We start from the raw sequence: 98,045 nt of genomic DNA, 5'->3' as shown, positions 1-98,045 counted from the left end.
GACCCGTCGATCACGCTGACCCCGTCGATGGCCGACGAACTCGGCGGCGGCACGCACCTGGTCGGGTTGTTGCCGCCCGTCCCGCCCGGCCGGCGATCTGATGAAACTCGCGCGCATTGAGCAGCCGGGTGCGTGTGCCGTCGTACTTCGACAATGCGGAGAAGACCACAGTTCTGATCGGCACGTTGATGCCGACGCCGAGAGTGTCGGTGCCGCAGATGATTTTGAGTAGACCCGCCTGGGCGAGCTGTTCCACCAGGCGCCGGTACTTCGGCAGCATCCCGGCGTGGTGGACCCCTATCCCATGCCGGACCAATCGCGACAGCGTCGTCCCGAACGCCGACGAGAACCGGAACCCGCCGATCAGTTCGGCGATTGCCTTCTTCTCGTCCTTGGTGCACACGTTGACACTCATCAGCGCCTGCGCGCGCTCCAGCGCCGAGGCCTGGGTGAAGTGGACGACGTAGATCGGGGCCTGCTTGGTCTCCAGCAGGTCGGCGATCGTCTCGTGCATCGGTGTGGTCGCGTAGTAGTGGTGCAGTGGCACCGGGCGTACCGCGTTGGCGATCAGTGCCGTCGGCCTGCCGGTGCGGCGCGTCAGATCCTCGCGCAGGAACGTGACATCGCCGAGTGTGGCTGACATCAGCAGGAATTGGGCCCTCGGCAACTCCAGCAGTGGAACCTGCCAGGCCCAGCCACGGTCGGGATCTCCGTAGAAGTGGAACTCGTCCATCACCACCAGGCCAATGTCGGCAGAAGCACCTTCTCGCAACGAGATGTTGGCCAGCACTTCCGCGGTGCAGGTGATGATCGGTGCACCGGCGTTGACCGCGGCATCGCCGGTGAGCATGCCGACATTGGCCGGGCCGAACACCTCGCACAGCGCGAAGAACTTCTCGCTCACCAACGCCTTGATCGGGGCGGTGTAATAGCTGCGCTGTTCTGCGGCCAGCGCCGCATACAGCGCCCCGGTGGCGACCAGCGACTTGCCCGAACCGGTCGGCGTCGCCAGCACCACGTTCGCACCGCTGACCAACTCGATCAGCGCTTCCTCCTGCGCCGGGTAGAGCACCGTGCCCTGCGCCTCGGCCCACTCCGCGAACGAAGCGAACAGTGCGTCGGGGTCGGTGCCTCTTGCGCGCAGCGCGGAAAGATCGCTGGGATCGTCAAGCAGGGCGGTGGCCATCTCGGGGACCAGCCTGCCTTACCGCGTCAGCCGAACTCCAGCAGCGTGTAGGCGCCGCGGATCTGTCTGGTCAGCCGCCACTGCCAAAAGGCCGGAAACAATGTCTTGAACACAAAGCCTCTGCCCTCGGGCATGGGCAGATCGTGGACGGCCTGGATACCGGGCACGGTATTGGCCAGGTCGGCCAGTTGATTGGCGGACAGACTGAACGGCATCGGTGGAACGCGGTACTGCCTTGAGGCCCGCATGCCCTTCGGCGCGAGCTTTTTCACCAGCACCGGCGGCAGGTCGAAGATCATCTGACCACCCGGAAAGCGCCTGACGCACTCGGTGATCAGGCCCATCGCCTCGTCGGGCTGCAGATACATGAGTAGCCCTTCCGCGGTGATGAAGACACCATTGCTCGAGTCCACGGCGTCCATCCAGGAGTAGTCCAGTGCCGACTGCGCGAGGTTGGTGACTCGCTCAGATGGGGGCAGCAGCTGGTGGCGAAGGTCGATGATCGGTGGGAAATCGACAGTGACCCAGCGGAATTCGTAGTCCGGCAGTGCACTACTGAGGCGCCAGAAGCTCGTTTGCAGGCCTTCGGCGAGCGCGACGACGGTTGCCGCGGGATGCAGGGTCAGGTATTGGATCGCGGCCCGGTCGAAGGCGAGTGACCGCAGGGCCATCTCCTGGCCCTTGCGTCGGCCGAACTTGTCGAAGTCGAAGTCGATCGCATCGACGATCCGAATGGCCATCGGGTCATCGATGATGGCGTCCGGATGCCGGGCTTGGTGCGCCCTCCCGTTGAGCGTCAGCAGCGCCGTCTCCGAGACTCCGGTCAGCATGCGGCGTCAGATCCGGGTAGGCAGCGGGCCCGCCAGATTCGACGGTCGGCACCACAGTGCCACGACCGCGGTCAGCACCGCGGCGACCGCGAACGCGGCCTGCACGTTGACCAGATCGGCCGTCCCGCCGAGCAGTACGGCGGCGATCGGTCGTGAGCCGACGAACCCGACCAGCCACAGCGCCATGATCCGGCCACGCAACTCTTCGGGCGCGCGCTCCTGGACGACCGTGCTGAGCCCCGTCATGGCCCAGCCGAAACCCAGACCCGACAGCACGAATCCGGCCATGGCCACCGTGGCCGTCGTTCCGATCGTCAGCAGTGCGCAGCCGGCGGCCAGACCTACCAACCCGATCGACGAGACGCGCGCGGAGGCCATCCGGCCACCCATGATGGCCAGCGCCGTCATCCCCACGGCGGCGCCGATGCCGAAGCTCGCGGACAACAACCCGACCAGGTGCGTGCCGCCGCCGAGTTCGTCGGCCATCGACGGGGTCAGCGTGATCGACGGGTCCGATGCGATGCCGACCGTCGTCACCGCGATCAGCGCGAGCAGCAGTGGACGGTCCCGCCACACGTACTTGACCGCGGTGCGGACCCGGAAGTCGGTGCCCAAGCGCCGTTCGGGAGGCGACGGGAAGGTCACCACGATCAGGAAGATCGCGAACACGAGGTGCAGGGCGGCGCTGACGGCGAAGCCCGAGGCCGAACCGAGGTGGGCGGCCAGGTAGGCACCGGTTGCGGGTCCGACGATGCGGCCGACGGTCATCGGCATGCTGTTGAGCGCCATGGCGGTGGAGAGTTCACCGTCGCGAATGAGATTCGGCACGATCGACTGCATCGCCGGGCCGCCCACCACGAAGCCGAAGCCTACGAGCAGGGATCCGATGAGCACGGGGATCGCAATCGCCATGCCCCGCAGGTCCGGGTCGGCGAACAGCCACACCGCCGCCAAACCTGAACCGGCGACACACAGCACCCGGCCGAGCAGGATCTGGCGGGCCGGATTGCCGGTGTCGGCCCATTTACCGCTGGTCGGGCTCAGCAGGAGCTGAGGTCCGAACTGCACGACGCCGACCATGCCGACCATCAGCGCCGAATGCGTCGCGTCGTACATCACGATCGCCGCGACGATGCCGTGCGTCCATACGGCCACGACGGCGAACATTTTGCCCCAGAACAGCGCACCGAAGACCGGGTCGAACATCAACCCGAGTGCGCTGCGGGGCCGCGGCGGTGCGGTGGCCTCTGCCGTCATCGGCCCACCGAGAACTCGAATCGTTCAGTCAGTCGCTCCAACAGGGCGACCAGGGTGTCGATGTCGGCGTCGGGCCAGTCGGCGATGGTCTCGGCGACCAGTTCGCGGCGGCGGTCGGTCACCGTGGCGAGCGCTTTGCGGCCCACGTCGGTCAGCACCAACACGCAGCGGCGTTGGTCGTCGCTGGCGTATTCCTTCGTCAGGAGGCCTGCGGCGACAACAGCACCAACGGTTCGGCTGGCTGTCGAATGTTCGACGGCCATGTCCTCCGCGACGTCGCTGATGGAGGCACCGTCGCCGGTCTGCTGAACGCGCTCGACCGCGCGCAGCACACGCAGCGTCGAAACGTTCGCGACCGTGTTCCCGTCGAGAAGTCTGCGCCGCCAACTCGGTCGCTGACGCGCAACATGAAGGCGGGTCAGCAGTTCGTCGAGATGGTCGTAACGCGAATGCGGCACGCATATATGCATAGCACATACATATTTACTGTGCCGAGGGAGTCCCGTCCGCGTGCCCTTCATAGGGTCGAGCGGTGACGGTCACCTACGACGACGCGCTACGGGAACGGGTCCGCGCTCAGCTCGCCGGACACCAACGCCGTGCCATGGCCGATCCGACGAAGCGCCACGCCGCGGTCGCAGTGGTCCTGGTCGATTCCGAGCTCGGAGAGGATCGGGTGGATCCCGCGCCTGTCGACGACTGGATCGCCGGCCGGCTGATGCCGGAGGCCGGCCTCGACGGCCGGATGATCGACGTCTCAGGCGGCGCCGCCTTTCTGCTGTGCCGCAGGACATCACGCCTCTCGTCGCACCCCGCCCAGTGGGCCCTGCCCGGTGGCCGGCTCGACCCGGGCGAAGATGCCGTCGACGCCGCGCTGCGTGAACTCGACGAGGAGGTGGGCGTCACGTTGCCCCACTCGGCTGTCTTGGGTCTACTTGACGACTACCCGACCCGGTCCGGCTACGTGATCACCCCGGTGGTCATCTGGGGCGGCGGACGGCTCGACCTGGAGCCCGCACCCGACGAGGTGGTGGCGGTCTACCGTGTCGGCCTGCATCAACTACAGCGCGACGACTCGCCGCGATTCATCACCATCCCCGAGAGCCCGCGCCCCGTCGTGCAGATCCCACTCGGCAACGACCTGATCCACGCGCCCACCGGGGCGGTACTGCTGCAACTACGGTGGCTGTGCCTCGAGGGTCGCCACGACCCGGTCGACGAGCTCGAACAACCCGTCTTCGCCTGGAAGTAGCGGGAAGTAGGAGGCTCAGGCGAGTCCGCTCAGCGCGGTCGGCAACCGACCGCGATGCAGGACTCCCAGCCGTTGGGTGGCACGGGTCAGCGCGACGTACAACTCGGCCGCGCCGCGCGGTCCGGCGGCCATGATCCGGTCCGGATCGACCACCAGGACGGCGTCGAACTCAAGGCCCTTCGTGTCTGACGGCCGCACCGCACCCGGGACGTCCGGCGGCCCGATGACCACACTGGTGCCGTCGCGCTGCGCTTCATCGTCGACGAATTCTTCGATGGCTGCGGATAATTCGTCATCGGTGACGTGCCGCGCCCACGGCATCACACCGCACGCGCGCACCGAATCCGGCGGGCGGATATCGGGCGCGAACTCCGCGAGCAATGCGGCCGCGACGGTCATGATCTCCGCGGGCGTGCGGTAGTTCACCGACAGGGACCGGTAGACCCACCGGCCGGGCACATAGGGTTCGAGCATCGTGTCCCAGGACGTCGCCCCGGCTGCCGATCGGCGCTGGGCCAGATCACCGACCACGGTGAAAGACCGGCTCGGGCAGCGCCGCATCAGCACCCGCCAATCCATTTCGGACAGCTCCTGAGCCTCGTCGACGACGACGTGCCGGTAGGTCCAATCCCGATCTGTGGCAGCACGTTCGACGAGTTCTCGGGTGTCGCGTTCGGTGAAGCGCTCCGCCAGATCCTCGGCGTAGAGCAGGTCTTGGGCGAGGAGGTGGTCTTCGTCGTCCATCAGATCCTCGCGGCCGATCATGTTGTCCAGCACGCCTGCCGCGAACGCGGTCTCCGCTTTCCGTTCTCGCTCGGCGGCGGCGTCGGCCACTTTGTCACGGCCCAGCAGGTCGACGAGCTCGTCGAGCAGCGGTACATCCGAGACGGTCCACGCGCTGCCGTCGACGCGATACAGCGCCTCGTCGGCCTGTGCGGCGCGCAGCCGTTCCGGTGAGGAGTACAACTCGGCCAGCAGGCCCTGCGGTGTCAGGATCGGCCAGAGCGCGTCGAGCGCGGCGCTGAACACCGCGTTGTCGCCGAGCTCGTCGATCAGAGTCGTCCGCAGCTGCTCCCACGCATCGCGGTCCTCCCGGGTCAGCCAGCCCCTGCCGATTCTGGCGATCGCGCGTTCGGTGAGGACGTAGGTGATGATCTCGGTGAACACCTGGCGAGCGTCGTTGTGCGGCTTGCCACTCGTGCGGGCCTCCTCGCGGGCCCACTCCGCGGTCTCCGCGTCGATGCGCACGGTGACGTCGGCCAGCTCGATCGGCAGCGGATCTTTCGGCAGCCGTTGCCGATCCGCGATCGCGGCCGCGAGCACGTCGAGCATTTTTCTGGAGCCCTTGACCCGTGCGGTCTCGTCGGCATCCTCGGCGGTGACGCGCAGCCCGGGTACGAGGTCTCCGATGGTCATGAACACGACGTCGGACTCGCCCAGCGACGGCAGCACGCGGCCGATGTGGTCCAGGAACGCCGGGTTAGGACCGATCACGAGGACGCCGTGGCGTTCGATGCGCTTGCGCTGCGTGTAGAGCAGATAGGCGACGCGGTGCAACGCCACCACGGTCTTCCCGGTGCCGGGTCCGCCCTCGATCACCAGCACCCCGGGGTGGTCGAGTCGGATGATGTCGTCCTGCTCGGCCTGGATCGTGGCGACGATGTCGCGCATACCGTCGCCGCGCGGCGCGTTGACCGCGGCCAGCAGTGCGGCATCTCCGCGTTCCTCACCGGTGGGACGGCCGAGGACCTCGTCGGTGAAGTCGACGATCCGTCGTCCACGGGTATGGAACTGGCGACGCAGACGCATGTTCTCCGGCGTCGCGGCCGTCGCGACGTAGAACGCGCGAGCCGCGGGCGCCCGCCAGTCGAGCAGCAGTGGTTCGTATTCGTCGTCCTTGTCCAGGATCCCGATCCGTCCGATGTACGAACGGTGGCCGGTGACGCTGTCCAGCCGGCCGAAGCACAGTCCGTCGTCGGCGACGTCCAGCCGTGTGGCCTGTTTGGCCAGCGCACGCACCTCGCTGTCGCGGGCCACGAGCGTGCCGCCGTCCATACGGTCGATGTCGGCGCCGAGCGCAGTGCGGTACCGGGCCCTCACCCGGGCGCGTTCAGCGTCCAGCCGCGTGTACAGCCCGTCGACGTAGCTCTGCTCGGAGCGCAGCTCGTCGTCGTAGTCCTGAGTCGACACATGCCCCCAAATCCGGTGCCTAGAGCCTAGGCGGAAGATTGTGCGGCATGACCGGGGCCTTGCCGCAAGCCCCCATGTGCGTTATACGTTGAAAAGGGAAGGGATCCGCGGACCCCTTCCATTCTTGTCTCACGGGGACGGCCCGACCGCGCTGCATAAGCTGGCAGGAATGTTCATCGTTGTGCTCAGCTCGGTGCTGGCGTTGATGAACGTCTATCTGTGGAAGCGGCTGGTCAAGGACACCACTGGGCCGGGGCGAACGAGACGCATCCTCACGGCCGTGCTCATCGCGCTCGCGCTGCTGCTGGTTGCGACGCTCGTCGTGCCGCGGTTCTTCGATGTACCGGAGTCGAGCTGGTACGCGTGGCCGGGTTACCTGTGGTTCGGCCTGCTGACCTATCTGTTCCTGACGCTGCTCGTCCTGGAGCCGGTGCGACTTGCGCTGCGGCGCTGGATCAAGGGTGAGCCCCCGGACACGCCGGACGCGCCTGTCGCATCGACGCTCAACCGCCGGATGTTCATCGCGCGAACCAGTGCGGTCGCCGCCGGGGCCGCTTCGCTCGGCCTGGTCGGGATCGGCGCCGGGACCGCGCTCGGGCCGCCCGACCTGCTGCAGGTTCCGGTGCGCCTGCGTCGGCTTGACCCGGCCCTGCGCGGATTCCGCATCGCCGTGGTGTCCGACATCCATCTGGGGCCCTTGGCCGGCCGGGCGCATACGGAGCAGATCGTCAATACCATCAATGCCGCGGACCCGGACCTGGTGGCGATCGTCGGCGATCTGGTGGACGGCACCGTCTCCGAACTCGGCGCGGCGGCCGCACCGTTGGGCGACCTGTCCGCACCCGAGGGAACGTTCTTCGTCACCGGCAACCACGAGTACTACGTCGACGACACCGCCTCGTGGCTGTCCGAACTGGAGCGCCTCGGCATCCGGCCGCTGCGCAACGAGAACACGGCGATCCGGCGTGGCGGCGCGGCATTCGATCTCGTCGGCGTCAACGACATCGCCGGCGAGCAACGTGACGACCCGCCCGACTTCGACCGCGCCCTGGCAGGGGTCGACCTCTCGCGTCCGACGGTGCTGCTCGCCCACCAACCGGTGCTGGTCTCCGAGGCCGCCGCACGCGGGGTGGATCTGCAGCTGTCCGGTCACACGCACGGCGGCCAGATGTGGCCGTTCCACTACATCGTCGGGATGGTGCAGCCGTCCATTGCCGGCCTGTCGAACGTGGACGACACCCAGTTGTACGTCACCCGGGGCGCGGGGTTCTGGGGTCCTCCGGTTCGGATCGGTGCTCCGCCCGACGTCACGGTGATGATTCTGGAGTCCTGACGGTCATTGACATGTTGACACAAATGGATAGTCTTTGTGTCAATCGATGCATCGGAGGGCGAGATGGTCGCACCTGTAGAGACTTCCTCGACGCACGACACCGAATCAGTACGGCCGAAGGTTCTCGTCGAGTTCCGCAAGCACAGCGGGAGCACGCTCGGCGGCTTCTTCGGGGCAGCCGCCTTCGACGAAGTCGCCCTGGTGCCGGTGGCGGCGGCGGTGGACAAGACCGGTCGCTTTGCCGCCAACTTCGCCGATCGTGGTGTGCGCAGCGGCTTTTCGGCCCTTCTCGCGATCTGGGGTGACGCCACAGACAAGGTCGCCGAGGCCGACCGGCTCAAGACGATGCACAGGGAGGTCCGCGGTCGGGGCATCGGTGACTTCGCCGACGTGAGATACAGCGCGCTCGATCCGAAACTGTGGAACTGGATCGCGGTCAGTGGAATGTTCGTCGTGCTCAACTCCTTCACGCCGTGCACCGGGATCGTGCTAACCGATGCCGAGCGTGAACTCGCCTACGCACAACTGCTCGAAGCCTTCTCGGCGCTCGAGCTGCCTGGCAAGAGCGCCAAGCTGCCCGCGACCTATGCCGAGGCCGAGGACTACTACGAGTCGATGGTGACAAACGAACTGCAGGCCAACGCATTCCTGCAGCGAGTCACCTTGGACCTGACCCGGCTGCCACTGCCGACGCTGGTGCTGCCCGCGCCGCTACGCCGGCTGCTGACACCGCCGTGGCTGGTACTTCGACCCGTGGCGGGCCACGTCCTGAAGGTGTGCTCCTTCGGCATCCTGCACCCGGGGATCCGTGACCTGACCGGCTTCCGATGGGAGTCGCGCCACGACCTCGAGTTCGCACTGTATTGCCGTGTGCTGCAGTTGGCGTGGCGGGTGCTTCCCGACAAACTGCTGCTGATCCCGTTGGCGCGCAATCGAATCGAATACGAGGAGCTCGTGCATGTACATCGATCCGTCGCACTGGACTCCTTTGCGCCGCCGGCCGGCTGCCCGGCCCGCTGAGTGATTGCATGCGCCGCACCAACGCCAGCCCCACCCAGCAGGAGGCCGCGATTCTGAAGGCCGCCGCCGAGGAGGTGGCGCTCGTCGGCGTCGGCCGGCTGAGCATGGAAGTGATCGCGCGGCAAGCCGGTGTCAGCCGGAGCACCCTGTACCGGCGATTTCCAAGCCGTGAGGCACTCGTCACCGAATTAGGCAGGAAGACCTTCGATTTCGCGATGGCGCGGCTACAGACGGTCGCGATCGACCGCGGTCCGGCCGAAGCCGCCGTTGCCGCATTCCGCGAAGGCATCCGGCTGCTCACCGGTGAACCGGTGATGCGCAGGTTTCTGCAGTTGGACGGCGACTTCACCGCGGTGACCGGAATGTTCGACGAGGCCAGGATATTTCTGATCAGTGCCGCCACGGCCATGGCCAGGGCGCTGCGTGCGGCGGGCGCGACGATGCCCGATGACGACCTGCTTGCGGCGGCCGAACTGCACATCCGGCTGGCCGCCTCCCTGGTCCAGGTCAGCTCACCGGTGCTGGATGTCACAGACCAGGACGCGGTGGCCGCCTACGCCAGGAAACATCTGGCGCCGCTCGTGTGGTGAGCCGGCTGTCACACCCCGGTTGTCACAAAAGCCACGCCTCCCCGGTCATACCCAGTGAAGGGATTAGACCAACAGGAAGGCGCATCATGAGAATCGTCGTCATCGGAGGCACCGGCATGATCGGGTCCAAGCTGGTGCACGCTCTGGAGGAGCGCGGCCATGACGTCGTGGCCGCCGCCCCGTCGACCGGCGTGAACACGTACACCGGTGAGGGTCTGGCAGAGGTCCTCGCCGGCGCCTCGGTTGTCGTCGACGTGTCGAACTCGCCGACGCTCGACGACGCCGCAGTGGAATTTTTCCGCACGGCGACCACGAACCTGCTCACCGCCGAGAAGGACGCCGGCGTTGGACATCACGTCGCGCTGTCGGTGGTGGGAACCGATCGGCTGGCCCCGCAGTCCGGGTACTTCCAGGCAAAGCTGTTGCAGGAGCAGCTCATCAGCGAAGGCTCGACCCCGTTCTCCATCGTCCACGCGACGCAGTTCTTCGAGTTCATCAAGACCCTCGCCGATTCGGCGACCGAAGGTGACACGGTGCGGATGCCGCCGGCACTCTTCCAGCCGATGGCCGGTGCCGATGTCGCGAAAGGCGTCGCCATGACCGCGCTGAATGAACCGGTGAACGGAATCGTCGAAATCGGAGGGCCAGAAGCGTTTCTGCTCCCGGACGCCATCAGGATCTCGCTGTCCGCACGCGGTGACAGCCGCGAGGTCATCGCCGATCCCGAGGCGCGCTACTGGGGTATCGAACTCAACGAACGGACGCTGGTCCCCGCAGACGGGGCCACCCTGTTCGACACCCGCCTCGAGGAGTGGATCCTCGAAGCGGCCGCCACGGCCTAGCCATGGACGTCTACGAGGCGGTCGCGACCCGACGGGCGGTGCGCGGCTTCGCCGACGAACCCGTATCCCGTGAGGTGATCGAGCGCGTGTTGTCCACGGCCGCAAGGTCCCCATCCGGATCGAACATCCAGCCGTGGAACATCTACGTGGTGACCGGCGAACCGCTGGCGCAGCTCAAGAAGGTCGCCACCGAGCGCGTGGCCAACGGCGATCTGTGGGACGAGCGCGAGTACGTGATGTATCCGGCCCAGCTGAAGTCCCCGTACGGCGACCGCCGAGCGGCGTTCGGCAGGGACCGCTACACCGCACTGGGCGTCGCGCGCGATGATTGGGAGGCGAGGACGCGGGCCGCCATCGGGAACTGGGATTGTTTCGGCGCACCGGTGGCACTGTTCTGCTACATCGACCGCGACCTCGGCCTGCCGCAATGGTCTGACGTCGGCATGTATCTGCAGACCGTAATGCTGCTGCTGCGTGCCGAAGGGCTGCACAGCTGCCCTCAGATGGCGTGGTCGCAGGTGCGCAAGTCGGTCGACGCGGTCACCTCGCCGCCGCCGGAACTCATGCTGTTCTGCGGAATGTCGATCGGCTATGAGGACCGAGACGTGAGTTTCGTCGACAACGGTCGGGCGTCCCTCGACGAGACGGTGACGTTCATCGACGGATAGCCGCCTGCGGTAGGCTGCGGCAAACAATTGCGGCGGTGTCAATGGCGGAACAGCATGGGGGGCAAGGTCTTCGCGGGCGCGTAAGCGAATGCGAGACGCTACGGGGCCTGATTTCGACTGTTCAGTCGGGCAGCTGCGCAGTGCTCGTGCTCCGTGGCGAGGCCGGTGTCGGCAAGACCGCACTGCTCGCGTACACCCTCGAGCAGGCTTCGTTCGCGGGGTCCCTGCAAGCGTTCCGCACCATCCAGGTGGCAGGGGTCGAGTCCGATATGGAACTCGCCTACGCCGGCCTGCAGCAGCTGTGCGCGCCGCTGCTGAAACATCTCCACGAGCTGCCCGAACCGCAGCGCGACGCCCTGAACGTTGCGTTCGGCCGAGGCGTCGGGCCGACACCGGACCGGTTCCTCGTCGGGCTGGCGGTGCTGAGCCTGATGGCCGCGGCCGCCGACGTCCAACCCCTGCTGTGCGTCATCGACGACGCCCAGTGGCTCGACCAGGTATCGGTGCAGACGCTCGGTTTCGTCGCGCGGCGCCTGATGGCCGAACCGGTAGCCATGGTCTTCGGGGTGCGGGACAACCCGGACGTGCTGGCGGGGCTTCCGGAGTTGATGATCGGCGGGCTGTCGGACAGTGATGCGCGAGGTCTGTTGGAGTCGGTGATGGTCGGGGGCATCGACCCGCGAGTGCGGGATCGCATCGTGGCCGAGACGCGCGGCATCCCGCTGGCCTTGGTCGAGGTGCCGCGTAACGTGCCAGCCACCGAACTCGCAGGCGGATTCTGGATCTCGGGCACGGCCTCCTCGGCGGGCGCGCTCGAAGCGAAGTACGTCCAACGGATCGAGGCGCTGCCTGCCGACACGCAACGGCTGTTGCTCGTGGCGGCGGCCGAACCTGTCGGGGATGCCGCGCTGTTCCTTCGGGTGGCAGCACGTTTGGGGATTCCCGTGGACGCCTTGGGGCCTGCCGAATCCGCCGGGATGGTCGAGTTCGGCCCGCGCATGCGATTTCGTCATCCGCTGGTGCGTTCGGCCGCCTACCGTGCCGCCGACCTCGCCGAGCGCAGGGCCGTTCACCGGGCGTTGGCCGAAGCGACCGATCCCGACTCTGACCCGGACCGACGGGCGTGGCATGCCGCATACGCCGCGGCCGGACCCGACGACGCAGTGGCCGCGGAGCTGGAGGCGTCGGCGGGCCGCGCCCAGAGCAGGGGCGGCATCGCCGCGGCGGCGACGTTTCTAGAACGCGCCGCCGCACTGACAGCGGATCCCGGGCAGCGCGGCGCCAGGGCTCTGGCGGCGGCACACGCCAAACGAGATGCAGCGGCACCTGAGGCCGCGCACGAACTGCTGGCGATCGCCGAGATGGTCCCGTTGTCCGAGCTCCAACGTGCGCAGGTGGCACGGCTACGCGCCCAGATGGAGTTCGTCCGCAGCCGCGGCGGCGGCACCGGGGCACCCCGGCTCAGCGATACCGCGCCAGGCCTACTCGAGACCGCCGGACGGCTCGAGGGCCTCGACGACTACGCCGCCCGCGAGAGCTATCTGGAGGCGCTCGCGGCGGTGATGTATGCCGGCCGGCTCAGTGAACCCGACGAGCTGTCTGATGTGGCCGTGGCCGCGAAGGTCGCCATCGGCGAACAGCGCGAGCTGCCGCGCGCGGTTGACCACCTGCTCAAGGGAATCGCCGAACGGATCACCGGCGGCGTAGGGGGAGGCAGCGAGTCGCTGCGCATCGCGTTGGACCGGATGCGTGAGCAAGCGCAGTCCGGTGACAGCTCCGTCGGGCGCTGGTTGACAGTTCCGGCGTTCCCGATCCTGCAGGAGTCCGCCGCGCATGAACTGTGGGACGACGAGGTCGTGGTCGATCTGTCCACGGCCGCGGTGCGGCAGGCGCGCGACGCCGGCGCGCTGGCGGCGCTCCCGCGCGCGCTGGTCTACCGTGCGGGTGCCCACCTGCTGGCCGGTGAATTCGCAACGGCGGCAACGTTGATCGAGGAGGCCGACTCGATCACCGCGGCGACGGCTCACCATGCGCCCGTCCACTATCACACGCTGCTGCTGACGGTATGGCGCGGCGATCCGGCGCAGTCACTTCCGCTGATCGAAGCGGCGGCGGCAGACGCGACCGCGACCGGTGAAGGACGCCTGCTCGGCCTTACCGGCTATGCGAACGCCGTGCTCCACAACGGACTCGGCAGATACGAAGAGGCGCTCGCCGCCGCGCGTAAGGCATGTGAGTACGAGGACTTCGGGTTCTACAATTGGTCTCTCTACGAAATGGTCGAAGCCGCAACGCGCAGCGGTGACAAGCAAGCCGCGGCGTCGGCGCTGCGCCGTCTCGAAGAGCGCACCGGCCCAAGTGAAACCAATTGGGGCCAAGGCGCCATAGCGTGCGCTCAGGCGATGCTCGCAGACGACGACCACGCCGATGCGCTGTTCGCCGAAGCCATCGAACGCTTGGGCCGCACGAGCGTCGTCGTACACCTGGCCCGCGCCCGGCTGTGTTACGGGGAATGGCTACGACGCATGAACAGGCGTGTCGATGCCCGCACTCAACTCAACGACGCCCACGACATGTTCATCAAGATGGGCGCGGCGGCGTTCGCGGATCGTGCCCGCCGCGAACTGATCGCCACCGGCGAGAAGGTGCGCAAGCAGCCGGTCAGCTCGGGAGGCGAGCTCACCGCCCAGGAGGCCCAGATCGCCCGGCTGGCTGGTGACGGTATGACGAACCAGGAGATCGGCGCCCAGCTGTTCATCAGCACCCACACCGTCGAATGGCACCTGCGGAAGGTGTTCGTCAAGCTCGACATCAGCTCGCGCAGACAGCTGCGCACCATGTCGTGGGCCAGCTAGAAGACTACGGATTTTCCAGGGCTCGCTGCGCCTGCGCGGGTGCCAGGCTAAAGGCATGACACAAAGAATCAATTACCAAGAAATCGCACCCCGTGGCGTGAAAGTCCTTGCGGGCGCACATGTCTATATCAACCAATCGGGACTGGCGCCGGAGCTCCTGGCTGCGGTGTACCTGCGGGTGTCGCTGATCAACGGCTGCGCCTACTGCATCGACATGCACTCCCGCGAGTTGCGCGAGCTCGGGGTGTCCAACGAGAAGATCGCCCTGATCCCGGCGTGGCACGAAGCGGGACAGCTGTTCGACGCGCGGGAGAAGGCCGCACTCGCCTGGGCGGAGACGGTGACCCATGTGTCGACCACGGGGGTTCCCAACAACGAGTTCGAAGCGGTGTCGCAGCACTTCGACGAGAAGGAACTCGTGGACCTGACCATCGCGATCAGCATGATGAACGCCTACAACCGGCTGGCGATCAGCTTCCGTACGGTGCCCGCCTCGGCCGTCTGAGGACTCCCCGACTACGGACTACGGATTGTCGACTACGGATTTGCAAGGGTCCGCTTCCCGGCGGCGGGCGCGAGGCTCATTACCAAGAGTCGTGCCACGTCCAAGCCGAGCACCTGGAGGGTCATCATGAAGGTAGTCACCAGTTCGCCCGAGTCCGAAACCGATCTCGCAGCGCGCTTCACGTGCGAAGTGGAACCCCTCCTCGAGATGTTGTCCCGGGGTGCGCGCCGGCTGACCCGTTCCGACGCGGATGCCGAGGATCTGCTGCAAGACGCCTTGATGCACGCATACGCGGGATTCCACACCTTCTCCGACGGCAGCAATTTCAAGGCGTGGCTCTTCCGGATTCTGCACAATCGGTGGATCAGCGGATACCGGACGAAACAGCGTCGACCCGCCGAGGTCCCCATCGACGAGACCGCCGAGTGGGGTGGCTTCGACGCTGCCCGGCGGCTGGCCGACGCGCCGCGCTCCGCCGAGGCGGACTTCTTGGACTCGATGCCGAACCACGAGATCAAGTCGGCCATGGCGACGCTGCCCGAGGGATCGCGGACGGCGATCTACTACGCCGACGTACTTGACTACACCTACGCCGAGACCGCGGTGCTGATGGACATTCCGATCGGCACCGTTATGTCCAGGGTGTCCCGCGGGCGCAAGCGGCTGCGGTTCGCGCTCGGCCACCTGGCATCGGAGGGCGGGCATCTCGCGGTGCTCGAGCCGGATATCGCGTAGGGCGATAATGCCGGCATGACGTTTGACAAAGACATCACCGGCCTCGTGGTGATCGACCCCTACAACGACTTCATCTCCGAAGGCGGCAAGGTGTGGGATCGGCTGAAAGGCGTTGCGGAGGCCAACGACTGCATTCCGCACATGGCCGAGGTTCTCGACGCGGCCCGCGGTGCCGGTGTCCGCGTCTTCTACGCACTGCACCATCGCTACCGGCCCGGAGACTACGAGACGTGGACCTACGTCGCCCCGATCCAACGGGCGGCCTGGCAGCGCCGAACGTTCGAGTTCGGCACGTGGGGCGGGCAGTTGCGGCCCGAGTTCGAGCCGCGCGATGGCGACATCGTCGCTCAAGAGCATTGGTGTTCAAGCGGTTTCGCCAATACAGATCTGGATCTGTTGCTGAAGAAGCACGGCATCCACCGACTGATCGTGGTCGGCCTGATCACTCACACCTGTGTGGAGGCCACGGTCCGCTACGGCGCCGAACTCGGCTACGACGTCACCGTGGTGGCAGATGCGACCGCAAGCTATTCGGATGCCGAGATGCACGCCGCGCTAGCGGTGAACATGCCCAACTACGCCGCCGTGGTCACCACCGAGGAGATCCTCGCCGCGATCAGGGCGTAGGTCACGTTCCGCAGAAGGTCCGGTACTTCCCGAAGTCCTCGGGTGCGGGTTCGGCATAGCGCTGCAGGCCGTCACGTTCGTCATACGGGGCGCCGATGGCTTCCAGTAGCTTTTCCAGGGGTGCCAGATCGCCTCCCGTCGCCGCCTCCAGGCTCTCCTCGACAAGGTGGTTTCGCGGAATGTAGACGGGGTTGGCGCGGTCCATGCGCTCAGCGTCTGGATTCAGCGCGCGCCATCGGCTGAGCCATTCGTCAAACCCGTTGAGGTTCATGAACATCCCGCGCGCCGGCTCGGTCTCGCCGCGGGCGGCTTGGCCGAGGTTGCGGAAGAACGACGTGAAGTCGACGTGGCTTTCCGCGAGCAGCGCGAGCGCGTCGTTCATCAACGATGTCGCCACGTCCTCGGCCGGCCCGTCGGCCAGCCCGAGCTTCGCGCGCATGCCTGAGGAAAGCGCCAACTGGAGCTGTGCGCCGAATCCGGTCAGGCTCTCCTGGGCGAGTTCCACCGCCCGGTCCTGGTCGTCGGCGATCAGCGGCAGCAGCGTCTCGGCGAATCTGGCGAGATTCCAGCCGGCGATCGACGGCTGGGCGCCGTAGGCGTAGCGGCCCCACGAGTCGATCGAGCTGAACACCGCCTCGGGGTCGTAGGCCTCCATGAAGGCGCACGGCCCGTAGTCGATGGTCTCGCCCGCGATCGTCATGTTGTCGGTGTTCATCACGCCGTGCACGAACCCGACGAGCATCCACTGCGCGATCAGCGCCGCCTGCGCGGAACCCACGGCGTCGAACAGCGCGAGATAGCGATTCGCGGCCTTGGCCGCGTCGGGGTAATGCCGGGCGATGGCGTAATCGGCCAGCCGCCGCAGCACGTCGACATCGCCACCGGCCGCCACGTACTGGAACGTGCCGACCCGCAGGTGGCTGCTCGCGATACGGGCCAGCACGGCGCCCGGCAGGGGCGTCTCCCGTTGCACAGTGCGCCCCGTAGCGACCACCGCCAGCGACCGTGTGGTCGGGATGGCAAGTGCGTGCATGGCTTCGCTGATGATGTATTCGCGAAGCATCGGCCCGACCGCCGCGAGGCCGTCGCCACCGCGGGCGAACGGCGTCCGTCCAGAACCCTTGAGGTGAAGGTCGCGAAGGCCCCCTTCGGCGGTCGCGAGTTCGCCCAGCAACAGCGCTCGGCCGTCGCCCAGACGCGGAACGTAGCCGCCGAACTGGTGCCCGGCATAGGCCTGGGCCACGGGTACCGCACCCTCGGGCACCAGGTTGCCGGTGAGAAAGCGCACGCCTTCGGGGCCACGCAGCCACCCTGGATCGATACCGAGTTCGGTGGCCAGCGGCTCGTTGAGAACAAGGAGACGCGGTTCGGGGGCAGCCTCGGCCTGCCAGGGGACAGCCAGCTCGGGCAACGCTCGTGCGAAGCGGTCGTCCAGGTCGGGTGCGATGCTCACGCCACCCAGACTACGGAGAGCCACAGGCCCGGTCTGTAAGGTGAGGGCCCCGGCAAATGCGTGCGTGGTCATCGCCGACCCGCCCGCCGAGGGACGTTTCACTTGGGATTAGGGGAGCAGTTCGGTGACGCTCAACACGATCGCGCTCGAGCTCGTTGCGCCGAACGTCGAGGACGGTCATGAGCGGGCGCTCGAGGAAGCGCAGAAGGTGCTGAGATGCTCGGCGGAGGCGGGGCTGGCTGGCCGGATCCGGCACGTCATGATCCCGGGGATGATCGAAGAGGACGACGACCGGCCGATCGAGATGAAGCCGAAGATGGACGTCCTTGACTTCTGGAACCAGATCCGGCCCGAGCTGGCCGGTATCAACGGCCTCTGCACCCAGGTCACGGCCTTCCTGGACAAGTCGGCGCTGCGGCAGCGGCTGACCGATCTGAGTTCGGCGGGGTTCGACGGCATCGCTTTCGTCGGCGTTCCGCGCACCATGAGCGACGGCGAGGGCTCCGGCGTCGCTCCCACCGATGCGCTGTCGATCTACGACGACCTGGTGCCCAACCGCGGCGTGATCCTGATCCCGACCCGCGAGGGCGAGCACGGCCGCTTCAACTTCAAATGCGACCAGGGCGCCACGTACGGCATGACCCAGCTGTTGTATTCCGATGCGATCGTCGGCTTCCTCCGTAACTTCGCCGCCGAAACCGACCACCGTCCCGAGATCCTGCTGTCGTTCGGCTTCGTGCCGAAGGTGGAGACCAACGTCGGCCTCATCAACTGGCTGATCCAGGATCGGGGCAACGCCGCCGTCGCCGGCGAGCAGGAGTTCGTCAAACAACTGGCCGCGACCGAGCCGGCCGAGAAGCGCAAGCTGATGGTCGACTTGTACAAGCGGGTGATCGACGGAGTCGGCGAGCTCGGCTTCCCCCTCAGCATTCACCTCGAGGCGACCTACGGGGTCTCCACGCCGGCGTTCGCGACGTTCGCCGAGATGCTGGCCTACTGGTCGCCCGACAAGCCCTGATCCATGCCCGACGGGTCAGCCGCGCAGCTCCGCACCCGCCTCGACGGCCTGACAATCCGCGACGCGGCCCGCCTCGGCCGTCGCCTCAAGAATCTTCGCGGCGCCGGGCCCGACAAGCTTCGCGACATTGCTTCGCAGATCGCGAAGGCCGAGGGGCTGATCGCCACCCGACTGGCCGCCGTTCCGACGATCACCTATCCCGATCTTCCGGTCAGTGAGCGCCGCGACGAGATCGCCAAGGCCATCGCAGACAATCAGGTTGTCATCGTCGCCGGGGAGACGGGCTCCGGCAAGACGACGCAGCTGCCCAAGATCTGCCTCGAGCTCGGTCGCGGTATCCGCGGCACGATCGGCCACACGCAGCCGCGTCGCCTTGCCGCGCGCACGGTCGGCCAGCGCATCGCCGACGAGTTGGGCACGCCGCTTGGTGAGGCAGTCGGCTACACCGTGCGATTCACCGATCAGGCCAGTGACCGCACTCTGGTGAAGCTGATGACCGACGGCATCCTGCTCGCCGAGGTCCAGCGCGATCGGCGACTGCTGCGCTACGACACGCTCATCCTCGACGAGGCCCACGAGCGCAGCCTCAACATCGACTTCCTTCTCGGCTACCTGCGCGAGTTGCTGCCGCGGCGGCCCGACCTCAAGGTGATCGTCACGTCCGCGACGATCGAGCCTGAGCGGTTCGCGGGGCACTTCAATGGCGCCCCGATTGTCGAGGTGTCGGGTCGGACGTATCCGGTCGAGATTCGGTACCGGCCGCTCGAAGTCCCTGTCGCGGCCGACGATGCCGAAGCCGGATGTCGCCGCCGGGGCGGCTCCGATGATCCCGACGATCCCGATCACGAGGTGGTCCGCACGGAAGTACGCGATCCGACCGAGGCGATCGTCGACGCCGTGCAGGAGCTGGAGGCCGAACCGCCCGGTGATGTCCTGGTGTTCCTGTCGGGGGAGCGCGAGATCCGTGACACCGCAGAGGCTTTGCGTCACCTCAAGAACACCGAGGTGCTGCCGCTCTACGCCCGCCTGCCGACCGCCGAACAGCAGCGGGTCTTCCAGCCCAGCGGCGCCAGCCGACGAATCGTGTTGGCCACCAACGTCGCGGAGACATCGCTGACGGTGCCCGGCATCCGCTACGTCGTCGATCCCGGCACCGCCCGCATCTCGCGCTACAGCCGCAGGACCAAGGTGCAGCGGCTGCCGATCGAGCCGATCTCGCAAGCGTCCGCCGCTCAACGGGCGGGCCGGTCGGGCCGCACCGCCCCGGGTGTGTGCATTCGCCTGTACTCCGAAGACGACTTCACCTCGCGGCCTCGCTACACGGATCCGGAGATCCTGCGGACCAATCTGGCGGCAGTGATCCTTCAAATGGCGGCGCTGAACCTCGGCGATATAGAGACATTCGGGTTTCTTGATCCACCCGAGCGACGCAGCATCCGCGACGGCGTCGTGCTGCTACAGGAACTCGGCGCCTTCGACACCGACGGCGTCATCACCGACATCGGCCGTCGCCTTGCGCAACTGCCCGTCGATCCACGACTCGGCCGGATGATTCTGCAGGCCGACGAAGAGGACTGCGTGCGGGAAATCCTCGTGCTGGCCGCCGCGTTGTCGATCCCCGACCCGCGCGAACGGCCGACCGACCGCGAAGAGGCCGCGCGCCAGAAGCATGCAAGGTTTGCCGACGAGCATTCGGATTTCGTCTCCTATCTGAATCTGTGGCGCTATCTGGGTGAGCAGCGAAAGGAACGTTCGGGCAACGCGTTTCGCCGGATGTGCCGCGAGGAGTTCCTGCACTACCTACGCATCCGCGAATGGCAGGACCTCACCGGGCAGCTGCGCAGCATCGCCCGTGACCTCGGCATCAGAGAGTCCGACGACCACGAGCCCGCCGATCCCGCCCGCGTGCACGCGGCGCTGGTCGCCGGTTTGTTGTCTCATATTGGATTGCGCGAGGGCGAGTCCCGTGACTTTCAGGGCGCGCGCAACGTGAAATTCGTTCTCGCCCCCGGTTCGGTGCTCACGAAGCGCCCGCCCCGGTGGATCGTCGTCGCGGACCTCGTCGAGACCAGCAGGCTGTACGGGCGCGTCGCGGCACGGGTTCAGCCGGAGGACATCGAACGAATCGCGGGCGACCTTGTCATGCGCAGTTATAGCGAGCCGCACTGGGGTGCCCGCCGCGGCGAGGTCATGGCCTTCGAACGGGTGATGTTGTACGGCCTGCCACTCGTGGTCGGCCGTCGTGTCGGGTACGCGCAGTTCGACCCACAGCTGGCCCGCGAGCTCTTCATCCGGCACGCGCTCGTCGAGGGCGACTGGCAGACTCGCCACCACTTCTTGCGCGATAACGCCGCGTTGCGTGAGGAACTCGCGGAGATGGAGGAGCGTGGGCGCCGCCGTGATCTGCTCGTCGGGGACGAAGAGATCTATGCCTTTTACGACGCGCGAATCCCCGCCGACGTCGTTTCGGCGCGCCACTTCGATGGGTGGTGGAAAAAGCAGCGACACAAGACTCCTGACCTGCTCACGCTGACGCGGGACGATCTGCTGCGCAAGGACGGCGCCGTCGTGGAGCAGCCGGACGCGTGGCGCGCCGAGAACCTTTCCCTGCCGCTGACCTACCGGTTCGAACCGGGAGCCGAGGACGACGGCGTGACGGTGCACGTACCCGTCGAGGTGCTGGCCCGCCTCGGCGGTGACGAATTCAGCTGGCAGGTACCGGCTCTGCGCGAGGAGCTCGTCACCGCACTGATCAAGTCGCTGCCAAAGGACTTGCGCCGCAACTTCGTTCCGGCACCCGATACCGCGCGCGCCGTGCTCGCCTCGATCGCGCCCGACGGTGAACCGATACTGCAGGCGCTTCAGCGTGAACTGCACCGCCTGACCCGCATCCTCGTGCCGATCGACGCGTTCGACCTCGACAAGCTGCCTGCGCACCTGAGGGTCACTTTCGCCGTCGAGTCCGACGGCAAGGAGGTCGCGCGCGGAAAGGATCTCGAGGCGTTGCAGTCAGAGCTCGCTGTGCCGATCCGGCGGGCCGTCGCCGAGGCGGTCGCAGGCGAGCTGGAACGAACGGGCCTGCGCGCGTGGCCCGACGACCTCGACGAGCTGCCCCGCACCGTCGAACGCTCCAACGGCGGGCATGCCGTGCGCGGCTTCCCTGCACTGGTCGATACGGGCGCCGCGGTCGACGTTCGCGTGTTCCCGACAGCGGCCGAACAGGCAGCTGCGATGGTGCCGGGAACCCGCCGGCTGCTGCGCCTGACCGTGCCGTCGCCCACGAAGAACCTTGAGCGAGCCCTGGACCCACGCACCCGGCTGGTACTGGGCGCGAACCCCGACGGGTCGCTTGCGGCGCTGCTCGACGACTGCGCCGACGCGGCCGCCGACAGACTCGCACCGGCACCGGTGTGGACGCGATCCGAGTTCACCGCACTGCGAGATCTCCTCGCCCAACAATTGATGCCGACGACCCAGGCGATCCTGGGCCAGGTCGAGAAGGTGCTCGCCACAGCCCACGACGTCGATCTCGCGTTGCCCAGCGCGCCGCCACCCACGCAGGCCGACGCGATCGCCGACATTCGCGACCAGCTCGACAGGCTCATGCCGAAGGGCTTCGTCACCGCCACCGGGGCCGGCCGGCTGGTCGACCTCGCTCGTTACCTGACCGCCATCAGCCGGCGGTTGGACCGACTACCGCATTCGGTCGGGGCGGACCGCGAGCGGATGCAGCGGGTGCACGACGTGCAAGACGCGCTCGACCAGCTCGTCAGCGCGCTGTCACCTATTCGCGCCGCCGCCGACGACATCCGCGATATCGCACGCCAGATCGAGGAACTGCGGGTCAGCCTGTGGGCCCAGCAACTCGGCACCGCCCGGCCGGTGAGCGAGAAACGGATCTACCGCGCGATCGACGCCATCCGACCATGAGAACGGGTATCTATGGGTTGTATGCGTAACAGTGTCGTCTGGACCGCCGCGGTGATCGCGCTGGTCGCGGGCTGCAGCAGCGGCCAACCGGCGGCAGTCACCGAGACGAGCACCACGAGGGCACCGGTCCCGACGATCAAGCCCGAGGTGCTCGCCGAGGTGCCGCACGACACGTCGGCCTGGACTCAGGGCCTGGAGTTCGACGGTCCCACTCTCTACGAGGGCACCGGGGTCGCAGGCGCCTCACAGCTGCGTGAACTCGACCCGGAAACGGGTGCTGTCCTGCGCGCGGTCCCGGCGCCAAACAACTATTACGGCGAGGGAATCACGGTCGTCGGCGACCGGATCTGGGAACTCACCTGGCAGAACAACGTCGCCGTCGAGTGGGACAAGGCCACCATGACGCCGCTGCGTGAGGTGCCGGTGAACGGCGAGGGCTGGGGGCTGTGCAACGACGGGGATCGGCTCGTCCGCAGCGACGGCTCCGACCGGCTGATATTCCACGATCCCGAAACGTTCGCCGAAACGGGTTCGATTGCCGTCACCCGAGACGGCAATCCGGTGACAAGCCTCAACGAACTGGAATGCGTGGACGGTCAGGTGTGGGCCAACGTCTGGACGTCCGACGCGATCGTGCGGATCGACCCGGCGACCGGCGAGGTGAACACCGTCGTGGATGCCAGCGAGCTGGCCAACGCCGCGGGGCGCGACACGCAAAAGGTTCTGAACGGCATCGCGCACATCGACGGAGACGAGTTCCTGATCACCGGCAAGTACTGGCCGAAGATGTTCCGCGTGCGCATCCCTTCGAACTAGAAAGGAAGACATGACCTTTGACCCGCGCACACTGCTCGCCGAGAGTCGACTGGGAGTACTGGCCACCATCAAGTCCAACGGCCTGCCTCAACTGTCCCCGGTGACACCGTTCTACGACCGCGACGCCGACACCATCTACGTGTCGATGACCGAGGGTCGCGCCAAGACCGTCAATCTGCGTCGGGACCCCCGCGCCGCGATCGAGGTCACCAGTTCCGACGGTTGGACGTGGGCCACCGCCGAGGGGGCGGTGACTCTCACCGGGCCGGGTACCGACCCGAACGGCCCCGAGGTGCAGGCACTCGTCGACTACTACCGCAGCGCCGCAGGCGAGCATCCCGACTGGGACGAATACCGGTCGGTGATGGTGTCCGATCGCAGAGTGCTGATGACGATGGCCGTCGAGCGGGTCTACGGCGAGAAGCTGCGCTGACGCCGGCTTGCCCGGGAGTTACCTAGCCCGGCTATGGTGACCGAATGCGACGCGTGGTCATCGCCGGGCTCGGCGACAGCGGTGTGCTGACCGCGATCAAACTTGCCAAGCACGCCGAGGTCGTCGGCATCTCGGCCAAGCCGGGCCTGGTCAGCGGGCAGGAGCTGGGCTGGCGGCTGTCCCGGCCTGGCGAATGGGCAAGGCACAACTGGATTCCGTTCGACAAGTTCCGCGGCCTCGATCGGGTGCGGACGGTTCAGGGAACGCTGACCGGTGTCGATCTGGCCGCTGGGAAGGTGTTCCTGGACCGTCCCGACGGCGTCGCCGCCGTCGAACCGTATGACGCGCTGGTGATCTCGACGGGCGTCACCAATGGCTTCTGGCGCAAGCCCGAGTTGGAATCCGCGGACGAGATCGTTGCCGGGCTGCGTGCTGCGCACGACCGCCTGGCCACCGCCGAATCGGTGATCGTCGTCGGGGGCGGTGCCGCAGCGGTGAGTAGCGCGTACAACCTGGCCAGAACGTGGCCGGGCAAGCGGGTCGAGCTGTACTTCCCCGGCGAGCGCGCGCTGCAGCACCACCACACCCGCGCCTGGGAGCGGGTGCGCAGCCAGCTCATGGAGGCCGGAGTGCGCCTGCATCCCGGCCACCGCGCGGTGATCCCCGACGGCTTCGAGTGCGACGACATCACCAGCGCACCAGTCGAATTCAGCACTGGGCAGCCGCCGGCATCCGCAGACGCCGTGCTGTGGGCGATCGGTCGCGTTCGGCCCAACACCGACTGGTTGCCTGCAGAACTTCTCGACGAGGACGGATTCGTTCGCGTCACGCCTGAGCTGAGGGTCCCCGATCACCGCGGCGTATTCGCGATCGGCGACGTCGCCGCCACCGATCCACTTCGCACCTCGGCGCGCAACCGCGCGGACGGGCTCCTCGCACGAAACATTCTGGCTGAGTTCGCCGATCGTCCGCTGCGCTCGTTCCGTCCCGCGAGTCGGAGGTGGGGTTCGATCCTCGGAATCCAGCCCGACGGTCTCGAGGTCTTCGCGCCGAACGGAAAGCCCTTCCGGTTCCCCGCATGGTCGTTCGAACGGATCCTGATGTCGTTGATCGTGCAGCGCGGTTTCTATCGAGGTGTGCGGGACAACTCCGCGGCGATGAGGTCCATCAGCGCCGGATAGCGCTTGGCTTCGCGATGGCCGCCCGGCTTGCCGCTGCTGATGAGACCGGCGGCCAGGCCGCGCTCAGGGTCGGCCCACACTGCGATGTTGCTCAAGCCGGTGTGGCCGAAGGCGGCGGGCGCGTCGCGGCCGAACGGGCCGAATCTGTTGGAACCCAGCATGTATCCGGTACCCCAGCGCAGCGGCACCAGGCCGGTGGCCACGTCGGGGCGCAGCCGCCTGCACTCCTTGACCGCGGCGCTCAGGGTTTCCGGCTCGAGCACCCGTACTCCGTCGAGTTCGCCGCCCCGAAGCAGGATTTCGGCGAAGCGTGACAGCTCGCTGGCCGTCGAGACGGTGTTGGACGACGGCAGCACGCTGGTGAGGTACTGCGGGGAGTTCGAGAACGGGATGATCTTGTGCATCGATCCGCCGACGGCCAGGCTGAACACCTTCTCCATCGGCGCGGGCATAGGCTTGCCGGTGGCATGGCTGGGAGCGACCAGCGGAACATCTTGGGGCGCAACGCCATAATTCGTCCAGCGGAAGCCGAGCGGGTCGAGGATCTCGGTGGCAAGAATCTCGCGAATGTTCCTGCCGGTGGCCGCCGAGACGATCTCACGCATCAGCGGGCCCCAAGTCAGCCCGTGATAGATGTGCACGAGGCCGGGCCGGTACAGCGGCTTCAGCGCGCCGAGCTGTTCCCGTGTGTACTCGCTGTCGTCCATGCGTTTGAGGTCGACGCGTGGTCCGCGGTAGATCGGAATGCCCGCGCTGTGGGTCATCACGTGCCGGATGGTGGTGCGGTCCTTGCCGTGGCTGGTGTAGTCCGGCAGGTAGTCGCACACGCGGTCCTCGAGTGAGAAGTGTCCCCGCTCGACCAGCATGTGCACGACGGTCGTCGTGATGGCCTTAGCCGCGGAGTACGCGCAGAACGGCGTATCGGTTGTGACAGTGACCTTTTCGGCGTCCGGTGGGTCGATCGGTCCATTTCCCCAACCGTGGCCGATGGCGCGGTTGAGGACGACTTTCCCGTTGTGCCTCAGGCAGAGTTGGATCGCCGGATGCATACCGGCCTGGTACCAGTACCGTGCCGCGTCCCAGATCCGCTCGATCGATGCCGGGTCGACCCCCGAGTGGTCTTCCTCGCCGATTGCGGTGACGGCGTCGAGATCCGCCGGTACGCGGATTCGGCCGTCGTCAGTCACGCCATCAGGGGCCGGGCGCTACGCCCGAGGGCGCCAAGTGCTCCGTCGGCGCCTGTTCGGCTGGGGCTTCGGCTGCCGGAGCTGATTGCGGCGGCGGACCCGACGGATTGGTCAGGATCAGCTTGCCGAGCTGACCGAGTATGTCCGTCGCGCTGCCTTGTTTGGGCAGCGGAGCGTTGGTCAATTGCCACGGGCCGCAGTCGTTGGTCGTGAATGCGGTGTCGCCCGCAGAAATCTGCACCACCGCCGGCTTCTTGGTGAGCGCGTTGTCGACGAGCTCGTCGCCGTTAGTCCGCTTCCAGTAGCACGCCGTGCCGTCAGCGTTGGGGCCCGCCGACGAGTAGACGCCGGGCACGATTTCCGTTCCGACCGCGTACGTGCCGTCGGCATCGATGGTCGTCTTGGGCCCGGGTGGCGGTGCGCCCTCCGTTGGCGGCGCGGCAGCGGCAGTCGGGTCGGTCGGGGGTGCCGGCTCCTCCGAGGAGGGCTGCGCACTCACATGACCAGCAGTAACGCCAGCCGCGATGAGCAGCGCCATACCGAGCGCGGCGGTTCTCGTCGGCCTCATATTGAGTCAGTCTAAGCGCGGCCAGAAAACGTTACTCGGGGGTGCGAGAAACCCGCCGTCACAACACGGGTGTGACGACGGGTTTTCGCTACTCGAACTGATTGGCTCAGCCGGCCATGAACTGGCTGTATGCCGATGCGAGGTTCGGCGGAAGCACTTCGACGTTGCACTGGCTCTGCTTGTCACCGATCGGCGACAGGATGCCACGCAGGTCGTTGTATTCACCTGGGTTGGCGGTGAAGTACCCGCGCAGAGTCGCGGCCGCCTGTTCGCGGGGCTGGCTGAACGCCGTCGACACGGCGGCGTTGGCGCCCGGATGGCTGGCGAGGTACGCCTGGGCCGAACCGGTCGCCGAGCTGACGGTGCCCGAGAGCTCGCTGGCGCTGCAGCCGGCAGGAGCTGCCATGGCCGTCGGGGCGGCGATGGTTGCAACTGCCAGGCCACCGAGCAGCGAGCCTGCTGCGCATGCTCCGACAATACGAGCTTGGATACTAGAAATCTTCATATGCCCTTCATCCTTCTGAATTGCGAATGTGTCGCGGTTTCCCCGTTCCCGAATTCCACGGTAGCGAAACAAAAGTCGTGCCAACCGGGGTTCGCAGCGGCGTCTCTGCCTGCACTTACGGTGTTACATCCGACGGACGTGATTTATGCCGCAATTTCGGTGAAATTTGATGAGTCACCGAGCAGATGGCTGCGCAGATCTTGAAAACCCTCATAATTCAGCAGGCATTCTTAAATGATCGTGATTTCGATAGTGACCGAATCGTTACGGGGTTGGGCAGTAGGTTCGTGCGCATGCCGGGAGCAAGCAGCCCAGGCCGATCCGTCGGCGTCCGCTCGTCGCGGTCGTCAACATGGATCATTGGGACGGACCACCGGCAGACCTGCTGGGAACCACTTCTCGAGAAGCGAGGCGAACGTGAAACTGGATCTGCTCTCACCGGGCATCGAGGTCGGGTTGGTGACGACCAACCTGGACGCGATGGTCGCCTTCTACGAGGGCTTCCTCGAGCTCGAATTCCAGGGTGAGATCGAGTTTCCCGGCGGGTCGCAGCGGCGCTACGCGCTGGGCGGCAGCGTGCTCAAGCTCGTCACCTTCACGACCCCGCCCCCGTTGCCCGCCACTGCAGGCGGCGGACGGGCGGCGGCCGGGGTCCGGTACTTCACGATTGGAGTGAAGGACCTGACGGGGCTGTCGAAGACCTTCGCCGAATCGCCGTACGAGGTGGTGGAGCAGCTGACGGAGTTCGAGCCGGTGCCGGGGATGGGCTGGATGTTCGTCGCCGATCCCGATGGCAACTGGATCGAACTGTTCGGCACGCTGTAGGCATGACCACCCCGCCGCAGACGCCGACCTGCTACCGGCACCCCGACCGCGAGACGTACGTGCGGTGCACACGGTGCAACCGATACATCTGTCCGGAGTGCATGCGCGATGCCGCGGTGGGGCATCAGTGCGCCGAATGTGTTGGCGAGGGCGCCAAGACGGTCCGGCAGGCTCGCACCCAGTTCGGCGGGGTGCCGTCGGCCACACCGCTGGTCACATATGTGCTCATCGGCATCAACGTGGTGATGTTCGGTCTACAGACCGTGTCGGTAGATCTGCAGCGGGCCCTCGTGCTGTTCTCACCCGCGGTCGCCGACGGGGAGTGGTACCGGTTGTTGACGTCGGCGTTCCTGCATTACGGGGTGACGCACATTTTGTTCAACATGTGGGCGCTGTATGTGGTGGGCCCGCCGTTGGAGGCGGCGCTGGGGCGGGTGCGGTTCATCGCGTTGTATTTCACGAGCGCGCTCGGCGGATCCGTGCTGGTCTATCTGCTGTCGTCGCTCGGTGCGCAGACGGCGGGCGCTTCCGGTGCGATTTTCGGCTTGTTCGGGGCGACGTTCGTGGTCGGCAAGCGGCTCAACTTGGATGTCCGTTGGGTGATCGGCCTCATCGCGCTGAACATGGCGTTCACCTTCGTCATCCCGCTGGTGAGTTCGCAGAACATCAGTTGGCAGGGCCATATCGGCGGGCTGGTCACGGGTGCGGCGATCGCGGCGGCGTACGCGTACGCGCCGCGGAAATCGCGGACCGCTGTTCAGGTCGGGGCGACGGTCGGGGTTCTTCTGCTGTTCGTGGTGCTGATCTGGTGGCGCACAGAGAGTCTCCTGTCGATGTTCGGCGTCAGCTGACTGGGCAGAATCCGTCGCGCGAAGTTCGCCCGCTGCTCAACCCCTGGTAATCCGTGCATGTCAACGTGGACATGTGACGGCCGAGTCGTCGACTCCCGCCAGGGTGGGAGCGGTCGAGCGGTTCCACCGACTCTGCGTGGCGGTGGTTGCTCGGCTGCCGTTCGGCCTGAGTTCTGTTGTCGCCCCGACCTTTCTCGGGTTCGGTCTGATCAACAGCTTCACGTTCGGCGTCGATCTGGTGCTGCTCTACCTCATGCACGGGGTGCTTCAGCTGCCGGTGCCATTAGCCGTGAGCGTGGCCTACGGGTGCGCGTTCGGGTTGAGTTATGTCCTCAACCGGGTATTCAACTTCACCTCGCACGCCCCTGTCGGACCGCAGTTCGCCATCTACGTCGTCGTCGTGGTGGTCAACTATCTGGCGTTCATCCTCGGGGTCTCCAGTCTGCTGACCGCGCTCGGCGTCGACTACCGCATTGCCCGGCTCGGGGCGGGAGCATGCGAGGCCGTGTTCATGTACAGCATGATGCGCTGGGTGGTTTTCCGCGGCTGAGCCGATGAGCGCCTAAGGTTGCCGTCAGAACGGCGGGGGGTCGTCGCGGCTTGGGGGTCGTGGCCGAAAAGGGAAATAGGTTTCGCTGCAGTCGTTCCCGGGATCCTCGCGTTGTTGTCGCGCGCGTTCTTCTGCGTCGGCCTGCAGGGCTCGTTCGTTGTGGTGGCGTTCGTTGTTGATGGCTTTGGTGCGGTTCTGGGTTCGGGTTGCTGTGCGTCGGGGCATCGCCAGCGTGCGAGCGCGGCTGTCGGCGCTCGATGGGGTTGGGTCCCTCGTCGTCACAGGGGCGGTGGGTTCACACAGGGTGGGGAACAGGATTCGGCTGCCGGGATGGGTGGTGTAGCGCTGCCCGTGTGGGGAGGTCCAGATGACGGTGCCGTCGGGTGACTGGTGGTCTCGCCAGCCGCCGAACGTTTTGAGTAAGTGATGTTTTCGGCACAGACATTTGAGGTTCGACGCTTGGGTGGGGCCCGCCGGGTAGGCGATGGTGTGGTCGAGATCGCAATGCTGGGCGGGTTCGTCGCAGCCCGGGAAGCGACACGTCATGTCGCGGCACCGGATGAACGTCGCCAGTACCGCGGTGGGAATGTAGCGCGGCTGCGGCGGCGCATCGCCAGGATGCACGATCGGCACGATCTTCGCGGTGCCGGCGATCTTGGCGGCCAACAACGGGGCCGGCAGCATGCCGCCGCCCATCAGTGCCGCCGGCGCGGTGGCTGCCGGGCCGGTCGGTGGTTCGGGGGCGACGGGTTCGCCCGGCCGCGGTCGACGGGGTTCTTTGCCGTCGAGCTGGGCCGCGGTGTCATCGGTCAGGGACTCTTCGTGGGTGATGACGTGGACGACCACCGTGCTGGGCTGCCTCCCGGCTGCGTCGCAGTCAGGGTTGTCACAGCCGCACGTGAGCCGGTCGGCGCCGTGTCCGAAGGCGCCCAGGGCGTCGCTGCGACGCTGATCCATGGTTCTGGGATCGTTGGCGCAGACCGCGTCAGCCATGGCCTGCAACCGTTGGTCGAGGGCGTCGGCGTCGGTGGCCAGCAGCCGGGCCTCGATGTCGGCGGTCCCCGACCCGTCGTCGGGTTTGCGTACATCGGCAAAGCGTCCCCGCGCGGTGTATTCGTTGCGGCGTATCGCGGCCGGGTCGTAGCGGTCGACCCAGTAGTCGATCTCGGTTTGGGTTTTGTCCACCGACAACGACCCCCAGCCCACAATGTGGGCGGCGATCTCGGTGTCCACCTTGGCCAATGCGTCGGTGTCTTTGATCAGCCGGGTCCGGGAGACGACCGCGGCCACCATCCGGTAGGTGATCGCCCCGGCGGCGAACACCTCGGCCACCCGCGGCAGCCGGTGGCGCAGCGCGTCGGCGACCAACAGTTGGTGTGCGGCCACCCCCAACGACACGTTCTGGGCGGCGGCCACCGAGGAGGCCACGGCGTCCCAGTTGTCCAGACACCACTGCTCGCGTTCCTCACAACCATCAGCGGCCAACATCGCCTCGAGTTCATCGGCCATCGCCGACAACCGCCGCGCGCACGCAGCGTTCTCCACCCGCGCCCACGCCCCCACCGCAGCCGAAGCCCGGCTGGTGAGGGCGGCATCGACGAGGTGATCGAACATGCTTTAAACGCTACTGACAGCAACGACAAGGAACACCCGCTCAGACCCGACCTGTGGATAAAACCCCGATTGGGGATAACTCCGTTTGAGGGTCCAGTCGGCGCATCACGCCGAGCGGGCGTATCAAGTCGGGGTAAGTGTCAGACCTCGATGCGGGAGCCCACGACGACCGTCCGGCCCAGGGGTAGCCCGAAATGCCCCGCGGCATCGGCCGTGATGTGCGAGGTGGCGATGAATAGTCGCTTACGCCAGGGCGCCATCGTGTGCGCATCGCCAAGGCACAGGTCGAGCTTCGACAGGAAATAGGACGCGTTCGCCAGATCGATCGGGCCCTCGGTCTCCTCGGCACTCAGCAGCGCAAGCGCACGCGGAATATTGGGCCGTTCCATGTAGCCGAAACGTGCTGCCACATGGATGATTCCGTCGCTTGCATAGCCGAGGTCGTCGTGGGTCATTCGCTCGGAGTCGGGCAGCCGCGGGACGTTCTCGGTCTCGACCGTCAAGATGATCACGTGCTCGGCCAGCACATGGTTGTGCTCCACGATGGCGCGCATGGCGAGCGGTGCGGTTTCTCGGCCGCGGTTCAGGTAGATCGCCGTGCCGGGAATGCGGACCAGCGGCGGGTCGCGCTGAACGAGCTCACCGACGAAGTCGCCAAGTGGACCCTCAGCCTTTTCCCTTGCGCGGGTGATGATTCGGCGGCCCTTCTGCCAGGTGGTCATCACGGTGAAGGTGACGACGGCGATGGTCAGTGGGAGCCAGGCACCGTGCACCAGTTTGGTGAGGTTGGCCGCGAAGAACATCAGGTCCACCATGAGCAGCAGGCCGCCACCGATCAGCACACCCCACAGCGGCCAACCCCATCGAGTCCTGGCGTAGTAGAGAAAAAGCGTGGTGGTGATCGTGATGGTTCCGGTGACCGCCATACCGAACGCGTATGCCAGGGCTGCCGAACTCCGGAACGCGAACACCAGGATCAGTACCGCGACCAGGAGGACGGCGTTGATCCACGGCACGTAGATCTGGCCGATGGTCGACGCCGACGTGTGCTCGATACGCAGCCTCGGGAGGTAACCGAGTCGCGCGGCCTGCGACGCCACGGAGAAAGCTCCCGTGATCACTGCCTGCGATGCGATCACCGTCGCCGCTGTCGCCAATAGCACCATGGGAATTCGCGCCCACTCCGGCGTGAGCAGGAAGAACGGTGCGGACACCGTCGACTCGTCGGCCAGCACCAGGGCGCCTTGGCCGAAGTAGTTCAGCGTGCAGGCCGGCAAAACCAGGCCGAGCCAGCCGTACGTGATCGCGCGCCTGCCGAAATGTCCCATGTCGGCGTACAGCGCCTCGGCGCCGGTCACCGAGAGGACTATCGCGGCGAGCGCGAAGAACGCGATGTGGAAGTGGCCGGCCATGAAGTCCAGCGCGTACATCGGCGACAGCGCCCTGAGGATTTCGGGGTTGTCGACGATGCCGTGAATCCCGCATGCGCCGATCGCCGTGAACCAGAGAATCATCACCGGGCCGAAGAAGCGACCCACCGTTGCAGTGCCGCGACTCTGTACAGCGAACAGCCCCACAATGATCACCGCGGTGATCGGCACGACGAAATCCCGGAAGCCCGGGTCGATCACGGCGATGCCCTCGACGGCCGACAGCACCGAGATGGCAGGCGTGATCATGCTGTCGCCGAAGAACAGGGCGGCACCGAACAGACCCGCCGCCGCAAGGACCGCCGAGGTGCGTCGTCCCCGTTTGCCATTCCAGCGCCGCAGCAGCGTGATCAGCGCCATGATCCCGCCCTCGCCGTTGTTGTCGGCGCGCATCACCAACGTGACGTAGGTGAGCGTGACGATGATCATCACCGACCAGAAGATCAGCGAGACCACGCCGTATACGTTGTGGTGGGCCACCGGCACCGGATGCGGATCGCCGGGGTTGAACACCGTCTGGAGTGTGTAGATCGGGCTGGTGCCGATGTCACCGAAAACCACACCCAGTGCGGCGATGATCACGCCCAACCGCAACGCCTGGGTGCCGACTGTTCGGTCCACACTCGGGAGAATACGGTGGAGGGCGATATGGCCGACGGTGATCTCGCAGACCTGGACGCTTTGTATGCCGCGAAGCTCGGAGACTTCACGCCGCTGCGCAACAAGCTCGCCGCGGAGGCCAAGAAGCGTGGCGATGCCGAAGCCGCCAGCCAGATCGCGGCGGCGCGCAAGCCGACCAACGCGGCCCACGCCGTGAACGTGCTGGTGCTCAACGACGAGTCGGTCTCCGAACGCCTCACTAATCTGGGCGAGCGCCTGCGCGCGGCCCACGCAGGGATGGACGGCGGCCGCATCCGCGAGCTGACCGCCGAGCAGCGCCGCCTCATCGAAGAACTGGTGCGAACCGCATTCGAAGAGTCAGAGCTCAGCCCGACGGCCGCGCTGCGCGACGACGTCACCACGACCCTGCAGGCGGCGATCGCCGACCCGGAGGTCGCTGCGCGCCTCGGCCGCCTCACCAAAGCCGAACAATGGTCTGGCTTCGGCGAGTTCGGGGACACCGCAATCATTTTCAAGCCCACCGCTGGCCGCAAGACCAAGCCCAAAGCCAAGACGCAGGCTCAAGAGCTCCCGAAGCCCCGCGACGACCAGGAGTCCGACGAACGTCGCAGGCGGCAACAGGCGCGCGCCGCACTGGCCGCCGCAGAACGCGCCAAGGCCGACGCCGACGGCGCGCTCAAGGAGTTACAGTCCGATCTCGCCACGGCCCGACTGCGCCGCGACGACGCACGCAGGCGGTTGACCGACGCCGAAAGTGCGCTCACCGCAGCCGAAGACGCCTACGAACAAGCCAAGCAGGCCAGCCGTGACGCCGCCGCCGTCGTGAAGGAAGCAAAGGCCGCTAGGCGCGGCAGCTGATCTCCATGCTGTCGGAATCCCGCGCCGGGAAGCTGACGCTGACGTAGCCATTGGCCGGGGTTCGCACGTAGTCGAGATACGGTGCCAGCTCGGCCATCGAGGTGTTGTCGGCGACGACGAGTGTGCCAGGGGACAGGCGTGGCTCTAGTAGCTCCAGCACCGGAACATAGAGCTCTTTCCAGCCGTCGAGCAGGACGAAATCCACCGGCCCGTCGAGCTTTTCGAGAGTGGCCAGCGCGTCACCTTCCAGCACGGTGATGAGGTCGTCGAGACCGACCTCGGTGAACGTCTTGCTCGCCGCGGTCACCTTCGCGGCGCTGAGCTCGGTGGTGACGACGCGGCCCTCGCCGTTGTCACGCACCGCCGAGGCGAGGTGGATAGCCGAGATTCCGAGCGACATGCCGAACTCGACAATCGTGGCCGGACGGACCGCGCGCACCAACGCATAGAGCAGACGGCCGGCATCCTGGGTCACCGGCAAGTAATAGTCACTGAACGCATCCGCCCGTTCCTGGGCGGTGGCCGCCTCCAGACGGGAGAAGTCCGTCCCACCCGAGCGCATCGATGCGAACTGCTCGGCGGACTCGGCGAACATGCGATCGAGAGCGGCAGCGACTTGTGGGTCTTCAAGTGTGGTGGTCACGCCCTCGAACCTATCCATCCGATCTGAGCGGTTCGGCAGCGGCTGCGTGCCAGGATGAGGTTTAGGGCCATGGCCGGTATCGACAGGTCGACAAAGCGCGTGATCGCGGTGATCACGCTCATGACGGTTGCCGCCGTGGCGCTACGCGGCTACATCCCCGGCGGCGGCGACCCGATCGCCGAGCGTGAGCGGCCGCCGAGCAACCCGGCGGCGTTGATCGTGGTCATCGTGATGGTGTGCGCAGCGGTGGCGATCATCGGCGTCGCGATCATCGCCCGGCTGCGTGACCGCACCCCGCGGCCCGCATCGACCGGAGAACTGCCGAGGAGTCCGGGCTTGAAGGGCCGGCCGAGCTGGCGCTTCTCATTCGTCGTGCTCGCCCTGGCCATCGGATGGCTGCTGCTCGTGCTGTTGCTGATGCAACTCGGGGGTCCGTCCGAACAGCCCCTCTCCGACGCGCCGTCGGCTCCGGAGACCACTACGGAACCACCGGACACCGCGCGCCCGGAGCCCGCCGGCGAAGAGCCGGACTCGGAAACCAACGTGATCGGCTACCTGGTCCCACCGATGTTGATCCTGATGGTCCTGGTCATCGTCGGAACGGCGGTCGCCTCACGGCGGCAGCGCGCAGGTGCAGGCCAGTACCACCTCGACGAAGGTGGTCCCGTTGCTGCGGCCCCGACCGCGGGGGAGTCCCTGGTCCGCGCGGCGGAAGTCGGGCTCGCCGAGATCGGCGACCGCACGCGGGAACCGCGCGAGGCGATCATCGCCTGCTATGCGGCGATGGAACGGGAGTTGACCCGGGTACCGGGCGCAGTTCCGCAAGACTGCGACACCCCGTCAGAGGTGTTGGCCCGAGCGGTCGACAACCGCGCACTACGGGCTGACAGCGCGACCGAGCTCGTCGAGTTGTTCGAGGAGGCGAGATTCTCCCCGCATGTGATGACCGAAGAACACCGCGACGCCGCTGTGCGCGTGCTGGAGCGAGTGCTTGCCGAGCTCCCGGACGTCACCGCGAGGAGCAGCGCATGACAAAGATTGTCGCAGCGGGTTTTCTCTTGGTCGCCGGTGTCGAACTCCTGTCGCTCGCGGGGGCCGATCGGCGGCTGATTCTCATCATGTCCGGCGCCGCGCTCGCCTGCGCGCTGCTCATGGTGCGCTGGTACCTGATCCGGCAGTCCGTCGGCGACGCCGAAGAGCAGCGTGCTGACGATGCCGCAGAGTCGTTGCGCCGCTGGCTTTCTCGCACTGAGACGTTGATCAGCCAGTCGGAGGCCACGCGCAGGGATTGGGACAGACACCTGCGGCCCACGCTGGCACGTCAGTATGAGATGGCGACCGGTCAGAAGCGATCGAAGGACCGCGCCGCCTACAACGCCACGGGCAAGATGCTTTTCGGTGCGGATCTGTGGCCGTGGGTCGATCCCGAGAACGTGGCGCGAGACGGCATAGAGGGTCCCGGCCCTGGCCGCGAGGCCCTCGACGAAATTCTGCAACGGTTGGAGCGGGTATGACGGAGTACTCGGGCGCGACCACCACGGCGAACTGCGAGACAGCTCTCGACGAAATCGGACGGGTGGTGGTCGGCAAGCGCGGTGCGCTCACACTGATCCTCACCACCGTGCTGGCCGGCGGGCACGTGCTCATCGAGGACCTTCCCGGCCTCGGCAAGACGTTGATCGCGCGGTCGATCGCCGCTGTGTTGGGCCTGGAGTTCAAACGGGTCCAGTTCACCCCGGATCTGCTCCCCGCTGATCTGTTGGGTTCCACGGTCTACGACATGCAGTCCGGCCGGTTCGAGTTCCGGTCCGGACCGATCTTCACGAACCTGCTGCTCGCAGATGAGATCAACCGTACGCCGCCGAAAACCCAGGCGGCGCTGCTCGAAGCGATGGCCGAGGGCCAGGTCAGCATCGACGGTGTCACGCACAAACTGCCCGCACCGTTCATCGTGCTGGCCACCGACAACCCGATCGAGTACGAGGGCACCTACCCGCTGCCGGAGGCGCAACTGGACCGGTTCACGATCCGGCTCGAACTGCGGTACCTCTCCGAGCAGGAGGAGGAGTCGATGCTGCGCCGCCGCATCGAGCGCGGTGCCGCCGAGCCGGCCGTGCATCAGGTCGTCGACGCCCACGAGCTGCTCGCGATGCGCGAATCGGTGGAACAGGTCACCGTCCACGACGACGTGCTCCGCTACGTGGTGTCACTGGCCGCGGCGACGCGCCAGCATCCGCAGGTCGCCGTCGGCGCCAGTCCACGGGCCGAGCTGGACCTCGTGCAGCTCGCCCGCGCGCGTGCGCTGCTGCTCGGGCGCGACTATGTGATCCCCGAGGACGTCAAATCGCTTGCCGTTCCGTCGATGGCGCATCGGATCAGCCTGCGTCCGGAGATGTGGGTGCGTCGCGTACACGGCAGCGACGTGGTGGAGGAGTTGTTGCGAAGACTTCCCGTGCCGCGGACCAATGGGTGACACCCGGTGATCGAGGCCCGCAGCACTGAGGCGCAGTTGCGTTGGCGCCCTTCGCCACTCACACTCATGATCCTCACGTGTGTGACGATTCTGCTGGCCGTGGCGGTGATCGGTTCGCTCCCGCAGCTCGTGGCGTTCGCGGCGCCGTTGCTCGGCGTCGTGTGTTCGATCGGGTGGCAGCGTCCTGTTCCCGCGGTCACCGTGCGTGCCGATCCCGGGACGCACCGCTGTTTCGAGACCGAACAGTCACAGGTGGAGGTGTCGGCGGTTGCCGAACCCGAGACTGATTCCGACGCAATCGAACTCACTGTGTCTGTGCTACCCGCGATGCGAATCGAGAAGACAGACATCGAATCCCGACAGCGCAGCACCGTCGTTGTCGCCGCCGATCGGTGGGGCCGGTACCCGATACAGGGCCGGGTCACGGTGGGCGCGCGGGGCGGGTTGCTCGAGGGTACGGGCGTCGTCGACGCCGCCGACGTATTCGTGTTCCCGATGGCACCGCCGCAGTCGACGTCGATTCCGCGGACTGAGCTGCTCGACCGCCTCGGCACTCATCTGACTCGGCATATCGGCCCCGGCGTCGAGTATGCAGACGTCCGCCGCTACGTACCCGGTGATCAACTGCGCACGGTGAACTGGCCGGTGAGCGCACGCCGGGGCAGCCTGCATGTCACGCAGCGACTGACCGACCGCGCCGCCGATGTGGTGGTGCTGGTGGACAAGTATCCGCAGCCCGCCGGGCCCGCGACCGAGGCCACCGACCGAACCGTACGGGGCGCGGTACAGGTCGTGCAGAGCGCGCTGCGCAGCGGTGACCGGGCCGGCGTCGTCGCGCTCGGGGACCGTCAGCCACGCTGGCTCGGCGCCGATATCGGGCGGCGGCAGTTCTATCGCGTGCTCGACGCGGTGCTCGCCGTGGACGGCGGGTTCGAGACCACACCGGGCACGTTGGCCCCTCGCGCCGCTGTTCCACCGGGGGCGATCATCGTCGCGTTCTCCACGATGCTCGACACCGAGTTCGCGTTGGCGCTGATCGACCTGCGCAAGCGCGGGCACACCGTCGTAGCCGTCGACGTCCTCGAAGGTGCGCCGTTCGAGGACGAATGCGATCGTGTCGTCACCCGGATGTGGGCGCTGCAGCGGTCATTCATGTACCGGGACATGGGCACCGTCGGCGTGGACGTCGTGGCATGGCGTGAGGCGGACACGCTCGACACGGCCATGCAGCTGGTACCGGATCATCGCCGCACGGCGCGGAGGCGGCGATGAACCGCGCACTGTCGACCGCCTTCGGCCTGGTCATGGTCGCAGCATCCGCTGTTGCGGCCGATGACGCGGCGCTGATTGCGGCGGGCCTGGCAACGCTTGCAGTGTTGATGGGCAACGTCTTTCGACCGGCCGCGGCGCTTGCGGTCCTGCTGGCCGCCGGCGCGCTGGTGCTCAACGAGTCACCGGCCATGCTCGCCGCGTTGTCCGGGCTCTGCGCCGCCTGCTATCTGGTGCTCCGGCACACGGCGGTCATCACCGCACCGACGGTCATTGGCGCCGTGGGGTTTACCGCAGTGGGCCTGGCGGTGGTGTCGCTGCCTTTGGAGCTTCCGTGGTTGCCGCTGGTGGCGCCGCTGACCGTGCTCGCGCTGGTTGCGCTCGTGACGCGGCCGTTCTGGGCGGAGCGCTAGGCGGAGCGCGCTATCTTTGCGGGTATGACCTGCGGGTTTGTAAGCGAAATGCTCAGCGGGACGCTTAGATTCGGGGAGATCTGTCATGCAAAGTGATGTGCGGAAGGCTGTCACCGGTGCATCGATAGGCAACGCCGTCGAGTGGTTCGACTTCGCCATCTACGGATTCCTGGCGACGTTCATCGCCGCGAACTTCTTCCCGGCGGGCGACGAAACGGCGGCGCTGCTCAAGACGTTCGCGATCTTCGCCGCTGCCTTCTTCATGCGTCCGCTGGGCGGATTCGTGTTCGGCCCGCTGGGCGACCGGATCGGACGCCAGCGCGTGCTCGCGGTGGTGATCCTGCTGATGTCCGGCGCAACTGTCGCCATCGGCCTGCTTCCGACCTATGCCTCGATCGGCGTTGCGGCCCCCCTCCTGCTGTTCGGACTGCGCTGTATTCAGGGCTTCTCCGCCGGCGGCGAGTACGGCGGCGGGGCGGTCTACCTCGCCGAGTTCGCCTCCGAGAAGCGCCGCGGGCTGACCATCACGTTCATGGCGTGGTCGGGCGTCGTCGGGTTCCTGGTCGGTTCGGTGACGGTGACGCTGCTGTCCGCGCTGCTGCCCGCCGAGGCGATGAACGTCTACGGCTGGCGGATCCCCTTCCTGATGGCCCTGCCGCTGGGCTTGATCGGCCTCTACATCCGACTGCGCCTGGACGACACCCCGCAGTTCGCCGAACTCAGCAGGACCGAGCAGGTGGCCTCCTCTCCGCTTCGTGAGGCCCTTACGTCGTCGTGGCGGCCGATCTTGCAGGTGATCGGCCTGTTCATCGTGTTCAACGTCGGCTACTACGTCGTGTTCACATTCCTGCAGTCCTACTTGATCGTGACGCTGAAGTTCTCCAGGACCGAGGCGTTCACCTCCATGACCCTGGCGACATTCGTGGCGCTGGTGCTCATCCTCCCGTTGGCCGCACTGTCGGATCGGATCGGGCGCAAGCCGATGTTGATCGCCGGGTCGGTGGCCTTCGTTGTCCTTTCCTATCCGTTGTTCCTGCTGCTGAACTCCGGGTCGCTGGCCGCGGCGATCACGGCCCACTGCGTGCTGGCGGCCATCGAGTCGATCTATGTGTCGACCGCCGTGTCGGCCGGCGTCGAGATGTTCGCGACGACCGTGCGCTACAGCGGCTTCTCGATCGGCTACAACATCTGTGTCGCCGGTTTCGGCGGCACGACGCCGTACGTCGTCACCTGGCTCACCTCGCAGACCGGCAACACGGCGCCCGCGATCTACCTGATCATCGCGGCGGTCATCTCACTCGGCACGGTCCTGACGCTGAGGGAGACCGCGACCAGGCCGCTTCCCCAGACCAGCGCGGTTACTGTGAGTACATGAAGCTTCGGGTGCTGCCCTACATCACGGTCGAGGTTGATGATCGGCTTCGGCGCCGGCTGCGGTCCAGAGGTGAGCGGCTGCGCCTCACCATCAGGGCCTACCTGCGCAGCGCGGTCGACGATGTCGACACGGCCGGCGACAAGGTCCGGGGGCTGTGCGACCGTGCGGTGGACCGGGTCGACTCCGTGGTCGCCGGCGTCAACGACAAGATCGCGCCGACCGAGTCGACGGCGTCGACGCCGGATCGGCGGCCCGCCGCCAGCCGCCTACATCTGGTTTCCAGTCGCGAAGCCAGCTAGACGGTCCGGGCGCTGCCCGTGCGTCCGCCGACGAAGAACCCTCCGGCGATCACCACCAGCCCGACGATCGCGACCGGAATGGACCACGTACGCCTCTCGGACACCGCAGACGCGCACAACGCCACATTGTCTGTGTGAGGAATCACCTCGTTGAGGATCGGGAGGTTGACCGGATTGTTGTTGTCCGCCTCGCGGGCCGCCGAATCATCGGCGGCGATCGCGTTTCCGCAACCGATCTTCTGGCCTTCGGGACCCGTCACGGATACGGGCATGAGCAGCCCGATGACGCCGACGAGCAAAACGACCGCCCCTGCCAGCAAAACCAACCGTCGCAAATTCATGCCGGGTTAATGCCCACTCGACCGGAGGTCAAAACTTGATGATGATCATGGGGGCGCAGTCGGTGACCTCATGGGCCGCCCCATATGTTGGTGTTGTCGGGTGGTCCGGCTGTGGTCGGTAACGTTTCAAGAGGAGCTGATCCCCTTTGGTAGGCCATGGTCTGGCGGTGCTGTTCGCCTTGCTCGCCGCGCTCTTCCTTGCCATCGGCATCGTGGTCCGGCAGCGGGCAACCATGGACGTTCCCGAGGAACAGGGCGTGAGCGCCCTGATGGTGCTGACGCTGATCCGCCGACCGCTGTGGTGGGCAGGCACCGGTGCCGCGGTCGCCGGCTTCGCCTTCCAGGCGATCGCGCTGGCCTATGGCTCGCTGCTCCTCGTCCAACCCATACTCGTGTCCGCTCTGCTGTTCGCGCTGCCGCTCAGCGCACGCCTGGCCAATCGCCGGGTCACCCGCGCTGAGTGGTTGTGGGCGCTGCTACTCACCGCCTCGTTGGCCGTCTTCGTGCTCTTGGCCAAGACCAGCGCAGGCGATTACGAGGCGTCGGTGCCGCTGACGGCGATCGTCGCGGTGGTGTGCATAGTGGCGGTGTCGGTATGCGTGTTCGTCGCGATCCGCAACCCGGGCTGGCGACGTGCGGTGCTTCTCGCGGTGGCCGTGGGTGTGCTGTTCGGCGTCGTCGCGATGCTGACCAAGCTCGTGGTGCACATGCTGACGCACGACGGCGTTCGCGCGGTCCTCACCACGCCTGCTCCGTATCTGCTCGTGGTGATCGGGGTCATCGCGGTGTTATTGCAGCAGTCGGCGTTTCATGCGGGCTCGTTGCAGACCTCGGTGCCGACGATGCTGGTACTGGAGCCGCTCATCGCCGTTGTGCTCGGTGCCGTCGTGCTCGGCGAGCACATGACGGTCAACGGCTTCAAAGCCGTTGCGATCACCGTCGCCCTCGTCGCGATGGCCGCTGCGACCGTCGCCCTTGGCCGCGAAGAGGGTGCGCTGGAAGCCGAACTCGAGGCCGCTATCGCGAACCGGGAGCGCTAGCCAGCCTGTTCGCGGTGGTCAGCGGGAAGGACATCTCCACCGATGTGCCGCTGTCGGTGCCTCTGACATCGACCTGATCGCTGACGGTGCGCATGAGCAGCAGTCCCCGGCCGCGGGTGCCGGGATCGTCGGGCGGCGTCTTCCACGTGCCGGAGTCGACGACGCAGATTCGCACGTTGCCGTCGCGGATCTCGGCCTCGATGCGCATGCGGCCCCGGTCTCGGCCCCGGTACGCGTGTTCGACACAGTTCGAGCAGGCCTCGTTGACGACCAGGATGATGTCGTCGGCGAGCGGCTCGCCGATGTCGTTGGCGCTCAGCCACGCAGCCAGCCGATGCCGGATGTCGCTCAGACGGTGCGGATCCGCGTCATCTTCGATGTGCCAGGGCGACGGTGGGCATCGATAGACCACGATCGCGACATCGTCGTCGTATCCCGCCTCGGGAGCGAGTCTGCGCAAGATCTCGTCGGCCACGGATTCGACTGGTAGATCGACGGTTTCGGCCACCGCCTCGGCGACTCGATCGATCTGATCGTCGATGGATCGGTCTCGGCGCTCGACCAAGCCGTCCGTGTACAACAGCAGTGTGGAGCCTGCCGTCAACGGGCGTACGGCCTGCGGCCGGGGTTCGCTGCGGTGCACAGCCAGCGGCAGCGAGTGGCCGTCGGTCAGCAGCTCCGGGGGCGCCGATCCGGTGGCGAACACCGGCGGTACATGCCCGGCGCTGCTGTAGTGCAAGGTTTGGGCGTCGATATCGGCGATCGCAACGAATACCGTGGCGCAGAACGCATCTGGAATGAACTCGGCCACCGAATCGAGCTGCTCGAGAAGCTGGGCCGGGCCGGCGCCGGTGAGCAGCAGGGCGCGCGTCGATGCGCGGAGCTGACCCATCACCGCCGCAGCGGGCAGGCCACGGCCCACGCAATCTCCGACGATGATGCCGATCCGGTTGTCGCCGACGGGCAGCACATCGTAGAAGTCGCCGCCGATCTCCAGCGGAGGTTCCGCTGGTTCATATCGCACAGCACTGCCAGCGGGCAGCTTGCTCGCAGGCAGAAGTGAACGCTGCAGCGTCAGCGACGTCTCGCGCGCGATCTCGAACTGCCGGACATGCTGCATGGCCAGGCTGATATGACCGAACAACGCCATGACGAGTAGGCGGTCCTCGTCGCTGACCCGGCGCGGAACCCGATGTTCCAGGCATACGACGACATCACGCGCACCCGACGTCACGGCAACGAACCCGCGCGTCGTGCCCACACTTGGCGCGGCTCCGACCGGGGCGACCGTCAACGGCAACCAGTCACGGGCATCGTCGAACGTGCGTCGCCAATCCTCTTCTAGCTCAGACCATCTCGATACGCTGGGCTCGCCGGCCGTATGGACGACGGGGTCGCCCTCGCCCTGCGGCCACACGACTGCCATCAGGCGTTGCGTGTCCAGCCGGGAGCGGGATTGCGTCAGCGCGGCAGCCAACACCTCATCGACGGTCCTGGCTACACTCACGGCAGTGGCCAGCCGTGCGACGGCGCGTTCGCGCTCGGCCACGACGCGCGTGGCGGTGATATCGCGGATGGTTCCCACGTAGGCACGGCGCTCGACATCCTGCTTCGTCACGGCGTTGATGGACAGCGCCACCCATCGAAGCGATCCGTCGCGATGCCGGATCGACGTCTCGGTGGTGGTTCTGCCCCCGTCCCTCAGTGCCGACAGCTTCGCATCGGCCTCGGAATCGTCGGCCACCCAGGGGTATGGCGGCGGGTACGGTAGCTCGGCAGCGCCATAGCCGGTGATCTCGGAGAACGCGTCATTGATCTCGACGACGGCACCGGTGTGATCGGCGACGAAAAAGCCTTCCTGCAGCGAATTCACCAGCGCATCGCGAAACTCGTCGCGGTCGGCGAGGTCCTGCGCACGAGCGCGTTGCTGTTCGTAACGCCTTGTGCCGTCGAGGAATCCGCGGGTGGCCACGTCGAGCGCGGCCAGTGTCTGCAGCAGGAACTGCAGCGGGGCATCGGGATCGATCGGCATGTCCTGCTTGATCTCCACGACGAGTCGCGCGTGGTTCTCGATGATGTCGAGCATGCTCATCCGCTCGCTGAGCGCACGCCGGCCGAGTTCGTGACCGATGGCAAGGCTGGCCTGGGACTCGGACTTCAGGAACGCGGTCAGCGCCTCGGCATACTGCACGAAGAAGTCACCGTTGGCCGGGTCGGTCATGAGATGCCCCGATGGCGCGCCGCCAGCGCCAGCCCGAATCTGTCATGGCTAAGCACTGTCGGGTATCCACTTCCACATCTCGATGACGGTGCCGTTGCCCAGCTCCGACTCGATCTGCAGCCGGTCCATCAGCCTGCGCGCGCCGGGCAGACCCAGCCCGAGCCCACGTCCGGTGGAGTATCCGTCGTCCAGCACGCGGTCAACGTCGGCGATGCCCGGGCCGTCGTCTTCGGCCCGCACAACCAGGGCCTGCCTGCCGTCGCGAAGCTGAACCCCCACGCGCATCTGACCCCGACCGGCGTAACTGGTTATGTTGCGGGCGATCTCGGAGATCGCGGTGGCGATCATCGTGATGTCTGTCAACGAGAAGCCGAGCTGGCGGGCGAGTTCGTGCCCAGCTTGGCGAGCGGAGACGATGTCGTCGGCATTGTTGATATCGATCACGAAGTCAGTCGGCACCATCGCGTCCGATCGTCGACTTGCGACTGGCGAGCATTTGCCCGTACAGATCGCGCGTAGTCCTGCAGCGCTTCCACGTTGCCGGTCTCGAGCACGTCGACGTAGCTGTCGTACACCGTGGTGGCCTCGGTCGAGACGCTCGCGCTAGCCACGCCTGTCGGATCGGACATCGCACACTCCCGGCTTTTGCGCTGTTTCCAGCTGTTTCGACCCTAGCGTGCAAATCTGGGGCCGCGGTATCGAAGTGAGGATCTATCGCCCGGCGGCAACAGGTTATGCTCGGCGCACCGCCGTGACCAGTTGTGGCGCTGACTTAAGGACGGCCGTGCCCGCCAAGGATCCGATCACCACCTCGGTCAGTTATGACGAGGGCGTCGCTGTGCTGTCAGTCACCGGCGAGATAGATCTGGCAACGGTTCCCGCCTTCGAGGCAGCCATCGCCGACGCGCTGACGCAGCGGCCAACGGCGTTGATCGTCGACCTGTCGGCGGTGGACTTTCTCGCCTCGGCGGGGCTGCAGGCATTGGTGGCCACCCACGAGAACGTCAACGGGACGGCAAGGTTCGCAGTGGTCGCGGATGGGCCCGCGACGAGCCGGCCGATCGAGCTGACGGGGCTCAACCAGATCCTGTCGCTACATTCGTCTCTCAGCGACGCCAAGGCGGCGGTGACGGGCGACCCGCCCAGCTAGTGTGTGGCACCGTCGAACATGAACTGCCAGACGGCGAGCAGTGTGACGGCGCCGAGCACCAACGTCGTGGTCAGGTGTGCGAGCAGCGCTCTGGCGGTCGTGGCGTTCATCACCGAACGCGGGTGTACGGAACGTCCCGGTTGTCGGCGGTCGAAACCTGTTGCGTTCATTCGTCACCTCCTGTTGGCGTTGGCTACGCGGCCTCATCGAGGGCGTAGCCGCGAGCCCTGGCGACATCGGCCAGCAGGCCCCGCAGCCGATGCCGCGCACGATGTACGCGCGTCATCACCGTCCCGGCAGGCGCGCCGGTGAGTTCGGCGATCTCGTTGATACGGAGGCCTACGACGTCGGCGTAGTACAGCGCGGTGCGCAGTTTCTCGGGCAGCTGGTGCATCGCCGTCTGGATGTTGTCATCGCCGATCAGGTCGAGTACTTCGTCCTCGGCCGACCTCAGCCCGCCGGAGGAGTGTCTGGCCTCGGCAACCAACTGTCCGTCGGTGAACTCGTCGGTCAGCCACTGGGCGGGACGCCGTTGTTGCTTTCGGTACGAGCTGATGTGGCTGTTGAGCAGTATCCGGTACAGCCAGCCACCTAGGTTGGTGCCGTCGCGGAACCCATGGAAGCCGGCGAACGCTTTCGCCGCCGTCTCCTGCAGTAGGTCCTCAGCGTCGGCGGGATCGCGGGTCAGCTTCAGCGCGTGGCGGTAGAACTCGTGAATCAGTGGAATCGCGTCCCGCTCGAAGCGGGCGGTTAGCAGCGCATCGTTTTCAGGCACGAATGGGACTTTTCCGCGCCGACGACGCGGTGTCTGCACAGCTGGCACCCATCGGAGGTGGCGATAACCGAAACCCGCACTACCGGTTAACCCCCATAGGGCCCGGTAGCGTGGCGTGGTGCAGTCCGTGGGCGGCCGAGGCATCGCGATGGCCCTGGCGCTGTTTCTGGTGGGTGTCGTCAGCCTCGCCGTGGATATCGTCGCCTTCAGCGGGCAATCCGACGCGGCGCCGGCGGATGCCGCGATCGTCCTCGGCGCGGCAGTCGATGACGATGAGCCGTCTCCGGTGTTCGAGGAGCGATTGCGGCACGCGGCCGACCTGTTCAGATCTGGACAGGTCGATTGGATCGTCGTGACGGGTGGGCTCGGGCAAGGCGACAAGCTCGCTGAATCCGAGGCCGGACGCGACTGGTTGATCGGCGCCGGCATTCCGGCGGACCGTCTTCTCATCGAGACGCAATCGCGCACCACCAAGCAGAATCTGGTCTTCGCCCGGCCGCGGCTTGCCGAACATGATGTCAACCGAGTGCTCATCGTCAGCGATCCGCTGCACATGCGCCGTGCCATGCGGATGGCCGAGGACCTAGGGCTTGACGCGCACCCGTCGCCCACGCGAACCACCCGCTACCGAACCCTCGGCACACAGCTCCCGATGCTGGTGCGCGAGGTCTACTTCGCATTGCACTACTACATCGCGCGGCAGTGAGCTACGCGGAGGCCCGTACCTTGGCCGCGGCCTGTTCGGGCATCGGCTCATAGCGTGCGAAGGACCGCGTGAAGGATCCGGCGCCGTGCGCCAGGGAACGTAGGTCGATCGCGTACCGGGTCAACTCCACTTCGGGAATCTCAGCGTTCACGACGGTGCGGTCCTCGCCGACCTTGTCGGTGCCCACCACGCGGCCGCGTCTGCCTGCGAGGTCGCTCATCACCGCGCCGACGAAATCGTCGGGCACCACGACCGAGACCACGTCGACGGGTTCGAGCAGGTTCACCTTGGTCGCCGCGGCCGCCTCGCGCAGCGCCAGTCCACCTGCCATCTGGAACGCGAAGTCGGATGAGTCGACGCTGTGCGCCTTGCCGTCGAACAGCGTCACCCGGATGTCAACGACCGGATAGCCTGCGCCCGCCCCATTGAGTAGCCCCTTCTCCATCTGGGCGCGAACGCCCTTCTCGACGCTCGGAATGAACTGGCGCGGAACGGAACCGCCGACGACCTTGTCGACGAACTCGAAACCCGAGCCCTCCGGCAACGGTTCCACCTCGATGTCGCACACCGCGAACTGGCCGTGGCCGCCCGATTGCTTGACATGTCGCCCATGCCCTTTGGCCTTGCCGCCGAGAGTTTCTCGCAGGGGCACCCGTAGCTCGACGGCGTCAACGGCGACGCCGTACCTGCGAGACAGGGCGTCGAGTACGACACCGGCATGGGCTTCGCCCATGGTCCACAACACGATCTGATGCGTTTCGGGATTCTGCTCGATGCGCAGCGTCGGGTCCTCGGCCGCCAACCGCTGCAGCCCGACCGCGAGCTTGTCCTCGTCGGTCTTGGCATGCGGCTGCACGGCCATCGGCAGCAGTGGTTCGGGCATGGTCCACGGCTTGAGGACCATCGGGTCGGACTTCGCCGACAGCGTGTCGCCGGTCTCGGCGCGGGACAGCCGCCCGACGGCACAGATGTCGCCCGCCACCACCGTCGGCGCCGGTCGCTGCTGCTTGCCGAGCGGGAACGACAGTGCGCCGATGCGCTCGTCCTCGTCATGGTCGGCGTGGGTAGGGGCGGAGCCATTGGTGCCGTAGAACGACGAGAAGTGGCCGGACACATGCACTGTCGCGTCGGGGGAGATGGTTCCGGAGAACACCCGCACCAGGCTGACGCGCCCCACATAGGGGTCCGAGGTGGTCTTGACGACCTCGGCGAGAAGCGGCCCCGAAGGATCACACGGCAGGCTGTTGCGGGACTTGCCCTGCGGGGTGAACACCTCGGGAAGCTGGTGCTCCGGCGGAGACGGGAAGCCGCTGGTGATGACCTCCAGCAGCTCGAGGGTGCCGACGCCGGTCGTGCTGCACACGGGGATCACCGGGAAGAACGACCCGCGCGCGACGGCCTTCTCCAGATCCTCGATCAACACCGACTGGTCGATCTCCTCGCCACCGAGGTAGCGCTCCATCAGCGTTTCGTCCTCGGACTCCTCGATGATTCCCTCGATCAGCCTGCCGCGCATCTCGGTGAGCGCGTCGCCGTAGGACGGGGCGGGCTCATGGGATGCGGTGCGCTTGCCGTTGGCGTATTCGAAGTGGGTCTGCGAGAGCAGACCGATGAGGCCGGCGCACGGCTCGCCGGCGGGCACATACAGCGGCAGCACCTTGTCGCCGAACGCCTGCTGCGCGGCGGCGAGGGCGTCGTCGTAGTTAGCGCGGGCATGGTCGAGTTTCGTGACGAGGACCGCGCTGGGCATGCCCACCTGACTGCATTCCAGCCACAGCGACTTGGTCGGCTGGTCGATCTCCTCGTTGGCCGCGATGACGAACAGCGCGCAGTCGGCCGCCCGCAGACCGGCCCGGAGTTCACCGACGAAATCGGCGTAACCCGGTGTATCGATCAGGTTGACCTTGACCCCGTTGTGCTCCAACGAGGCCAGCGCGAGACCGACCGAGCGCTGTTGGGAGATCTCCGCCTCGTCGCAATCGCAAACGGTGGTTCCGTCGACGACCGATCCCGGTCTGTTGATGACTCCGGCGGCGACCAGCAGTGCCTCGACGAGGGTCGTCTTGCCGCCACCCGATGGGCCCACCAGCACCACATTGCGGATGGCGGCCGGACTGTCCGCGGTGGGGGCGCCTGAAGCCTGGGAAGTTGTCTTGTCAGCCATGACGTTCCCTCCCGGGAAGCGACGGTGCTTCCCATCGGATCTGTCAACCCACAATTCTCTACAACCTGCACCGAGCACAAGAGCTCAGAGCACTCGCATCACGCCTGCCACGCGGACCATCGCGCCACGGTGACCGTCACGACGGGCCCGTCCAGCGCAATCCTCTGGTACTGAACGTATTTGCGTCGCAATAGCGCATAGCCGCCGGCCATCTCGTCGCCGCTCTGGTGGATCTCGGCCACGCCGTCGGCGCGCACCCACCACAGTTGGGTCCAGTCTTCGTCGTAGTGATCGACGAGCAGGCTGACCCGCGGGTTGGCCTCGATGTTGGTCAGCCGCTGCAGCCGTTTGGTGGACTTACGTTTGGCGTCGACCGCGGTGTACACGACGGGCTGCTCGCGGTCGTTGTTCACGGCGAACACCACAGGCACCAGATGTGGCGCGCCATCCAGACCGACCGTGGCGAGCATCGCGACCGGCGATTGGGCGAACAGGGCCGCGGGGTCGATTTCGGCCATGGGTCCAGACTATTCCGATTGCTCGACACACGATTGCGCAGTGGGAAGCACTTCGGCGCATGTCGGGCTTGCGGTGGCGCGCGCGAGGAGCATGTAGAGGTCGTGCTGCTCAGCGTCGCTCAGTGGGGCCAGAACATGGTGTTCGACCACCGACAGCTTCGTCTCGATCTCGGCGAGTTTGCCCTTGCCCGCGGCTGTGAGCGTCACGGTGTGCCTGCGTCGGTCTTCTGTCGAGCGCCTGCGCTCGATGAGGTCGTCGGCCTCGAGTTCGTTCAGCAGCGCCACCACATTCGTCGCATCCACACCGAGCATCGCGGACAGATCGGACTGGTTCTGCTCGCCGAGGTCGCGCAGCAGAGTGAGGGCGATGACGTGCCGGGCGCGCAGACCGAACGCCGCCAGTTCCACTTCGGCCTCGGTCTGCATGCGCCGCGCCAGGTGCACGAGCAGCGGCGCAGACAGTTCGGGCACGAGTCCAGGTTACGGGAATACATCAACGATCAACTTGGTATAGATAGTTTGTACGATACAAATTATCTATGAAGGGGAGATTGATGAACCAACTGCTTTACATCGATTCTTCTGTCCAGGGAGAGCAGTCGGTGAGCAGGCGCCTCACCGCCCGTGCCGCACAGCGATGGCGCGATACCCACTCAGATGGCACCGTCACCTATCGCGACCTGGCATCCGATCCAATTCCGCACCTCGGTGATCCGACTTCGCCCGCGTTGACGGTCGAGTTGGTCGATGAGATCAAGCGTGCCGACACGATCGTGCTCGGGCTTCCGCTGTACAACTTCGGCCCGCCGAGCACCGTCAAGGCGTGGGTGGACCACATCGTGGCGCCCGGTCTGTCGATAGACAGCGAGACGGGGAAGGGTCTGCTCGGCGACACCGAGTTCGTCGTCCTGGAGAGCCGCGGTGGCGGGTACGGCCCCGGCACACCGCGCGAGGGATGGGATCACGCTGAATCGTGGTTGCCCCATGCCGTGTCGATGACGGGTCTGTCGCCCCGCTTCATCACAGCCGAGCTGACGATGGCCGACGTCAATCCCGCCATGGCGGAGCTCAAACCCCTTGCAGCTGAAAGCCTGAGCGACGCGTTCGAGGCAATCGACGCGCTGTGGGTCCGGGTTGTGACGTAGCAGACTCTCTCCTGCCGGACTTATTCGCGCGGACCACAGCGTTCTATCCACTGAAACTGAATGTCCAGTTTCGGGAGAATTAGGAGGATGCAATGAAGACTCGATTCATTGCGACGCTGGCCATGGCCATGGCTGCGGCTGCGGGAGCCATCGGACTCGCCCCGGTCGCGGCCGCGGCGCCCAGCGGCACGGTCACCGACACCGGTGGTGCGACGATAGTCGAGAGGCCAGGCAATGCACAGATCACCGCCACGCCGGGGCTGACCGCGCTACAGGCCGGCCAGTTCCAGTACCCGTACTACGGCTACGGCTACGGCGGCCACGGCAGCGCGTGGCATCGGCATCACGGGAACCGCTGATCAGGGACGTGCATCGGGCGGGAGGCGACAGTCTCCCGCCCGATTCTGTTATGGCCGACGTTGTCGTCTCGCCGCGTCACCCAACGATCAACAGCACTGCGGCGATCACGAGGGCCGCCGCGGCGGCCGCGCTGGCGATCAAAACGAGGAGCGCCTGCGTGCGGCGGTACCAGGGCGGCGGGGCAGGCTCGAAGTACCAGGTGTCCGCGTCGAACGCGTCGAACGACCCGGTGTCCTGGTCCGCTACCGGTTCTGCCGGCGCGTCATCGGCATCCGGCACGTCGGATCCCGGGGTCGCTTCGGTCAGGTCGCCGATCAAGTACTCGAAGTCCCCCGAGGCTTCGCGTTCAGCCACATTCCGATGTTATCCCTGTACCTGCGCATATGTGCGACAACCGAAGTCGGGTGAACGGTTACCCCGGCGGCATCGGTTCGGTAGGGTCGAGCGCCGCGTATGCATTCGTTCAATGCCGCGTCGCCGTGCCGTCATCTCCGCGCCACTGCGCCGCTTCCCTGCCATCGGAAGGTTCGGCAATGAAGTCCTCACGTCTCATGGCGGCCACGGCCGCATCGGTCCTTTTGTTCACCGGCCTGATCGGCTGCGCACCGCCACAGAAGGACGGCCCGGAAGAGCAGACAGAGTCCGGCGTGAATGCCCGCGAGGCCACGTCAGCCGAGGACTTCGGCGGTATGGACGGCCTCGTCGAAGCGGCCAAGAAGGAGGGTGAGCTCAACGTCATTGCGCTGCCGCCTGATTGGGCCAACTACGCCGCCATCATCAAGGCGTTCGAGGACAAGTACGGCGTGCGGGTGAATTCGGCACAGCCCGACGCCGCGAGCCAGGACGAGATCAACGCCGCCAACCAGCAGCGGGGCCGCAGCACCGCGCCCGACGTCTTCGACCTCGGTCAGTCGGTGGCGCTGGCCAACACGTCGATGTTCGCGCCTTACAAGGTGTCCGTGTGGGACGACATCCCCTCGGCCTACAAGAACGCCGAAGGTGCCTGGGTCAACGACTACGGCGGCTACATGTCGATCGGCTTCGATTCCGCCAAGGTGCCACCCGTCACCTCGGTCGACGATCTCCTCAAGCCGGAGTACAACGGCAAGGTGGCGCTCAACGGCGACCCGACTCAGGCCGGTGCCGCGTTCTCCGGAGTGTTGATGGTTGCGCTCTCCCAGGGCGGCTCCGCCGACGACATCGCGCCGGGTGTGGAGTTCTTCCGCAAGCTCAAGGAGGCGGGCAACTTCCTGCCCGTCGACCCGACTCCGGCCACCATCGAATCCGGGCAGACTCCGGTGGTCATCGACTGGAACTACTTGAACGCGACCGAGACCAAGAAGCTGCCGTCGTGGCAGGTGGTGGTGCCGCCGAACCACGCTGTTGCGGGCTACTACTACCAGGCGATCAACAAGGATGCGCCGCATCCCGCCGCCGCGCGTCTGTGGCAGGAGTTCCTGTTCAGCGACGAGGGGCAGAACCTCTACGCCGCGGGTGGTGTGCGTCCTGTGCGCGCCGACAACATGTTGGCCTCGGGCACGCTCGACGAGGCGGTTGCGGCGGCGATTCCGGTCATCGACGGTCCGGTCACCGTGCCGAGTCCGGACCAGACCGACAGGGCCACCGCCTATCTCGCCGACAACTGGGCCGAAGCGATCGGCTGACGTGCAGGGCGCAACCCTTCGATCCAAACGACTGACAGAAGCTCTGCCGCTGCTGCCGTTCCTCGCTGTCGTCACCGTCTTCTTGGCCATTCCGACGGTGACGGTGATCGTCAACGCGTTCATCACCGACGGTTCGTTCTCCTTCGACCGCATCGGTGCTCTGTTCTCGTCGACCGCGCTGACGGCGCTGGGATCCAGCGTGCTGTTGTCGGCGAGCACGGCGATCATCGGTGCGGTTCTCGGTGCCGTACTGGCCTGGCTGATCGTCAGCAGCCCGCCCACATCGATGGTGCGAAGGGCAGTGATTTCGCTGTGCGGCGTGCTGGCCCAGTTCGGCGGTGTGGCACTGGCATTCGCGTTCCTGGCGACCGTCGGCCTCAACGGCGTGCTGACGGTGTGGGTGCAGCAGGCGTTCGGCTGGAACCTGGCAGGCTCGGGATGGCTCTATAGCCTCGTCGGGTTGACCTTGGTGTACACGTACTTCCAGATCCCGCTGATGGTGATCGTCTTCCTGCCGGCGCTCGAAGGACTGCGTCCGCAGTGGCGCGAAGCCGCCGCCAGCCTGGGGGCATCGCGGTGGCAGTACTTCCGCGAGGTGGTCGTTCCGCTGCTGACGCCCGCATTCCTCGGCTCGGCGTTGTTGTTGTTCGCCAACGCATTCGCCGCCTATGCGACTGCGGCCGCATTGGTGAGCCAGGGCAGCCCCATCGTCCCACTGCTCATCCGCTCCGCGTTGACCAGTGAGGTCGTCCTCGGCCAAGCCGGGTTCGCGTACGCGCTCGCACTCGAGATGATCGTCGTCGTCGCGGTGGTGATGACGGCCTACAACGTTCTGGTGCGACGCACAGCGCGGTGGTTGCGATGAAACGGGTGATGCGAGCGGCACTCTGGGTGCTCTTCGGCCTCTTCTTCCTCTTTCCGCTGTACGCCATGGCCGACTTCTCCACCCGCCGACTCATCGGCGATGGCCGCACCTGGCAGGCATGGGCCAATCTGGTCACCGACGACGCGCTGTACCAGGCGATCGTGATCTCGCTGCTGCTTGCCGTTTTCACGGTCGTCACCATGCTGGTGCTCCTGGTGCCGACGATGATCTGGGTGCGGCTGCGGGCACCGTGGGCCAAGGGCGCCGTGGAGTTTCTGTGCCTACTGCCGCTGACGATTCCCGCCCTGGTGATCGTCGTGGGTCTGCGCAACGTGTACCTCTGGGTGACGTACTTTCTCGGCGAATCCGCACTGACCCTGACGTTCGTCTACGTGGTGCTGGTACTCCCGTTCGCCTACCGCGCACTGGATGCGGCGCTGTCGTCGATCGACCTGCAGACGCTCACCGAGGCGGCGCGCTCACTCGGTGCCGGGTGGGCGACGACGATACTGCGGATCGTGGTGCCCAACATCTGGTCGGGAATCGTTTCCGCTGCCTTCATTTCGATCGCCGTGGTGCTCGGCGAGTACACCATCGCGTCGCTGTCCGGATTCGAGACGCTGCAGGTACAGATCGTGACGATAGGCAAGACCGACGGCCCGACGTCGGTGGCCGCCTCGCTGGCGGTGTTGTTGTTCGGCTTCGTCCTGCTACTCGTGCTGTCGCTGGTGACACGGGGGCGCAGGCGTGTCCAAGGAGTGACTGCATGAACGCGAACACGGCCGTCGACTTGACCGATCTGACGCGGGTCTACGGAGACGTCAAGGCCCTCGATGGGCTCACCCTGCACATCGAAGCGGGCGAACTCGTTGCGTTGCTTGGACCTTCGGGTTGCGGGAAGACCACTGCGCTACGCATTCTCGCGGGTCTCGACGATGCGACCTCGGGCGCCGTATCGGTCGGCGGGCGCGACGTCAGCCGCATACCCGCCAACAAGCGCGATATGGGCATGGTGTTTCAGGCGTATAGCCTCTTTCCGCATCTGACTGTGATCGACAACGTCGCCTTCGGACTGAAGATGCGTGGAAAAGACAAGCGCGAGAGGACTTCTCAGGCAACCAATATGCTGGACCTGGTCGGGCTGGGCGCACATAAGCAAAAGTATGCGCACGAGTTGTCAGGTGGGCAGCAGCAGCGAGTGGCACTGGCTCGCGCGCTGGCGATCCAGCCGCGGGTGTTACTGCTCGACGAGCCGCTCTCGGCGCTGGACGCTAAGGTCCGCGCGCAGCTGCGCGATGAGATCCGCCGTGTGCAACTCGAGGTCGGCATCACGACGTTGTTCGTCACCCACGATCAGGAGGAGGCGCTCGCCGTCGCCGACCGGGTGGGTGTGATGAGCCAAGGTAGGCTCGAGCAGCTGGCGGCACCCGCGGACCTTTACGCGAACCCGGCGACCCCGTTCGTCGCGGAGTTCGTGGGACTGAACAACAAAGTGCCCGTACAGGTCTCGAGTGGCAGCGCACAGCTGCTCGGTACTGTGTTGCCGACGTTACCCGGTTCGATCACGTCGGGTCGGGGACTGGCGATGGTGCGCCCTGAGGCCGTCACCGTCACCGCAGAACCCGCGGGCACGGCGACGGTCAGCTCGGTGGCATTCCTCGGGCCGATCTCGCGGGTCTACCTTGCGATGCCGGACGGCTCGGTGATCAGCGCCCAGATCTCCGGTTCGGCCGCCAGGGCATTGGCCCCGGGTGACCGGGTCACCGTCGGGGTGGAGCAGGGTGGCGTTCTGGTGGTCGCAGCTTAGGTCAGACGTCCTTGACGGGCTCGATGCCGAGGTCGCGGTAGGTCACCAGTGCGGCGAATGCGATGTCACGCTTCGCGAAGCGCTTGGCCGCGACATCGCCGCGGTCCACCATCGGGATCACGCCGGTGACGACGGCGCCGGCGGCGACGACGCGCTCCAACGCGATCTCGGTGGAGCCGCCGGTGCTGATCACGTCGTCGACGAGCAGCACCCGGGTGCCGGGTACGAGCCTGGTGCCCTCGATCCACTGCTCGCGACCGCGTGACTTCTGCTCCTTGCGCACGGAGAACCAGGCCTTACCGGTAACCATCGCGACACCGATGGCGATCGAATCGGCACCCATGGTGAGCCCGCCGACCGCGTCGAACTCGATTCCGCTCTGCACGGCCAGGTCGGCGATGGCGCGGCTGACGGTGGTCAACCGTTCCCCGGTGTCGATGGCGTACTTACCGTCGATGTAGTCGTGGCTGAGCTGGCCGCTGGCCAGTTTGAACGGTTCGGCCCGATGCTCGTAGCCGCGGGTCCGGATCAGCTCGAAGGCTGCTTGCCAGGTCTCTGGGCGATCGCCCGCATCTGCCATACCGCGATCGTATTTCAGCGCCCTCGCGCCCGACGCGCCAGCTCGACGGTCGCCGAACGCAATTGGTCGTAGGAGTCGATCGGTGTGGCGTAGCCGACCCGGGTGTAGGCGATGCCGCGTTCGGTATCGAGCCGCAGATCGAGGCCGTAACGATCGGCGCCGGTGCAGGTCGCCGCCCTGGTGTCCGGGTAACCGCCAAGCACCTTGGCCATCGCGGCGAGCGAGTCGGCGTGGTCGGCGTTCAGGTGGGCAATTGCCCCTGCGGCCTGCGGCGCAACCGGATCCGGCGTGGCTGCGGAGTAGTCATCACCGGTGGTGGACTCCATGCGGCCGTACCCGCCGACCCAGCGCACCCGATGCACGCGCAGCACCCACAGCGTGAAGTCGGAGTAGTCGATGTAGTACTTGGCCGCCGCGACGGCGGAAAGATGCGCATCGCGCGCCGCAGCAAGTTCGTCACCTGTGGGCATCTCGACGACACCGGCGAGCGTGACGCGGCCACTGGCAAGTGGATCGGACTCCGACGTCGGCGCGACGATCGCGATGCTCGCCCTCGGGTCGCCAGCCAGATTGCGACCGTGCTCGGCGAGATTGGAGACGCACAGTACCGGTGCGCCGCCGAGCAATCCGTACGTCACGTACGAGGCCCACGGATCGCCGCTTTCGGTGAGTGTGGCGAGGGTGCCGGTGTTGGTCGATCCCGCGATGGTGCGGGCTTCCTCCGCAGCGGAGGGGCGGCTGGAATCCGCGACTTCAGTGAGTGGGGGAGGGACCGAAGGGGCGTCGCCCGGGTCCCCATGATCGCGGGGCACGGTCGAACGATACTAAGGTTCGTCGGCGCGCAGGTCGGCGGTGATGTCTGCGACCGCGGCGTCGATGCGGTCCCTGTCGCGCTCGATCGACTCGGTCGCGGCATCGCTCGCCTTCTGTAATGCCTCGTTGAGTCGCTTCTCAACCGTCGGCGCACCCAGCCGCAGCAGTCCGTCGGCGATGAACGTGCCGGTGAGGTGGTGGTGGCCGTTGAGCGTCACCTCGACCGTCTCGGCGTCGTCGGTGGCGGTGAACGTCTGGTGGTTCATCTTGTACAACTGCTCATCCATCAGTGACTGCAACCGTTGCGCCTGCTGCAGGACGGCGGCGACCTCCGGATGCATCTCGTCGGTCACTGGTCGTCCTGCTCGCTTTGTTTGCCGTCCTGCACGTCCCTGCGGCGGCGATTACCGATGACCGCCTCGGTCCACGCGCGGTCCTCGACGTACAGGTCCTCGTCGGGTGCCGTGAGCGGATCGCGACGCTTCTCCTTGCCCTGCTGTGCGCCCTGCGCGCCGTGCATGGGCGCCATACCGCCCATCCCACCTGCGATGCCACCCTGGGTCGCGGTACCGGCCGCGGGTCCGGCGCCGACGGGCATGGGCGGGCCCGGCGCGACGGTTTCGGGCGTCACTGCGGGCGAAAGAGGCGCAGACCCTGCGCTGGCGCCCCCGGCCCCGCCGCCCCCCGCTGCGGGTCGCAGGTTCGGATCGGCGGGTACTTTCGACGTTCCGTCGGGCGTCTCGCCGTCGGGCGTCTCGCTCGGGCTGCCGGCGCCGGCGCCTCCCGAGGGCGATCCACCGCCCGACGGTGACCCGCCACCGGCGCCGCCACCCTGCGGCGAACCCGACTGCGGCTGCGGGCTTCCCATTGACTCGCCCATCTTCCGGGCCATCGCGGCCGACTCCCCGGCGGGTTGGTCACCGGCACCGCCGCCTCCGCTGCCGCTACCCGCGGACGTCAGGCCGTCGCCCGGTTTGAACGGCGGGTCGGCAGGGCGGACCGGTGTGAACGTCGCGCCATTCGCATAATCCTGGCGCACCTCGTCGGACTGCGCCTGGAGCTCCTCCATGCGCTGGCGGATCCGCTCCATCTCCCTCTGGACCCGGACGCCGCCGTGTGGCGCGCTCACGCTGGAGAGTTGGCGAATCCGCGCTTCCAGCTCGGTGTACTCCTTGGCGATGGGATCGTGCGTGCTCTTTGCTTTGTCATGTGCCGAAAGAATTTTCGACGCGGCTTCGGCCAGGTCGTACCAGGCTCCGGACAGCTGAGTCAGCCAGTTGCCGAACGTGGTCATCCGTGCGTAGGCGGCGTCGGCGGCCTCACCCTCCCAGTCGCCGGGCGGAGGCTTCGGCTTGTTGTTGTCGACACGGTTGGACGCAATGCCCCACAGCAACATCGCGGTCTTGAGCGAAGCGCCGGTGTCCGGCGCGCTCAGCTCGGCCTGGGTCTGTATGACGTTGCTATATCCGCTCGCATCGAGTAGTCGCGGAGTGCCTGGGGGAACAGGGATTTCGGGAGGCGGTGTCTGCGGAGACGGAATGGTGATGGCGTCGACTGCCGCGGCGCGTTCGGGATTGTCGAGCGCCCTGCCGTAGTCGTCGTCGACCTTCTGGTAGGCCTGCGCGGCGATGTCCAGCATCTCGGCAATGCGTTGGTTCTCGACTTCGGCCCACCGCTCCAACTCTTTCAACGACTGCGCGTTGGCGTTGAGGTTGGCGATCGCATCGTTCGTGGAGGGCAGGGCATCCGGTGGTAACACCGCATCCTCGGAGGGGCTGTTCCAGTTTTGCCCCTTCATCTCGGTGGCTTGGCCGGTGAGGGCGCTGGGCTCCACCCGTTGGACCGTCACGACCTCAGCCCTCCAGCGCCATCTGGTAGCGGCTTTCCTCACGGGGGTTGATCAACCGGATCGGTAGCTGCTTATGCCGTGGGGTGTCGATGAAGTTGTCCCGCAAGATAACTCGTCCAACGCCGGGGTGCGGACCCAGGTACGTCGTGGCGTTGGGCCAGGCCACCTTGGCGTCCTGCCCGATGTGGCCGTTGATAGACCCGGCGAACTCGGCGAACTGCGGTAGCAGGGTGACCACCGCGCCCGCGGCCGCCGATCGCACGACGAACTGGGTGAACAACCGGGCGTCGCCGAGGTTGATGCTCACGTCGATGTCGTCGAACGGCATGTACACCGGATAGCGGTCCGCGGTCTCGCCGACGAGAACCCCGGCAGATCCGACGGGCAGTTCATAGTGACGGTCGTTGACCGGGCTGATGCCGTGCAACGCGGCCCGCTGCCCGCCGAACAGGCAGGAAAACCCCCGCGGCGTCGACGGATTCGCGAGCGTCGTCAACAGCACGGTGGCGGTGGGAGCCTCACCGGGCCGGATGCGGACCCGGGTGATGGTGTGATCGGCGCGCGCCGACCACCACGCGTCGGGGCCGCCCGGCGCGGTGTACGCGGCGGTGAAGGTGCTGCGGCCTTTGATTGCCGACCATGTCTCGCGTTCGAAGCTGATCTCGGTCGCCCGGTCGAAGTCGTCGAAGCTACGGATGGCCCGGGCATCAACACCGTTGCTGGACAGCTGATCTGCGATCCGCGTCACCGATGCAACGAGATACCGTGCGAGTCCGGCCACACCGGAATCGCGCCGCTGTGCGGACTTACGCGTGCGCTCCGGGTCTGCCCTCAACACGATCCATGTGCGCCGATTCGCCGGTGCGGGGTAGGGCCCAACGACCTGCTCATACAGCGCCACCAGGCTCGACGGTGCGGTCTTGCCCACTCGATACCCCGCCGACACCACGTCGGCCTCGAGATCGGGACAGTGTGCGGCGACCAATCGCTCGACCAGTCGGGTGTCGATCACGTCGTCGGAATAGGCCTCACCGTTGACGATCACAGTTGGCGTGAACGGCCGCGGGACCAGTTCGATGGCCGAGACCAGGTAGCCGTCCTGCCAGCGGACGGCGACGTGGTCGCCGGGCATCACGGTGGAACCGACGGCCGGCTCGGACGGCCGGTCCGGAACATTGCGATGGCGCCGCCGCCACGCGAACACGGCCGCGATCCAGCCGGTGAGCCGTCGCCCGCGAATCGTCAGTACGGCTGCGAGAGCGATGATTACCGCCAGGGTGATCCCCAGCCAAAGCAGATCGAGCTGGATGAACAGCAGGATGCAGGCGGGAATCAGCACTGCCGCCCAGATGGCGTGACCGGTGGTGAAGCGCAGCCCGAAATGGGACGCAAAGTTTCTCATCGGCGCCTCAGTGCGCGGCGAGCCAGGGCGCCGAGTCCCAGCGCGAGCGCCAGGGCGACTCCGGTGATGACGACGGCGGTGATCGGTCCTCGGTCCGGCGGCGGGATGACCACTGGTGCCGGAATCTCCTTGACCTGGTAGGGAACTCGCTCCGGACCCGCAGGCACGTCCCAGGTCAGCGCGGCGACCGGGTCGATGACGCCTGCACCGACGTAATTGTCGACGCCACCGCCGGGGTGCCGTGCCGTTGCGGTGATCCTGTTCATGATCTGAGCGGGGGTCAGGACGGGGAAGCGTTGTTTGAGCAGTGCCGCCAGCCCGGACACGTATGCGGCCGCGAACGAGGTGCCACTGATCGGGATCGGACCGTCCTGTCCGGTCAACGCGTTCACGGGCCGTCCGTCGTAGCCGAGCGCCACCAGGTTCTCTGCCGGTGCCGCGGCGCCAACCCACGGTCCGGACACCGAGAAGGTGCTCGGCTGACCGTTCTGGGCGACGCCGCCGACGGTGAGCACCAGCGGCGAGTACCACGCCGGACTGACGATCGTCTGTACCTGCTTCCAGCCGCGCGGATCGGCGGGTATCGCGGGATCGGGCGGCGGGTTCTGGCTACAGTCCTGGCCGGTGTTGCCCGCCGCGACGACGATGACCGCACCCTTGACGTTGACCGCGTAGTTGATCGCGGCGCCGAGCCCAGTTTCATCGATCGGCCTGGTCACCTTGTAGCAGGCTGCCTCGCTGATGTTGATGACCTGCGCGCCGAGGTTGGCCGCGTGCACGACCGCGCGTGCCAGACTTCGCAGCGACCCGGCGGTCTGGGTGGTGTTCGGGTCATTGGGATCGGTGCGCGCGCCGACGGGTTGAAACGCCTCTGACGTCTGCCGCAGCGACAGGATGCGGGCGTCGGGCGCGACCCCGATGAACCCGTCCGTCGGTGCGGGCCGGCCGGCGATGATCGACGCGGTCAGCGTTCCATGGGAATCGCAGTCGGACATGCCGTTGCCCGCTTGGTCCACGAAGTCGCCGCCGGGCTCAGCGGGCACCCGAGGCGAGCCGTTGACCCCGGTGTCGATGACGGCGACAGTTATCCCCGCGCCCGTTGCGGATTTTTGCGCCTCGGCGAGGCGCAGGTAGTCGTTCGCCCAGGGCTTGTCGGCGAAATTCGAGTTGGGGAATGCCGTGGGGGCCGAGCAGACCCGACGCTGTTCGGTGGGCTGATCGGGACCCGTCTCGTCCGGCGGCACAGCCGCCGGATCGATAGTGGGTGGTTCGATCGCGACTGCAGGCGGAGCGCTGAACAACGCCAGCAACAGCACCACCAGCAGCACACCTATGCGGTGCACTCGTTATGCACCTCCCCCGAAACTCGACAAGCAGGCAGTATGCCGGTGCCCCCACAGCAAACCCCCGACGGTCCCCCGGGCAGGACAAATTCTCACGTCAAGCCGACTGCCTGATTGCACGCAGCCAATCTTAAGGGGCCGCGCGGGGGGTCAGGTCCGCAATCTTGTTCCGGTGCAGGTCGCCTGCGGTCAGGCGTCGAGGTCCTGCTGGACCAGCCCGGCGACCGCGGCGAGAACCTCCGCGTCGTCACAGGCGACGGTCACCTGTGCGCCGTTGCCCGCGCCGAGCGTCATGATCATCAGCGCCGAACCGGCGTCAACGGGCTCACCGCCGTCCAGCGAGAGGAACACGGGCACCCCTGCTTTCACCACCTCTTCGGCGATGATGGCAGCGGGGCGGGCGTGCAGGCCGATCGACGATCCGACGATGACGGTCTTGGCGGGCATGAGTGATCTCCTTCAGTGGTGGTGGGTGTTAGGGGTCAGGCCGCCGCGAGTGCGGGCGCGTCTTCGACGTCCGCGGCGGGCTTGACGAACTGCTTGGCGGCGATGACGGCAAGTGCGCCCGCCACGGTGCCGGCTGCGAGGGCCACGAGGAACCAAAGCAGGTTTCCGATGGCGAAGAAGACGAATATCCCGCCATGCGGTGCTTTCAGGGTGACGTCGAAAGCCATGATCAACGCACCGGTGATGGCGCCGCCGAACATCATCGACGGGATCACTCGCAGCGGATCAGCCGCGGCGAATGGGATCGCTCCCTCCGAGATGAACGACGCACCGAGAAGCCAAGCGGCCCGGCCGTTTTCCCGCTCCGGCTCGGTGAACACGTTCGGCCGAATCGTTGAGGCCAGCGCCATCGCCAGCGGGGGAACCATGCCCGCGGCCATCACCGCGGCCATGATGCGCAGCGATGCGGGGTCAGCGACGTTGAGGCCCGCGGTCGCGAATGCGTAGGCGGCCTTGTTCACCGGGCCGCCGAGGTCGAAGCACATCATCAGGCCGAGGATGACGCCGAGAATGATGACGGAACTGCCCGACATGCCACCGAGCCAGTTGGTCAGGCCCGACGTGATCGCCGCCAGTGGACGACCGAGCAGCAGGAACATCAACAGGCCGACCGCCAGCGATGCGAACAACGGGATGATCACCACCGGCATCAAGCCGCGAAGCCACCGCGGGGCGGCGATCCGGCTTATCCACAGTGCGGTGAAGCCGGCGATCAACCCGCCGACGATGCCGCCGATGAAGCCGCCGCCGACGAAGACCGCGACGGCGCCAGCGGTGAAGCCGGGGGCGATACCCGGCCGGTCGGCGATCGCGAACGAAATGTAGCCGGCCAGCGCGGGCACCAGGAACATGAATGCCAGCCCGCCGAGGGTGAACAGCACCGCTCCGAGATACTGGAGCAGCCCTCCGGCGGGCAGGTTGGTCAACGAGTTGGTACTGGCGATGACGTGGCCGATAGATCCGAATCCGTAGGCCAGTGAGGGCTGTTCGCCCTCGGCCGAGTTTGCGATCTCGTAGCCGCCGAACAGGAAGCCGAGCGCGATCAGCAGACCACCGGCGGCGACGAACGGGATCATGTAGCTCACACCGGTGAGCAGAATCTGGCGCGTGCGGGTGCCCCAGCCGACCCCACCTGCCTGCGTCGCGCTGGGTGCCGACGGCCCTGCGCCGCCGTCCACGCGGGCTGAGTTCGGATTATCTGCTGCGGCAAGGGCTTCGGCGATCATCTTGCCGGGCTCGTTGATCGCCCGTTTCACACCTGACGCGATCACGGGCTTGCCCGCGAACCGATGCTTGTCCTTGACGCCGACATCGGTGGCGAATATGACGGCGTCGGCCGCCGCGATCGTCGACGCATCCAGCGGTGTGCTGCCCGAGGATCCCTGCGTCTCGACATGAAGTGCGACGCCGGCGTCCTTCGCCGCGGCGGCCAGCGAATCGGCGGCCATGTAGGTGTGCGCGATACCGGTCGGGCAGGCGGTGACCGCGAGCAGCGTCCTTGTCCGCTCTGGAACGGGTTCTTTTGCGGGAGTGGCCTTATCGGGGTTGAGTACTCCGTCGACGAGCGCGACCACTTCGGCGGGTGTGGTGGCCTGCCGGAGCGACTCGACGAAGTCCTTGCGCACCAACGCGCGTGCGAGGCTGGACAGCAGCTTCATGTGCTCTGCACCGCCGGATTCGGGGGCCGCGATCAGGAAGGCCAGATCGGCGGGCCCGTCGGGCGCACCGAAATCGACGGGCGGCTTCAAACGCGCGAAACCTATCGAGGCGCTGTCGACGTGCGGTGAGCGACAGTGCGGGATCGCGATGCCGCCCGGCAGGCCGGTCGCCGACTGCTCCTCGCGTGCCATCGCCGCGGCGAACAAGCCGTCGGCGTCGGTGGAGCGTCCGGAATCGGCGAGACGCTGCACGAGACTACGGATCACCGCCTGCTTGTCGTCACCTGCGTTGACGTCGAGCAGGACCAGATCGGTGTTGATGATGGTCATGGCGTTACTTTCGGGTTGGCGGCGGGTTTGTCGGGGCGAGGTGAAGTACGTGTACGGCATCGAGGTCGAGATCTGCCGGGCCCGGCTGAGCCGATCCGGGCAAGGCGGCAGCGGCGCTGCCGTAGGCGACCGCCATCTGCAGTCGCTGCGGGGGAGCCGCACCTGCGACCTGGGCGCGGATGTAGCCGGCGAGGGCGGCATCTCCTGCGCCGACGGTGCTGCGCGGTGTGATGGGCGGCGGGGTGGCGAACCAGCTGCCTTCGTCGTCGACCAGGACGGCGCCTGCGGATCCGAGCGTGGCGAGCACAGCGCCGACGCCCCGATCGATCAATCGTCGGGCCGCAGAGACCACCGGTTCCGGGTCACCTTGGGCGACAGCGGCTTCCAATGCAAGGGGAGAGAACCCCAGCACACTGGCGAGTTCCTCGGCGTTGGGCTTGATGAGATCGGGGGCGGCGCGGTCGAAGGACTCGACGAGGGCCGTCAACGGGCGGTCGGACGTGTCGACGGCGACCCGGCAACCGAATGCGGCAAGCATCGCCACGACGTCCGCGTACCAGCCGTCGGGCATCCCGGGCGGGAGCGAACCAGACAACAGCACCCAGGACGCGGACTCCGCCGCGGCGACCACGGACTGGGTGAGCGCGTCGACGGTCGGTGCGTCCATGGCGGCGCCCGGTTCGTTGAGTTTGGTTGTGGTTCCGTCGTGTTCGGTGATCGTGAGGTTGGTGCGCACCGGCTCATCGGTGGACACACAACGAAAGGGCACCGCGGCGACGTGTAGGGCGGCGATCAGGGGATCCGCGGCGGGCGCAGGCAGCAGCGCGATCGCGTCCACGCCGGCCGACGTCAGTGCCCGCGCGACATTGACGCCCTTTCCACCGGCCTCGGTGGTGACCGACGTGACCCGGTGCACGGCGCCGCGCGTGAGCGGTGTGGTGAGGGTGACGGTCCGGTCGATGCTCGGGTTCGGCGTGACGGTGACGATCATGCGACCACCACCTCCACGCCCTGCTCGGTGAACTGAGCGCGGTCGGTGTCGGTGATCTCAGAGTCGGTGATCAGTGTGTCGACTACCGACAGCGGAGCGAAGCTGACGAAGTCTTCGAGCCCGACCTTGGAGGAGTCGGCCACCGCGACCACATAATTCGCCGCACTGACCATGGCACGCTTGACCGCCGCTTCATCGCTGTCCGGTGTGGACAGGCCGTGGCGGACGGTGATTCCGTTGGTTCCGATGAACGCGATGTCGACGCGCATCGTGTCCAGCACCCGAAGTGTCTGTTCGCCGACCGTGGCCTGGGTGACGCCGCGGACCCTGCCGCCGAGAAGCTGAAGCGAGACCGACGGCATCGCAGCAAGGCGGGCGGCGACCGGTACCGAGTTTGTCACCACCACAAGCTCCCGATCGGTGGGGAGATGAGCGGCGACGCGTGCGGTGGTGGTGCCCGCATCCAGTAGCACTGTGGCGCCGCCCTGCGGCAGCAGTTCGGCGGCCGCTGCCGCAATCGCGTCCTTGTGCTCGGCCCGGGTGGCCTCACGCTCGCCCACACCGGCCTCGACGAGGTGGAGTGCGCGCGCCGGGACCGCACCACCGTGCACTCGCCGCAACACCCCCGCCTTGTCCAGTGCGGCGAGATCGCGCCGGACCGTCTCGGTGGTGACGTCATAGGCCTGCGCCAATTCGGTGACCGAGGCGCGGCCATGCGCGATCACCAGTGAGGCGATCGCCTGCTGGCGCTCTTCGGCGTACATGTGGCTCCGTATGTGTGGGTATCGAACCGTCTCAATGTTGATTTAATTGGTTTTACTACTGTTTGTGTTGACTTGTCAAGCTTTTCTTGTAATCTGATTCACATGAGCGCTGCATCCCCGTCTACGTCACTCCCAGCCGGTACTGCTCTTTTCGGTGTTCCGGTGGTCCCCGGCGTCGCCTACGCGCCGGTGATCAGGCCAGGCCGGCCGCCGTCGCTCGACGACGACGCTTCAGGCGACGTATCTGAGTCCGACCCGTCGGCCGAGGCGGCCCGCTTCACGGCTGCCGCGGCCGCAGTCGCATCACGGCTGCGTGACCGTGCGGCCCACGCGACGGGTGCCGCCTCCGAGGTGCTGGCCGCGACCGCGACCCTGGCGCAGGACCGGGCATGGTTGGGCGCCGCCGAGAAGCGGATCACCGAAGGCGCTCCCGCCGTCCGAGCGGTGGCAGGCGCCGTCGAGCAGTTCACCGATTTGTTCACCAAACTCGGCGGCCTGATGGCCGAACGGGTGACCGATCTGCGGGATATCCGCGACCGCGTGATCGCTGAGTTGAAAGGTCTGCCCGAACCCGGTGTTCCGGTGCCTGCGGTGCCGTCGATTCTGTGCGCCCAAGACCTCGCGCCCGCCGACACCGCGGGCCTGGACCCGACGTTGGTCGTCGCGCTGGCCACGACGCTGGGCGGGCCCACCAGCCACACCGCGATCATTGCGCGACAACTCGGCATCCCGTGTGTCGTCGCCATCGAGGGCCTGGACGCCGTCGATAGCGGGACGATGGTGCTCGTCGACGGCACGGTGGGAACCGTTACCGTCGCCCCCGATGCCGCGGCGGCCGCCGAGGCGGTCTCGCAGGCGCGACACGATGCCGACCGGACCGCACGCTGGACCGGGCCCGGCGCCACCTCCGACGGACATGCGATCGCTGTGCTGGCCAACGTGCAGGACGGCGCCGCGGCGCGCTCCGCCCGTGAAACCGCGGCCGAGGGCGTCGGCCTGTTCCGCACCGAACTGTGCTTCCTGAACCGTGAGACCGAGCCGAGCGTCGATGAGCAGGCCGACATCTACGCCGAGGTGCTGGACGCCTTCGCCGGGCGCAAGGTGGTCATCAGGACACTCGATGCGGGTTCCGACAAGCCGTTGAAGTTCGCCGAGCATCCCGACGAGGCCAATCCAGCGCTCGGCGTGCGGGGCATCCGCATCGCTTTCGGCAATCCAGGCGTGCTGGACCGACAGCTCGAAGCGATTGCCGTCGCCGGTAGGCGAACGGGTAACCAGCCCTGGGTGATGGCGCCGATGATCGCCACCGCAGAGGAGGCCGAACAATTCGCGGCGCAGGTCCGCCTCCATGGCCTGACGCCGGGCGTGATGATCGAGGTACCGTCTGCGGCGCTGCTGGCCCACCGGATTCTCGACCACGTGGACTTCCTGTCGATCGGCACCAACGACCTCGCTCAGTACACGATGGCCGCCGACCGGATGTCGGCCGAACTCGCTGCGCTCACCGATCCATGGCAGCCCGCCGTGTTGACGTTGGTGGCGATGGCGGTGCGGGCCGGTGCCGCCGCGGACAAGCCCGTCGGCGTCTGCGGGGAGGCCGCCGCGGATCCGCTGCTGGCATGCGTACTCGCCGGTCTCGGTGTCACGTCGTTGTCGGCGGCCGCCGCTGCCCTCCAGGGTGTCGGCGCTCGACTGGCGCAGGTGTCGCTGTCGCAGTGCCGCGCCGCGGCCGAAGCCGTGCTCGCCGCCGGTACCGCGGCCGAAGCCCGTGCGGCGGCGCTAACCGCGTTGGAGGGGTCGGAATAAGGCGGACTACAGTCCGGTTATCGATGGCATGCCTGCTATCACTGCCGACACCCTGACACTGCCGCGCATTGCCGCGGCCGGACCGTCGGATACCGAACGACCGGTCCGCTCGATCACCACCGGCCCACGAGGCCATGAAGGCGAGGGCTTTCCCGTCGTGCGTGCGTTCGCCGGTGTCAGTTCCGCCGACCTCGATCCGTTCGTGCACATGGACCAGATGGGTGAGGTCGAGTACGAACCCGGCGAACCCAGAGGCACCGACTGGCATCCGCACCGCGGTTTCGAGACCGTCACCTACATGCTCGACGGACGCTTCGCCCATCAGGACTCCCACGGTGGCGGTGGGCTGATCACCGACGGTGCCACGCAGTGGATGACCGCGGGGTCGGGCATTCTGCACATCGAGACGCCGCCCGCCGAGCTGGTCGAGAGCGGCGGTGTGTTCCACGGCATCCAGCTCTGGGTGAATCTGCCGCGCAAGGACAAGTTCGCGACACCGCGCTACCAGGCGATCGAGGGTGACGAGGCCAAGCTGTTGTCCTCGGAGGACGGCGGCGCGCTGGTCCGCCTCATCGCGGGCGACATCGCGCAACATCGGGGCCCCGGCGCCACCCACACGCCGATCACCATGGCGCACAGCACGATCGAGCCGGGCGCCCGGCTGAATCTGCCGTGGAACCGCGACTTCAACGCGCTCGTCTATGTGCTGTCGGGCCGCGGAACGGTCGGACCGGTCGGTCATCCGATCCATCAGGGACAGCTGGCCGTGCTCGGGCCGGGCGACCGGATCAGTGTGAGCGCCGATGCCGGGCAAGATGCACACCGTTCCGCGCTCGAAGTGCTCATCCTCGGCGGCAAGCCGATACGCGAACCCGTGTTCCAGTACGGCCCGTTCGTGATGAACACCAAGATGGAAGTGATCCAGGCGCTCGAGGATTACAACGGGGGCAAGTTCGGCGCCATCCCGCCGGATGCGCTCATGCCGCACCGCGTTTGACGGGTGCGGGATCGCTTCTCGGATAGAGCAGTTCCAGCTCACCAACATGTGCGGCGGCGGTCACCAACGGCAGCGCCGCCGCGACGGCAAGTTCTTCGTCGGAAGCGTCGGCCCGCAGGGCGATCACGAAGTCGTCGCTGATCGGTTCCAGCGCTGACCCGTTCGAAGCGCCGGTGACGTGCTGACACACCGCCTCGGTGTGCGTCTCGAGCACCTTGCGGGTCCGCGCGTACACACCGTGCGGCGGGGGGACGACGTCGGCGATCAGTTCGGCGGCGGCGCGCAGCCGAACCGCGCGGTTGGCCCGCCGCACCACCGGCGCTCGGACATCGGCCGCCCCGCTGCTCTCCGAAAGATACTGGCGCACAGCGTCGTCAACCGTCCGTGAGGCCTGGAGCGCCTCCTGGCTGAGTGCAATGACCCGGTTGGTCGCCTCCTCGGACGCACCACGGGTGACGCGCAGAACGGCCGCGGTGAGAAACCTCGCGCCGACGGCGAAGGACTCGTCGATCACCGTCGACACCCGGGTGCGCACTCCGCGCGGCCACAACAGCACCGACACGACGACGCCGACCAGTGCGCCGATGATGACGTCTTGGATACGGATCAACCCGACGCTCCATCCCGTCGGTGCGATCAGGTTGAAGATGATCAACACCATCATCGTGAACGCCGCTTGGCCGGCGATGAACGACGCGACCTCCGGCACGAACGCCGAACCGAACGCCACGAACGGCAGCAGCGCCCACATGACGATGGGATCGACACCGACGAGTTCGATGACGACCACACCCAACATGAAGCCGAGCGCCGTACCGGCCACTGCGCGAACAACCCGGGTGCCCGTCGTCAGCGCACTACTGCGCAGCACGGACAACGCGCCCAGCACCACCCAGAAGCCGTTCTGCAGCGGGAACACCTGGGTGACCGCGACGGCAAGGGCCAGACCGAGACCCGTGCGCAGACTGTTGCGCAACACCACCGCCCTGGTCGCCACCAGTCCCTTGGTGATCGCCGCGACGGCGGTCGTCTCCGGCATCACCCAATCCGCGGTTCCCGTCGGTGGCAGTCGACGGCCCAGAACGCGCGCCCACACCGGACGGGCGTCGGCGTCGGCGGCATTGCGGATGATCCGCCCGGTCACGCCCACGGTGGCCGAGAACGTGCGGCGGCCCAACAACTTGCGGCCGACGGCGACGGCCTCCGCGTCGTCGGTGGACCCGAGTATCTCGATGATGTCCTCGCGGTAGCGCCCCTGCGCGACGGATCGCAGTTCGGCCAATGCCGAGTTGAGGTCCGCCCCCCGGGCCGCACGCGCCGGGGGGTCGGAAATACTCAGCACCGCAGCGCAATCCCGCAGCACCCGGACCAGTGGCGGCCTCAGATCGCCGAGCAGGCGACCGGTGTCATCGGTGATCCGGTCCGCAAGGAAGCCGAGGTCGTCCACGACCCGCACCAGTGCCCGGCTGCCCGCGGTGAGCCCCACCGGGCGAAAGTCGGCGCCTAGGAAGCTTTCCCACAGCGCATTCATCGCGCGGGTCGCGTCCTTGGCCGTACCGGTGCCCTCCAGGGCATCGGCCAGCCCGGTGCATACCTGCGCTGAGTGACGTCGTAATTCGTCGTGATGGCGTGGCGCGAACATGAACAGTGCCGCGGGTACGCATACGGCAAGCGCGATGAGCCAGCCGAGCAGACGGTCGGCGATCGGGCCGACCGGAAGGCACGCCGGCAGCACGAACGTCAGCAGAGTGGCGCGCTGGCCTGCGGCGACGATCTCACTGAGGACACCGGAAAACGTCACCACCACACCGAGAACGAACATCACCACGACACTGACCAACGGATGGTCGGCCACCAGCGTGCCGAGGGTGATCAGTACGGCTCCGTTGACACCCAGACCGCAATAGGCGAATGTGCGGGCCGGGCGGTTTCCGGGGAAGTCCACCAGGATCAGCAGCGCCACCGAACCGAAAATGCTGAACAACGCTGTCTGCGAACCAGTTCCGACGGTGAATCCGACCGCAGCCGAGATGGGTACCACGATCGCGGCCCGCGTGGCACGTCGCAGTGCATCGAATTCGGGGTCGCGCTGCCGAAGCAGATCGACCGCGCGGCGCCACGGGTTCGCCATGTCAGTGCGCAAGCATCTTGATGCCGACGACGAGTAGTCCGAGGCCGACGAGCCCGGCGACCGCCATCGCCTGCTGCCACCACGGCAACCGCGTGCGCCGCACCGCGAGCAGTGTGATGAGACCGAGTTCACCCACCAGCGTCCACATCGCGATCCACATCGCGGTGTCGGTGTCGAGCACGTCGAACACGGCCAGCAGCAACACGATCACCGGAGGAACGGCAGCCTGCAGAATCTGACCCGACGCCTGCAGGAGCTGGATCCAGTACCGCCCGCGCGGCGCCTTCCCGAACACGGCCATCTGTGCGACGAAGTGTGACAGCAGGCTGGCGGCCCATAGACCGCCGGTGGCGACCGCGATGTCGAGAATCCGCGCCAACGCGCTGGTGTCCCCGTCGCTGTACCTGGCCAGAATCGCCAGCGTCGCCAGGCAGGAGATGGCGCCGTAGAGGCGCTCGCGCAGCAGCGCCAGGACATGCTGGACGTGCTCGACCTCGACCGGCGAATCGTCGGTGTCGCGCGCTGCGTCAGTCACTGTCGGGCACCGAGGCGAACCCGTCGTTGTCGAGTGCGAGGCGCAGCTGTTGGGAGATCCACTGCAACGCCGCGGGGTCGGGCGGCAAGGCGGACTGCTCGTAACCGACGAGGATGTACACCGACCAGCCTGCGAAGACCTGCGCCTGCCGCTCGTTGCCCAGGATCTCGTACGCCGATTCGTACATGATGTCGAATCGCTGCCGGTCCACCATGGCCTGCACGTCGTGCACGTGCGGATCCAGAGAGCTCCACACCCGGATCGCCGCCTCGGCCCCGTGGGGCAGCCCGAGCGCGACCTGGATGAGGGTGTCGATGCGACGGCCCGGATCCGTCTCACCACGCACCGCCTGGATCACCAGCACCGTGCGCTCCTGCACCCAGTGGGCGACCAGTTCCTTGGTGTAGGCCGGCCAGTTGGTGAAGTAGTGGTAGAAGGATCCGGTCGTGACACCGAGACGGTGACAGACCTCAGCGAGTTTGAGCCCCCCGTAGCCGAGATCGGACAGCACATCGAGGCCGGTCTCGAAGTAGGCCTCCCGAGAAACGACGCTGGCCATGGCACCGCACCCTAGTTGGTCATCCCGTCGAATCTCTACGTCGGAATCGGCGACAGACCCTCAATTATTTGCTGGATCGACCGTCCGAGGTACGCCGACAGGTAATACCGACATATGCCTACCGGCGGGTATGGCACAATTTGACTGTGCCGCAACACACCGCGAGTAGGGGCCCGGGTCGCCCACCTGCAGCGAAGGCCGCTGAAACGCGGGAGCGCATCATAGGAGCCGCCCGCGAGGTCTTCAGCGAACTCGGTTACGACGCCGCCACGTTTCAGGCGATCGCTATCCGCGCGGGGCTGACGCGTCCGGCGATCAACCACTACTTCGCAAGCAAGCGGGTGTTGTGGGCTCAGGTAGTCGAACAAACTGATGCGCTGGTAGTTAGCGCGGGCCGGGCTCGTGCGAAAGACGAGACGAACCTGCTCAACCGCCTATCGGCGTTTTTCAGTGCGGCGATCCAGGCCGACTCCGAGGACCGTTCGGCGGCGGCTTTCCTCGTGACCTCGGTGTTGGAGGCTCAGCGCCATCCCGAACTCAGAGGCGACGAACACGATTCTTTGCGAAACTCTCGCGAATTCATCGCGTGGGCGGTCGGCGACGCGATCGAGCGGGGCGAGCTCACCACCGATACCGATGTGAGCCAACTCGTCGAGATGCTGGTCGCGATGATGTGGGGGATCGGTTTCTACGCCGGCTTCGTCGGAAATCATGACGAGCTCGCCGGGGTCGCGGAGAAGTTTCACCTTCTGCTTGCCAACAAACTTTGGCAACTCAGCGACTAGAGCGCTGGTCAAGGACTCGGTGACCTAACCCACTGACTGAGGGGGCTCGGCGATGAGCTCGTTGCGCACGCACGACGACACCTGGGACATTGCGACCAGCGTCGGGTCGACGGCCGTCATGGTGGCCGCGGCCCGCGCAGGCGAAACCGCCAAGGCCGACCCACTGATCCGGGACCCCTACGCCGAGGCGCTGGTAGACGGCGTCGGCCCGGGCATTTGGGATTTGGTGCGCAGTGAAGAGTTCGCGGCCAAGGTGGCCGACGCCGATACCGAGGTCGCCGCGGTCTTCGAGCACATGGGCAACTATCAGGCCGTGCGAACACACTTCTTCGATGCGTTCTTCGCCGATGCCGCGGCGGCGGGCATCCGGCAGGTGGTGATTCTGGCTTCGGGGCTGGACTCGCGCGCATACCGACTGCCATGGCCCGCCGAGACCGTCGTCTACGAGATCGACCAGCCCAAGGTGCTCGAATATAAGGCCGCGAAGATGGCCGAACAAGACGCGTCGCCGTCGGCCGAGCGACGTGCCGTGGCCATCGACCTTCGTCAGGACTGGCCGAATGCCCTGCGGGAAGGCGGTTTTGATGTCGACACGCCCACCGCATGGCTGGCGGAAGGCCTGCTGATGTATCTGCCTGCCGAAGCCCAGGACCGGTTGTTCGAGCAGATCACCGCGCTCAGTGCCGCAGGCAGTCGCGTCGCGGCAGAGACCGTCGGTGTGCGGTCCGACGACAGGCGCGCAGAGTTTCGGGCGAAGTTCGAGCGCATCGCTGCGCAGTTCGGGATGGAGAACGCCCCCGACATCGCGGAGCTCATGTACGACGACCCGGACCGGGCCGACGTGGCGCAGTGGCTGGACGCGCACGGTTGGCGGGCAGCGGCGGTCACCTCTGCCGACGAGATGCGCCGCCTCGACCGGTGGGTATTGCCGCCCGGCGACTTCGATCACGATGGGTTTTCGTCCTTCGTCACCGGCGAGAAGTCGGTCTGACCGCCCGAACGGACGACAGGAGGGGCAGAAAGTTGCCCCTTCGCACTGCCCAACCGGTTGGTTAGTATCGGGTGTTCCTCGGGTCAGGAAGGACACCCACCGTGACCACAGAATCCGTCGCGTCCCCAATCGCGACATCCACCCCAGACATTCCCGGCACCGTTCGCAGGCTGCGGGATACCTTCAAGACTGGCCGCACGCGAACCGTTGAGTGGCGTAAACAGCAGCTCCTGGCCCTCGAGAAAATGATGGTCGACAACGAGGGCGCCATCATGGAGGCCCTCGAGAAGGACCTCGGCCGCAGTCCGTTCGAGGCCTGGCTGGCCGACATCGCCAGCACCGCGGGCGAGGCCAAGGACGCCGCGAAGAACGTCAAGAAGTGGATGCGCCGCAAGTATCGGCTGCTGGAGATGTCGCAGCTGCCCGGACGCGGCTGGGTTGAACACGAGCCCTACGGCACCATTCTGATCATCGGCGCGTGGAACTTCCCCTTTGTGTTGACGCTCGGCCCCGCAGTCGGGGCCATCGCGGCGGGCAACACCGTGCTGATGAAGCCCTCCGAGGTGTGCCCCGCCTCGTCGGCGCTGATGGCCGAGCTGGTGCCGCGCTACCTCGACAATGACGCGATCGCCGTGATCGAGGGCGACGGAGGGTGCAGCCAGGAGCTCATCGCGCAGGGCTTCGACCACATCTGCTTCACCGGCGGCACCGAGATCGGCCGCAAGGTGTACGAGGGTGCGGCGCCGCATCTCACGCCGGTCACCCTCGAGCTCGGCGGGAAGAGCCCGGTCATCGTGGCCGCCGATGCGGACCTCGATGTCGCCGCCAAGCGCATCGCCTGGACCAAGCTGATCAACTCCGGTCAGATCTGCATCGCTCCCGATTACGTGCTGGCGGATGCGAAGATCCGCGACGAGCTCGTCGACAAGATCAAAGATGCGGTGACGACCTTCGAGGCCAAGAACCCGAGCGGTGGCAAGCGCATCGTGAACGAGCGCCACTTCAACCGGCTCACCGCATCGCTGGCGGCGACCAAAGGTGAAGTCGTAATCGGTGGCGGCTCCGACCCGTCGAACATCAGCATCCAAGCGACGGTGGTGGTCGACCCCGATCCCGCCGAGTCATTGATGACCGATGAGATCTTCGGTCCGATCCTGCCGATCATGACGGTCCAATCCCTCGACGACGCAATCAGTTTCGTGAACTCACGACCCAAACCGCTGGCCGCCTATCTGTTCACGAAGACCAAAAGCATTCGTGAGCGGGTGATCAAAGAGGTGTCGTCGGGAGGCATGGTGATCAACCACCTGCTGTTCCAATTCTCGACCAACAAGCTGCCCTTCGGCGGTGTCGGGCCGTCGGGTATGGGCGCATACCATGGCAAGTTCGGCTTCGAGCAGTTCAGCCACAAGAAGACCGTGATGACCAAGTCGACCCGACCCGACGTCGGCGCCTTCATCTATCCCCCGTATACAGAGAAGGCTTTCAAGCTCGCCAAGCGGCTTTTCTAGGAAGGAACCTCATGCCAGGAGTGCAGGATCGCGTCATCGTCGTCACCGGGGCCGGAGGCGGACTCGGACGCGAATACGCGTTGACGCTCGCCAAAGAGGGCGCCAGCGTCGTCGTCAACGATCTCGGCGGCTCCCGTGACGGGACGGGCGCCGGCCACAACATGGCCGACGATGTGGTCAAGGAGATCAAGGACGCTGGCGGGCGTGCGGTGGCCAACTACGACTCGGTGGCCGAGCAAGAGGGCGCCGAGAGCATCATCAAGACCGCGATCGACGAGTTCGGCAAGGTCGACGGCGTGGTGAGCAACGCGGGCATCCTGCGCGACGGCACCTTCCACAAGATGGAGTTCTCGAACTGGGACGCCGTGCTCAAGGTGCACCTCTACGGCGGTTACAACGTGATCCGCGCGGCGTGGCCGCACTTCCGCGAGAACAGCTTCGGCCGCGTCGTCGTCGCGACGTCGACCAGTGGACTGTTCGGCAACTTCGGTCAGGCCAACTACGGCGCAGCGAAGCTCGGCCTCGTCGGGTTGATCAACACGCTCGCCCAGGAGGGCGCGAAGTACAACATCAAGGCCAATGCCGTCGCACCCATCGCGGCCACCCGGATGACCCAGGACATCCTGCCGCCGGAGGTCTTCGAGAAGTTGACGCCGGAGTACGTGGCACCGGTGATGGCCTACCTGTGCACCGAGGAACTCCCGGACACCGGATCGGTGTTCATCGTCGGCGGCGGCAAGGTGCAGCGAGCGGCGCTCTTCCAGAACGAGGGGGTCACGTTCTCCGACGGTGTGCCGTCGGTCGACGACGTTGCCGCCAAATGGGGCGAGATCACCGACCTCTCGGCGGCGCAGCGGGCCAACTTCAGCCTCGGCTGACAACGCATGAAAGCGCTTGTGGCGCAGGAGCTTTCCGGACCAGGTGGACTGGCTTACGTCGATGTCGATGATGTTGTTGGCAGTGACGATGTAGTCGTCGTCGATGTCGGTGCCGCCGGCGTGAGCTTCCCCGACCTGCTGCTGCTGCGCGGCGAGTACCAGCTGAAGCTGGAGCCGCCGTTCATTCCCGGCATGGAGGCGGCGGGGGTGGTGGTCTCGGCGCCGCACGAGTCGGAGTTCACACCGGGCCAGCGCGTAACCGCGCTGACCATGCTGGGTGGCTGGGCGGAGCGTGTTGCGGTGCCGCCCGCCAACCTGCGGCCGACGCCAGACGATCTCGACGACGCCGAAGCCGTCGCGCTCCTGGGCAACTATCAGACGATGTACTTCGCCCTGACCCGACGCGGTGCGTTGCGACACGGCGAGACGGTGCTGGTACTCGGCGCGGCGGGCGGCGTCGGGACTGCCGCCATCCAGGTCGCAAAGGCGCTGGGCGCCAGGGTGATCGCCATGGTGCACCGGCCGCATGGCGCCGAGTTCGTGAAGTCGCTGGGGGCCGACGTCGTTCTACCGCTGACCGACGGCTGGCTGCAGGCGGTCAAGGACCACACCGGTGGCCGCGGTGCCGATCTGGTTGTCGACCCCGTCGGCGGTGATGCGTTCGACGATGCGATTCGTGCGCTCGCCACCGAAGGTCGGCTACTCGTCATCGGCTTCGCGTCCGGCGGCGGTATCCCGTCTGTCAAGGTGAACCGGCTACTGCTGCGCAATGTGTCGGTCATCGGGGTGGGCTACGGCGAGTTCGTCAACCGCACCCCCGGCGCCCAGTCGCTCTTCGAATTCGGTGTGGCCGAACTGGTCAGGGCGGGCCTGCGGCCGCCGCCACCGGTGCGGTTCCCGTTGGCCAAGGGCGCGGAGGCATTGCAGAGCCTGGCTGACGGCGGTGTGCTCGGCAAGGTGGTGCTGGAGCCGTGATGCCGAAGGCGCTGGCATTCGACACGTTCGGCACCGTCGTCGACTGGCGGTCGAGCATCATTGCCGAGCTGGGAGCGTTCGGCGAAAGCCATGGTGTGCAGGCAGATTGGCCCGTGCTGGCCGACAGCTGGCGCAAGGGGTATCTGCCCGCGATGGATCGGGTCCGCCGCGGCGAGCTCCCATGGACGAAAATCGACGACCTGCACCGCATGATCCTCGACCAACTGCTGCGCGACGCGGGGATCACCTCGGTCAGCGACGCCGACGTCAACCATCTGAACCGCGCGTGGCATCGCCTCGACCCTTGGCCGGATTCCGTCGCGGGCCTCACGCGACTGAAGGAACGCTTCATCATCACGACGCTGTCGAACGGAAACTTCTCGTTGCTGACCAACATGGCCAAGCGCGCCGGACTGCCGTGGGACTGCGTGATCTCCGCGGAGTTGTTCCATCACTACAAACCTGACCCGGAGTCTTATCTCGGCTGCGCCGAGCTGCTCGATGTGGCGCCGGGTGAGCTCATGCTGGTTGCCGCGCACCCCGGAGATCTGCGGGCCGCCCGCGATGCGGGCCTGATGACCGCCTATGTGACCCGTCCGCTCGAATATGGTCCCAATCAGCGACCTCACAGATTTACCGACGGCGAATTCGACTTCACAGCAACGGATTTTCTGAACTTGGCCGACCGACTCGGCGCCTGATCTCACGGCGTAGCGTGGACGTGTGACCGATCAACTTCACACCGAACTCCCGGCGGCGCTGCGCAGGGCGCTGGATCTTTTGATCGACCCGCCGGCGAATCCCGACATCAGCAAGGGGTACCTCGACCTGCTGACCGACGATCTCGCGACGGGCACCGAGCCGCCGAAGAACACCGGCGCCATCCAGGCCCTGTGGGCCTCGGGTATCGGGTCGATGCTCTACGACAACGCGCAGGCGCTGGCCCGGCGGCTGGCCAGCGTGTGGCGCCTACCCGTCGACTGGCTGAACATTCCGCCCGGCGGCGTGGCCCTCGACGTCGGCAGTGGTCCGGGCAACGTGACCGCCCAACTGGCCGATGCCGCGGGTCCGGACGGGCTCGCGCTCGGCATCGACATCTCCGAACCGATGCTGGCCCGCGCGGTCGAAGCCCAAGTGGCGCAGAACCTCGGCTTCCTGCGCGCAGACGCACAACGGCTACCCCTGCGTGACGAAACGGTCGACGCGGCCACCTCGCTCGCGGTGTTGCAGCTGATACCGAACCCGGCGCAGACTCTCGCCGAGATCGTGAGGGTGCTCAAGCCCGGCGGGCGAGTGGCGATCATGGTGCCGACCGCAGGCAACATCGGACCGCTGTTCCGTTTGCTCCCCCTACCCCTCGATGGCGGCGCCAACTTCTTCGCCGAGGACGAACTGGCCGACATCCTCGAGGACCTGGGCCTCGTCGGCGTCCGGACCAAGACCGCCGGCACGTTCCAGTGGGTACGCGCCAGACGGCCGTGACCCACTAGATTCGTAGGGTGGGCACCGCCGGCATCATTCTTGTAGCGCTCGCCATTGCCGTCGGAATCATCGGTATCGTGGTGCCGCTGTTGCCGGGCACGCTGCTGGTGTTTGCCGCGATCGCAGTCTGGGCCGTCGTCGAGAACAACCTCACCGGCTGGGTGACACTTGGCGTGGTGACCGCGCTGATCGGCGTTGCCACCTTGATCAAGTACACGTGGCCCGTTAAGCGGATGCGTGCCGCCGACGTGCGCACGCTGAGTGTGGTGACGGGCGGGGCGCTCGGCATCATCGGCTTCTTCGTGATCCCGGTGATCGGCCTGCTGATCGGGTTCGTGCTCGGCGTTTATCTGGCGGAGCTGGCCACCCGCAAAGACCAGCGGCTGGCGTGGACGTCGACCAAGCACGCGGTGAAAGGTGTCGCGCTGTCGATGGGGGTCGAACTGGCGGGGGCGCTGCTCGCCACTGTCGCGTGGGTGTTCGGGGTTTACCTAACCCAGTAACGAGCGGCGCAACAGATCCAGCTGCGCGGGCGTAACCCCTATGGCCTCAAGGTATTTGGTAAGCGACCCGTACTGGTCGTCGATGGTTCTGCGGGATGCGTCCAGGTATACCTCACGGACGCCGAGCACCTCCTCGGTGAGCCGGGCTTCCGCGAAGGTCACGATCTCGTCGGTGGTCTCCTCTGACCGGTTGCGAATCGAATCGAGGATACTTTCCCGAAGCTGAGGCACCGCGGCATTGCTGCGTAGGAAGTCGGCCATGATCGCATCGCGATCGACCCCGACAGCCTCGAGCACGGTCGCTACGGTGAAGCCCGTCCTGTCCTTGCCCGCGAAGCAATGCGTGATGACCGGCCGTTCCTCGGTGAGCATCGAAATGACCTGCCGGACAGCCAGTTGCGCGCCTGCGAGGGCCGGGAAACGTTCGTATTCCTCGGTCATGAACCGGCCGGCCGCGACCGCGACGTCTTCGTCGTCGGGTTTCTCGGTCATCATGCGCTCGAAGCTCTGCTCATGCGGCGCCTCGGCGCCCGGTTTGGACAGTTCGTGGAACGGCAGTCGGTGAATCACGACGCCGCCGGGCACCCGGCCCTGTCCGCGACGTTCGACCTCACGATCGGAGCGAAGGTCGGCGACGTCGGTGATGCCGAAGCCGGCTAGCGCCGACTGCCCGGAGTCGTCGAGCCCACTCAACTCGCTGGACCGGAAGAACCTGCCCGGCCGGATACCGGCCTCCTCGGCGATGTCACGGAAGTTCCACGCCCCTGACAGGGCATCAGGATCGCTGGGGTTCGACATCACCGAGAAGACCCAGGAGTCACCGCTGCGGCGAAAGCCGACTTCTCCCTGCCGAGTTCGGCACGCGCGATGCTACGCATGTGTACCTCGTCGGGCCCGTCGAACAGGCGCATCGCCCGGTGCCAGCCGTACAGCCGGGCCAGCACGGTGTCGTCGCTGATGCCCGCGGCTCCGTGCACCTGGATCGCCCGGTCGATGACGTTGCATGCCATCTGCGGGGCCACCGCCTTGATCATCGCCACCTCGTTGCGCGCTTCCTTGTTGCCCTTCTGGTCGATAACCCACGCCGCCTTGTGACACAACAGCCGCGCCTGGTCGATCTCGTTGCGCGACAATGCCACCTGCTGCTGCACCACACCCTGCTCGGCCAGCGGCTTACCGAACGCGATGCGGTTGTTCACCCGGTCGACCATCAACGCCAGCGCGCGCTCAGCCACCCCGATGGCGCGCATGCAGTGATGGATGCGGCCAGGGCCCAGGCGGGCCTGGGCAATCGCGAAACCGCTGCCCTCCTCGTGGAGGAGATTCGTCACGGGCACCCGCACGTTGTCGAAGCTGACCTCACAATGGCCGTGCTGGTCCTGCCATCCGAAGACCGGCAGGGACCGCTCGATCGACACACCGGGCGTATCGACGGGAACAAGAATCATCGACTGCTGCTGATGGCTGGCGGCGTCCGGGTTGGTGCGGCCCATCACGATGAGGAGCTTGCAGCGCGGGTCGGCGGCGCCGGAGATCCACCATTTGCGGCCGTTGATCACGTAGTCGCCGCCGTCGCGCAGCATCGTGGTCTGGATGTTGCGGGCGTCGCTGGACGCGACTGCGGGCTCGGTCATCGCGAACGCGCTGCGAATCTCTCCGTTCAGCAGCGGTTCGAGCCACTCCTTGCTCTGCTCGGAGTTGGCGAACAGGTGCAGGGTTTCCATGTTCCCGGTGTCGGGGGCCGCGCAGTTGGTCGCCTCGGGCGCGAGTTCCATGCTCCAACCGGTGAGCTCGGCCAGCGGTGCGTATTCGAGGTTGGTCAGCCCCGACTCGGCGGGCAGGAACAGGTTCCACAGGCCACGCTCCTTGGCCAGCTTCTTGAGGTCTTCGACGACGGGCGGGACGGTGTGGTCGTCAGGGCCCTTCTCGTGCCGGTACGCGTCGTAGTCCTTTTCCGCCGGGAAAACGTACTCGGTCATGAAGTCGGAGAGCCGCTTGTGGTAGTCCTGCCCCTTGGCCGACATCGCGAAGTCCATGACGTCACGATATGACACCCGTAAAAGCGGAATCGTGGCAGTGGGTGACACGTATAACAAGGCATGACCGAAAGTCGTCCGCCGTTCCCGCCGTTCACGCTCGAGACCGCGATCCAGAAGGTGCAAGCCGCCGAGAATGCCTGGAACACCCGCGACCCGGAACGGGTCAGCTTGGCATACACCCCGGACTCGCAGTGGCGCAACCGTGACGTGCATGTGGTCGGACGCGCCGATATCGTCGCGTTCCTGACCCAGAAGTGGCAGCGCGAGCTCGACTACGTGTTGCGCAAGAACCTGTGGGATTTTCACGACAATCGCATCGCGGTGCGGTTCCAGTACGAATGCCGCGACGCGAGTGGTCAGTGGTACCGCAGCTACGGCAACGAGTTGTGGGAGTTCAGCCAGGAGGGCCTGATGTGCCGCAGGGAGGCCAGCATCAATGACCTCAAGATCGAGGAGTCTGCGCGGCGGTATTTCGGGCCGCGGCCGGAGTCCGAGTACGGCGCGGAGATACCCCTGTGGTGAGGGTCTTGAGCCACCGGGCTGATGGGTTGCCGAAGACGAACGGGTTGCCGTAGTAGTAGCCGCGCTCGCGCTAGAAAAACCGTTGGTGCACAACGAGGCCCCACCGGTAGCGTCCGGCAGATGAAGTGGCGAATCGTCGCGGTCGCGGCCGCCGTCGTGATCGCCGCGCTGGTGGTGAACGCCTTCCTCGTATCGAGGACCACCCGCGGCGCGGAGGCGTTCGACGGCGGCCGGGTTGTCGAACTCGACGGCCCCGACCTCAACGTCAAGGAGTTCGGCACCGACGGTGATCGTGCGGTCGTTCTGCTCCACGGGTACTCCGCATCAGTTGAGTGGTGGGACCGCGTCGCGGCGGCCATGACCGGCCAGCGGGTGATCGCCATCGATCTCGTCGGCCATGGCGGGTCGGAGGCACCCGGGGATGCTCAGAGTTACCGCATCGAAAGCCAGGCCCAGTCCGTGCGCAACGCTTTGGATGCCCTCGGCGTGCGCCGCGCCGTCCTGGTGGGGCACTCGATGGGGGGTTTCGTGGCGCTGGCCCTCGCCGAGCAGGATTCCGAACGTGTTGAGCGAGTGGTGATCTCCGATACCCCCGCCGAGGCGAGCCTGGCTGCGATGCCCGCGTTGGCCGGATTGGCCTGCGCGCCCGTCGTCGGGGAGGCCATCGACCGACTGCGCCCCGTGGACGCCATCAGCGACAGTTCACTGCAGACGGGGTTCGCCGACGACTACGGCGTGCCGCCGCTCGCCCACCGCTCGCTGGAGCAGTTGACGCACTCGGGGCTGTGTGACGCACGCGCGCAGGACGGCGAGCCCTCGGCCGTCGACCGGATCGCCGGACTCGGACAGCCGGTGCTCGTCGTCTGGGGTGAGCGCGATGTACTGACGCCGACCGCCGCCAACGTCGAACGCTATCGCGAAGCGGGGTTGACTCCGACGGTCATCCCCGGGGCGGGGCACAGTCCGAACGTCGAAACGCCTGGCGAATTCGTCAACGCCATCACCGAATTCATCCAGTGAGGCCGCGCGCGATGACCAGGCGCTGAATCTGGTTGGTGCCCTCGAAGATCTGCGTGATCTTGGCTTCGCGCATGTATCGCTCGACGCGATAGTCGCGGGTGTATCCGGCGCCGCCCAACACCTGCACGGCATCGGTGGTCACCTTCATCGCGGCGTCGGTGGCGATCAGCTTCGCGATGCTGGCCTGCCCCGAATACGGAAGGCCGAGATCGCGACGACGCGCGGCATCGAGGTAGGTCGCCCGGGCGCTGACGACCGCGGCGCTCATATCGGCCAACAGGAAGCCGAGACCCTGGTGGTCGATGATCTTGCGGCCGAAGGTCGTTCGCTCGTTCGCATACCGGACGGCTTCGTCCAGCGCGGCCTGCGCCAGCCCGGTGGCCACCGCGGCGATGCCCAGCCGTCCGGAGTCCAGCGCGCTGAACGCGATCTGTAGTCCCTGTCCCTCCACGCCGATGCGGCGGTCCGCCCCGATGCGGGCGTTGTCGTAGAACGCCGACGTGGTCGGGATGGCGTGCAGGCCCATCTTCTCCTCGGGCTTGCCGAAGGACAGACCTGGCAGATCGCCGGGTATCAGGAAACACGAAATGCCCCTCGACCCTTCGCCGGTGCGGGCGAACAACGTATAGAAGTCCGCGACTCCGCCGTGGGTGATCCAGGATTTGGAACCGTTGAGCACGTAGCCGTCGTCATTGGGCACGGCGGCGCACCGCAGCGCGGCGGCATCGGAACCGGCTTGCGGTTCCGACAGGCTGTAGGCGCCGATCTGCTCGCCGGAGAGCATGTCCGGAAGCCACCGCTGCTTCTGTTCGTCGGTGCCGAACGCCAGCAGCGGATGCGACGACAGGCTGTGCACGCTGACCGCGACAGCCACCGCCGCCCACCGCGCCGCGAGCTCCTCGAGCACCTGCAGGTACACCTCGAAGGGCTGCCCACCGCCGCCCCATTCCTCGGGCTGCGGCAGGCTCAGTAGCCCCGCCGTGCCGAGTTGGGCGAATACCCCTTCGGGGTACGTCTCAGCCTTCTCGTGGGCATCGACAATCGGCTCGAGCACCTTGTCGGCCACGTCGCGCGTCAGCGCGAGCAGGTCATGGGCCTCCTGCGACGGAAGCAACCGGTCAACGGGCATATGCGGACTGTAACCGGTGCCGCACGATCAGCCTGCCGGGCGCCATCCCCGCATCGCCTCGTCCATCCGATCCTCTTCGAGTGCATCAACGGCGATCCGGCCCTGCCCCTTTCGGTTACGCATACCGTCGAGAAAGAGCGTCACGTACCGGCGCCACAGCTCGGGGTCCACGTGGCCGGCCCATTCGCTGACGGTGCCTGCGAGCATGCCGATGACCGGCATGTCGCTTGGCTCGATATCGGGGCGTAGGTGACCATCCTTCCGGGCACGCTCGACCAGCTCCGTTATCGACGGCGTGAGACGCAGGCGTGCACACTCGACCCGGTAACCGCCGTAGGCCTTGCTGTACACCATCTCGCACAAGCCGCGGTCGGTGGCGGTCAGTTCACAGAGTTGCTCGACGAACCACACGAAGCCATCCCACGAATCCTTGTGTTGCAGACCAGTTTCGGCCAGGCAGGCGACCTGGTCGATGCCGTCTTCGAAGATCGCCTCGAGCAATTCTTCCTTTGTGGCGAATCGCCGGTACACCGTTCCCACTCCGACGTTGGCGTGATGCGCCACGTCGTTGAGCGTCGCCTCCAGGCCACGCACGGCGAACAACTCACGTGCGGCCGCGACGATGCGCTGCCGGTTGCGCTCGGCGTCGCGGCGCAGCGCTCGTTGCGGTGCGCACTCCTCTTCGGTCATCACTTGGCAGTGTAGTGACCGCCGTCATAAGTGGATTGACTCTATCCACTTGGTCCGGTTAGGTTGGCTACCTAGCTCGGCCCACTGCCTCCGGCTCATGGGTCGCCCCACGTGGAAAGGCGGACGGTGGTGGTGATTTCGGCGCTCAAACGCGTCTGGTTGCCCGTCCTCATGGTGGTGGCAGTGACGATCGGTGGGTTAACCGTCGCCTACCTCCGTTCGGTCTTTGGATCGGACGGAGCCGTCGTGACGCCGGTGGGCAACGACACCGCGGAGAAGTTCAACCCCAAGGTCGTCGTGTACGAGGTGTTCGGATCCGGATCCACGGCGGTCATCAACTACACCGACCTCGACGGCCTGCCCCAGCGCACAGGTGAAGTGAGCCTGCCGTGGTCGCTGCGGCTCGAGACGACGGTGCCGTCCGTCATGCCGAACCTGATGGTCCAGGGGGATGGCCAATCGATCGGCTGCCGCGTTCTTGTCGACGACGAGATCAAGGACGAGAGGACGGCACAGGGAGTGAACGCCGCGACGTACTGCTTGGTGAAGGCGGCATGAGCACCACATTCGACGATGCCCCCACCGACGCGATTCCGCCGACCCGGCATGCCAAACGTCCGACTCTACCACGGTTCATCCGTATGTTCGCGATTCCGATCGTGCTGGTGTGGATCGCCATCGTCGGCATCCTGAACGGCACGGTGCCTCAGCTCGAAGAGGTCGGCAAGCTGCGGTCTGTGTCGATGAGCCCCAACGATGCGCCGTCACTCATCGCGACCAAGCGCGTCGGCGAGGTGTTTGCCGAGTACGACACCAGCAGCTCGGTGATGATCGTGCTGGAGGGCGACGAGCCGCTGGGCGCAGACGCGCATGCGTTCTACGACGAGATAGTCCGCGAGCTGCGCGCCGACACCACCCATGTACAGCATGTCCAGGACTTCTGGGGTGACACGCTGACCGCCGCCGGCGCTCAAAGCATCGACGGCAAGGCCGCGTACGTGCAGGTGTACATCTCCGGTGACCAGGGCGAGACGTTGGCCAACGAGTCGGTGGAGGCCGTCCGAGACGTCGCCGCCAACACCCCGGCACCGCCCGGCGTCAAGGCCTACGTGACGGGCCCGTCGGCAACGACGACGGATCAGAACGCCGTCGGCGATGCCAGCATGAAGACGATCGAAATGCTGACGTTCGGCGTCATCACCGTGATGCTGCTGCTCGTCTACCGCTCCATCCTCACGACTGTTATCACGCTGGGCATGGTCGTGGTCGGCCTGCTATCGGCCCGCGGCATCGTCGCCTTCCTGGGGTATCACGACGTCTTCGGTCTCACCACCTTCGCGACCAACATGGTCGTGACGCTGGCGATCGCCGCCGCCACCGACTACGCGATCTTCCTCATCGGCCGATATCACGAGGCTCGGCGAAAGGGACTCGACCGGGAGTCGGCGTACTACGACATGTTCCACGGCACCGCCCACGTCGTGCTGGCCTCGGGTATGACCATCGCCGGTGCGTCGCTGTGCTTGCACTTCACCCGGCTGCCGTACTTCCAGACCATGGGCATTCCCCTGGCGGTCGGCATGACCATCGTGGTGGCCGCGGCGCTGACGCTGGGACCCGCGGTCATCTCCATCGTCACGCGATTCGGCCGCGTGCTCGAACCCAAGGGCAGGCAGAAGGCACGTGGCTGGCGTCGCGTCGGCGCGGCGACCGTCCGCTGGCCGGGTGCCGTACTGGTGATGACCGTCGTGCTGTGCCTCGTCGGCCTGCTTGCCCTGCCCGGCTACCACACCACTTACAACGACCGCATCTATCTGCCTGCCGATATCCCGGCAAACGTCGGACAGGCCGCGGCCGACCGGCACTTCTCCGAGGCCAAGATGAACCCCGAACTGGTCATGGTCGAGGCCGACCACGACCTGCGCAATCCGGCCGACTTCCTGGTGATCGACAAGATCGCCAAGGCGATGTCACGGGTGAACGGCATCGCGCAGGTGACGACCATTACGCGGCCCGACGGCAAGCCGATCGAGCATGCCTCGCTGGCCTACACGATGAGCCAGAGCGGCACCGGCCAGCTGCTGAACAACGACTACCAGCAGACGGTTCTGGAGAACACTCTCAAGCAGGCCGACGAGATGCAGGTGACCATCGACTCGATGACCAAGATGCAGGGCATCACGCTGGAGTTGGCTGCCGTCACCCGCCGAATGGCCGACAAGATGAAGAACACGTCGCTGAACCTCAACGAGGTGCGTGACCACCTCGCCGACTTCGACGACCAGTTCCGGCCGTTGCGCAATTACTTCTACTGGGAGCCGCACTGCTTCAACATCCCCCTGTGCTTCGCAGTGCGATCGATCTTCGACAGCCTCGACGGCATCAGTCAGATGTCCATCGACTTCGCCGATATCGTGCCGGACCTCGAGCACATGGCCGAGCTGACGCCGCAGATGGCCGCGCTGATGCCCGCGATGATCCAGACGATGCAAAACCAGAAGCAGATGATGCTGAACCAGTATCAGGCGCAGAGGGCGCAGCAGGACCAGAACATGGCCATGCAGGAGGACGCCACCGCGATGGGCGAGGCGTTCGATGACGCCCGCAACGACGACACCTTCTATCTACCGCCGGAGGCGTTCGAGACCGCCGACTTCCAGCGGGGTATGAAGCTGTTCATGTCGCCGGACGGACATGCGGTGCGGTTCACGGTGACTCACCAGGGCGACCCCCTGAGCGAGGAGGGCACGTCGCATATCGCGCCGCTGCGCACCGCCGCCGTGGACGCGATCAAGAACACGCCGCTGGAGGGTTCGACGGTCTTCGTGGGCGGCAGCGCTGCCATGAACAAAGACATGCAACTGGGCGCTGACTACGATCTGCTGATCGCCGCGGTCGCCTCGCTGATCCTGATCTTCCTCATCATGGTGGTGCTCACGCGCGCCATCGCCGCCGCGGCGGTCATTGTCGGCACGGTCGTGCTGAGTCTTGGTACCTCCTTTGGTCTTTCGGTCCTGCTATGGCAGCACCTCATCGGTATCCCGCTGCACTGGATGGTGCTGCCCATGACTGTGATCGTGCTTCTCGCCGTCGGTGCGGATTACAACCTGCTGCTGGTCTCCCGAATGAAGGAGGAGATCCACGCCGGGGTGCATACAGGCATCATCCGGGCGATGGCAGGCACGGGATCCGTCGTCACGTCGGCAGGTTTGGTCTTCGCCTTCACGATGGCGTCGATGGCGGTCAGCGACATGATCGTCATCGGCCAGGTTGGCACCACGATCGCCCTGGGCCTGCTCTTCGACACCTTGGTAGTCCGCTCGTTGCTGACTCCGTCGTTGGCCGCGCTGTTGGGACGCTGGTTCTGGTGGCCTCAGCTCGTTCGTGAACGTCCGGTGCCGCAAAGCTGGCCTACCCCGAAACAGGTTGCGGCGCCCTAGTTTCCGGCCACCTCGACGGCCGGGGACCGCTGCGCTGGTCAGTCGCTGCGGCGGTGCCAGGCGACGAAGTACACCACCATGGCCCCGGTCAACGCGACCAGCACCCACAGCACGAGGATCTGGTCGATCCACGCGCCGGGCGGCGGGGCGCCGGGCATGAAGTTTCGTATTGGGATGATCGCGAACAACGATGCGGCGTACCACGTCCCGAACGGTGGGAGGAAGTTCTTCCGTCCGCGGATCATCTCGATTGACACGAAGAGCGCCACCGCGGGCAGGGTGATCAGCACCAGGCACAATCCGACGTCGAAGGCGAGCGGGCCGCGCGCCCGACTCAACGTGATCGTCTGGTAATCGCCCTCACCGGAAGACTGGGTGACCGGACCGCTGCGCGTGCTGGTGATGTCCCAGCTGTTGAGGCTGCCGGTCACTTCCACCTGGGCGGGTACGAACGTCCGATCGTCACCGGTACCGACGAGCACATCCGCCCCCAGAGCGCCGACGGTGTACCTGTCGAAGGGCCACTTGTCAGGGTCGCCGTTGGCGACGATCGTCGTGCTGATCTCTTCCGGCAATTTTCCTTCGGGCGTCTCGAGGTCGCCACCGATGCTGATCTCATTCAGAAACAGGCGCACCCCGATGTCGGTGTTGACCACATTGAGCTGCGTGTTCATCTGCTCGTCGGCGGGAAAAACCATGACGTTCACGTCGACCTTGTTGTCGACGGGGTGGATGTCCTCGAGGGTCACCTGCACGACCGTGTCGCTGGTGTCGCCGAGGTCCGGTGGGGGCAACGACTTGGCCGGGCCTGCAACGTAGTGGTAGCCGGCCAGTGCCGCGGCGTAGATGATCAAGATGATCAGCACGGTGCCGATGCTGGCCAGCCGTCCACTGGTCTTACCGCGAGACTCCGGCGATTTGTCTTCCCCCACGCACGGCATGCTATTTCCACCGCGCGGCGGAACCGGCGCGCCTTGCCGATTGAAGTGCAAACTCTAGTGACCGGCCGAGACCGCTTCTGAGAGCGCAGCGTTGATCGCGTCCACCCGGTCCTTGGCGTCGCCGAACAGCATCTGGGTGTTCTCCCGGAAGAACAGCGGGTTCTGCACGCCCGCGTAGCCCGAGGCCATGGAGCGTTTGAAGACGATGACGTGGTTGGCGTTCCACACCGTCAGCACCGGCATACCGGCGATCGGGCTGCTCGGATCCTCGGATGCCGCCGGGTTGACCGTGTCGTTGGCGCCGATGACCAGGACGACGTCGGTGTCGCCGAAGTCGTCGTTGATCTCGTCCATCTCCAGCACGATGTCGTAGGGCACCTTGGCCTCGGCCAGCAGCACGTTCATGTGGCCCGGCAGGCGTCCCGCCACCGGGTGGATGCCGAACCGCACGTTGACGCCGCGGTCGCGCAGCTTGCGCGTCAGGTCGGCGACACCGTACTGAGCCTGTGCGACGGCCATGCCGTAGCCGGGCGTGATGATCACCGAACTGGCCGAGGCGAGGAGTTCGGCGGCTCCGTCGGCGGTGATCTCGCGGTGGTCGCCGTAGTCCTTGTCCTCTGCCGGGCCGGCTTCGATGCCGAAGCCACCGGCGATGACCGAGATGAACGAGCGATTCATCGCCTTGCACATGATGTAGGACAGGTAGGCACCGGACGAGCCGACGAGCGCTCCGGTGACGATGAGCAGGTCGTTGGACAGCAGGAAGCCCGATGCGGCCGCAGCCCAGCCCGAGTAGCTGTTGAGCATCGAGACCACAACGGGCATGTCGCCGCCGCCGATCGACGCGACCAGGTGCCAGCCCAGCAGCAGCGCCAGCACCGTGACCACGATCAGCAACCACAGCTGCGGGTCGATCACGAACCACACCGTGAGTGCGGCGAAGACCACCAGCGCGCCGACGTTGAGGAAGTTCTTGCCGGGCAGCATCATCGGGGCGGACTTGATCCGGGCCGACAGCTTCAGGTTGGCGACGACCGAACCGGTGAACGTCACCGCACCGATGAAGACGCCGATGACGACCTCGGCGGAGTGAATGCCGAGCATGCCCTCCGCGCTCAGTTTCATGGCTTCGGCGCCGACTTGGTATCTGTCCGAGTCACCCTCGACGTGCAGGTAGCCGTTCCAGCCGACCAACACGGCGGCCAGGCCGACGAAGCTGTGCAGCAGCGCGATGAGCTCGGGCATGCCGGTCATCTCGACGACCTTGGCTCGCCACAGGCCGATCGCGGCTCCGATGATCATGGCGCCGGCGAGCAGGCCAAGGCCCACCGGTTCGATGTGGCGCGCCAGCGCGAGCGCGATCGTCGCGAGCAGTGCGACGGCCATGCCGGCAATACCGAAACTATTTCCGGCGCGAGATGTTTCGTGCTTCGACAACCCCGCGAGCGCCAGGATGAACAGCAGCGCCGCGACGACGTAGGCAGCGGTGGCGGCGGTCTCAATGTTTATCAAGTGGGACATGCTCCTAGCTCCTCGAGAACATGGACAACATGCGACGGGTCACCGCGAAGCCGCCGAAGACGTTGATGCTGGCGAGCAGAATCGCTGCCGTTGCCAATGCGGTGATCACTACGTCGCCGTGGCCGATCTGTAGCAGGGCGCCGACGACGATGATGCCGGAGATCGCGTTGGTCACCGACATCAGCGGCGTGTGCAGAGCGTGATGCACATTGCCGATGACGTAGTAGCCGATGACGATCGCCAGCGCGAAGACCGTCAGGTGAACCTGTAGCGCGGCAGGGGAGAGTGCGATCAGGGCGAACAGCACCGCTGCGGCGGAGAAGGCGATGCCCAGTCGACGGCGCGTCGTCATCGGCGTCTTGGGTGGCTTGTGCTCGACCGGGGCGGCGGCGGGCGCGGGTGCCGCGGACACCTGCACCGGTGGCGGCGGCCAGGTGGTTTCGCCGTCGCGCACGACGGTCACCGACCGCTGGACGACATCGTCGAAGTCCAGCGTGAGCTGCCCGTCCTTCTCCGGGGTGAGCAGCTTGAGCAGGTTGACCAGGTTGGTGCCGTAGAGCTGAGAGGCCGTGGCGGGCAGTCGTCCCGCCAGATCGGTGTAGCCGATGATCGTCACGCCGTTGTCGGTGACGATGGCCTGATCCTTGACGGTGCCCTCGACGTTGCCGCCGTTGGACGCGGCCATGTCGACGAGAACACTGCCGGGCTTCATCGACGCGACCATCTCCGCGGTGATGATGCGCGGTGCGGGCTTACCCGGGATCAGCGCGGTGGTGATGATGATGTCGACGTCGGAGGCCAACTCGGCGTAGAGCGCCGTCTCGCGGGCCTTGTAGTCGTCGCCCATCTCCTTGGCGTAACCGGTCGCCGATACCTCAGCCGCCGCCGGGTCGACGGACACGTACTCCCCGCCGAGGGACTTGACCTGGTCGGCGACCTCGGGCCGCGGATCGGTGGCCTTCACGATTGCGCCGAGACTCCCGGCGGCCCCGATGGCGGCGAGCCCGGCCACGCCCGCTCCGACCACGAGGACCTTGGCAGGCGGTACCTTGCCCGCCGCCGTCACCTGCCCGGTGAAGAACCGGCCGAAACTGTGTGCAGCCTCGACGACCGCGCGGTACCCGGCGATGTTCGCCATCGACGACAGGACGTCCAGCGACTGCGCCCGGGAGATGCGCGGAACGGCGTCCATCGCCAGCACCGTGATGGGGCGGGCGGACAGCTTCTGGACCAGTTCCGGGTTCAGCGCCGGGGAGATCAGGCTCACGAGTGTCGCGCCGTCGCGTAACTTGGCGATCTCGTCGTCAGAGGTGGCGTTGACCTTGAGGACGACATCGGCCGCCCAGGGGTCGCCGACACTGGCGCCAGCCTCCACGTAGGCCGCATCGGCGAAGCTGGATGCGGCGCCGGCACCCGACTCGACGACGACGGAATAGCCCAATTTGAGGAGCTGTCCGACGGTCTGCGGCGTTGCGGCCACCCGTGTCTCTCCCACATGGGATTCGCGCGGTATCCCGATGATCATCCGAAAAGTCTGCCATCTGCCCTTCGGCGACCCGCGTGCCCCTCCGGCGGTAAGCGCTGCGCTTACCCAGATGCGACCGACAGGGAGATGGCTGTGTCGCACGTAAAGTGCGAAGCAATGAACATGATGGCCGGAGAACGCTCGCCCATCGCTGCACTGTTGGTGCGCGCCGGCGGGGTGCGCGGCCTGGTGTACACGGCGCTGCCGGTCACCACGTTCGCGGTGACGAACTCACTGACCAGCCTGCGCCCGGCGCTCTTCGCAGCGATCGGCGTCGCATCGGTCATTCTGGCGTGGCAACTGGTGCGGCGGGAGTCCACCCGCCCCGCACTGTTCGGATTCGCCGCTGTGGCGGTGTGCGCGGCGTTCGCATCGATCACCGGCCGGGCCAAGGACTTCTATCTGCCCGGCATCTGGATGTATCTGGGATTGGCGATTGTGTTCACCGTGTCGATCGTGATTCGCAGGCCACTCGTCGGAGTCGGATGGGCCTGGATGACGGGGCGCGATGGCGCGTGGCGTCGCGTGCCACGGGTGCTGTGGGCATTCGATATCGCCACCGCCGTGATGGCGACGGCGTCTTGGTCACGCTTTTTGGTGCAGAACTACCTATACGACACGAATCAGGAGGGGTTACTCGCGGCCGCGCGCATTGCGATGGGTTGGCCGATTTTTTTGGTCACCTCGTCGGCGATCTATCTGGCCGTCCGGATGGCAATCCGCGGGTTACCGCGGGCTCACACCGGGGGATAGGCGGGCGGGGGATACACGCCGCGCAGAATCCAGGCGAACCAGTTGGCGCCGTATTCGATCTCGTCGCTCGCGTCATAATCCGGGTTGGGATCCACGTCGTCACCTCTCGCGTAGCGGCTCGTCCTCGACTGAGTCTAGACCGGCCGCCGAACTGACGACACCCCGAACGCATAAACTAGCCAACCAGTTGATTGATACCCCCGGATGCGCTCCGGGCCTGCATATAGTGAGTCGCCATGCCGCCTGTGTCCTCCGGGTCCTCCGGTTCTTCTGGGGAAAGCCCGAACAACGGGATGTCCCGTCGCGAAGAGCTGTTGGCCGTCGCCACCAAGCTCTTCGCAGCGCGGGGCTATCACGGCACTCGGATGGACGACGTCGCCGACGCCGTCGGCCTGAACAAGGCCACGGTGTACCACTACTACGCCAGCAAGGCGCTGATCCTCTACGACATCTACAAGGGTGCGGCCGACTTCACGGTGGATGCCCTGCACGACGACCCGACGGCCTCGGCCCGCGAGACCATCTATCACTTCACCCGGCGACTGCTGGTCGGCATCGCCAGCGACATCGAGCGGGCGGCGGTCTACTTCCAGGAGGGCCCCTACATCACGGAGTGGTTCACCGAGGAACAGGTCGCGTATATCCGGGAGAAGGAGACGCAGGTCTACGAGCATGTGCGCGACGTCATCGACCGTGGCATCGCCAGCGGCGAGTTCTACGACTGCGACAGCCACGTGCTCGCTCTCGGCTACATCGGGATGACGCTGGGTTCCTACCGATGGCTGAGGCCGCACGGCAGGCGCACCGCACAGGAGATCGCCGTCGAGTTCAGCACCGCATTGCTGCGGGGGCTGATCCGCGATGAATCGGTACGAGAGGCCGAGCCATTGGGACTCGCGGTAGAACGAAGCGCCCCGCAGGGCTAGAGATGAAGTCAACGCTGCTGTCGCGCCGGGATCTCGATTTCCTGCTGTACGAATGGTTGCAGATCGATGAGCTGACGAAGCGGGACCGCTTCGCCGAGCATTCCCGCGAGACCTTCGACGGCGTGCTGGATCTGTGCGAGCAGTTGGCGACGAAGTACTTCGCGCCGCACAACAAGAAGAGCGATGCAGAAGAACCGAGCTTCGACGGCGAGAAGGTCACGGTCATCGGTGAAGTCAAGGAGGCGCTCGACGCTTTCACCCAGGCGGATCTGATCGGCGCATCGATGGACAGCCGGTTCGGTGGCGCCCAGCTGCCCGTGACCGTCGCCGAAGCGGGTCTCGCCTGGTTTTCGGCGGCCAACGTGAGCACCACCGGATACCTGATGCTCACCATCGCCAACGCGAATCTGATCGCGAAGTTCGGCACGCCCGAGCAGATCGACGCCTTCATGCGACCGATGATGGCCGGGCGTTTCTCCGGGACGATGGCGCTGTCGGAGACCCAAGCCGGCTCGTCGCTGGCCGACATCCTCACCCGGGCCGAACCGCAGGCCGACGGCACGTACCGGCTGTTCGGTTCGAAGATGTGGATCTCCGGCGCCGAGCACGAGCTGACCGACAACATCGTCAACCTGGTGCTCGCCAAGATTCCCGGCGGGCCCGCGGGCACCAAGGGCATTTCGCTGTTCATCGTGCCGAAGTACCTCGTCAACGACGATGGTTCGATCGGCGAGCGCAACAACGTCGTCATTGCCGGGCTGAACCACAAGATGGGGCAGCGGGGCATCACCAACACCGTGCTGAACTTCGACGGTGCGCTCGGATATCTCGTCGGCGAACCCCATCGCGGCATCACCTACATGTTCCACATGATGAACGAGGCTCGCCTCGGTGTGGGCATGGGTGCGGTGGCGCTGGGCTACACCGGATACCTCAAGTCCCTGGACTATGCCCGTGCACGTCCGCAGGGCAGGCCGGTGACCGCCAAGGACCCGACGGCACCGCAGATACCGATCATCGAGCACGCCGATGTCAAGCGAATGCTGTTGGCGCAGAAGGCATATGTCGAAGGTGGGATGGCGCTGCTGCTGTACTGTGCCAAGCTCGTCGACCTGCAGCACAGCGCAGAGACAGACGCGGAGCGCGATGCGGTCACGCTGCTGCTCGACATCCTCACGCCGGTCGGTAAGAGCTGGCCGTCGCAGTGGTGTCTGGAGGCCAACAGCCTGGCGATACAGGTCCACGGCGGATACGGCTACACCCGTGAATACGACGTCGAACAGCATTATCGCGACAACCGGCTGAACCCCATTCACGAAGGCACCCACGGCATTCAGAGCCTGGACTTGTTGGGCCGCAAGGTAACCCAGCGTGGCGGTGCCAGCCTCGCGGCGCTGGGAGCGGCAATAGCGCAGACGGTCACCGCCGCGACCGCCGCAGGCGGTGACACCGCTGAATTGGCCGACCGCCTCAACATCACCTGGCAACGCCTGGTCGAGGTCACCACCGCAATGCTCGCCTCAGGCGACGTCGATGCGGCACTGGCCAACAGCGTGGCCTACCTCGAGGCGTTCGGGCACATCGTGGTCGCGTGGATCTGGCTGCAGCAGGTGGTGGCCTGCAACGGTCGCTCCGGCGACTTCTACGACGGCAAACGCTTCGCCGCGCGGCATTTCTTCCGCAGCGAACTGCCCAAGACCGGCCCTGCGCTCGACCTGCTCGCATCGATGGACCGCACAACGCTGGATATGCGCGACAGCTGGTTCTGACTTATACCTAATGCGCATCAAGTTATGCCATAAGAGCGTTGGACAGGTATCACTGCTGTTTCTTACGGTGGGGTGACAACGACCACATTTGCCATGCCGTGGACGTCAGGTCACACAACGAGGAGTGATTTCATGCCCACCCACAACACGCTGCGCCGAATCCGCCTCCGTGCCGGTTTGGCAGCCACGGCCGCCGCCGGCCTGGTCCTCACCGGATGTAGCGGCGTCCAGAACTCCACCGAAGGCGGTGGTGGCGATTCCTATCCGTCCGGCGCTGTCGAGATGTATGTCGGCGCGTCTGCCGGCGGCTCGAGCGACCTGATCAGCCGCGCGGTTTCCAAGGGTCTCAGCGACGACCTCGGCGCGTCGTTCCCCGTCATCAACCGAGAAGGCGCCAACGGCGCCCTCGCTGCGGCCGAGGTAGCCAAGGCGGAGCCGAACGGCTCGATCATCGCCATCCAGAACGCGTCACTGTTCACCATCACCCCGATGGCTGTCAGCCCCGACGAGGTCACCAACATCGAAGATTTCGATGTTGTTCAAGGGGTTTCGCGCGATGACTACGTGTTGGTGACCGCCCCGGCGAGCGGCTTCCGCACGCTCGATGACATCAAGAACGCCAACCGCGTCGTGCGCTACGGAACGACGGGTGTGGGCACCGGCGCACAATTGTCCGCGGCCCTGCTGTTCAAGGTAAGCAACGTCGAGTCGCAGGCAGTTCCCTTCGACGGTGGGGCGCCCGCGCTGGCCGCGGTGCTCGGCAACCAGGTTGACGTGGCGAGCATCCAGGTCGGCGAGGCGATCGAAAACATCCAGTCCGGCAAGCTGACCCCGCTGGCGGTCTTCGGCCCCGATCGCATCGAGTACCTGCCCGAGGTGCCCACCGCCAAGGAGCAGGGACTCGACGTCGAGGTGACGCAGTACCGCTTCATGACGGTGCCCAAGGGAACGCCGCAGGACATCCAGGACACGATCGCCGAAGGCATGAAGACGACCTTCGCGACCGAGAGCTACCAGGAGTTCAACAAGCAGAACAGCCTGACTCCGATGGAACTCCCGGGTGACGAGGTCCTCGCGCAACTGCAGTCCGACATGAAGCGGTACGAGGATCTGGTGCAGCAGTACGGCATCAATCTGCGCAACGAGGGCTAGAACATGAACGACGCGACGCCGGCCGGTGCACCGCATCCCCACACCCGCGACATCCTCGCCGAGCTCGAGGCCGAGGTCGCCCACGAACTGGAGGAGGAACGGCCACCCGCAGGCGGCCCCGTCTACCAGATCGCCGGTGCGCTGGTCGGCATCGCGATCGGCATCGCCGGTGCTGTGCTCTCGGCCGGATACGGCCTCGGCTCACTGCGTGAGCCGGGTCCGGGGCTGTGGCCATTCGTCGTCAGCGTCCTCATCGTGACGCTGTGCGTCGCACTGCTGGCGGTCGGCCGCGGACTGGGCGACGCCGAGGCCTTCACCCGCGCCAGTGTGCTCACGGTCGTGGGTGTCATCACGTTCGTCGCATTCGGCCTGCTGCTGCCGTTGTCGGGCTTCGAGATCCCGGCACTGGCGCTATGCGTGATCTGGCTGAAATTCCTCGGCGGCGAGAGCTGGCGGAACACGATCGTGATCAGCGTGGCCACCGTCGCGGCGTTCTATTTCCTGTTCCTCTACGGGCTGCGAATCCCGTTGCCGCACTTGATCGCAATCTAGAAGCCAGCCATGGACTTCACCGCGTTTCTGGACGGGTTCGCACTCGTCGTCGAACCGAAGAACCTGCTGTACTGTCTTGTCGGCGTGCTGATCGGCATGATCATCGGCGTCCTGCCGGGCCTCGGCCCTGCGGCCACGATCGCGATCCTGCTACCCATCACCTACACAATCGACCCGGTCTCGGCGATCATCATGCTTGCCGGGATCTATTACGGCGCGCAGTACGGCGGCACCATCACCTCGGTCCTGCTGCGACTGCCCGGCGAGGCGTCGTCGGTGGTCACCGTGTTCGACGGGTTCGCCCTGGCCAAACAGGGCAAGGCAGGTACAGCGCTGGGTATCGCCGCGATCGGTTCCTTTGTGGGAGCGACGATCTCAATCATCGGGCTGACTCTTCTCGCTCCTGTGGTCGCTAGCATCGCACTCGATTTCGGGCCCCCCGAATACGCCGCGCTGGCCCTGCTCGGCGTGCTGCTCGTCGCCACCATCGGCAGCGGCAACAAGTTGAAGGCACTGATCGCCGGCCTGGTGGGTCTGCTGTTGGCGACAGTGGGGCGCGACAGCTTCACCGGTGCATCGCGGTTCACGTTCGACAGCCTGCAACTGGCCGACGGCATCGACTTCGTCGTCGTGGCCATGGGATTGTTCGGCGTCGGCGAGATTCTGTACAACCTCGAGCAACGGCACGGCAAGAAGCACGTGCCCGCCGAGGTCGGCAATGTATGGCCGTCTCGCAAGGACCTCAAACAGTCATCGGGAGCGATAGGGCGGGGATCCATCATCGGTTTCGTTCTCGGCGTGCTGCCCGGCGGCGGCGCCGTGCTCTCCTCGATCGTCGCCTACGCCACCGAGAAGCGCATCTCCAAGAAGCCCGAACGGTTCGGGCGCGGTGCGGTCGAGGGTGTCGCGGCGCCGGAAACCGCCAACAACGCCGCGGCCACTTCGTCTTTCATACCGCTGCTCACGATCGGATTGCCCGCCAACGCGACGATGGCGATGCTGTTCGGCGCGCTGCTGATCCTCGGTGTCTCACCGGGCCCGCAGTTGGTCAGCGAACACCCGGACGTCTTCTGGGGCGTCATCAACTCGATGTACATCGGCAACATCCTGTTGCTGATTCTGTCCATCCCACTGGTCGGGTTGTTCGTGCGGATCCTCAAGGTAAGGCCCGCGATCCTCGCGCCGATCACGGCGCTGATCACGATCCTCGGCGTGTACACGATCAACAATTCGGTATTCGACATCTACTTGATGGTGGCGTTCGGCATCATCGGCTACCTGATGAAGAAGGCCGGGTTCGATCCGGGCCCGATGGTGCTGGCCTTCGTACTCGGATCCATCATCGAGTCGAGCACGCGACGGTCCCTGCTCATCTTCGGCGGCGATCCGACGGGATTCGTCACGCGGCCGATCTCCGGCGTCATACTCGCGGTCTTCGCGCTGCTGATTCTGCTGCCCTTGATCCGAATGCTGTTGAAGCGCCGCGCGTCAGCGCGGGTCGAGCCGGCGGCGGGAGTTGGCGAGGTGGACGCGCATCGCGGCACTGGCGGCGGCGGGATCTCCGGCGAGGATGGCGGCGACGATGTTGGCGTGCTCGGCCCGGACTCGGTCGACGTGCCCGGCGTCGGTGAGCGAGTAGTCCTCACCCAGCCGCATCCGGGGAAGCATGATCATCATCGGACCGAGTGAGTCGAGCAGGTCGACATAGAAGCGGTTGT

95 protein-coding genes and 4 pseudogenes (1 of these 99 cut by a window edge) are annotated in these 98,045 nt (G+C 66.3%); 55 read left to right on the top strand and 44 right to left on the bottom strand.

All coding sequences use genetic code 11. The features are described 5' to 3' along the window. Nucleotides 1–55: 55 nt before the first annotated feature. From CSQ99_RS04555 to CSQ99_RS04540, 4 genes and pseudogenes are all read right to left on the bottom strand, one after another. Nucleotides 56–1,186 (bottom strand): annotated as a pseudogene (locus CSQ99_RS04555) (DEAD/DEAH box helicase); the annotation flags it as partial. Between the two features lie 26 nt (nt 1,187–1,212). After that, nucleotides 1,213–2,016 carry a class I SAM-dependent methyltransferase gene (locus tag CSQ99_RS04550; RefSeq protein WP_099037842.1) on the bottom strand — a complete coding sequence of 268 codons (804 nt, stop codon included), beginning with the start codon at nt 2,014–2,016 and terminating at the stop codon, nt 1,213–1,215. A gap of 6 nt (nt 2,017–2,022) precedes the next feature. Then, nucleotides 2,023–3,273 (bottom strand): MFS transporter, encoded by a 1,251-nt coding sequence (locus tag CSQ99_RS04545; RefSeq protein ID WP_099037841.1) that lies wholly within the window; start codon nt 3,271–3,273, stop codon nt 2,023–2,025. Further along, complete coding sequence (locus tag CSQ99_RS04540; RefSeq protein WP_099037840.1) at nt 3,270–3,743, bottom strand: MarR family winged helix-turn-helix transcriptional regulator; 474 nt, start codon at nt 3,741–3,743, stop codon at nt 3,270–3,272. The genes CSQ99_RS04545 and CSQ99_RS04540 overlap by 4 nt, the downstream gene beginning before the upstream one ends. Before the next feature lie 62 nt (nt 3,744–3,805). Here CSQ99_RS04540 and CSQ99_RS04535 point away from each other — a divergent pair, with 62 nt between their 5' ends. After that, complete coding sequence (locus CSQ99_RS04535) at nt 3,806–4,525, top strand: NUDIX hydrolase (protein ID WP_099037839.1); 720 nt, start codon at nt 3,806–3,808, stop codon at nt 4,523–4,525. Nucleotides 4,526–4,540: 15 nt separating this feature from the next. On the opposite strand, the gene helR is transcribed toward CSQ99_RS04535, so the two are convergent. After that, on the bottom strand, nt 4,541–6,715 hold the full coding sequence (gene helR / locus CSQ99_RS04530; protein ID WP_176560871.1) for an RNA polymerase recycling motor ATPase HelR: 2,175 nt from the start codon (nt 6,713–6,715) through the stop codon (nt 4,541–4,543). A gap of 169 nt (nt 6,716–6,884) precedes the next feature. Here helR and CSQ99_RS04525 point away from each other — a divergent pair, with 169 nt between their 5' ends. From CSQ99_RS04525 to CSQ99_RS04485, 9 genes are all read left to right on the top strand, one after another. Next, a complete protein-coding gene (locus CSQ99_RS04525; protein ID WP_099037838.1) occupies nt 6,885–8,048 on the top strand; it encodes a metallophosphoesterase in 1,164 nt (387 codons plus the stop codon). A 63-nt stretch (nt 8,049–8,111) separates the two neighbouring features. After that, entirely contained in the window at nt 8,112–9,068 is a 957-nt protein-coding gene (locus CSQ99_RS04520) for an oxygenase MpaB family protein (RefSeq protein ID WP_099037874.1), read from the top strand. Between the two features lie 8 nt (nt 9,069–9,076). Further along, nucleotides 9,077–9,658, top strand: coding sequence for a TetR/AcrR family transcriptional regulator (locus CSQ99_RS04515; RefSeq protein ID WP_099037837.1), 582 nt, complete (start codon nt 9,077–9,079; stop codon nt 9,656–9,658). An 86-nt stretch (nt 9,659–9,744) separates the two neighbouring features. After that, nucleotides 9,745–10,500 carry an SDR family oxidoreductase gene (locus tag CSQ99_RS04510; protein ID WP_099037836.1) on the top strand — a complete coding sequence of 252 codons (756 nt, stop codon included), beginning with the start codon at nt 9,745–9,747 and terminating at the stop codon, nt 10,498–10,500. A gap of 2 nt (nt 10,501–10,502) precedes the next feature. Further along, entirely contained in the window at nt 10,503–11,168 is a 666-nt protein-coding gene (locus CSQ99_RS04505; protein ID WP_099037835.1) for a nitroreductase, read from the top strand. A gap of 41 nt (nt 11,169–11,209) precedes the next feature. Beyond that, the gene (locus CSQ99_RS04500; protein ID WP_099037834.1) at nt 11,210–14,023 is read left to right on the top strand and encodes a helix-turn-helix transcriptional regulator; all 2,814 of its coding nucleotides are present in this window, start codon (nt 11,210–11,212) and stop codon (nt 14,021–14,023) included. A gap of 55 nt (nt 14,024–14,078) precedes the next feature. After that, nucleotides 14,079–14,528 (top strand): carboxymuconolactone decarboxylase family protein, encoded by a 450-nt coding sequence (locus CSQ99_RS04495; protein WP_099037833.1) that lies wholly within the window; start codon nt 14,079–14,081, stop codon nt 14,526–14,528. Nucleotides 14,529–14,654: 126 nt separating this feature from the next. Further along, the gene (locus CSQ99_RS04490) at nt 14,655–15,263 is read left to right on the top strand and encodes a sigma-70 family RNA polymerase sigma factor (RefSeq protein ID WP_099037832.1); all 609 of its coding nucleotides are present in this window, start codon (nt 14,655–14,657) and stop codon (nt 15,261–15,263) included. Nucleotides 15,264–15,278: 15 nt separating this feature from the next. Continuing rightward, a complete protein-coding gene (locus CSQ99_RS04485; RefSeq protein WP_099037831.1) occupies nt 15,279–15,890 on the top strand; it encodes a cysteine hydrolase family protein in 612 nt (203 codons plus the stop codon). A 1-nt stretch (nt 15,891) separates the two neighbouring features. Here the strand turns inward: CSQ99_RS04485 and CSQ99_RS04480 are convergent, their stop codons facing one another. Next, nucleotides 15,892–17,343 carry a protein adenylyltransferase SelO gene (locus tag CSQ99_RS04480; RefSeq protein ID WP_099037830.1) on the bottom strand — a complete coding sequence of 484 codons (1,452 nt, stop codon included), beginning with the start codon at nt 17,341–17,343 and terminating at the stop codon, nt 15,892–15,894. Nucleotides 17,344–17,467: 124 nt separating this feature from the next. Here CSQ99_RS04480 and CSQ99_RS04475 point away from each other — a divergent pair, with 124 nt between their 5' ends. The 5 genes from CSQ99_RS04475 to CSQ99_RS04455 are packed head-to-tail and all read left to right on the top strand — an operon-like array spanning nt 17,468 to nt 24,721. Beyond that, entirely contained in the window at nt 17,468–18,361 is an 894-nt protein-coding gene (locus CSQ99_RS04475; protein ID WP_099037829.1) for a mycobacterial-type methylenetetrahydrofolate reductase, read from the top strand. A 3-nt stretch (nt 18,362–18,364) separates the two neighbouring features. Further along, nucleotides 18,365–22,291, top strand: coding sequence for an ATP-dependent RNA helicase HrpA (gene hrpA / locus CSQ99_RS04470; protein WP_099037828.1), 3,927 nt, complete (start codon nt 18,365–18,367; stop codon nt 22,289–22,291). Between the two features lie 21 nt (nt 22,292–22,312). Continuing rightward, nucleotides 22,313–23,107: a glutaminyl-peptide cyclotransferase gene (locus CSQ99_RS04465; RefSeq protein ID WP_245908675.1), complete on the top strand. Its 795-nt coding sequence runs from the start codon at nt 22,313–22,315 to the stop codon at nt 23,105–23,107. Nucleotides 23,108–23,117: 10 nt separating this feature from the next. Continuing rightward, the gene (locus tag CSQ99_RS04460) at nt 23,118–23,540 is read left to right on the top strand and encodes a PPOX class F420-dependent oxidoreductase (protein ID WP_099037826.1); all 423 of its coding nucleotides are present in this window, start codon (nt 23,118–23,120) and stop codon (nt 23,538–23,540) included. A gap of 44 nt (nt 23,541–23,584) precedes the next feature. After that, nucleotides 23,585–24,721: an FAD-dependent oxidoreductase gene (locus CSQ99_RS04455; protein WP_099037825.1), complete on the top strand. Its 1,137-nt coding sequence runs from the start codon at nt 23,585–23,587 to the stop codon at nt 24,719–24,721. On the opposite strand, the gene lipE is transcribed toward CSQ99_RS04455, so the two are convergent. The 3 genes from lipE to CSQ99_RS04440 form a co-directional block, all read right to left on the bottom strand. After that, nucleotides 24,667–25,908, bottom strand: a complete 1,242-nt coding sequence (gene lipE / locus CSQ99_RS04450) for a lipase LipE (protein ID WP_099037824.1) — start codon at nt 25,906–25,908, stop codon at nt 24,667–24,669. The two genes, CSQ99_RS04455 and lipE, sit on opposite strands and share 55 nt — an antisense overlap. A 4-nt stretch (nt 25,909–25,912) precedes the next feature. After that, nucleotides 25,913–26,476 carry an Rv1352/Rv1906c domain-containing protein gene (locus CSQ99_RS04445; RefSeq protein ID WP_099037823.1) on the bottom strand — a complete coding sequence of 188 codons (564 nt, stop codon included), beginning with the start codon at nt 26,474–26,476 and terminating at the stop codon, nt 25,913–25,915. A gap of 106 nt (nt 26,477–26,582) precedes the next feature. Beyond that, entirely contained in the window at nt 26,583–26,981 is a 399-nt protein-coding gene (locus tag CSQ99_RS04440) for a heme-binding protein (protein ID WP_099037822.1), read from the bottom strand. Nucleotides 26,982–27,398: 417 nt separating this feature from the next. Here CSQ99_RS04440 and CSQ99_RS04430 point away from each other — a divergent pair, with 417 nt between their 5' ends. The 3 genes from CSQ99_RS04430 (at nt 27,399) to CSQ99_RS04420 (ending at nt 29,207) form a co-directional block, all read left to right on the top strand. Continuing rightward, on the top strand, nt 27,399–27,806 hold the full coding sequence (locus CSQ99_RS04430) for a VOC family protein (protein WP_099037821.1): 408 nt from the start codon (nt 27,399–27,401) through the stop codon (nt 27,804–27,806). A 2-nt stretch (nt 27,807–27,808) separates the two neighbouring features. Next, nucleotides 27,809–28,657, top strand: a complete 849-nt coding sequence (locus CSQ99_RS04425; protein WP_099037820.1) for a rhomboid family intramembrane serine protease — start codon at nt 27,809–27,811, stop codon at nt 28,655–28,657. A gap of 73 nt (nt 28,658–28,730) precedes the next feature. Next, nucleotides 28,731–29,207: a GtrA family protein gene (locus tag CSQ99_RS04420; protein WP_099037819.1), complete on the top strand. Its 477-nt coding sequence runs from the start codon at nt 28,731–28,733 to the stop codon at nt 29,205–29,207. Nucleotides 29,208–29,231: 24 nt separating this feature from the next. On the opposite strand, the gene CSQ99_RS04415 is transcribed toward CSQ99_RS04420, so the two are convergent. Then, the gene (locus tag CSQ99_RS04415; protein ID WP_099037818.1) at nt 29,232–30,821 is read right to left on the bottom strand and encodes an HNH endonuclease signature motif containing protein; all 1,590 of its coding nucleotides are present in this window, start codon (nt 30,819–30,821) and stop codon (nt 29,232–29,234) included. A gap of 140 nt (nt 30,822–30,961) precedes the next feature. Continuing rightward, on the bottom strand, nt 30,962–32,872 hold the full coding sequence (locus CSQ99_RS04410; protein WP_099037817.1) for a potassium transporter Kup: 1,911 nt from the start codon (nt 32,870–32,872) through the stop codon (nt 30,962–30,964). A 27-nt stretch (nt 32,873–32,899) separates the two neighbouring features. Here CSQ99_RS04410 and CSQ99_RS04405 point away from each other — a divergent pair, with 27 nt between their 5' ends. Next, nucleotides 32,900–33,730: a hypothetical protein gene (locus CSQ99_RS04405; protein WP_099037873.1), complete on the top strand. Its 831-nt coding sequence runs from the start codon at nt 32,900–32,902 to the stop codon at nt 33,728–33,730. On the opposite strand, the gene CSQ99_RS04400 is transcribed toward CSQ99_RS04405, so the two are convergent. Beyond that, nucleotides 33,714–34,373, bottom strand: a complete 660-nt coding sequence (locus tag CSQ99_RS04400) for an O-methyltransferase (protein ID WP_099037872.1) — start codon at nt 34,371–34,373, stop codon at nt 33,714–33,716. The genes CSQ99_RS04405 and CSQ99_RS04400 overlap by 17 nt on opposite strands. A 69-nt stretch (nt 34,374–34,442) precedes the next feature. Between CSQ99_RS04400 and CSQ99_RS04395 the strand changes: the two genes are divergently transcribed. The 7 genes from CSQ99_RS04395 to CSQ99_RS04365 all read left to right on the top strand — a co-directional run bounded on the left by CSQ99_RS04395 (nt 34,443) and on the right by CSQ99_RS04365 (nt 40,202). Beyond that, nucleotides 34,443–35,405, top strand: a complete 963-nt coding sequence (locus CSQ99_RS04395) for a DUF4129 domain-containing protein (protein ID WP_099037816.1) — start codon at nt 34,443–34,445, stop codon at nt 35,403–35,405. Continuing rightward, on the top strand, nt 35,402–35,887 hold the full coding sequence (locus CSQ99_RS04390; protein ID WP_099037815.1) for a hypothetical protein: 486 nt from the start codon (nt 35,402–35,404) through the stop codon (nt 35,885–35,887). Before CSQ99_RS04395 ends, CSQ99_RS04390 begins: the two co-directional genes overlap by 4 nt. After that, complete coding sequence (locus CSQ99_RS04385; protein ID WP_099037814.1) at nt 35,884–36,846, top strand: AAA family ATPase; 963 nt, start codon at nt 35,884–35,886, stop codon at nt 36,844–36,846. Before CSQ99_RS04390 ends, CSQ99_RS04385 begins: the two co-directional genes overlap by 4 nt. 66 nt (nt 36,847–36,912) lie before the next feature. Next, nucleotides 36,913–38,118 (top strand): DUF58 domain-containing protein, encoded by a 1,206-nt coding sequence (locus CSQ99_RS04380; RefSeq protein WP_245908687.1) that lies wholly within the window; start codon nt 36,913–36,915, stop codon nt 38,116–38,118. Continuing rightward, entirely contained in the window at nt 38,115–38,528 is a 414-nt protein-coding gene (locus CSQ99_RS04375; RefSeq protein ID WP_099037812.1) for a hypothetical protein, read from the top strand. The genes CSQ99_RS04380 and CSQ99_RS04375 overlap by 4 nt, the downstream gene beginning before the upstream one ends. An 85-nt stretch (nt 38,529–38,613) precedes the next feature. Next, nucleotides 38,614–39,903 carry an MFS transporter gene (locus CSQ99_RS04370; RefSeq protein ID WP_099037811.1) on the top strand — a complete coding sequence of 430 codons (1,290 nt, stop codon included), beginning with the start codon at nt 38,614–38,616 and terminating at the stop codon, nt 39,901–39,903. After that, nucleotides 39,900–40,202, top strand: a complete 303-nt coding sequence (locus CSQ99_RS04365) for a hypothetical protein (RefSeq protein ID WP_099037810.1) — start codon at nt 39,900–39,902, stop codon at nt 40,200–40,202. The genes CSQ99_RS04370 and CSQ99_RS04365 overlap by 4 nt, the downstream gene beginning before the upstream one ends. Here CSQ99_RS04365 and CSQ99_RS04360 read toward each other — a convergent pair. Beyond that, complete coding sequence (locus tag CSQ99_RS04360; protein ID WP_099037809.1) at nt 40,199–40,543, bottom strand: aminopeptidase; 345 nt, start codon at nt 40,541–40,543, stop codon at nt 40,199–40,201. The two genes, CSQ99_RS04365 and CSQ99_RS04360, sit on opposite strands and share 4 nt — an antisense overlap. 146 nt (nt 40,544–40,689) lie before the next feature. On the opposite strand from CSQ99_RS04360, the gene CSQ99_RS04355 reads away from it, so the two are divergent. After that, nucleotides 40,690–41,583 carry a DMT family transporter gene (locus CSQ99_RS04355; RefSeq protein ID WP_099037808.1) on the top strand — a complete coding sequence of 298 codons (894 nt, stop codon included), beginning with the start codon at nt 40,690–40,692 and terminating at the stop codon, nt 41,581–41,583. Here CSQ99_RS04355 and CSQ99_RS04350 read toward each other — a convergent pair. From CSQ99_RS04350 to CSQ99_RS31810, 3 genes are read right to left on the bottom strand one after another with little or no spacing between them, the layout of a single operon-like run. Continuing rightward, the gene (locus tag CSQ99_RS04350) at nt 41,561–43,804 is read right to left on the bottom strand and encodes a SpoIIE family protein phosphatase (protein ID WP_099037807.1); all 2,244 of its coding nucleotides are present in this window, start codon (nt 43,802–43,804) and stop codon (nt 41,561–41,563) included. The two genes, CSQ99_RS04355 and CSQ99_RS04350, sit on opposite strands and share 23 nt — an antisense overlap. A gap of 48 nt (nt 43,805–43,852) precedes the next feature. After that, nucleotides 43,853–44,266 carry an anti-sigma regulatory factor gene (locus CSQ99_RS04345; RefSeq protein WP_176560870.1) on the bottom strand — a complete coding sequence of 138 codons (414 nt, stop codon included), beginning with the start codon at nt 44,264–44,266 and terminating at the stop codon, nt 43,853–43,855. After that, the gene (locus tag CSQ99_RS31810) at nt 44,245–44,433 is read right to left on the bottom strand and encodes a hypothetical protein (RefSeq protein ID WP_425437777.1); all 189 of its coding nucleotides are present in this window, start codon (nt 44,431–44,433) and stop codon (nt 44,245–44,247) included. The genes CSQ99_RS04345 and CSQ99_RS31810 overlap by 22 nt, the downstream gene beginning before the upstream one ends. Before the next feature lie 155 nt (nt 44,434–44,588). On the opposite strand from CSQ99_RS31810, the gene CSQ99_RS04335 reads away from it, so the two are divergent. Beyond that, nucleotides 44,589–44,954 carry an STAS domain-containing protein gene (locus CSQ99_RS04335; RefSeq protein ID WP_099037806.1) on the top strand — a complete coding sequence of 122 codons (366 nt, stop codon included), beginning with the start codon at nt 44,589–44,591 and terminating at the stop codon, nt 44,952–44,954. Here the strand turns inward: CSQ99_RS04335 and CSQ99_RS30905 are convergent. Together CSQ99_RS30905 and CSQ99_RS04330 are read right to left on the bottom strand one after the other, a co-directional pair. Continuing rightward, on the bottom strand, nt 44,951–45,124 hold the full coding sequence (locus CSQ99_RS30905; protein WP_176560869.1) for a hypothetical protein: 174 nt from the start codon (nt 45,122–45,124) through the stop codon (nt 44,951–44,953). The two genes, CSQ99_RS04335 and CSQ99_RS30905, sit on opposite strands and share 4 nt — an antisense overlap. Before the next feature lie 23 nt (nt 45,125–45,147). Then, on the bottom strand, nt 45,148–45,729 hold the full coding sequence (locus tag CSQ99_RS04330; protein WP_342746670.1) for a sigma-70 family RNA polymerase sigma factor: 582 nt from the start codon (nt 45,727–45,729) through the stop codon (nt 45,148–45,150). A gap of 118 nt (nt 45,730–45,847) precedes the next feature. Between CSQ99_RS04330 and CSQ99_RS04325 the strand changes: the two genes are divergently transcribed. Then, nucleotides 45,848–46,435 carry a YdcF family protein gene (locus tag CSQ99_RS04325; protein ID WP_245908671.1) on the top strand — a complete coding sequence of 196 codons (588 nt, stop codon included), beginning with the start codon at nt 45,848–45,850 and terminating at the stop codon, nt 46,433–46,435. A 1-nt stretch (nt 46,436) separates the two neighbouring features. On the opposite strand, the gene CSQ99_RS04320 is transcribed toward CSQ99_RS04325, so the two are convergent. The 3 genes from CSQ99_RS04320 to CSQ99_RS04310 form a co-directional block, all read right to left on the bottom strand. Further along, nucleotides 46,437–48,599: an elongation factor G-like protein EF-G2 gene (locus CSQ99_RS04320; protein ID WP_099037804.1), complete on the bottom strand. Its 2,163-nt coding sequence runs from the start codon at nt 48,597–48,599 to the stop codon at nt 46,437–46,439. 98 nt (nt 48,600–48,697) lie between these two features. Beyond that, nucleotides 48,698–49,117, bottom strand: a complete 420-nt coding sequence (locus CSQ99_RS04315) for a TIGR03668 family PPOX class F420-dependent oxidoreductase (protein ID WP_099037803.1) — start codon at nt 49,115–49,117, stop codon at nt 48,698–48,700. A gap of 9 nt (nt 49,118–49,126) precedes the next feature. Continuing rightward, on the bottom strand, nt 49,127–49,588 hold the full coding sequence (locus CSQ99_RS04310) for a MarR family winged helix-turn-helix transcriptional regulator (RefSeq protein WP_099037802.1): 462 nt from the start codon (nt 49,586–49,588) through the stop codon (nt 49,127–49,129). Between the two features lie 83 nt (nt 49,589–49,671). Between CSQ99_RS04310 and CSQ99_RS04305 the strand changes: the two genes are divergently transcribed. Continuing rightward, the gene (locus tag CSQ99_RS04305) at nt 49,672–50,262 is read left to right on the top strand and encodes an FMN-dependent NADH-azoreductase (protein WP_099037801.1); all 591 of its coding nucleotides are present in this window, start codon (nt 49,672–49,674) and stop codon (nt 50,260–50,262) included. A gap of 92 nt (nt 50,263–50,354) precedes the next feature. Beyond that, nucleotides 50,355–50,621, top strand: coding sequence for a hypothetical protein (locus CSQ99_RS04300; protein WP_099037800.1), 267 nt, complete (start codon nt 50,355–50,357; stop codon nt 50,619–50,621). 76 nt (nt 50,622–50,697) lie between these two features. Here the strand turns inward: CSQ99_RS04300 and CSQ99_RS04295 are convergent, their stop codons facing one another. After that, on the bottom strand, nt 50,698–50,976 hold the full coding sequence (locus tag CSQ99_RS04295; protein ID WP_099037799.1) for a hypothetical protein: 279 nt from the start codon (nt 50,974–50,976) through the stop codon (nt 50,698–50,700). A 179-nt stretch (nt 50,977–51,155) separates the two neighbouring features. Here CSQ99_RS04295 and CSQ99_RS04290 point away from each other — a divergent pair, with 179 nt between their 5' ends. From CSQ99_RS04290 to CSQ99_RS04275, 4 genes are read left to right on the top strand one after another with little or no spacing between them, the layout of a single operon-like run. Continuing rightward, entirely contained in the window at nt 51,156–52,286 is a 1,131-nt protein-coding gene (locus CSQ99_RS04290; protein WP_099037798.1) for an ABC transporter substrate-binding protein, read from the top strand. A 1-nt stretch (nt 52,287) separates the two neighbouring features. Beyond that, nucleotides 52,288–53,151, top strand: coding sequence for an ABC transporter permease (locus CSQ99_RS04285; protein ID WP_099037797.1), 864 nt, complete (start codon nt 52,288–52,290; stop codon nt 53,149–53,151). Next, nucleotides 53,148–53,921 (top strand): ABC transporter permease, encoded by a 774-nt coding sequence (locus CSQ99_RS04280; protein WP_099037796.1) that lies wholly within the window; start codon nt 53,148–53,150, stop codon nt 53,919–53,921. The genes CSQ99_RS04285 and CSQ99_RS04280 overlap by 4 nt, the downstream gene beginning before the upstream one ends. Next, the gene (locus CSQ99_RS04275; protein WP_099037795.1) at nt 53,918–54,958 is read left to right on the top strand and encodes an ABC transporter ATP-binding protein; all 1,041 of its coding nucleotides are present in this window, start codon (nt 53,918–53,920) and stop codon (nt 54,956–54,958) included. The genes CSQ99_RS04280 and CSQ99_RS04275 overlap by 4 nt, the downstream gene beginning before the upstream one ends. Before the next feature lies 1 nt (nt 54,959). Here the strand turns inward: CSQ99_RS04275 and pyrE are convergent, their stop codons facing one another. The 10 genes and pseudogenes from pyrE to CSQ99_RS04225 all read right to left on the bottom strand — a co-directional run bounded on the left by pyrE (nt 54,960) and on the right by CSQ99_RS04225 (nt 65,195). Next, nucleotides 54,960–55,538, bottom strand: a complete 579-nt coding sequence (pyrE, locus tag CSQ99_RS04270; RefSeq protein ID WP_099037794.1) for an orotate phosphoribosyltransferase — start codon at nt 55,536–55,538, stop codon at nt 54,960–54,962. Nucleotides 55,539–55,552: 14 nt separating this feature from the next. Continuing rightward, complete coding sequence (locus CSQ99_RS04265) at nt 55,553–56,350, bottom strand: HugZ family pyridoxamine 5'-phosphate oxidase (RefSeq protein ID WP_099037793.1); 798 nt, start codon at nt 56,348–56,350, stop codon at nt 55,553–55,555. 12 nt (nt 56,351–56,362) lie between these two features. Further along, nucleotides 56,363–56,704, bottom strand: a complete 342-nt coding sequence (locus CSQ99_RS04260; RefSeq protein ID WP_099037792.1) for a YbaB/EbfC family nucleoid-associated protein — start codon at nt 56,702–56,704, stop codon at nt 56,363–56,365. Further along, entirely contained in the window at nt 56,701–58,200 is a 1,500-nt protein-coding gene (locus tag CSQ99_RS04255) for a PPE domain-containing protein (protein WP_099037791.1), read from the bottom strand. The genes CSQ99_RS04260 and CSQ99_RS04255 overlap by 4 nt, the downstream gene beginning before the upstream one ends. A gap of 4 nt (nt 58,201–58,204) precedes the next feature. Beyond that, complete coding sequence (gene eccE, locus CSQ99_RS04250; protein ID WP_099037790.1) at nt 58,205–59,602, bottom strand: type VII secretion protein EccE; 1,398 nt, start codon at nt 59,600–59,602, stop codon at nt 58,205–58,207. Next, on the bottom strand, nt 59,599–60,945 hold the full coding sequence (mycP, locus tag CSQ99_RS04245; RefSeq protein ID WP_099037789.1) for a type VII secretion-associated serine protease mycosin: 1,347 nt from the start codon (nt 60,943–60,945) through the stop codon (nt 59,599–59,601). Before mycP ends, eccE begins: the two co-directional genes overlap by 4 nt. 270 nt (nt 60,946–61,215) lie before the next feature. Then, nucleotides 61,216–61,392, bottom strand: a pseudogene (locus CSQ99_RS04240) (HPr family phosphocarrier protein); the annotation flags it as partial. 35 nt (nt 61,393–61,427) lie between these two features. After that, the gene (locus CSQ99_RS04235) at nt 61,428–63,440 is read right to left on the bottom strand and encodes a PTS fructose transporter subunit IIABC (RefSeq protein ID WP_099037787.1); all 2,013 of its coding nucleotides are present in this window, start codon (nt 63,438–63,440) and stop codon (nt 61,428–61,430) included. Between the two features lie 4 nt (nt 63,441–63,444). Further along, on the bottom strand, nt 63,445–64,431 hold the full coding sequence (locus CSQ99_RS04230; RefSeq protein ID WP_099037786.1) for a 1-phosphofructokinase family hexose kinase: 987 nt from the start codon (nt 64,429–64,431) through the stop codon (nt 63,445–63,447). Then, nucleotides 64,428–65,195 (bottom strand): DeoR/GlpR family DNA-binding transcription regulator, encoded by a 768-nt coding sequence (locus tag CSQ99_RS04225; RefSeq protein WP_099037785.1) that lies wholly within the window; start codon nt 65,193–65,195, stop codon nt 64,428–64,430. The genes CSQ99_RS04230 and CSQ99_RS04225 overlap by 4 nt, the downstream gene beginning before the upstream one ends. Before the next feature lie 102 nt (nt 65,196–65,297). Here CSQ99_RS04225 and ptsP point away from each other — a divergent pair, with 102 nt between their 5' ends. Both ptsP and CSQ99_RS04215 read left to right on the top strand, forming a co-directional pair. Beyond that, a complete protein-coding gene (ptsP, locus tag CSQ99_RS04220) occupies nt 65,298–67,001 on the top strand; it encodes a phosphoenolpyruvate--protein phosphotransferase (protein WP_099037784.1) in 1,704 nt (567 codons plus the stop codon). Nucleotides 67,002–67,029: 28 nt separating this feature from the next. Then, nucleotides 67,030–67,998, top strand: a complete 969-nt coding sequence (locus CSQ99_RS04215) for a pirin family protein (protein ID WP_099037783.1) — start codon at nt 67,030–67,032, stop codon at nt 67,996–67,998. Here CSQ99_RS04215 and CSQ99_RS04210 read toward each other — a convergent pair. Genes CSQ99_RS04210 through CSQ99_RS04200 form a run of 3 tightly spaced genes read right to left on the bottom strand, consistent with a single transcriptional unit; the run spans nt 67,979 to nt 71,223 of the window. Then, nucleotides 67,979–70,129 (bottom strand): FUSC family protein, encoded by a 2,151-nt coding sequence (locus CSQ99_RS04210; RefSeq protein ID WP_099037782.1) that lies wholly within the window; start codon nt 70,127–70,129, stop codon nt 67,979–67,981. The genes CSQ99_RS04215 and CSQ99_RS04210 overlap by 20 nt on opposite strands. 1 nt (nt 70,130) lies before the next feature. Beyond that, entirely contained in the window at nt 70,131–70,664 is a 534-nt protein-coding gene (locus tag CSQ99_RS04205) for a hypothetical protein (RefSeq protein WP_099037781.1), read from the bottom strand. Continuing rightward, nucleotides 70,657–71,223 (bottom strand): TetR/AcrR family transcriptional regulator, encoded by a 567-nt coding sequence (locus tag CSQ99_RS04200; RefSeq protein ID WP_099037780.1) that lies wholly within the window; start codon nt 71,221–71,223, stop codon nt 70,657–70,659. The genes CSQ99_RS04205 and CSQ99_RS04200 overlap by 8 nt, the downstream gene beginning before the upstream one ends. Nucleotides 71,224–71,369: 146 nt before the next feature. On the opposite strand from CSQ99_RS04200, the gene CSQ99_RS04195 reads away from it, so the two are divergent. From CSQ99_RS04195 to CSQ99_RS04160, 8 genes are all read left to right on the top strand, one after another. Further along, nucleotides 71,370–72,008, top strand: coding sequence for a TetR/AcrR family transcriptional regulator (locus CSQ99_RS04195; protein WP_099037779.1), 639 nt, complete (start codon nt 71,370–71,372; stop codon nt 72,006–72,008). A 52-nt stretch (nt 72,009–72,060) separates the two neighbouring features. Beyond that, entirely contained in the window at nt 72,061–72,999 is a 939-nt protein-coding gene (locus CSQ99_RS04190; protein WP_099037778.1) for a class I SAM-dependent methyltransferase, read from the top strand. 101 nt (nt 73,000–73,100) lie between these two features. After that, complete coding sequence (locus CSQ99_RS04185) at nt 73,101–74,510, top strand: aldehyde dehydrogenase family protein (RefSeq protein WP_099037777.1); 1,410 nt, start codon at nt 73,101–73,103, stop codon at nt 74,508–74,510. A gap of 11 nt (nt 74,511–74,521) precedes the next feature. Then, entirely contained in the window at nt 74,522–75,388 is an 867-nt protein-coding gene (locus CSQ99_RS04180) for an SDR family oxidoreductase (protein ID WP_099037776.1), read from the top strand. A gap of 6 nt (nt 75,389–75,394) precedes the next feature. Next, on the top strand, nt 75,395–76,363 hold the full coding sequence (locus tag CSQ99_RS04175) for an NADPH:quinone oxidoreductase family protein (protein WP_099037775.1): 969 nt from the start codon (nt 75,395–75,397) through the stop codon (nt 76,361–76,363). Further along, entirely contained in the window at nt 76,363–77,064 is a 702-nt protein-coding gene (locus tag CSQ99_RS04170; RefSeq protein WP_099037869.1) for a haloacid dehalogenase type II, read from the top strand. Before CSQ99_RS04175 ends, CSQ99_RS04170 begins: the two co-directional genes overlap by 1 nt. 22 nt (nt 77,065–77,086) lie before the next feature. After that, nucleotides 77,087–77,845, top strand: coding sequence for a methyltransferase domain-containing protein (locus tag CSQ99_RS04165; protein WP_099037774.1), 759 nt, complete (start codon nt 77,087–77,089; stop codon nt 77,843–77,845). 17 nt (nt 77,846–77,862) lie between these two features. Further along, nucleotides 77,863–78,348, top strand: coding sequence for a DUF456 domain-containing protein (locus CSQ99_RS04160; protein WP_099037773.1), 486 nt, complete (start codon nt 77,863–77,865; stop codon nt 78,346–78,348). On the opposite strand, the gene CSQ99_RS04155 is transcribed toward CSQ99_RS04160, so the two are convergent. Together CSQ99_RS04155 and CSQ99_RS04150 are read right to left on the bottom strand one after the other, a co-directional pair. After that, nucleotides 78,337–79,146, bottom strand: coding sequence for a tyrosine-protein phosphatase (locus tag CSQ99_RS04155; RefSeq protein WP_099037772.1), 810 nt, complete (start codon nt 79,144–79,146; stop codon nt 78,337–78,339). The genes CSQ99_RS04160 and CSQ99_RS04155 overlap by 12 nt on opposite strands. Beyond that, nucleotides 79,146–80,372 carry an acyl-CoA dehydrogenase family protein gene (locus tag CSQ99_RS04150; RefSeq protein ID WP_176560876.1) on the bottom strand — a complete coding sequence of 409 codons (1,227 nt, stop codon included), beginning with the start codon at nt 80,370–80,372 and terminating at the stop codon, nt 79,146–79,148. The genes CSQ99_RS04155 and CSQ99_RS04150 overlap by 1 nt, the downstream gene beginning before the upstream one ends. Nucleotides 80,373–80,447: 75 nt before the next feature. On the opposite strand from CSQ99_RS04150, the gene CSQ99_RS04145 reads away from it, so the two are divergent. Beyond that, nucleotides 80,448–80,909 carry a nuclear transport factor 2 family protein gene (locus CSQ99_RS04145; RefSeq protein WP_099037770.1) on the top strand — a complete coding sequence of 154 codons (462 nt, stop codon included), beginning with the start codon at nt 80,448–80,450 and terminating at the stop codon, nt 80,907–80,909. Nucleotides 80,910–81,029: 120 nt separating this feature from the next. Next, nucleotides 81,030–81,929, top strand: coding sequence for an alpha/beta fold hydrolase (locus tag CSQ99_RS04140; RefSeq protein WP_099037769.1), 900 nt, complete (start codon nt 81,030–81,032; stop codon nt 81,927–81,929). Here the strand turns inward: CSQ99_RS04140 and CSQ99_RS04135 are convergent. Both CSQ99_RS04135 and CSQ99_RS04130 read right to left on the bottom strand, forming a co-directional pair. Beyond that, complete coding sequence (locus CSQ99_RS04135; protein WP_099037768.1) at nt 81,919–83,058, bottom strand: acyl-CoA dehydrogenase family protein; 1,140 nt, start codon at nt 83,056–83,058, stop codon at nt 81,919–81,921. The genes CSQ99_RS04140 and CSQ99_RS04135 overlap by 11 nt on opposite strands. A gap of 27 nt (nt 83,059–83,085) precedes the next feature. Further along, entirely contained in the window at nt 83,086–83,748 is a 663-nt protein-coding gene (locus CSQ99_RS04130) for a TetR/AcrR family transcriptional regulator (RefSeq protein ID WP_099037767.1), read from the bottom strand. Between the two features lie 132 nt (nt 83,749–83,880). Between CSQ99_RS04130 and CSQ99_RS04125 the strand changes: the two genes are divergently transcribed. Both CSQ99_RS04125 and CSQ99_RS04120 read left to right on the top strand, forming a co-directional pair. Continuing rightward, nucleotides 83,881–84,306, top strand: a complete 426-nt coding sequence (locus tag CSQ99_RS04125) for an MmpS family transport accessory protein (protein ID WP_099037868.1) — start codon at nt 83,881–83,883, stop codon at nt 84,304–84,306. Then, complete coding sequence (locus tag CSQ99_RS04120; protein WP_099037766.1) at nt 84,303–87,188, top strand: MMPL/RND family transporter; 2,886 nt, start codon at nt 84,303–84,305, stop codon at nt 87,186–87,188. Before CSQ99_RS04125 ends, CSQ99_RS04120 begins: the two co-directional genes overlap by 4 nt. A 38-nt stretch (nt 87,189–87,226) precedes the next feature. On the opposite strand, the gene CSQ99_RS04115 is transcribed toward CSQ99_RS04120, so the two are convergent. From CSQ99_RS04115 to CSQ99_RS04105, 3 genes are read right to left on the bottom strand one after another with little or no spacing between them, the layout of a single operon-like run. Further along, on the bottom strand, nt 87,227–88,129 hold the full coding sequence (locus CSQ99_RS04115) for a DUF4436 domain-containing protein (RefSeq protein WP_099037765.1): 903 nt from the start codon (nt 88,127–88,129) through the stop codon (nt 87,227–87,229). Nucleotides 88,130–88,183: 54 nt separating this feature from the next. Continuing rightward, on the bottom strand, nt 88,184–89,650 hold the full coding sequence (gene pntB / locus CSQ99_RS04110; protein ID WP_099037764.1) for a Re/Si-specific NAD(P)(+) transhydrogenase subunit beta: 1,467 nt from the start codon (nt 89,648–89,650) through the stop codon (nt 88,184–88,186). 4 nt (nt 89,651–89,654) lie between these two features. Beyond that, a complete protein-coding gene (locus CSQ99_RS04105) occupies nt 89,655–91,175 on the bottom strand; it encodes a Re/Si-specific NAD(P)(+) transhydrogenase subunit alpha (RefSeq protein WP_099037763.1) in 1,521 nt (506 codons plus the stop codon). Between the two features lie 126 nt (nt 91,176–91,301). On the opposite strand from CSQ99_RS04105, the gene CSQ99_RS04100 reads away from it, so the two are divergent. After that, nucleotides 91,302–91,928: a DUF3159 domain-containing protein gene (locus tag CSQ99_RS04100; RefSeq protein ID WP_099037867.1), complete on the top strand. Its 627-nt coding sequence runs from the start codon at nt 91,302–91,304 to the stop codon at nt 91,926–91,928. On the opposite strand, the pseudogene CSQ99_RS31225 reads toward CSQ99_RS04100, so the two are convergent. Further along, a pseudogene (locus CSQ99_RS31225) lies at nt 91,913–92,023 on the bottom strand (CAP domain-containing protein); the annotation flags it as partial. The gene CSQ99_RS04100 and the pseudogene CSQ99_RS31225 overlap by 16 nt on opposite strands. 141 nt (nt 92,024–92,164) lie before the next feature. On the opposite strand from CSQ99_RS31225, the gene CSQ99_RS04090 reads away from it, so the two are divergent. From CSQ99_RS04090 to CSQ99_RS31220, 5 genes are all read left to right on the top strand, one after another. Beyond that, nucleotides 92,165–92,854 carry a TetR/AcrR family transcriptional regulator gene (locus CSQ99_RS04090; protein WP_099037762.1) on the top strand — a complete coding sequence of 230 codons (690 nt, stop codon included), beginning with the start codon at nt 92,165–92,167 and terminating at the stop codon, nt 92,852–92,854. Nucleotides 92,855–92,856: 2 nt separating this feature from the next. After that, nucleotides 92,857–94,623: an acyl-CoA dehydrogenase gene (locus CSQ99_RS04085; protein ID WP_099037761.1), complete on the top strand. Its 1,767-nt coding sequence runs from the start codon at nt 92,857–92,859 to the stop codon at nt 94,621–94,623. A gap of 132 nt (nt 94,624–94,755) precedes the next feature. Continuing rightward, nucleotides 94,756–95,775, top strand: coding sequence for a tripartite tricarboxylate transporter substrate binding protein (locus tag CSQ99_RS04080; RefSeq protein ID WP_099037760.1), 1,020 nt, complete (start codon nt 94,756–94,758; stop codon nt 95,773–95,775). Nucleotides 95,776–95,778: 3 nt separating this feature from the next. Beyond that, nucleotides 95,779–96,327 carry a tripartite tricarboxylate transporter TctB family protein gene (locus CSQ99_RS04075; protein WP_099037759.1) on the top strand — a complete coding sequence of 183 codons (549 nt, stop codon included), beginning with the start codon at nt 95,779–95,781 and terminating at the stop codon, nt 96,325–96,327. A 9-nt stretch (nt 96,328–96,336) separates the two neighbouring features. Then, complete coding sequence (locus tag CSQ99_RS31220; protein ID WP_099037758.1) at nt 96,337–98,016, top strand: tripartite tricarboxylate transporter permease; 1,680 nt, start codon at nt 96,337–96,339, stop codon at nt 98,014–98,016. On the opposite strand, the pseudogene CSQ99_RS04065 reads toward CSQ99_RS31220, so the two are convergent. Next, nucleotides 97,906–98,045, bottom strand: a pseudogene (locus CSQ99_RS04065) (FadR/GntR family transcriptional regulator) (its annotated part continues 451 nt past the right edge of the window); the annotation flags it as partial. The gene CSQ99_RS31220 and the pseudogene CSQ99_RS04065 overlap by 111 nt on opposite strands.

Source organism: Mycobacterium neglectum (genome assembly GCF_002591975.1).
In the GTDB taxonomy this organism is placed as follows: domain Bacteria; phylum Actinomycetota; class Actinomycetes; order Mycobacteriales; family Mycobacteriaceae; genus Mycobacterium; species Mycobacterium neglectum.
This window is presented reverse-complemented; position numbering and strand designations above follow the sequence as displayed.

Excerpts from the sequence above, each read along its gene's own strand:
- hrpA (WP_099037828.1), top strand. The coding sequence starts at position 18,365 with ATGCCCGACGGGTCAGCCGCGCAGCTCCGCACCCGCCTCGACGGCCTG.
- CSQ99_RS04495 (WP_099037833.1), top strand. The coding sequence starts at position 14,079 with ATGACACAAAGAATCAATTACCAAGAAATCGCACCCCGTGGCGTGAAA.
- pntB (WP_099037764.1), bottom strand. The coding sequence starts at position 89,650 with ATGTCCCACTTGATAAACATTGAGACCGCCGCCACCGCTGCCTACGTC.
- CSQ99_RS04525 (WP_099037838.1), top strand. The coding sequence starts at position 6,885 with ATGTTCATCGTTGTGCTCAGCTCGGTGCTGGCGTTGATGAACGTCTAT.
- CSQ99_RS04150 (WP_176560876.1), bottom strand. The coding sequence starts at position 80,372 with ATGTCGGCCAAGGGGCAGGACTACCACAAGCGGCTCTCCGACTTCATG.
- ptsP (WP_099037784.1), top strand. The coding sequence starts at position 65,298 with ATGAGCGCTGCATCCCCGTCTACGTCACTCCCAGCCGGTACTGCTCTT.
- CSQ99_RS04230 (WP_099037786.1), bottom strand. The coding sequence starts at position 64,431 with ATGATCGTCACCGTCACGCCGAACCCGAGCATCGACCGGACCGTCACC.
- CSQ99_RS04320 (WP_099037804.1), bottom strand. The coding sequence starts at position 48,599 with ATGGCTGACAAGACAACTTCCCAGGCTTCAGGCGCCCCCACCGCGGAC.
- CSQ99_RS04135 (WP_099037768.1), bottom strand. The coding sequence starts at position 83,058 with ATGCCCGTTGACCGGTTGCTTCCGTCGCAGGAGGCCCATGACCTGCTC.
- CSQ99_RS04075 (WP_099037759.1), top strand. The coding sequence starts at position 95,779 with ATGAACGACGCGACGCCGGCCGGTGCACCGCATCCCCACACCCGCGAC.
- CSQ99_RS04395 (WP_099037816.1), top strand. The coding sequence starts at position 34,443 with ATGGCCGGTATCGACAGGTCGACAAAGCGCGTGATCGCGGTGATCACG.
- CSQ99_RS04315 (WP_099037803.1), bottom strand. The coding sequence starts at position 49,117 with ATGGCCGAAATCGACCCCGCGGCCCTGTTCGCCCAATCGCCGGTCGCG.
- CSQ99_RS04175 (WP_099037775.1), top strand. The coding sequence starts at position 75,395 with ATGAAAGCGCTTGTGGCGCAGGAGCTTTCCGGACCAGGTGGACTGGCT.
- CSQ99_RS04170 (WP_099037869.1), top strand. The coding sequence starts at position 76,363 with ATGCCGAAGGCGCTGGCATTCGACACGTTCGGCACCGTCGTCGACTGG.
- CSQ99_RS04155 (WP_099037772.1), bottom strand. The coding sequence starts at position 79,146 with ATGTCGAACCCCAGCGATCCTGATGCCCTGTCAGGGGCGTGGAACTTC.
- CSQ99_RS04190 (WP_099037778.1), top strand. The coding sequence starts at position 72,061 with ATGAGCTCGTTGCGCACGCACGACGACACCTGGGACATTGCGACCAGC.
- CSQ99_RS04290 (WP_099037798.1), top strand. The coding sequence starts at position 51,156 with ATGAAGTCCTCACGTCTCATGGCGGCCACGGCCGCATCGGTCCTTTTG.
- CSQ99_RS04440 (WP_099037822.1), bottom strand. The coding sequence starts at position 26,981 with ATGAAGATTTCTAGTATCCAAGCTCGTATTGTCGGAGCATGCGCAGCA.
- CSQ99_RS04510 (WP_099037836.1), top strand. The coding sequence starts at position 9,745 with ATGAGAATCGTCGTCATCGGAGGCACCGGCATGATCGGGTCCAAGCTG.
- CSQ99_RS04130 (WP_099037767.1), bottom strand. The coding sequence starts at position 83,748 with ATGACCGAAGAGGAGTGCGCACCGCAACGAGCGCTGCGCCGCGACGCC.
- CSQ99_RS04105 (WP_099037763.1), bottom strand. The coding sequence starts at position 91,175 with ATGATCATCGGGATACCGCGCGAATCCCATGTGGGAGAGACACGGGTG.
- CSQ99_RS04540 (WP_099037840.1), bottom strand. The coding sequence starts at position 3,743 with ATGCATATATGCGTGCCGCATTCGCGTTACGACCATCTCGACGAACTG.
- CSQ99_RS04485 (WP_099037831.1), top strand. The coding sequence starts at position 15,279 with ATGACGTTTGACAAAGACATCACCGGCCTCGTGGTGATCGACCCCTAC.
- CSQ99_RS04350 (WP_099037807.1), bottom strand. The coding sequence starts at position 43,804 with ATGACCGACCCGGCCAACGGTGACTTCTTCGTGCAGTATGCCGAGGCG.
- CSQ99_RS04365 (WP_099037810.1), top strand. The coding sequence starts at position 39,900 with ATGAAGCTTCGGGTGCTGCCCTACATCACGGTCGAGGTTGATGATCGG.
- CSQ99_RS04140 (WP_099037769.1), top strand. The coding sequence starts at position 81,030 with ATGAAGTGGCGAATCGTCGCGGTCGCGGCCGCCGTCGTGATCGCCGCG.
- CSQ99_RS04375 (WP_099037812.1), top strand. The coding sequence starts at position 38,115 with ATGAACCGCGCACTGTCGACCGCCTTCGGCCTGGTCATGGTCGCAGCA.
- CSQ99_RS04145 (WP_099037770.1), top strand. The coding sequence starts at position 80,448 with ATGACCGAAAGTCGTCCGCCGTTCCCGCCGTTCACGCTCGAGACCGCG.
- CSQ99_RS04180 (WP_099037776.1), top strand. The coding sequence starts at position 74,522 with ATGCCAGGAGTGCAGGATCGCGTCATCGTCGTCACCGGGGCCGGAGGC.
- CSQ99_RS04370 (WP_099037811.1), top strand. The coding sequence starts at position 38,614 with ATGCAAAGTGATGTGCGGAAGGCTGTCACCGGTGCATCGATAGGCAAC.
- CSQ99_RS04445 (WP_099037823.1), bottom strand. The coding sequence starts at position 26,476 with ATGAGGCCGACGAGAACCGCCGCGCTCGGTATGGCGCTGCTCATCGCG.
- CSQ99_RS04280 (WP_099037796.1), top strand. The coding sequence starts at position 53,148 with ATGAAACGGGTGATGCGAGCGGCACTCTGGGTGCTCTTCGGCCTCTTC.
- CSQ99_RS04235 (WP_099037787.1), bottom strand. The coding sequence starts at position 63,440 with ATGACCATCATCAACACCGATCTGGTCCTGCTCGACGTCAACGCAGGT.
- CSQ99_RS04360 (WP_099037809.1), bottom strand. The coding sequence starts at position 40,543 with ATGAATTTGCGACGGTTGGTTTTGCTGGCAGGGGCGGTCGTTTTGCTC.
- CSQ99_RS31810 (WP_425437777.1), bottom strand. The coding sequence starts at position 44,433 with ATGTCCGATCCGACAGGCGTGGCTAGCGCGAGCGTCTCGACCGAGGCC.
- CSQ99_RS04550 (WP_099037842.1), bottom strand. The coding sequence starts at position 2,016 with ATGCTGACCGGAGTCTCGGAGACGGCGCTGCTGACGCTCAACGGGAGG.
- CSQ99_RS04465 (WP_245908675.1), top strand. The coding sequence starts at position 22,313 with ATGCGTAACAGTGTCGTCTGGACCGCCGCGGTGATCGCGCTGGTCGCG.
- CSQ99_RS04090 (WP_099037762.1), top strand. The coding sequence starts at position 92,165 with ATGCCGCCTGTGTCCTCCGGGTCCTCCGGTTCTTCTGGGGAAAGCCCG.
- CSQ99_RS04545 (WP_099037841.1), bottom strand. The coding sequence starts at position 3,273 with ATGACGGCAGAGGCCACCGCACCGCCGCGGCCCCGCAGCGCACTCGGG.
- CSQ99_RS04100 (WP_099037867.1), top strand. The coding sequence starts at position 91,302 with ATGGCCGGAGAACGCTCGCCCATCGCTGCACTGTTGGTGCGCGCCGGC.
- CSQ99_RS31220 (WP_099037758.1), top strand. The coding sequence starts at position 96,337 with ATGGACTTCACCGCGTTTCTGGACGGGTTCGCACTCGTCGTCGAACCG.
- CSQ99_RS04385 (WP_099037814.1), top strand. The coding sequence starts at position 35,884 with ATGACGGAGTACTCGGGCGCGACCACCACGGCGAACTGCGAGACAGCT.
- eccE (WP_099037790.1), bottom strand. The coding sequence starts at position 59,602 with ATGAGAAACTTTGCGTCCCATTTCGGGCTGCGCTTCACCACCGGTCAC.
- CSQ99_RS04200 (WP_099037780.1), bottom strand. The coding sequence starts at position 71,223 with ATGGCCAGCGTCGTTTCTCGGGAGGCCTACTTCGAGACCGGCCTCGAT.
- CSQ99_RS04085 (WP_099037761.1), top strand. The coding sequence starts at position 92,857 with ATGAAGTCAACGCTGCTGTCGCGCCGGGATCTCGATTTCCTGCTGTAC.
- CSQ99_RS04275 (WP_099037795.1), top strand. The coding sequence starts at position 53,918 with ATGAACGCGAACACGGCCGTCGACTTGACCGATCTGACGCGGGTCTAC.
- CSQ99_RS04390 (WP_099037815.1), top strand. The coding sequence starts at position 35,402 with ATGACAAAGATTGTCGCAGCGGGTTTTCTCTTGGTCGCCGGTGTCGAA.
- CSQ99_RS04225 (WP_099037785.1), bottom strand. The coding sequence starts at position 65,195 with ATGTACGCCGAAGAGCGCCAGCAGGCGATCGCCTCACTGGTGATCGCG.
- CSQ99_RS04505 (WP_099037835.1), top strand. The coding sequence starts at position 10,503 with ATGGACGTCTACGAGGCGGTCGCGACCCGACGGGCGGTGCGCGGCTTC.
- CSQ99_RS04405 (WP_099037873.1), top strand. The coding sequence starts at position 32,900 with ATGGCCGACGGTGATCTCGCAGACCTGGACGCTTTGTATGCCGCGAAG.
- CSQ99_RS30905 (WP_176560869.1), bottom strand. The coding sequence starts at position 45,124 with ATGAACGCAACAGGTTTCGACCGCCGACAACCGGGACGTTCCGTACAC.
- CSQ99_RS04500 (WP_099037834.1), top strand. The coding sequence starts at position 11,210 with ATGGCGGAACAGCATGGGGGGCAAGGTCTTCGCGGGCGCGTAAGCGAA.
- CSQ99_RS04080 (WP_099037760.1), top strand. The coding sequence starts at position 94,756 with ATGCCCACCCACAACACGCTGCGCCGAATCCGCCTCCGTGCCGGTTTG.
- CSQ99_RS04210 (WP_099037782.1), bottom strand. The coding sequence starts at position 70,129 with ATGGCGAACCCGTGGCGCCGCGCGGTCGATCTGCTTCGGCAGCGCGAC.
- CSQ99_RS04520 (WP_099037874.1), top strand. The coding sequence starts at position 8,112 with ATGGTCGCACCTGTAGAGACTTCCTCGACGCACGACACCGAATCAGTA.
- CSQ99_RS04380 (WP_245908687.1), top strand. The coding sequence starts at position 36,913 with ATGATCCTCACGTGTGTGACGATTCTGCTGGCCGTGGCGGTGATCGGT.
- CSQ99_RS04120 (WP_099037766.1), top strand. The coding sequence starts at position 84,303 with ATGAGCACCACATTCGACGATGCCCCCACCGACGCGATTCCGCCGACC.
- CSQ99_RS04490 (WP_099037832.1), top strand. The coding sequence starts at position 14,655 with ATGAAGGTAGTCACCAGTTCGCCCGAGTCCGAAACCGATCTCGCAGCG.
- CSQ99_RS04515 (WP_099037837.1), top strand. The coding sequence starts at position 9,077 with ATGCGCCGCACCAACGCCAGCCCCACCCAGCAGGAGGCCGCGATTCTG.
- CSQ99_RS04115 (WP_099037765.1), bottom strand. The coding sequence starts at position 88,129 with ATGCCGTGCGTGGGGGAAGACAAATCGCCGGAGTCTCGCGGTAAGACC.
- CSQ99_RS04305 (WP_099037801.1), top strand. The coding sequence starts at position 49,672 with ATGAACCAACTGCTTTACATCGATTCTTCTGTCCAGGGAGAGCAGTCG.
- CSQ99_RS04425 (WP_099037820.1), top strand. The coding sequence starts at position 27,809 with ATGACCACCCCGCCGCAGACGCCGACCTGCTACCGGCACCCCGACCGC.
- CSQ99_RS04345 (WP_176560870.1), bottom strand. The coding sequence starts at position 44,266 with ATGGTGCCGACTGACTTCGTGATCGATATCAACAATGCCGACGACATC.
- CSQ99_RS04460 (WP_099037826.1), top strand. The coding sequence starts at position 23,118 with ATGACCTTTGACCCGCGCACACTGCTCGCCGAGAGTCGACTGGGAGTA.
- pyrE (WP_099037794.1), bottom strand. The coding sequence starts at position 55,538 with ATGGCAGATGCGGGCGATCGCCCAGAGACCTGGCAAGCAGCCTTCGAG.
- CSQ99_RS04415 (WP_099037818.1), bottom strand. The coding sequence starts at position 30,821 with ATGTTCGATCACCTCGTCGATGCCGCCCTCACCAGCCGGGCTTCGGCT.
- CSQ99_RS04455 (WP_099037825.1), top strand. The coding sequence starts at position 23,585 with ATGCGACGCGTGGTCATCGCCGGGCTCGGCGACAGCGGTGTGCTGACC.
- CSQ99_RS04215 (WP_099037783.1), top strand. The coding sequence starts at position 67,030 with ATGCCTGCTATCACTGCCGACACCCTGACACTGCCGCGCATTGCCGCG.
- CSQ99_RS04300 (WP_099037800.1), top strand. The coding sequence starts at position 50,355 with ATGAAGACTCGATTCATTGCGACGCTGGCCATGGCCATGGCTGCGGCT.